At 70.9% G+C, this 113,197-nt stretch carries 101 protein-coding genes, 2 tRNA genes, 3 rRNA genes, 1 pseudogene and 1 riboswitch (2 of these 108 cut by a window edge); of the genes and pseudogenes, 56 read left to right on the forward strand and 51 right to left on the reverse strand.

All coding sequences use genetic code 11. The annotated features are described in order from the left end of the window. Nucleotides 1-645, reverse strand: partial view of a GNAT family N-acetyltransferase gene (locus AC2XR2_RS21045; RefSeq protein WP_491515987.1) — the 5' portion only. It extends 615 nt beyond the left edge of the window; 645 of the gene's 1,260 nt are visible here — the first part of the coding sequence; it begins with the start codon at nt 643-645; the stop codon falls past the left edge of the window. 162 nt (nt 646-807) lie between these two features. Then, nucleotides 808-1,401, reverse strand: coding sequence for an RsiG family protein (locus AC2XR2_RS21050; RefSeq protein WP_381300213.1), 594 nt, complete (start codon nt 1,399-1,401; stop codon nt 808-810). Nucleotides 1,402-1,559: 158 nt separating this feature from the next. Between AC2XR2_RS21050 and dtd the strand changes: the two genes are divergently transcribed. Next, nucleotides 1,560-1,985, forward strand: coding sequence for a D-aminoacyl-tRNA deacylase (gene dtd, locus AC2XR2_RS21055; RefSeq protein ID WP_030318141.1), 426 nt, complete (start codon nt 1,560-1,562; stop codon nt 1,983-1,985). Nucleotides 1,986-1,988: 3 nt separating this feature from the next. Here dtd and AC2XR2_RS21060 read toward each other — a convergent pair whose 3' ends face one another. The 3 genes from AC2XR2_RS21060 to AC2XR2_RS21070 form a co-directional block, all read right to left on the reverse strand. After that, complete coding sequence (locus AC2XR2_RS21060; protein WP_491515988.1) at nt 1,989-3,764, reverse strand: helix-turn-helix domain-containing protein; 1,776 nt, start codon at nt 3,762-3,764, stop codon at nt 1,989-1,991. A 216-nt stretch (nt 3,765-3,980) separates the two neighbouring features. After that, on the reverse strand, nt 3,981-4,946 hold the full coding sequence (gene ygfZ, locus AC2XR2_RS21065) for a CAF17-like 4Fe-4S cluster assembly/insertion protein YgfZ (RefSeq protein ID WP_123765041.1): 966 nt from the start codon (nt 4,944-4,946) through the stop codon (nt 3,981-3,983). Between the two features lie 10 nt (nt 4,947-4,956). Then, a complete protein-coding gene (locus AC2XR2_RS21070; RefSeq protein WP_330265993.1) occupies nt 4,957-5,409 on the reverse strand; it encodes a Fur family transcriptional regulator in 453 nt (150 codons plus the stop codon). On the opposite strand from AC2XR2_RS21070, the gene AC2XR2_RS21075 reads away from it, so the two are divergent. Next, a complete protein-coding gene (locus AC2XR2_RS21075; RefSeq protein ID WP_491515989.1) occupies nt 5,311-5,673 on the forward strand; it encodes a beta/gamma crystallin domain-containing protein in 363 nt (120 codons plus the stop codon). The two genes, AC2XR2_RS21070 and AC2XR2_RS21075, sit on opposite strands and share 99 nt — an antisense overlap. On the opposite strand, the gene AC2XR2_RS21080 is transcribed toward AC2XR2_RS21075, so the two are convergent. The 8 genes from AC2XR2_RS21080 to AC2XR2_RS21115 form a co-directional block, all read right to left on the reverse strand. Beyond that, nucleotides 5,666-6,241 carry a heme-binding beta-barrel domain-containing protein gene (locus tag AC2XR2_RS21080; RefSeq protein ID WP_123761649.1) on the reverse strand — a complete coding sequence of 192 codons (576 nt, stop codon included), beginning with the start codon at nt 6,239-6,241 and terminating at the stop codon, nt 5,666-5,668. The genes AC2XR2_RS21075 and AC2XR2_RS21080 overlap by 8 nt on opposite strands. Nucleotides 6,242-6,456: 215 nt before the next feature. Further along, entirely contained in the window at nt 6,457-7,302 is an 846-nt protein-coding gene (locus AC2XR2_RS21085; RefSeq protein WP_491515990.1) for a hypothetical protein, read from the reverse strand. Continuing rightward, nucleotides 7,299-8,126 carry a hypothetical protein gene (locus tag AC2XR2_RS21090; protein ID WP_381300217.1) on the reverse strand — a complete coding sequence of 276 codons (828 nt, stop codon included), beginning with the start codon at nt 8,124-8,126 and terminating at the stop codon, nt 7,299-7,301. The genes AC2XR2_RS21085 and AC2XR2_RS21090 overlap by 4 nt, the downstream gene beginning before the upstream one ends. Continuing rightward, on the reverse strand, nt 8,123-8,803 hold the full coding sequence (locus AC2XR2_RS21095; RefSeq protein WP_491518470.1) for a hypothetical protein: 681 nt from the start codon (nt 8,801-8,803) through the stop codon (nt 8,123-8,125). Before AC2XR2_RS21095 ends, AC2XR2_RS21090 begins: the two co-directional genes overlap by 4 nt. Nucleotides 8,804-9,026: 223 nt before the next feature. Then, the gene (locus AC2XR2_RS21100) at nt 9,027-9,779 is read right to left on the reverse strand and encodes a hypothetical protein (protein WP_381300281.1); all 753 of its coding nucleotides are present in this window, start codon (nt 9,777-9,779) and stop codon (nt 9,027-9,029) included. 20 nt (nt 9,780-9,799) lie between these two features. Next, complete coding sequence (locus AC2XR2_RS21105) at nt 9,800-10,495, reverse strand: hypothetical protein (protein WP_491515991.1); 696 nt, start codon at nt 10,493-10,495, stop codon at nt 9,800-9,802. Nucleotides 10,496-10,557: 62 nt separating this feature from the next. Further along, nucleotides 10,558-10,752 carry a DUF397 domain-containing protein gene (locus tag AC2XR2_RS21110; protein WP_449349076.1) on the reverse strand — a complete coding sequence of 65 codons (195 nt, stop codon included), beginning with the start codon at nt 10,750-10,752 and terminating at the stop codon, nt 10,558-10,560. Beyond that, complete coding sequence (locus AC2XR2_RS21115; RefSeq protein WP_491515992.1) at nt 10,734-11,576, reverse strand: helix-turn-helix domain-containing protein; 843 nt, start codon at nt 11,574-11,576, stop codon at nt 10,734-10,736. The genes AC2XR2_RS21110 and AC2XR2_RS21115 overlap by 19 nt, the downstream gene beginning before the upstream one ends. Before the next feature lie 180 nt (nt 11,577-11,756). Between AC2XR2_RS21115 and AC2XR2_RS21120 the strand changes: the two are divergent. From AC2XR2_RS21120 to AC2XR2_RS21160, 9 genes and pseudogenes are all read left to right on the forward strand, one after another. After that, a pseudogene (locus AC2XR2_RS21120) lies at nt 11,757-11,972 on the forward strand (hypothetical protein); the annotation flags it as partial. 65 nt (nt 11,973-12,037) lie between these two features. Next, nucleotides 12,038-12,286: a hypothetical protein gene (locus AC2XR2_RS21125; protein WP_491515993.1), complete on the forward strand. Its 249-nt coding sequence runs from the start codon at nt 12,038-12,040 to the stop codon at nt 12,284-12,286. A gap of 25 nt (nt 12,287-12,311) precedes the next feature. After that, on the forward strand, nt 12,312-12,674 hold the full coding sequence (locus AC2XR2_RS21130; protein WP_123990152.1) for a DsrE family protein: 363 nt from the start codon (nt 12,312-12,314) through the stop codon (nt 12,672-12,674). A gap of 136 nt (nt 12,675-12,810) precedes the next feature. Next, nucleotides 12,811-13,539, forward strand: a complete 729-nt coding sequence (locus AC2XR2_RS21135) for an LmeA family phospholipid-binding protein (RefSeq protein WP_381300222.1) — start codon at nt 12,811-12,813, stop codon at nt 13,537-13,539. Between the two features lie 200 nt (nt 13,540-13,739). Next, complete coding sequence (locus tag AC2XR2_RS21140; RefSeq protein ID WP_350751515.1) at nt 13,740-13,820, forward strand: Ms5788A family Cys-rich leader peptide; 81 nt, start codon at nt 13,740-13,742, stop codon at nt 13,818-13,820. Nucleotides 13,821-13,928: 108 nt separating this feature from the next. Further along, a complete protein-coding gene (locus tag AC2XR2_RS21145) occupies nt 13,929-14,768 on the forward strand; it encodes a sulfurtransferase (protein ID WP_330265982.1) in 840 nt (279 codons plus the stop codon). A gap of 59 nt (nt 14,769-14,827) precedes the next feature. Beyond that, nucleotides 14,828-15,115: a DUF1416 domain-containing protein gene (locus tag AC2XR2_RS21150; RefSeq protein ID WP_007382995.1), complete on the forward strand. Its 288-nt coding sequence runs from the start codon at nt 14,828-14,830 to the stop codon at nt 15,113-15,115. 77 nt (nt 15,116-15,192) lie between these two features. Next, nucleotides 15,193-15,453, forward strand: a complete 261-nt coding sequence (locus AC2XR2_RS21155) for a DUF3099 domain-containing protein (protein WP_020140201.1) — start codon at nt 15,193-15,195, stop codon at nt 15,451-15,453. A 10-nt stretch (nt 15,454-15,463) separates the two neighbouring features. Then, complete coding sequence (locus tag AC2XR2_RS21160; protein WP_491515994.1) at nt 15,464-15,886, forward strand: VOC family protein; 423 nt, start codon at nt 15,464-15,466, stop codon at nt 15,884-15,886. On the opposite strand, the gene AC2XR2_RS21165 is transcribed toward AC2XR2_RS21160, so the two are convergent. From AC2XR2_RS21165 to AC2XR2_RS21175, 3 genes are read right to left on the reverse strand one after another with little or no spacing between them, the layout of a single operon-like run. Then, nucleotides 15,879-17,288 (reverse strand): hypothetical protein, encoded by a 1,410-nt coding sequence (locus AC2XR2_RS21165; protein WP_491515995.1) that lies wholly within the window; start codon nt 17,286-17,288, stop codon nt 15,879-15,881. The genes AC2XR2_RS21160 and AC2XR2_RS21165 overlap by 8 nt on opposite strands. A 2-nt stretch (nt 17,289-17,290) precedes the next feature. Continuing rightward, the gene (locus tag AC2XR2_RS21170; protein ID WP_123761663.1) at nt 17,291-17,545 is read right to left on the reverse strand and encodes a MoaD/ThiS family protein; all 255 of its coding nucleotides are present in this window, start codon (nt 17,543-17,545) and stop codon (nt 17,291-17,293) included. Nucleotides 17,546-17,583: 38 nt separating this feature from the next. After that, nucleotides 17,584-18,432, reverse strand: coding sequence for an alpha/beta hydrolase (locus tag AC2XR2_RS21175; protein WP_449349070.1), 849 nt, complete (start codon nt 18,430-18,432; stop codon nt 17,584-17,586). 119 nt (nt 18,433-18,551) lie between these two features. Between AC2XR2_RS21175 and AC2XR2_RS21180 the strand changes: the two genes are divergently transcribed. The 9 genes from AC2XR2_RS21180 (at nt 18,552) to AC2XR2_RS21220 (ending at nt 29,317) form a co-directional block, all read left to right on the forward strand. After that, nucleotides 18,552-19,319: a winged helix-turn-helix transcriptional regulator gene (locus tag AC2XR2_RS21180; protein ID WP_330265977.1), complete on the forward strand. Its 768-nt coding sequence runs from the start codon at nt 18,552-18,554 to the stop codon at nt 19,317-19,319. Between the two features lie 119 nt (nt 19,320-19,438). Continuing rightward, nucleotides 19,439-20,461 carry a LacI family DNA-binding transcriptional regulator gene (locus tag AC2XR2_RS21185; RefSeq protein WP_330265976.1) on the forward strand — a complete coding sequence of 341 codons (1,023 nt, stop codon included), beginning with the start codon at nt 19,439-19,441 and terminating at the stop codon, nt 20,459-20,461. 132 nt (nt 20,462-20,593) lie between these two features. Next, nucleotides 20,594-21,811 carry a S1C family serine protease gene (locus tag AC2XR2_RS21190; protein WP_491515996.1) on the forward strand — a complete coding sequence of 406 codons (1,218 nt, stop codon included), beginning with the start codon at nt 20,594-20,596 and terminating at the stop codon, nt 21,809-21,811. 28 nt (nt 21,812-21,839) lie between these two features. After that, nucleotides 21,840-22,031, forward strand: a complete 192-nt coding sequence (locus tag AC2XR2_RS21195) for a hypothetical protein (protein WP_381300227.1) — start codon at nt 21,840-21,842, stop codon at nt 22,029-22,031. Nucleotides 22,032-22,129: 98 nt separating this feature from the next. Next, nucleotides 22,130-22,867, forward strand: a complete 738-nt coding sequence (locus AC2XR2_RS21200) for a response regulator transcription factor (protein WP_280898794.1) — start codon at nt 22,130-22,132, stop codon at nt 22,865-22,867. Then, nucleotides 22,864-24,336: a HAMP domain-containing sensor histidine kinase gene (locus AC2XR2_RS21205; protein WP_491515997.1), complete on the forward strand. Its 1,473-nt coding sequence runs from the start codon at nt 22,864-22,866 to the stop codon at nt 24,334-24,336. Before AC2XR2_RS21200 ends, AC2XR2_RS21205 begins: the two co-directional genes overlap by 4 nt. Before the next feature lie 133 nt (nt 24,337-24,469). Continuing rightward, nucleotides 24,470-25,327, forward strand: coding sequence for a hypothetical protein (locus tag AC2XR2_RS21210; RefSeq protein ID WP_491515998.1), 858 nt, complete (start codon nt 24,470-24,472; stop codon nt 25,325-25,327). Nucleotides 25,328-25,407: 80 nt separating this feature from the next. Beyond that, on the forward strand, nt 25,408-27,465 hold the full coding sequence (locus tag AC2XR2_RS21215; protein WP_491515999.1) for a pectinesterase family protein: 2,058 nt from the start codon (nt 25,408-25,410) through the stop codon (nt 27,463-27,465). Nucleotides 27,466-27,553: 88 nt separating this feature from the next. After that, a complete protein-coding gene (locus AC2XR2_RS21220) occupies nt 27,554-29,317 on the forward strand; it encodes an immunity 49 family protein (RefSeq protein ID WP_491516000.1) in 1,764 nt (587 codons plus the stop codon). Between the two features lie 75 nt (nt 29,318-29,392). Here AC2XR2_RS21220 and AC2XR2_RS21225 read toward each other — a convergent pair whose 3' ends face one another. The 3 genes from AC2XR2_RS21225 to AC2XR2_RS21235 all read right to left on the reverse strand — a co-directional run bounded on the left by AC2XR2_RS21225 (nt 29,393) and on the right by AC2XR2_RS21235 (nt 34,614). After that, nucleotides 29,393-31,180, reverse strand: coding sequence for an ABC transporter ATP-binding protein (locus tag AC2XR2_RS21225; RefSeq protein ID WP_491516001.1), 1,788 nt, complete (start codon nt 31,178-31,180; stop codon nt 29,393-29,395). Nucleotides 31,181-31,631: 451 nt separating this feature from the next. After that, nucleotides 31,632-32,744, reverse strand: coding sequence for an LmeA family phospholipid-binding protein (locus AC2XR2_RS21230; protein WP_491516002.1), 1,113 nt, complete (start codon nt 32,742-32,744; stop codon nt 31,632-31,634). A gap of 70 nt (nt 32,745-32,814) precedes the next feature. Further along, nucleotides 32,815-34,614, reverse strand: a complete 1,800-nt coding sequence (locus AC2XR2_RS21235) for a bifunctional metallophosphatase/5'-nucleotidase (RefSeq protein WP_381300243.1) — start codon at nt 34,612-34,614, stop codon at nt 32,815-32,817. Nucleotides 34,615-34,761: 147 nt separating this feature from the next. On the opposite strand from AC2XR2_RS21235, the gene mshD reads away from it, so the two are divergent. Together mshD and AC2XR2_RS21245 are read left to right on the forward strand one after the other, a co-directional pair. Then, a complete protein-coding gene (gene mshD / locus AC2XR2_RS21240) occupies nt 34,762-35,688 on the forward strand; it encodes a mycothiol synthase (protein ID WP_330265966.1) in 927 nt (308 codons plus the stop codon). Further along, a complete protein-coding gene (locus AC2XR2_RS21245; RefSeq protein ID WP_491516003.1) occupies nt 35,685-36,050 on the forward strand; it encodes a hypothetical protein in 366 nt (121 codons plus the stop codon). Before mshD ends, AC2XR2_RS21245 begins: the two co-directional genes overlap by 4 nt. Nucleotides 36,051-36,428: 378 nt before the next feature. Here the strand turns inward: AC2XR2_RS21245 and AC2XR2_RS21250 are convergent, their stop codons facing one another. The 5 genes from AC2XR2_RS21250 to AC2XR2_RS21270 all read right to left on the reverse strand — a co-directional run bounded on the left by AC2XR2_RS21250 (nt 36,429) and on the right by AC2XR2_RS21270 (nt 41,246). After that, nucleotides 36,429-37,064, reverse strand: coding sequence for an ABC transporter (locus tag AC2XR2_RS21250; protein WP_491516004.1), 636 nt, complete (start codon nt 37,062-37,064; stop codon nt 36,429-36,431). 250 nt (nt 37,065-37,314) lie between these two features. Further along, nucleotides 37,315-38,856: an ABC transporter permease gene (locus tag AC2XR2_RS21255; protein ID WP_491516005.1), complete on the reverse strand. Its 1,542-nt coding sequence runs from the start codon at nt 38,854-38,856 to the stop codon at nt 37,315-37,317. After that, the gene (locus AC2XR2_RS21260; RefSeq protein WP_381300247.1) at nt 38,853-39,713 is read right to left on the reverse strand and encodes an ABC transporter ATP-binding protein; all 861 of its coding nucleotides are present in this window, start codon (nt 39,711-39,713) and stop codon (nt 38,853-38,855) included. Before AC2XR2_RS21260 ends, AC2XR2_RS21255 begins: the two co-directional genes overlap by 4 nt. A gap of 133 nt (nt 39,714-39,846) precedes the next feature. Further along, entirely contained in the window at nt 39,847-40,674 is an 828-nt protein-coding gene (locus AC2XR2_RS21265) for a cupin domain-containing protein (protein ID WP_491518471.1), read from the reverse strand. A 29-nt stretch (nt 40,675-40,703) separates the two neighbouring features. Further along, nucleotides 40,704-41,246: an RNA polymerase sigma factor gene (locus AC2XR2_RS21270; protein ID WP_123761686.1), complete on the reverse strand. Its 543-nt coding sequence runs from the start codon at nt 41,244-41,246 to the stop codon at nt 40,704-40,706. 122 nt (nt 41,247-41,368) lie between these two features. Here AC2XR2_RS21270 and AC2XR2_RS21275 point away from each other — a divergent pair, with 122 nt between their 5' ends. The 7 genes from AC2XR2_RS21275 to AC2XR2_RS21305 all read left to right on the forward strand — a co-directional run bounded on the left by AC2XR2_RS21275 (nt 41,369) and on the right by AC2XR2_RS21305 (nt 48,510). Next, nucleotides 41,369-41,761: a GntR family transcriptional regulator gene (locus AC2XR2_RS21275; protein WP_330265962.1), complete on the forward strand. Its 393-nt coding sequence runs from the start codon at nt 41,369-41,371 to the stop codon at nt 41,759-41,761. Beyond that, nucleotides 41,758-42,675, forward strand: coding sequence for an ABC transporter ATP-binding protein (locus AC2XR2_RS21280; RefSeq protein ID WP_381300248.1), 918 nt, complete (start codon nt 41,758-41,760; stop codon nt 42,673-42,675). Before AC2XR2_RS21275 ends, AC2XR2_RS21280 begins: the two co-directional genes overlap by 4 nt. Then, a complete protein-coding gene (locus AC2XR2_RS21285; protein ID WP_491516006.1) occupies nt 42,672-43,607 on the forward strand; it encodes an ABC-2 membrane transporter-related protein in 936 nt (311 codons plus the stop codon). Before AC2XR2_RS21280 ends, AC2XR2_RS21285 begins: the two co-directional genes overlap by 4 nt. After that, the gene (locus tag AC2XR2_RS21290; RefSeq protein WP_491516007.1) at nt 43,604-44,311 is read left to right on the forward strand and encodes an ABC-2 membrane transporter-related protein; all 708 of its coding nucleotides are present in this window, start codon (nt 43,604-43,606) and stop codon (nt 44,309-44,311) included. The genes AC2XR2_RS21285 and AC2XR2_RS21290 overlap by 4 nt, the downstream gene beginning before the upstream one ends. A 539-nt stretch (nt 44,312-44,850) precedes the next feature. After that, the gene (locus AC2XR2_RS21295) at nt 44,851-47,085 is read left to right on the forward strand and encodes an RNA degradosome polyphosphate kinase (protein WP_330265958.1); all 2,235 of its coding nucleotides are present in this window, start codon (nt 44,851-44,853) and stop codon (nt 47,083-47,085) included. Then, the gene (locus AC2XR2_RS21300; protein ID WP_381300253.1) at nt 47,066-48,106 is read left to right on the forward strand and encodes a CHAD domain-containing protein; all 1,041 of its coding nucleotides are present in this window, start codon (nt 47,066-47,068) and stop codon (nt 48,104-48,106) included. The genes AC2XR2_RS21295 and AC2XR2_RS21300 overlap by 20 nt, the downstream gene beginning before the upstream one ends. Further along, complete coding sequence (locus tag AC2XR2_RS21305; RefSeq protein WP_449349056.1) at nt 48,103-48,510, forward strand: NUDIX hydrolase; 408 nt, start codon at nt 48,103-48,105, stop codon at nt 48,508-48,510. Before AC2XR2_RS21300 ends, AC2XR2_RS21305 begins: the two co-directional genes overlap by 4 nt. Here AC2XR2_RS21305 and AC2XR2_RS21310 read toward each other — a convergent pair. Continuing rightward, nucleotides 48,507-48,683: a hypothetical protein gene (locus AC2XR2_RS21310; RefSeq protein WP_330269863.1), complete on the reverse strand. Its 177-nt coding sequence runs from the start codon at nt 48,681-48,683 to the stop codon at nt 48,507-48,509. The two genes, AC2XR2_RS21305 and AC2XR2_RS21310, sit on opposite strands and share 4 nt — an antisense overlap. A gap of 119 nt (nt 48,684-48,802) precedes the next feature. On the opposite strand from AC2XR2_RS21310, the gene AC2XR2_RS21315 reads away from it, so the two are divergent. Then, complete coding sequence (locus AC2XR2_RS21315; RefSeq protein ID WP_491516008.1) at nt 48,803-49,639, forward strand: SCO4651 family lipoprotein; 837 nt, start codon at nt 48,803-48,805, stop codon at nt 49,637-49,639. A gap of 98 nt (nt 49,640-49,737) precedes the next feature. After that, nucleotides 49,738-49,914, forward strand: a complete 177-nt coding sequence (locus AC2XR2_RS21320) for a hypothetical protein (protein ID WP_381300258.1) — start codon at nt 49,738-49,740, stop codon at nt 49,912-49,914. A 42-nt stretch (nt 49,915-49,956) separates the two neighbouring features. Here AC2XR2_RS21320 and AC2XR2_RS21325 read toward each other — a convergent pair whose 3' ends face one another. Beyond that, the gene (locus tag AC2XR2_RS21325) at nt 49,957-50,295 is read right to left on the reverse strand and encodes a metal-sensitive transcriptional regulator (RefSeq protein WP_330269682.1); all 339 of its coding nucleotides are present in this window, start codon (nt 50,293-50,295) and stop codon (nt 49,957-49,959) included. A 200-nt stretch (nt 50,296-50,495) separates the two neighbouring features. On the opposite strand from AC2XR2_RS21325, the gene AC2XR2_RS21330 reads away from it, so the two are divergent. Together AC2XR2_RS21330 and AC2XR2_RS21335 are read left to right on the forward strand one after the other, a co-directional pair. Further along, nucleotides 50,496-51,116 (forward strand): DUF47 domain-containing protein, encoded by a 621-nt coding sequence (locus AC2XR2_RS21330; RefSeq protein ID WP_381300259.1) that lies wholly within the window; start codon nt 50,496-50,498, stop codon nt 51,114-51,116. Between the two features lie 8 nt (nt 51,117-51,124). Next, nucleotides 51,125-52,123 (forward strand): inorganic phosphate transporter, encoded by a 999-nt coding sequence (locus AC2XR2_RS21335; protein ID WP_381300260.1) that lies wholly within the window; start codon nt 51,125-51,127, stop codon nt 52,121-52,123. A 109-nt stretch (nt 52,124-52,232) separates the two neighbouring features. Here AC2XR2_RS21335 and pstB read toward each other — a convergent pair whose 3' ends face one another. The 4 genes from pstB to pstS form a co-directional block, all read right to left on the reverse strand. Further along, nucleotides 52,233-53,009 (reverse strand): phosphate ABC transporter ATP-binding protein PstB, encoded by a 777-nt coding sequence (pstB, locus tag AC2XR2_RS21340; RefSeq protein ID WP_381300261.1) that lies wholly within the window; start codon nt 53,007-53,009, stop codon nt 52,233-52,235. A 79-nt stretch (nt 53,010-53,088) separates the two neighbouring features. Continuing rightward, the gene (gene pstA / locus AC2XR2_RS21345; RefSeq protein ID WP_381300263.1) at nt 53,089-54,129 is read right to left on the reverse strand and encodes a phosphate ABC transporter permease PstA; all 1,041 of its coding nucleotides are present in this window, start codon (nt 54,127-54,129) and stop codon (nt 53,089-53,091) included. Beyond that, nucleotides 54,126-55,130: a phosphate ABC transporter permease subunit PstC gene (gene pstC / locus AC2XR2_RS21350; RefSeq protein WP_330265952.1), complete on the reverse strand. Its 1,005-nt coding sequence runs from the start codon at nt 55,128-55,130 to the stop codon at nt 54,126-54,128. Before pstC ends, pstA begins: the two co-directional genes overlap by 4 nt. A 118-nt stretch (nt 55,131-55,248) precedes the next feature. Continuing rightward, nucleotides 55,249-56,373 carry a phosphate ABC transporter substrate-binding protein PstS gene (gene pstS / locus AC2XR2_RS21355; protein ID WP_330265951.1) on the reverse strand — a complete coding sequence of 375 codons (1,125 nt, stop codon included), beginning with the start codon at nt 56,371-56,373 and terminating at the stop codon, nt 55,249-55,251. A gap of 297 nt (nt 56,374-56,670) precedes the next feature. On the opposite strand from pstS, the gene AC2XR2_RS21360 reads away from it, so the two are divergent. Continuing rightward, a complete protein-coding gene (locus AC2XR2_RS21360; RefSeq protein ID WP_491516009.1) occupies nt 56,671-58,209 on the forward strand; it encodes an FAD-binding oxidoreductase in 1,539 nt (512 codons plus the stop codon). Between the two features lie 9 nt (nt 58,210-58,218). Here the strand turns inward: AC2XR2_RS21360 and AC2XR2_RS21365 are convergent, their stop codons facing one another. The 3 genes from AC2XR2_RS21365 to AC2XR2_RS21375 form a co-directional block, all read right to left on the reverse strand. Next, nucleotides 58,219-58,917, reverse strand: coding sequence for a phosphatase PAP2 family protein (locus AC2XR2_RS21365; RefSeq protein ID WP_381300265.1), 699 nt, complete (start codon nt 58,915-58,917; stop codon nt 58,219-58,221). Nucleotides 58,918-59,086: 169 nt separating this feature from the next. Further along, on the reverse strand, nt 59,087-60,094 hold the full coding sequence (locus AC2XR2_RS21370) for a C40 family peptidase (RefSeq protein ID WP_381300267.1): 1,008 nt from the start codon (nt 60,092-60,094) through the stop codon (nt 59,087-59,089). Between the two features lie 103 nt (nt 60,095-60,197). After that, a complete protein-coding gene (locus AC2XR2_RS21375) occupies nt 60,198-60,908 on the reverse strand; it encodes a trypsin-like serine peptidase (protein WP_491516010.1) in 711 nt (236 codons plus the stop codon). Between the two features lie 111 nt (nt 60,909-61,019). On the opposite strand from AC2XR2_RS21375, the gene AC2XR2_RS21380 reads away from it, so the two are divergent. Beyond that, nucleotides 61,020-61,907, forward strand: coding sequence for an alpha/beta hydrolase (locus AC2XR2_RS21380; RefSeq protein ID WP_491516011.1), 888 nt, complete (start codon nt 61,020-61,022; stop codon nt 61,905-61,907). Between the two features lie 312 nt (nt 61,908-62,219). On the opposite strand, the gene AC2XR2_RS21385 is transcribed toward AC2XR2_RS21380, so the two are convergent. After that, on the reverse strand, nt 62,220-63,134 hold the full coding sequence (locus tag AC2XR2_RS21385; protein ID WP_491516012.1) for an oxidoreductase: 915 nt from the start codon (nt 63,132-63,134) through the stop codon (nt 62,220-62,222). 71 nt (nt 63,135-63,205) lie between these two features. Here AC2XR2_RS21385 and AC2XR2_RS21390 point away from each other — a divergent pair, with 71 nt between their 5' ends. The 9 genes from AC2XR2_RS21390 to AC2XR2_RS21430 all read left to right on the forward strand — a co-directional run bounded on the left by AC2XR2_RS21390 (nt 63,206) and on the right by AC2XR2_RS21430 (nt 74,631). Further along, complete coding sequence (locus tag AC2XR2_RS21390; RefSeq protein WP_491516013.1) at nt 63,206-63,823, forward strand: TetR/AcrR family transcriptional regulator; 618 nt, start codon at nt 63,206-63,208, stop codon at nt 63,821-63,823. A gap of 269 nt (nt 63,824-64,092) precedes the next feature. Further along, complete coding sequence (locus AC2XR2_RS21395) at nt 64,093-65,436, forward strand: S53 family peptidase (protein ID WP_491516014.1); 1,344 nt, start codon at nt 64,093-64,095, stop codon at nt 65,434-65,436. Nucleotides 65,437-65,803: 367 nt separating this feature from the next. Beyond that, nucleotides 65,804-67,087, forward strand: a complete 1,284-nt coding sequence (locus tag AC2XR2_RS21400) for a S53 family peptidase (protein WP_491516015.1) — start codon at nt 65,804-65,806, stop codon at nt 67,085-67,087. A gap of 337 nt (nt 67,088-67,424) precedes the next feature. Continuing rightward, nucleotides 67,425-67,733: a DUF8827 family protein gene (locus tag AC2XR2_RS21405; protein WP_123761709.1), complete on the forward strand. Its 309-nt coding sequence runs from the start codon at nt 67,425-67,427 to the stop codon at nt 67,731-67,733. A gap of 198 nt (nt 67,734-67,931) precedes the next feature. Continuing rightward, nucleotides 67,932-68,756: a hypothetical protein gene (locus AC2XR2_RS21410; protein ID WP_449349048.1), complete on the forward strand. Its 825-nt coding sequence runs from the start codon at nt 67,932-67,934 to the stop codon at nt 68,754-68,756. Continuing rightward, on the forward strand, nt 68,746-70,080 hold the full coding sequence (locus tag AC2XR2_RS21415) for a hypothetical protein (protein ID WP_449349047.1): 1,335 nt from the start codon (nt 68,746-68,748) through the stop codon (nt 70,078-70,080). Before AC2XR2_RS21410 ends, AC2XR2_RS21415 begins: the two co-directional genes overlap by 11 nt. Beyond that, nucleotides 70,077-71,636: an SCO6880 family protein gene (locus tag AC2XR2_RS21420; protein ID WP_330265940.1), complete on the forward strand. Its 1,560-nt coding sequence runs from the start codon at nt 70,077-70,079 to the stop codon at nt 71,634-71,636. The genes AC2XR2_RS21415 and AC2XR2_RS21420 overlap by 4 nt, the downstream gene beginning before the upstream one ends. Before the next feature lie 10 nt (nt 71,637-71,646). Beyond that, nucleotides 71,647-73,056: an ATP-binding protein gene (locus AC2XR2_RS21425; protein ID WP_381300278.1), complete on the forward strand. Its 1,410-nt coding sequence runs from the start codon at nt 71,647-71,649 to the stop codon at nt 73,054-73,056. Nucleotides 73,057-73,071: 15 nt separating this feature from the next. Further along, a complete protein-coding gene (locus tag AC2XR2_RS21430; RefSeq protein ID WP_491518472.1) occupies nt 73,072-74,631 on the forward strand; it encodes a type IV secretory system conjugative DNA transfer family protein in 1,560 nt (519 codons plus the stop codon). On the opposite strand, the gene AC2XR2_RS21435 is transcribed toward AC2XR2_RS21430, so the two are convergent. The 5 genes from AC2XR2_RS21435 to AC2XR2_RS21455 form a co-directional block, all read right to left on the reverse strand. Beyond that, nucleotides 74,632-75,177 carry a GNAT family N-acetyltransferase gene (locus tag AC2XR2_RS21435; protein WP_491516016.1) on the reverse strand — a complete coding sequence of 182 codons (546 nt, stop codon included), beginning with the start codon at nt 75,175-75,177 and terminating at the stop codon, nt 74,632-74,634. A gap of 62 nt (nt 75,178-75,239) precedes the next feature. After that, a 5S ribosomal RNA gene (rrf, locus tag AC2XR2_RS21440) occupies nt 75,240-75,356 on the reverse strand. A 70-nt stretch (nt 75,357-75,426) separates the two neighbouring features. Next, nucleotides 75,427-78,548, reverse strand: a 23S ribosomal RNA gene (locus tag AC2XR2_RS21445). Nucleotides 78,549-78,862: 314 nt separating this feature from the next. Continuing rightward, nucleotides 78,863-80,388, reverse strand: a 16S ribosomal RNA gene (locus AC2XR2_RS21450). The 16S, 23S and 5S rRNA genes sit together here, the layout of an rRNA operon. Before the next feature lie 633 nt (nt 80,389-81,021). After that, nucleotides 81,022-81,570, reverse strand: a complete 549-nt coding sequence (locus AC2XR2_RS21455) for a MarR family winged helix-turn-helix transcriptional regulator (RefSeq protein ID WP_330265937.1) — start codon at nt 81,568-81,570, stop codon at nt 81,022-81,024. Nucleotides 81,571-81,692: 122 nt separating this feature from the next. Here AC2XR2_RS21455 and AC2XR2_RS21460 point away from each other — a divergent pair, with 122 nt between their 5' ends. Further along, nucleotides 81,693-82,961 carry an MFS transporter gene (locus AC2XR2_RS21460; protein ID WP_491518473.1) on the forward strand — a complete coding sequence of 423 codons (1,269 nt, stop codon included), beginning with the start codon at nt 81,693-81,695 and terminating at the stop codon, nt 82,959-82,961. 100 nt (nt 82,962-83,061) lie between these two features. Here AC2XR2_RS21460 and AC2XR2_RS21465 read toward each other — a convergent pair whose 3' ends face one another. Next, nucleotides 83,062-84,699: an ATP-binding SpoIIE family protein phosphatase gene (locus AC2XR2_RS21465; protein WP_491516017.1), complete on the reverse strand. Its 1,638-nt coding sequence runs from the start codon at nt 84,697-84,699 to the stop codon at nt 83,062-83,064. Between the two features lie 221 nt (nt 84,700-84,920). After that, complete coding sequence (locus AC2XR2_RS21470) at nt 84,921-86,300, reverse strand: NAD(P)/FAD-dependent oxidoreductase (protein WP_449352618.1); 1,380 nt, start codon at nt 86,298-86,300, stop codon at nt 84,921-84,923. Between the two features lie 374 nt (nt 86,301-86,674). Here AC2XR2_RS21470 and AC2XR2_RS21475 point away from each other — a divergent pair, with 374 nt between their 5' ends. Both AC2XR2_RS21475 and AC2XR2_RS21480 read left to right on the forward strand, forming a co-directional pair. Further along, nucleotides 86,675-87,454 carry a TetR/AcrR family transcriptional regulator gene (locus AC2XR2_RS21475; RefSeq protein ID WP_491516018.1) on the forward strand — a complete coding sequence of 260 codons (780 nt, stop codon included), beginning with the start codon at nt 86,675-86,677 and terminating at the stop codon, nt 87,452-87,454. A 260-nt stretch (nt 87,455-87,714) separates the two neighbouring features. Beyond that, nucleotides 87,715-89,658: a sigma-70 family RNA polymerase sigma factor gene (locus AC2XR2_RS21480; RefSeq protein ID WP_491516019.1), complete on the forward strand. Its 1,944-nt coding sequence runs from the start codon at nt 87,715-87,717 to the stop codon at nt 89,656-89,658. Here AC2XR2_RS21480 and AC2XR2_RS21485 read toward each other — a convergent pair. Continuing rightward, a complete protein-coding gene (locus tag AC2XR2_RS21485) occupies nt 89,645-92,881 on the reverse strand; it encodes an ATP-binding protein (protein WP_491516020.1) in 3,237 nt (1,078 codons plus the stop codon). The two genes, AC2XR2_RS21480 and AC2XR2_RS21485, sit on opposite strands and share 14 nt — an antisense overlap. A gap of 654 nt (nt 92,882-93,535) precedes the next feature. Continuing rightward, entirely contained in the window at nt 93,536-95,614 is a 2,079-nt protein-coding gene (locus AC2XR2_RS21490; protein WP_381308226.1) for an asparagine synthase-related protein, read from the reverse strand. A 683-nt stretch (nt 95,615-96,297) separates the two neighbouring features. Here AC2XR2_RS21490 and AC2XR2_RS21495 point away from each other — a divergent pair. From AC2XR2_RS21495 to AC2XR2_RS21510, 4 genes are all read left to right on the forward strand, one after another. Then, nucleotides 96,298-97,722 (forward strand): NsdA family TPR-like regulatory protein, encoded by a 1,425-nt coding sequence (locus AC2XR2_RS21495; RefSeq protein WP_030319143.1) that lies wholly within the window; start codon nt 96,298-96,300, stop codon nt 97,720-97,722. Nucleotides 97,723-97,794: 72 nt separating this feature from the next. After that, nucleotides 97,795-99,015, forward strand: coding sequence for an L-2-hydroxyglutarate oxidase (gene lhgO / locus AC2XR2_RS21500; RefSeq protein WP_330265929.1), 1,221 nt, complete (start codon nt 97,795-97,797; stop codon nt 99,013-99,015). Between the two features lie 93 nt (nt 99,016-99,108). Continuing rightward, complete coding sequence (trmB, locus tag AC2XR2_RS21505) at nt 99,109-100,005, forward strand: tRNA (guanosine(46)-N7)-methyltransferase TrmB (RefSeq protein WP_491516021.1); 897 nt, start codon at nt 99,109-99,111, stop codon at nt 100,003-100,005. 50 nt (nt 100,006-100,055) lie between these two features. Further along, entirely contained in the window at nt 100,056-101,432 is a 1,377-nt protein-coding gene (locus AC2XR2_RS21510; RefSeq protein WP_491516022.1) for a PrsW family intramembrane metalloprotease, read from the forward strand. A 75-nt stretch (nt 101,433-101,507) separates the two neighbouring features. On the opposite strand, the gene AC2XR2_RS21515 is transcribed toward AC2XR2_RS21510, so the two are convergent. From AC2XR2_RS21515 to AC2XR2_RS21525, 3 genes are all read right to left on the reverse strand, one after another. After that, nucleotides 101,508-102,452 (reverse strand): aldo/keto reductase, encoded by a 945-nt coding sequence (locus tag AC2XR2_RS21515; protein ID WP_491516023.1) that lies wholly within the window; start codon nt 102,450-102,452, stop codon nt 101,508-101,510. A 173-nt stretch (nt 102,453-102,625) separates the two neighbouring features. Then, nucleotides 102,626-103,651 (reverse strand): M23 family metallopeptidase, encoded by a 1,026-nt coding sequence (locus AC2XR2_RS21520; protein ID WP_330265925.1) that lies wholly within the window; start codon nt 103,649-103,651, stop codon nt 102,626-102,628. Between the two features lie 11 nt (nt 103,652-103,662). Continuing rightward, a riboswitch (cyclic di-AMP (ydaO/yuaA leader) is annotated at nt 103,663-103,819 on the reverse strand. A 299-nt stretch (nt 103,820-104,118) separates the two neighbouring features. Beyond that, nucleotides 104,119-104,192: transfer RNA gene (locus AC2XR2_RS21525), tRNA-Met, on the reverse strand. Between the two features lie 156 nt (nt 104,193-104,348). Between AC2XR2_RS21525 and AC2XR2_RS21530 the strand changes: the two genes are divergently transcribed. From AC2XR2_RS21530 to AC2XR2_RS21545, 4 genes are all read left to right on the forward strand, one after another. After that, nucleotides 104,349-104,600 carry a hypothetical protein gene (locus tag AC2XR2_RS21530; RefSeq protein WP_491516024.1) on the forward strand — a complete coding sequence of 84 codons (252 nt, stop codon included), beginning with the start codon at nt 104,349-104,351 and terminating at the stop codon, nt 104,598-104,600. 43 nt (nt 104,601-104,643) lie between these two features. Then, a complete protein-coding gene (locus tag AC2XR2_RS21535; RefSeq protein WP_491516025.1) occupies nt 104,644-105,393 on the forward strand; it encodes a class II glutamine amidotransferase in 750 nt (249 codons plus the stop codon). Nucleotides 105,394-105,454: 61 nt separating this feature from the next. Continuing rightward, nucleotides 105,455-106,606: a sensor histidine kinase gene (locus tag AC2XR2_RS21540; RefSeq protein ID WP_491516026.1), complete on the forward strand. Its 1,152-nt coding sequence runs from the start codon at nt 105,455-105,457 to the stop codon at nt 106,604-106,606. Further along, nucleotides 106,594-107,244, forward strand: a complete 651-nt coding sequence (locus AC2XR2_RS21545) for a response regulator (protein ID WP_491516027.1) — start codon at nt 106,594-106,596, stop codon at nt 107,242-107,244. Before AC2XR2_RS21540 ends, AC2XR2_RS21545 begins: the two co-directional genes overlap by 13 nt. A 3-nt stretch (nt 107,245-107,247) precedes the next feature. Here AC2XR2_RS21545 and AC2XR2_RS21550 read toward each other — a convergent pair whose 3' ends face one another. Both AC2XR2_RS21550 and AC2XR2_RS21555 read right to left on the reverse strand, forming a co-directional pair. Then, the gene (locus AC2XR2_RS21550) at nt 107,248-107,889 is read right to left on the reverse strand and encodes a GTP cyclohydrolase II (RefSeq protein ID WP_330265920.1); all 642 of its coding nucleotides are present in this window, start codon (nt 107,887-107,889) and stop codon (nt 107,248-107,250) included. A gap of 126 nt (nt 107,890-108,015) precedes the next feature. Beyond that, a complete protein-coding gene (locus AC2XR2_RS21555; protein WP_330265919.1) occupies nt 108,016-108,540 on the reverse strand; it encodes a MarR family winged helix-turn-helix transcriptional regulator in 525 nt (174 codons plus the stop codon). Between the two features lie 85 nt (nt 108,541-108,625). On the opposite strand from AC2XR2_RS21555, the gene AC2XR2_RS21560 reads away from it, so the two are divergent. After that, nucleotides 108,626-109,753 carry a dihydrofolate reductase family protein gene (locus tag AC2XR2_RS21560; RefSeq protein ID WP_491516028.1) on the forward strand — a complete coding sequence of 376 codons (1,128 nt, stop codon included), beginning with the start codon at nt 108,626-108,628 and terminating at the stop codon, nt 109,751-109,753. A gap of 16 nt (nt 109,754-109,769) precedes the next feature. Here the strand turns inward: AC2XR2_RS21560 and AC2XR2_RS21565 are convergent, their stop codons facing one another. The 3 genes from AC2XR2_RS21565 to AC2XR2_RS21575 form a co-directional block, all read right to left on the reverse strand. Further along, nucleotides 109,770-111,341 (reverse strand): hypothetical protein, encoded by a 1,572-nt coding sequence (locus tag AC2XR2_RS21565; RefSeq protein ID WP_491516029.1) that lies wholly within the window; start codon nt 111,339-111,341, stop codon nt 109,770-109,772. 169 nt (nt 111,342-111,510) lie between these two features. Further along, a tRNA-Lys gene (locus AC2XR2_RS21570) sits at nt 111,511-111,583 on the reverse strand. Nucleotides 111,584-111,681: 98 nt separating this feature from the next. Continuing rightward, nucleotides 111,682-113,197: the 3' portion of an amino acid permease gene (locus tag AC2XR2_RS21575; RefSeq protein WP_491516030.1), read on the reverse strand. The gene runs 44 nt beyond the window's last position; the window shows 1,516 of its 1,560 coding nt (coding positions 45-1,560); the start codon falls outside the window, past its right edge — the gene reads right to left on this strand; its stop codon occupies nt 111,682-111,684.

A 113,197-nucleotide genomic window follows, 5' to 3' on the forward strand; every position in this document is an offset into this window, starting at 1 on the left:
CTGGGTCCACGTCGGGTCGACGCGCACGGCACCCGTGTGCAGCCCCCACCACCAGTCGCCCCGGCTGATCGCCCCCGGCGTGGCCCGGCGCACCCGGTCGTGCAGCTCGGGACCGAGTTTGCGTACGACGTCGGGGTCCACCAGATCGATACGGCCGCCGTCCAGATCCGGGCCCCGGGGGTCGAGCCCGGCGCGGGTGACGTCGACCGTCCACACGGTGCCCGAGGTGGCGGGGCCGAAGCCGAAGCGGCCGTAGATGCCGTACTCGGCGGCGATCAGTGTGGCCACGACGTCTCCGCGGTCCTTCGCGGCGGCGAGGTCCTGGGTCATCATCCGGGTCAGCAGACCGCGGCGGCGGTGGGTGGCGGTCACGGTGACCGCGGAGATCGCGTCGGCGGCCACGAAGGCACCACCGACTGCCGTCACCTCCTGCGCGAAGGACCGGAAGGTCGCCACGCACCGGCCCCCCTCGAAGGCCCCGATGAACCGGCCGGGCTCGAACTGGGCGCGCCGCGCCTCCAGTTCGGCCGCCGGCACGACGGGCTCCCGCAGGAACCCGGCCCGCACGGCCCGCAGCCACTCGGGATGCTCGGCCTCGGTGATCGCACGGACGTCTATGTCGGCTGTGCCGGCTCGGTCGCTCATGCGGGCCACGGTAGGCGGGCGGGGAGGGAGGTGTCGCGCAGATTTCCGCACCCCCGGCAGCACCGGCCCCCACGTCACCAGGCCGGCCACCTCACGAGGACCCGCACCTCACGACGCCGGCCACCTCACGACAACCCGCCACCCCACCCCACTCCACCCCACCTACGTCAGCAAGTCCTCCACCTGCGCCTCCCCCTCCCGGTACCGCCGCGTGATCTCCCCGCTGCACTCGTCCGCCGTCCGCTGCAACCGCTGGCGGCGCCCGGACACCTGCTGCTCGTACCGCACCAGCCGGCCCATCGCGGTGTTCAGTTCCAGGTCGGTGCGGGCCCCCAGGTCCGAGAGTTCGACCTCGGCGAGCATCTCCGCGGCCAGCAGCCGGTACTCCTCGCTGTGCGGGGTGCCCAGCGTGACGTGCCGGGCCGAGGAGCGGTGGCGGGCCGGGGCGTCGGTGAGGATCTCGGGGAGCCGCTCGACCACCGAGGCCTCCGGGAGCCGCTCGACGAGCGGGTCCCGGCCCGCGGGCGACCGGCGGGCCAGTTCCGCGCGGAGGATGTCGATACGGCCCTGGAGCAGCCGTCGGACATAACTGAGGTCCGCCTCGTCGCGCTGGGCGTCCCGGCGCAGGGTGCGCAGCGCGGGCAGGCTCAGCCTGGCGAGGTCGTGCTCGGGCGGCTCCGGGGGCAGCACGGGGCTGTCCGTACGTTGCGTGGGCGGCCGCCGACTGTCCAGCCGCCCGGTACTCGGTGTGCTCATGCGCCTCTACCGTCCCCTCGACCGGCGTGTGGAAGCATCGTGCCACCCCAAGTGGCCGCTATGTGACCGAGTGCCCCCGAACGGCCCCAGATGGGGGGTTAAGGATCAAAAACAAACCCGGACGCAGTCCCTCCGGGCAGGCCCGGCATGATGGTCGTATGCGAGCGGTGGTGCAGAGGGTGGACGGCGCGAGCGTCGTCGTCGACGGTGAGACGGTCGGGGAGATCAGCGGCGAGGGACTGTGCGTCCTCGTCGGGGTCACGCACGAGGACACCAAGGAGAAGGCGGCCCAACTGGCCCGCAAACTCTGGTCGGTGCGCATGCTGCACGACGAGAAGTCGTGCAGCGACATCGACGCCCCGCTGCTGGTGATCAGCCAGTTCACGCTGTACGGCGACGCCCGCAAGGGCCGCCGCCCCACCTGGAACGCGGCCGCCCCCGGCGATGTCGCCGAGCCGCTCGTCGACGAGGTCGTCGCGCAACTGCGCGCCCTGGGCGCGACGGTCGCCACCGGCCGCTTCGGCGCCCGGATGCGGGTGTCCCTGACCAACGACGGCCCGTTCACGGTCCTGCTGGAGATGTGACCCTCACGGTCCCGTAGGTGAACTGCGCAGGAACTCCCGGCAGTCCCGCGCCACACCCGCCATCCCCAGCTCCTCGGCCGTCCCCAGCGCCGTGCGGGCGAGCCCACGTGCTTCCGCCCGCACCGCGACGGAGTCCGAACGCCGCCGTGCCCGCGCCTCGTCCAGCCGCAGCCGCGTCATCTGTGCCGGTGAGTGCTGGGCGAGCCGTACCGCCCGGCGCAGATGCCCGAGCGCGGTCTCCGGCTCGCCCGCCACCAGCGCCAGCAGTCCGCTGAAGCGTGCGGCGGGGCCGAGCAGGACGGTCGGCCAGCCGGCGAGGACCAGTTCGCCGGGGTGCGCGTCCAGGAGGGCGCGCAGGGGCGGGACGTACGGCAGCAACTCCTCGACGCGTACGTCCCGTACGGCCAACTCCGCGCAGGCCTGGGCCAGTACGGCCGCCGTGGGCAGCGCCCAGCCGCTCGGCGGGAACCTGGTGAACCCGCCGGTGTCGGCGGCGAAGGCCAGCACCTGGTCAGCCGCCTGGTCGTGGCGGCCGGTCTCGCACAGGGCCAGCGCCAGCCCCGCCCGCCACACCGGGAAGTAGTCGCGGCGCCGGACGCCGGCCATGAGCGGGGAGCCGAACAGCTCGGCCATCCGGCCCTGTTCGTGGCGGAGCCAGTAGGCCTGGCCGAGGCAGGTCTGGCTGAGGGTGTCGGCGGGGACCGACTGCTCCCGCTCCATGGTCTCGGCGATCGTCCTGGACTCGCCGAGGATCCACTCCTCGGCGGTGGCGAACTCGCCCTGCCACAGGTTCATCAGGGCGTCCAGCGTGCCCTGTTGCCAGTGGGCGAGGGTGCTGTGCCGGTGGGCGGCGTGCTCGCGGTGGCGTCGTACGGTCGCGTCCGCGGCGGTCACCCGGCCCACCCTCAACTGGTCGATGGCCAGGGCGACGAGGGCCTCGCCGATGAAGTACATCGAGCGGGAGCGGACCGCGATGTCCCGTAACTCCGCGGACAGGGCGAGGAGTTCGGCGGCCGGGGCGAAGTCGTAGAGGGACCAGCGGCATTCGGTGAGGACCTCGCAGTGGGTCTCGGCGCCGACGGCCGGGAGCCGGTCCCGTAACTCCCTGAGGACCCCGCGGGCCCGGTCCACGCTGGTGCCGGGCTCGGCGCCGGGGACCGCGGTGTCGTCGCCGACGCCCATGGTGAGCTTCTTGGCGCGGTGCGCGGTCAGGCGCAGCCGCAGCTCCACCGCGGGGAGGTCCTGGCGGCCGGCCAGCGTCTTCAGGCACTCGTCGATCCGCGCGATCAGGTCCCGGTCCACCTGGCCCGGGTCCGACCAGCGGCGGGCGCAGCGCACGACGGCGTGGGCGCGGGCCAGGTCGTCGCCCTCGGCGGCCCGGTACGCGGCGAGGTAGAGGCGGCCGGCCTCGTACATGTCGCCGAGGAGATGGCGGGCGTCACCGCGCCGGATCAGCTGGTCGAACTCGCCGCCGGGGGCGTCGACCGGAGCGGCGGAGGCCGTCGGCCTGGGCCCCCGCGGCCGCCCGGGCCGCCCCTGCCGCCCTTGCCGCTCGGAGGGGACGGGCCGGTCGGGCAGCAGGCCCAGCAGCTCCCCCTCCGCGTGCAGGACGGTGTCGCATTCCCGGGCCAGTGCGGGACCCGGCATCCGGGTGCCGTTCTCCACCCGGCTGAGGTAGCTCTTGCTGTAGTTGACGAGCCGGGACAGCTCGCCGAGCGACAGCCCGGCGGCCTTTCTGCGCATGCGCAGCGACTCGGCGAATTCCTCTTCCGGTGTCATGGCGCCTCCCCCGGGGCAGATCGCCACCTCGTTCGCCGAACACTTGCTCCCCGTGTCCGCGCGGTCGCTGCCCGTTGCCAAATTATGGGTTGTCAACGGCATATCGCGCCCGGCGTTTCCAGCCGGACTCACCCTGGAGACGGAGAGCGCCCCGCGCGGGGGGCGGGGCGCTCACGACAGCGAGAGCTCACCGAGGGCTCACCGAGAGCTCTGCGGCTACGGCTCTACGACGACCTCCTGGGCCGCGGCCGTCGTGTCGGCGACGAGTCGCGCGTCCGGGGGGACGTTCCGCTTGACCAGGGCGAGGGCGACAGGACCGAGCTCGTGGTGCCGTACGGAGGTCGTCACGAAGCCGATCTTGCGGCCGTCGGGGCCCTCGTCCGCGAGCCGGAGGTCGGCGCCGGCGGGCGGCAGATGGACCTCGCTGCCGTCCAGGTGCAGGAAGACCAGGCGCCGCGGGGGCTTGCCGAGGTTCTGGACGCGGGCGACGGTCTCCTGGCCGCGGTAGCAGCCCTTCTGGAGGTGCACCGCGGTACCGATCCAGCCCAGCTCGTGCGGGATGGTGCGGTGGTCGGTCTCGAAGCCGAGGCGCGGGCGGTGGTGCTCGACGCGCAGCGCCTCGTAGGCCAGCAGACCGGCGGCGGGCCCGGACTTCTCGGCGTACGACTCCAGGTCGGCACGCGGCAGGAAGAGATCGCGGCCGTACGGCGTCTCGCGTACGACGACCCCCTCCGGCACCTCGGCGATGGACCCGGCGGGGAGGTGGACGATCGCGAACTCGTCGGTGCGGTCGGCGACTTCGACCCGGTAGAAGAACTTCATCGACTCCAGGTAGGCGAGCAACGCGCCCTGGGTGCCGGGTTCGACATGGGCCCAGACGGTCGTGCCGTCGTCGACGAGGTACAGGGCGTGCTCGATGTGGCCGTGCGCGGAGAGGATCAGCGCCTCGGTGGCCTGGCCCGTGGGCAGGTCGCTGACGTGCTGGGTGAGCAGCAGGTGCAGCCAGCTGAGGCGGTCGTCACCGGTGACGGACACGACGCCGCGGTGCGAGAGGTCGACGAATCCGGTGCCGTCGGCCAGGGCGCGCTGTTCGCGGAACAGGTCGCCGTAGTGCGCGGCGACGCCTTCGTCCACGCCCTCGGCGGGGACGGCGCCGGGCAGGGACAGCAGGGGGCTCTTCATATGCACAAGCCTACGACTCGGTAGTTGAAGTCTTGATCTCGAGGGACTTGGCGGAACAGTCCTTGCAGCGGCCGAAGATCGCGAAGTGCTTCATGTCGGTCTCGAAGCCGAACTCCTGCCGGAGCTTCGCGGTGAAGTCGGCGGCCACCTTGATGTCGGCCTCGATGACGTTCTGGCAGTCGCGGCAGACCAGGTGGATGTGATGGTGGCGGTCGGCGAGGTGGTACGTCGGCGCCCCGTGCCCGAGGTGGGCATGGCTGACCAGCCCGAGCTCCTCCAGGAGCTCCAGGGTCCGGTAGACCGTGGAGATGTTGACCCCCGAGGCCGTCTTCTTGACTTCCGTGAGGATGTCGTCGGGGGTCGCGTGCTCCAGGGTGTCCACGGCTTCGAGGACAAGCTGGCGCTGCGGCGTCAGCCGGTAGCCGCGCTGCCTGAGGTCGCTCTTCCAGTCGGTGCTCACCACGGGGCCAAGTCTAGGACCGTTGCCGTAAAGGACGTCCACCGACGGATTTTGCCTTCCCTTGGCAACCTGTGCGGTCCCTGCTTCGCCAACGCCGGCACCATGGACGTCGCCATCTACGGCGTGGGCTGGACGAGCACCGGCAACAACGAGGTGAGCTTCAAGTACCGCGTCCGGCTCGCCCAGCGGGAAGGTCCACAAGATCGAGCAGATCACGATCTACTGATCCCGCGGACCACCGCGTGGCGTGCGGACCGGCCTACTTGAAGAAGGCGATCCCGTCGTCCGGCATGTCGTCGGGCAGGGCCTTCGCCCAGCGCTCGACCTCCTCCGGGGTGACGACCTTCTTCAGGTGGGCCGACATGTAGGGGCGCAGCTCGACCTCGGGGGTCTGCTTCTCGCCGACCCACATGAGGTCGCTCTTGACGTAGCCGTACAGGCGCTTGCCACCGCTGTACGGCCCGGACGCGGCCGTGCGCGCGACGGCGTCGGTCACCAGGTCGATCTGCGGCTTCTGGTCGGCCATCTCGCCGTACCAGATCTCGACCACGCCGTCGTCGCGGACCATCGTCACCTCGACCTTGCGGTCGGAGTCGATGCGCCAGAAGCCGTGCTCGGTCTCCAGCGGGCGGACCTTGTTGCCGTCGTTGTCGAGGACCCAGGTGTGGGAGTCGTACTCCAGGAAGTCCCGGCCGTCGTGGCTGAAGGTCACCTCCTGGCCGAAGTTGCACTTCTCCGAGCCCGGGAAGTCGTGCACGCCCGCGCCGGCCCAGTTGCCGAGCAGGAAGGCGAGCGGGACGAGGTCCTTGTGGAGGTCGGACGGGATCTCGATCATGAGTGGCGGTTCCTAGACGGGGGTCAGCGCTGGCCCTGGTACAGCTTCTTCACGGTCAGGTAGGCGAAGGCGAGGACGCCGACGCAGACCAGGACCAGCAGGGCTTCGAAGAAGATCTCCACGGGGTGCTCCTCGGATGAGCGGGGTGCGGTGCTTGTACACAGGGCCGGGCCCCAGCTTACGCGGCCGGGGCCCGGGGGACCGTGCGGGCCTCCTCACCCCAGGAGCTGGCCCTGCAGGGTCACCGTCTGCTGGAAGGGGACGGGGTTCGCGGTGCCCTTGCGGGACTGGATCACCAGGGCTAGGACGTCGCCGGCGCTGACGTAGGCCTGGCGGGTCTGCTCCTTGCCGTACGGCTTCGACTCGACGTACGCGACGCGTGAGACGTTCGTGACCAGGGACGCGTCGGGGAAGTCCTCGTCGGCCACCGATTCGACGGCGCCGCGCAACGGGTAGCCGGGGCCGTCGTACGGGGCGAGCTCACGGGTCAGCTCGTCGAGCACGGCGGCGGAGTCGAACTGGAGCAGGTAGACGGCGGTGCGGGTGCCGTCGGGCGTGGTCCAGCCGCGGGCCGCGATGTGACGGAGGCCGTGGTCGGTGAACTGCTGGGCGAGTTCGGCGCGGTCCTCCTTCGCGTCGTAGACGGAGAGGAAGTCCTTCGTCGGCAGCCAGCCGTCCGTGCCGGCCAGCGCCTTGTCCGGGGTCGCGCCGTGCGGCGCGGGCAGGACGAGCCGCCGTAGGTCGGCGTAGTGGGAGGCGGTCTTGTTCGAGTCCGCGAAGGGGCCGGGGCTGCCGGAGGGCAGCGGGGGCTTCGTGAGCGTGGGGTAGTCCCAGCGGCCGTCCGACTCCGTGGCCAGGCCGGGGACGTCGGTGCGCTCCATGCCGGCGACGGCGTAGGCGGTCCCGGTGGCGAAGGCCGCGAAGGTGAGGACGGCGGTGGTCCAGCGCAGGGCGGCGCGGAGGGCCCGGCGGGGCTTGCGGGCCGGCACCGGGTGCTCGCCCCCGACGGGTGCGGGCTCCGTGGGACCGGCCGCCCCGGTGGTCTCGATCTGCTCGGTCATACCGCCTCCCCCGGTTCCGCGATGCGGTCGAGCTGTTCGCGCAGCAGCTTCGCGACCCCCTCCTGTTTCATCGGCTTCGCGCTGTCCGCGGTGAGGCTGACCAGCACGTTGCCCTGATGTGCGAAGCAGACCATCGAGTCGAGCTTCTCCTTCTTGGACGTCGGCGCCAGGAAGCAGTGGGCGTCCTTGTGGCCCACGATCTTCGGGCCCGCGCGCAGGATGCCGTCCAGCATGTCGACGAACGAATCCTGGTAGCGGGCGATCTCGCGTACGGCCGACGCGTTGTCCAGCTCGGACAGCTCGATGGTCACCGTGGCGGCCTCCTGCGCGTAGGGGTCGCTGAGGTAGCTGCGCATCGCGACGCCCTTGAGGCGCTGCTTGTCGATCTGCTTCTCCAACGCCTTGCGCTGGGTGCGCGGCAGCCCGCTCAGCGACTCCTTGCGCAGCGCGGTCGCATGGGCACCGCTCAGCTCGGCGTCGTAGCCGTACTCGCCGATGTCGGGCCCGTGGGGCCAGGTGTCGTCGTCGAACGGCACGAGCATCCGGGAGAGCCCCTTCGCCGCGACGGGCTGCGCCGTCTCGGGTGTGGCCTTCGGGAACGTCCACGACGGCGCTCCCGCGTCACGGTCGGCGCCGTCGACGGTGACCACGGTGTATCCGACCCCACCGACGACACCGGCGGCCAGCAGAAGCGACCCCACGAGAGCGGCGACACGACGACGCCGGGCGGGGTTGCGGGCGGGCGCGGGGAGCTCCGCGGGCACGGGCGCCCCGGTGTCCTCCGCCGCGTCGGTCGGTGTCGGCCGGGTCTCGTTGTCACTCACAGCCGCTCCATCTGACGCTCGGCGAGGTCCATGATCGTCTTCTTGGTGAGCGGCTTGGTGTCCCAGACCCGGATCTCCATGACCACGTCACCTCGCCAGGCGTAGGCCTCGGCGCCGTAGATCGGCAGGTACCCGAACTCGGTGTCGGCCTTGTCGTGCACGTACGCCTTGCCGTCCCCGGTGCCGGGGATGGCCCAGCTACGGGTCGAGGCCTCCTTGTCGGCCCAGTACTGGCCGTCGGACGCCTCGTCGACCGCCACCAGCGACTCCTCCTGCCGGTACTGGATCAGGCGGATCGTCACCTCCTTGTCACCGCTGGCCCAGCCCGTGGTGGCCGCGCGGCGGAAATCGTCGCCCAGCTGGTCGCTGAGCGCCCCCGCGGGATCCTCGTAGAGCTCGGCGTACGGGGCCAGGTCCAGCCAGCCGTCGTCGTCACCCAGCCAGTCGGCCTTCTTCGCCCCGGCCGGCTTCTTCAGCAACAGCTTGCGCAGGTCGCCGTCGGTCTTGACGCGGCGGTCCTGGGCGGCGGACAGCGGTTCGGGGGCCGGGCCGGTGGCCTGGGCCAGGGTCGGCTGCGAGAGCGAGGGCAGCGGGGTGGGGTCGCGGTCCGCCTGGATCAGATATCCGGCGCAGGTACCGGCCACGACACCGAGGACGGCCGCGGCGGCGATCAACAGGGTCGTACGGCCACGGCGGCGCCCACGGGTTGCCCCTTCGGGCTCTTCGACCGCTACGGGCCGTTCAGGCCCTTCAGGCTCTCCGGGTTCTTCGGGTACTTCCAAAGCGTCCCCCACTAAGACGTGAAGCGCGCGTTCCGTATGCGCGCTTCACAGGTGACTCCCGGTCAACGCCCGGAGTTGTACGGGGGGTTGTCACGATCCGGACACATCACACATCCGCTCAGGCGAGGAGCTGGGTCTGCAAGGCCAGGGTCTGCACGAAGGGCCCGGTGGCCACGGTTCCCTCGCGGGACTGGAGCACCACGGCCAGCACGTCCCCGGCGGACAGATACGCCTGCCGGACGTGCTCGGCGCCGTACGGCCGCCTCTCGTCGTACGCGGAGCGGCGAATCTCCGCGATGCCGGACGCGTCGGGGAGGTCTTCGTCGGGCACGGACCGTTCCGCACCGCGCACCCGGTGGCCCGGGGCGTCCCGGGGTGCCAGGTGCTGGTGGAACAGGTCGTCCACGACCGCCGCCGTGCCGAAGCGGAGCAGGTAGACACGGGTGTGCGTGCCGTCGGGCGTGGTCCAGCCGCGTGCGGCGACGTGCCGCAGGCCGGTGTCGACGAGCAGCTGTCCGAGGGCGGCCCGGTCCGGCTCGGCGTACTCCGCCAGGAAGCCGTCGGTCGTCAGCCACCCCTCGGAGCCGCGCAGCGCCCGGTCCTCCACCGCCCCCTTCGGCGCGGGCAGCACGAGGGCCCGCAGATCCGCGTGGTGCACGCCCGGCCGGTCCTCGTCAGCGAACGGGGCGGGACTGTCGGAGGGCAGCGGTGGACTGCTCAGGCGCGGGTACTCCCACAGGCCCTCGGTCGCCGCCGGGAGGCCGGGCACGTCCTCCCGGTCCAGGCGGGTGACGCCGTACGCGGTCGCGGTCCCTGCTACGGCGAAGACGGCCAGCACGGCGAGCCAGCGCAGGGCGGACACCGCCTTCATGGACACGGCCCCCGCCCCCTTCACAGCCGCTCCATCTGGCGCTCGGCGAGATCCATGATCGTTCTCCAGGGGACCGGGTCCTCGCCGTAGACCCAGATGTGCAGGGAGAGGTCGCCGCGTGACGCGTGCGCCTCCGCGCTGACGCCGGGCAGGGCGGTGGACTCGGCGGACGGCTCCGGGTGGAGGTACGCCGTGCCCGCACCGGTGCCGGGTATCGGCCGGCTCTTCACGTCCGGGTCCGTCTCCGCCCAGTAGCGGCTGCTCGAACTGTCGTCGGCGGGGGCCGTCGGGGCTTCCCGCTGCTCGAACTGGGCCAGCCAGATCTCCACCTGGTGGCTGCCGGTGTCCCAGCCGGTGACCGCCGCCCGCAGGAACTCCTGCTTCTCGAGGTGGTCGTAGTAGGTCTCGGGCTCGTCCGACATGTCGGCGTACTCGCCCAGGGCCATCCAGCCCTGGGGCGCCACCCAGTCCGGCGTGGTCGCACCGCCCGGCGTCTCCAGGAGCAGCTCCCGCAGGTCCCCGTCGTTCCTGACCTTGCGGTCCTGCTCGGCGGTGAGCGGCTCCGGCTGCGGGCCGCGGGCCTGAGGGAGCGCCGGCTGGACGAGCAGGGGCAGCGTCGGCTCCCGGCCCGCCTGGACCAGGTATCCGGCGCAGGCCCCGGCGACTGCGCCGAGTACGGCCGCGGCGGCGACCAACTGTCTCTTCGGGTCCTTCACGTGCGTCTCCCACAAGGCGTGCGGCGCGCCTTCCGCATGCGCGCCGCACAGGAGACCCCTGGTCAGCCCCGGAGGTTGTACGTGAACGCGGACCACGCTTCCGTCGAGAAGAGGAGCAGGGGGCGGGCCGGATCCTTGCTGTCACGGACCGGGACCAGGGGGGAGGCGTCGTCGGAGACTTCCAGGCACTCGCCGCCGTCCGGATTGCTGTAGCTGCTCTTGCGCCACGTCACGCCGTTCAGGTCGATGGCTCGCACGGTGATTCCTCCAACATCCGCAGGATGAACTTCCGTGACTCGGCCGGGTTCAGCGCCAGGTCACGCATCGCATCGTAGGCATCGTCCAGCTGCTGGACAGCTGGGATTTCCTCGACCAGTTCACCTCGGACGGTGTTCTCCGTGTAGGCCACCACGCGGCCGCCCAGCAGCTTCAGGAACATCACGCTGGTGCCCACGAGCCCGTGGAGCCCGGCACTCTGGGGCAACACGTGGATCGTGACGTGCGGCCACTGCGACACCTCCAGCAGGTGCTCCAACTGCTCCCGCCAAGCCCCCTTGTCCCGCAGGGGAGTCCTGAGGACTGCCTCCGCGACGACCGCCCGGAACAAGGGGGCGTCTTCCTCCTCCAGCAACGTGCGCCGCCCCGTGCGGGCCTCGACCTGCTGGTCCAGTTCGTCACCCTTGGCGCCGCCCAAGGCGAGCAACTCCCGGGCGTACCCGTCCGTTTGCAGCAGGCCGGGCAGGATGCTCACCCCGAAGTGCCACAGACTGTGCGCCTCCGTCTCCAGCACCATGTACCGCCGGTACTGCTCCTTGAACTGCGTCGGGTCCCCGACCGCCAGTTCCCACAGGGCCAGCAGCATCCCCGACGTCCCGTAGTGCTGGTCCAGGGCCTCCACGAGTTCCGGGCTGCCCAGGCTGCGCCCGCTCTCCATCTTGCCGAGCGTCGACGCGTCCCAGCCGAGCCGGTCCGCAACGTCCCGGAGGCTGCCGCCCTTTCCGGCCCTCAGTAACCGCAGTTCCTCCGCGAACCGTGCCCTCGGTTCATGGCTCCGCCCCGTGACCACCCGCCGCTGCGGCACCGCGCCTCCTTGATCATCCTTGTGGAATTTGTGGAATTTGGAACGCCCGCTGTGGAATTTGCGGCCGTTCCCGTCGCGATCCGTCCCCGCCCTGGGTCAAGCTCGTATCGACCCAGGAATACGCAGAGTAGTCCAACTGCCGCATTCCGTATACATGTTGGACGAAAGGACACATACCTCATGGAACCGGGAACGCTTCTCTTCGACCCCGCCACCAACAGAGTCGGCGAGTACCAGGACCGCTCGGGGCCGTACGCGATGCTGCGGCCCGTCGGCGGCGGCCGGGAGTGGCAGGCCGATCCGGAGGTGCTGCGGCCGGCCACCGACCAGGAGCGGCTGAGCGCCGGGGTCCGCGCGGCGAACGACCGGGCGCGGGCCGGTGCCCCGGCGCGCCCGGCGACCGACGGGCCGTTCCTGGTGGCCGGTCTGCGGTGCGGGGTGGAGCGAGAGGAGGACCTCGCATGAGCGTCCCGCCGCCCTACTATCCGTATCCGCTGCCGGCCGAAGCCCGGGAGCCGGGGCCGGTGCCGGAGCCGAAGCCGGAGCCCGGGTCGGCCGCCCGCCTTCCGCGCAGGCGCCGGCGGTGGAGGCCGCGACGGCGGCCGCGGCTCCGGGTGCCGTGGGTCCTCGTCGACGACGCCTTCTGGACCGGCGTGCTCACCGCGGTCAGCATCGCCGGGCTGGTGGCGGTGATCGTCGCGACGACCTGAGCGCCGTACGCACTACGCTGCCCGCATGGCGAAGAAGCTCGTGATCAAGGTGACCGCCGGGGCCGATGCTCCCGAGCGCTGTTCGCAGGCGTTCACCGTGGCGGCGGTGGCCGTGGCCAGTGGCGTGGACGTCTCGCTGTGGCTGACCGGGGAGTCGGCCTGGTTCGCCCTGCCGGGCCGGGCCGCCGAGTTCGAGCTGCCGCACGCCGCCCCGCTGCCCGACCTGCTGGACTCGATCCTCGCGGGCGGGCGGCTCACCCTGTGCACCCAGTGCGCGGCCCGCCGGGACATCACGGAGAAGGACGTCATCGAGGGCGTACGGATCGCGGGCGCGCAGGTGTTCGTGCAGGAGGCCCTGGCGGACGGGACGCAGGCGCTCGTCTACTGAGACGCCCGCCGCGCGGACCGGCGGCCTGTCACAGCTGGTCGACAATTCAAGGAAGGCCTTACCCGGCGCGGTTAGTCTCACGTTCGACGGGCCACCCGTCCGTCGACACCACCGCCGCTCTGGGGGATCCAACCGCATGCGCGCCCTGCGAATACTTCTGATCACCGCCGTGATTCTCGGCGGGCTGTTCGTCGCCGCCGACCGTCTGGCGGTCCACTTCGCGGAGGGCGAGGTCGCCGACCGGCTGAAGACACAGGAGGGGCTGACCACGACCCCGAGCGTGGACATCAAGGGGTTCCCGTTCCTGACCCAGGTGGCCGGCGGCGAACTCGACGACGTCCAGGTCGGAATGAAGGAGTACGACGCGGACACCGGCACCAGCGGGGGCACGATCCGCATCGACGACCTGAACGCCGCCATGAAGGGCGTCGCGTTCTCCGGCGACTACAGCTCCGCCACCGCCACCACCGCCTCCGGCACCGCCGCCATCACCTACGACCAGCTGCTCAAGGCGGCCAAGTCGCAGGAGACCCAGCTGCCGCTCGGCATCACCGCGAAGGTCGTCGGGCTCTCCGACGGCGGCGACGGCAAGATCAAGGTCGACATCAAGGTGAGCGCCCTGGAGAAGCCCGTCTCCGTGCTCAGCACCGTCAGCGTCGTCGACGGGGACACCGTGCGGGTGCACGCCGACTCGATCCCCAGCTTCGGCAGCGTCACCCTCGCCGACTCCGACTTCCGCTCCATCGCCGACTTCGACCAGAAGATCGAGGGCCTGCCCGGCGGCATCAAGCTCGACCAGGTCGACGCGGGTGCGAACGGTGTGGAGATCGCGGTGAAGGGTTCGAACGTCAAGCTCGCCGGGTAGGACGAGCGTCGGGCCGGACCCGGCTCGTCCGACAGGCGAGACGGTCACGTCCGTACCGTAGATGTGATGACGGCTACAGCCGCCCGGGACCCGTGGGAGCACGGCCCGGGCGGCTTTCTGGTCCCATATTCCGGACGATCGCATCTCAGCATGCGACACACCGGTGACATGCCGGTATGTCCGTCCCTACGATCGACGCCATGAAGCGACAGGCGGATCTCACGAAGCGGCGGGCAGTAGACCTGTGCCGCGTCGCCGCCATGCTCTGTCGCCCCTTCTGAGCGGACGGCACGGCCTCCGCATCCCCTTGCCCTGGCGCCCCAGGGCATCCGTGCGCCCCGCGCACCCTTCCGCACGCCCCGCCGCAACTGCCCCGGAGGAGAAAGAGCATGAGCCGCAGCGACGTCCTGGTCGACGCCGACTGGGTCGAGGCCAACCTCGACAACCCGAACATCGCGATCGTGGAGGTGGACGAAGACACGTCCGCCTACGAGAAGAACCACATCCGCAACGCGATCCGGATCGACTGGACCAAGGACCTGCAGGACCCGGTCCGCCGCGACTTCGTCGACCAGGAGGGCTTCGAGAAGCTCCTGTCGGCGAAGGGCATCGCCAACGACACCCTGGTGATCCTCTACGGCGGCAACAACAACTGGTTCGCGTCCTACGCCTACTGGTACTTCAAGCTGTACGGCCACGAGAACGTCAAGCTGCTCGACGGTGGCCGCAAGAAGTGGGAGCTGGACGCCCGCGAGCTGGTCGAGGAGGTCCCGGAGCGCGCCGAGACCACCTACACGGCCAAGCCGCAGAACACGGCCATCCGCGCCTTCCGCGACGACGTCGTGGCGGCCATCGGTTCGCAGAACCTGGTCGACGTGCGCTCCCCCGACGAGTTCTCCGGGAAGCTCCTCGCCCCGGCCCACCTTCCGCAGGAGCAGTCGCAGCGTCCGGGTCACGTCCCGTCCGCGCGCAACATCCCGTGGTCGAAGAACGCCAACGACGACGGCACCTTCAAGTCGGACGAGGAGCTCAAGGAGCTCTACGCCGAGGAGCAGGTCGACCTCGCCAAGGACACCATCGCGTACTGCCGTATCGGTGAGCGCTCGGCCCTGACCTGGTTCGTGCTGCACGAGCTGCTCGGTGTCGAGAACGTCAAGAACTACGACGGCTCCTGGACCGAGTACGGCTCCCTGGTCGGCGTTCCGATCGAGCTCGGCGCCAACAAGTAAGCAATCCAGTCCCACCCGACCGGCCTTCCTTCCGGTCAGACCCCTCTTTGGAGAAAGACATGTGTGGAGCGAAGGCCGGCGGCCCGGACGCCTCGACGATCAAGCCCGGTGAGACCACGATCCAGGGTCAGGTGACGCGTGACGGCGAGCCTGTGGTGGGCTACGTCCGCCTCCTGGACTCGACCGGCGAGTTCACGGCGGAGGTCCCGACCTCCGCGACGGGCCAGTTCCGCTTCTACGCGGCCGAGGGCACCTGGACCGTCCGCGCCCTGGTCCCCGGCGGCACCGCCGACCGTACGGTCGTCGCCCAGCAGGGCGGGCTGGCCGAGGTCGCGATCGCGGTCTGAGGCAGGCAGGTCAGCAGTCGGAGGGCCGTACCCGCCGGGGTACGGCCCTTCGGCCTGTGCGGGCCTACGCTGGAGGCATGTTGGCGCGACGACGGCATGTCTACTTCGCCATGATGGGCACGTGCATCGGGCTGTTCGTCCTGGCCTGGGGAGTCGTGCGGCTCTGGTCGGTCCCGGTGGCCGTGGGGATGTGCGTGGTGGCCATGGTGATCCCGCCGCTCGCCGCGATGGTCGCCAACCGGCGCGGCCCCGACGACCGCTGGTGGGACGACCCCTCCGGCGACCCGAAGTCCGACGAGTGGTGGGACGAACTGGACGGCAAGAAGCGCCGGCAGTAGGAAGGCGGGCATGTCCTCTTCCGCGAGCAGCAGGAAGGCCTCCACGTCCCCGTCCGCGAGGCTGTCCACCGTCGTCCTCGACGCCCACGACGCGCACGAACTGGCCGCCTTCTACCAGCGCCTGCTCGGGTACGTGGTGCGCGCCGAGGAGCCGCACTGGGTCCTCATCGGCCCGCCGCCCGGCACCGCGGGCACGTCCCTCGCCTTCGAGACCGAACCCGGGTACGTGCCGCCGGTCTGGCCCACCCGCAAGCCCGGCGACCAGCAGATGATGCTGCACCTGGACATCGAGGTGGACGACCTGGAGGCCGAGACCGCGCGGGCGGTCGCCGCAGGGGCGCGGGTCGCCGACCACCAGCCGCAGGACGACGTACGGGTGCTGTACGACCCGTCCGGCCACCCGTTCTGCCTCTGGGTCGAGACGCCTAGCTGATCGCCCGGCCCAGTACGTACACCGCCGGAGCGGCCGCCGCCAGGGGCAGGGCCACGCCCGCCGTGAAGTGCACGAAGCGGGACGGGTAGTCGTAGCTCGCGACCCGGTGACCGACCAGTGCGCACACCGCGGCGCCGGCGCCGAGCAGGGCGCCCTTCGCGCCGAGGCCCGTCATCCCGCCCACCGCGATGCCCGCGCCCGCCGCGGCCAGCAGGGCGACGACCACGGAGGCCGGGGTCGGCAGGGGCAGCGCGCGGGCCAGGACGGCCACGGCCACCGCGGCCGCGCCGACCGACACCGCGTCGGGGTCGGCCGCGAGATACCCGGTCGCCACGATCGCCAGTGCCGCCGAGGCGACGGTCGCCATCAGGCCGTACATCCGCTCGTCCGGGTCGGCGTGCGAGCGGAGCTGCATCACCAGGCTGAGCAGGACCCACACGCCGAGGGTGCCGAGGATCGCGGCGGGGCCGTTGGAGCGGCCCGCCACCAGCAGCGCCGCGTCCGCGACCAGCGCGCCGAGGAACGCCAGCGCGATGCCCTGCCGGGCGGGCCACATGCCGTTCAGCCGGAACCAGCCGGCCGCGGTGACCGCCTGGAGGAGGACGAGGGGGACGAGGAGGGCGTACGACCCGACGGCCGCCGTACCGGAGAGCAGCAGGCCGAGAAGCGCGGTGAGCCCCGCCGGCTGGATACCGGGCTCGATGATCGGGGACCGGCCTTCGAGCCGGGCACGCTGGGCGTCGGTGACACGGGAGTTGCCGGCGAGGGTGGCGGGCCCGTAGCCGGAGGGGGCGGGCGCGGGGGCGGCGGCGCCGGAGGCTTGGGCGGCGGGGAGCGGCTGGGCGCCACCGGCACCGGCACCGGCCCCCACCGGCGCGGGGCCGTCACCGGCGGGGGCAGGGCCGGCAGGGCCGTGACCAGCGGTGCCGGAACCCGGCCCGGAACCGTACGCCGCCGGGCCGGGAGCCGCCGCGGGGCCGTATGCGTCGGCGCCCTGCGAGGAGCCATAGGCGCCGGCGCCGGAGCCGGATACCGCCTGCGGGGAGCCGTACCCATCAGCCCCCGGAACCGCCTGCGCGGAGCCGTACTCGCCCGATCCCGGAGCCGCCTGCGCGGAGCCGTACCCACCCGCGCCCGGAGCCGCCTGCGCTGCGGCCCCGTACCCGCCCGCGCCCTGGGGCGTGCCGTAGTTGCGGGGGTCGCCCTCGTACCCCTGCTGGGGCAGGTACGCCGTCTCCGGTGGCGCCTGGAGCGGGGTGTGGATCTGGGTCTCCCAGGTCTGGCCCTGCCACTGCTGGGTGTGCTGCTGGGCGGCCTGCGGGTCCTCGTGGCCCTGGTCCGCGTGGGCCGGCCAGCCCTGCTGCGGATACTGGTCGTAGCCCTCGTACGGCTGGTTCGTCATCGTCACCCTCCTGCGAACGGCGGGAGCACCTCGACCGTGCCGCCGTCGGCCAGCCGTACCGTCTCATGTCCGCGGGTGCCCACGGGGTCACCGTCGACGAGGAACGAGCATCGCCGCAGGACGCGCACGAGTTCACCGGGGTGTCGCTCACGCGCCGCGTCCAGCGCCTCGGCGAGCGTGGCCGCGTCGAACGGCTCCTCGGCGAGACCGGCCGCGGCCTTCGCGGCGGCCCAGTAGCGCACCGTGACCTTTGGCATCCGCTTCCTCAATCGATCGATGATGTACGCGCCCCAGGCTAGCCGCCCGCTGTGACAGCCCAGTCCCCGATCCGGCCCAGCAGCTCGTCGCCGACCGCGTGCTCGGCGTGCCCCATCGGCTCGATCCACAGGTCGGCGTGGTCGCCGGCGGCCGCCGCGAGCATCCGCGGGTGGTCGAGGGGGAAGTAGCCGTCGCGGTCGCCATGGACGATGAGGAGAGGGGCGGGCGCGATCCGCGGGACCGCCTCGACCGGGGAGAGGGGGACCGGGTCCCACTCGCGGTGGTGGATGCGGGTGCGGAAGCCGTAGCGGCCCACCAGGCGCCCCGCGGGACGGGTCACCAGCCAGTGCAGCCGGCGCATGGGGGCCGTACCGCGGTAGTACCAGCGGGCCGGGGCGCTGACCGAGACCACCGTGTCCGCGTGGGCGCCGGTCTCCGGCCCGTACAGCGCCGCGTGCCGCAGCACCACCGAGCCGCCCATGGAGAAGCCGACGGTCACCACGCGCGCGTGGCCGAGCTCGCGGGCCCACGCCACCGCGGCGGCCAGGTCCAGCACCTCGCGGTCGCCGACCGTGGAGCGCCCGCCGGAGGCCCCGTGACCGCGGAAGGAGAACGTGACGACGGCGCCGTACCGCGTGAGGGCCTCCACCACCCGGCGAACATGAGGACGATCCACATCGCCCGTGAAACCGTGCGCGACGACGAACACCAGGTCACGGGAAGGTGGCCGGGAGGAGTCGTATACGAAGGAGGGCGGATCGTATACGGAATCGATCGTCACGCCGTCGTCGGTGTGCAGAAACGTCCGTATAGGTGTGTGTCTGCGCGTCTCAGAGTGCGGACGAGCCGTGGAACGCACCACACGACCTGCCGGATCAATGCTCATGTGGGCTATTCTCGTCGGAAGAGGACTCGGGCAACGCAGCCCCCGGGTCCTTTTGTGCTTTCGGATACCCCCGTATACGAAAGCCATGACCTCGCCGGGACCGAGGAGGAACCAGACGTATGAGTTCTCTGCTGCTCCTGACCAACGCCCTCCAGCCGTCGACGGAGGTGCTTCCGGCCCTCGGCCTGCTCCTGCACAACGTGCGCGTGGCTCCGGCGGAAGGCCCCGCACTCGTCGACACCCCTGGTGCCGACGTCATCCTCATCGACGGACGCCGTGACCTGCCCCAGGTGCGCAGCCTGTGCCAGCTGCTGCGCTCCACCGGACCGGGCTGTCCGCTCATCCTGGTCGTGACCGAGGGCGGCCTCGCCGCCGTCACCGCCGACTGGGGCATCGACGACGTCCTCCTCGACACCGCGGGCCCCGCGGAGGTCGAGGCGCGGCTGCGGCTCGCCATGGGCCGCCAGCAGATCGTCAACGACGACTCCCCCATGGAGATCCGCAACGGCGACCTGTCGGTCGACGAGGCCACCTACTCCGCGAAGCTCAAGGGCCGGGTCCTCGACCTCACCTTCAAGGAGTTCGAGCTCCTGAAGTACCTCGCCCAGCACCCCGGCCGCGTCTTCACGCGCGCGCAGCTGCTCCAGGAGGTCTGGGGCTACGACTACTTCGGTGGCACCCGAACGGTCGACGTGCACGTACGACGGCTGCGCGCCAAGCTCGGTCCCGAGCACGAGTCGCTGATCGGAACCGTCCGGAACGTCGGTTATCGATTCGTTACGCCCGAGAAGGGCGACCGGATCACCGAGGAGGCGAAGGCCAAGGCGGACCGGGCAAAGCCGGAGGATGCGGACGAGAGCGCCGCCCTCGAGGACGTAGAGGCGTAGCGGGTCCCGCGCATGGGCAAGGCTCCCGTACCGCAGCACGCCCGCGAGCCCCTCGGCGGGGGTACGGGGACCTCCTTCACGCCCTGCCCAGAGCGGGTCCATCCGCGTAGACTCCGCGCGTGGCCAAGGTAACCAGGGATGACGTGGCAAGACTCGCGGGGACGTCCACCGCGGTGGTCAGCTATGTCATCAACAACGGACCCCGGCCGGTTGCCCCGGCCACGCGCGAGCGTGTCCTCGCCGCGATCAAGGAACTGGGCTACCGGCCCGACCGGGTCGCCCAGGCGATGGCGTCCCGGCGCACGGATCTCATAGGCCTGATCGTGCCGGACGCGCGCCAGCCGTTCTTCGCGGAGATGGCGCACGCGGTCGAACAGGCCGCGTCCGAGCGCGGGAAGATGGTGCTCGTCGGGAACTCCGACTACATCGGCGAGCGCGAAGTCCACTATCTGCGCGCGTTCCTCGGGATGCGGGTGTCCGGCCTGATCCTGGTCTCGCACGCCCTGAACGACAACGCGGCCGCCGAGATCGAGGCCTGGGACGCGAGGGTCGTCCTGCTGCACGAGCGTCCGGAGGCGATCGACGACGTCGCCGTCGTCCTCGACGACGTCACCGGCGCCAAGACCGCCGTCGAGCACCTGCTGGGCCACGGCTACCCCTATGTCGCCTGTATGGGCGGCACCGCCGACACCCCCTCCGTCGGCGACCCCGTCTCCGACCACGTCGAGGGCTGGCGGCAGGCCATGCAGGAGGCCGGGCTCCCCACCGAGGGACGGCTCTTCGAGGCGCCGTACAACCGCTACGACGCCTACAAGGTGGGGCTGGAGATCCTCGCCGGGCCGCAGCGTCCGCCCGCGATCTTCTGCTCCACCGACGACCAGGCGATCGGCCTGCTGCGGGCCGCGCGGGAGCTGCGCATCGACGTGCCGGGCGAGCTGGGCGTCATCGGCTTCGACGACATCAAGGAAGCCGCGCTCGCCGATCCGCCGATGACGACCATCGCCTCGGACCGCTCGGCGATGGCCCGGGCCGCGGTGGACCTGGTCCTGGACGACGGACTGCGGGTGGCCGGCTCCCGTCGCGAGCGCGTCAAGGTGTTCCCCTCCCGCCTGGTGGTACGGCGGTCCTGCGGGTGCGAGTGAGCTTCCTGAAGACCGTCTGAGAACACCTGGCCGGAGTGCCAGCGGCGGCCTTATATCGGGCATACGAGGTTCTGCCAGGCTTCTCAGGGAGCACTCAGCAAGCTCTCATGGTCGCGCGACAAGCTTTTTGACATGACCGAGAGCTTCCGCCGCGACGGCGAGTACGAGCAGTACGACAACCCCCACCAGGGCGCCCAGCAGCACGCTTCCTCGCCCGTGAACCCGGAGTGGCCGCCCCCGCCGGCCCAGCCGCCCGCGCAGCCGGCCCCGGCCGCGCAGCCGACGCAGCACACGCAGCCGGCGCAGCCCACTCAGCACACGCAGCCCACGGCGCCGATCCAGCAGCCGGCCGCCTTCGCCGCCGGTTCGTACGGCGGCGGCGGTTCGTACGGCGGCGGAGGTTCCTACGGCGGCGACGGCAACGGCGGCGGTACCGCTCTTCTCACCGCGCCCCCCGCCGGGCCGGCCCCCGCGCCCAAGCGGCGCAACCGCGGTCCCCTCGCCCTGCTCGCCGCGGTCGCGATCGTCGCCGCGGCGATAGGCGGCGGCACCGCCTACGGCATCCAGGAGCTGACCGGCAACGACACGGTCACCTCCAGCAGCACCAGCACCAGCGTGGTGCCGTCCTCCGCCAAGGGCACGGTCGCCGGCGTCGCCAAGGCGGTCAGCCCGAGCATCGTCGAGATCAACGCCACCTCGAACGCGGGTGAGTCCACCGGCTCCGGCGTGATCATCACCAGCAACGGCGAGATCATCACCAACAACCACGTCATCTCCGGCGCCTCCTCCATCAAGGTGAGCACCAGCAACGGCAAGACCTACACCGCGCAGGTCGTCGGCACCGACCCCAAGAAGGACCTCGCCCTCATCAAGCTGGAGAACGCCTCCGGTCTGACCGTGGCCACCCTCGGCAACTCCGACGGCGTCCAGGTCGGCGACCAGGTCGTGGCGATCGGCTCCCCCGAGGGCCTGACCGGCACCGTGACCAGCGGCATCGTCTCCGCGCTCAACCGGGACGTCACCGTGTCCACGGAAGAGGGCCAGCAGCAGAACCAGGGGCAGGGCGACGGCCGGTGGCCGTTCGAGTTCGGCGGCCAGCAGTTCAACGGCGACACCGGCTCCTCGACGACGACGTACAAGGCGATCCAGACCGACGCCTCCCTGAACCCCGGCAACTCCGGCGGCGCGCTGATCGACATGAACGGCAACATCATCGGCATCAACTCGGCGATGTACTCGTCCACTTCGGACTCCTCGGAGGCCGGCAGCCAGGGCCTCGGGTTCTCCATCCCGATCAACACCGTCAAGTCCGACCTGGCCACGCTGCGGGCCGGCGGCACCGACAACTGAGCTCCTCCACCCCCGTAGGGAGTACGTCATGATCAAGCAGGTTCCGCACACGGTGGCCGGCGCCGACCCGGCCGGGTTCGCCCTGGCCCTCGCAGTGGCGTACGAACTGCACGCTCCGGTGCCGCGGGCCCCCGAGGTGGCGGCCACGGCGGTGGTCACGACGGTGGCCCGCCGCGGGTCGAGCGCGGGCCGCGCCCGCCGCCGCAGCGCCGCCCGCTGACCCCGCGCCCTTGTCGCACCGGGCGGGAACCATGCGAGGCTGAAAGCGTTCAGCCGTCAGCTCCCCGCCGTCCCACCGCACCCGAGGAATCCGAAGCCATGAGCCCCGCCGAAGGCGACCGTGACCCCCAGCGCATCCTGATCGTCGACGACGAGCCGGCGGTGCGCGAAGCACTCCAGCGCAGCCTCGCCTTCGAGGGCTACGACACGGAGGTCGCCGTGGACGGGGCCGACGCCCTCGACAAGGCCACCGCGTACCGGCCCGACCTGGTCGTCCTCGACATCCAGATGCCCCGCATGGACGGACTCACGGCCGCCCGGCGCATCCGCGGCGCGGGCGACACCACGCCCATCCTCATGCTGACGGCCCGCGACACGGTCGGCGACCGGGTCACCGGGCTCGACGCGGGCGCCGACGACTACCTGGTCAAGCCGTTCGAACTGGACGAGCTGTTCGCCCGGGTCCGGGCGCTGCTGCGCAGGTCCTCCTACGCGGCGGCGGCCGGGGCGACGGCCGCCGAGGACGACGAGGCGCTCACCTTCGCGGACCTCCGCATGGATCTCGCGACGCGCGAGGTCACCCGGGCGGGGCGGCCGGTGGAACTGACCCGCACGGAGTTCACGCTCCTGGAGATGTTCATGGCCCACCCGCGCCAGGTGCTGACCCGGGAGCAGATCCTGAAGGCGGTCTGGGGCTTCGACTTCGAGCCGTCGTCGAACTCGCTGGACGTGTACGTGATGTACCTGCGCCGCAAGACGGAGGCGGGCGGTGAGCCCCGGCTCGTGCACACGGTGCGGGGTGTGGGGTACGTGCTGCGGCAGGGCGGGGCGGAGTGAAGACGCTCGTACGCCGGTACCGGTCCCTCCCGATCCGCTCACGGCTGGCCCTGCTCGTGGCGGCGGCGGTGGCGTTCGCGGTGGCGGCGGTGTCGGTGACGTGCTGGTTCATCGTGCAGGGGAAGTTGTACGACCAGCTCGACGAGGATCTGCAGAACGCGGCGCGGCCGCAGCAGGCCCAGGCCGTCGTGGCCACCCTGGCCGAGTGCCCCCAGACGCCGGTGGAGAGCTACGGCGATTTCCGGACCCGGGCCGAGGTCTACCTCCAGTTGGTGCAGGCGGACGGCAAGGCCTGCGTCTCGTCGAACTCGCTGGGCAGGGTCAGGACCACCAGTGCGGACGAGACCGTGGTCAAGAACGCGACCAGCAAGAGGGGGATCCTTCGCAACGGCACCGACTCGGACGGCAAGGCCGTACGCGTGCTGACGACACCCCTGTACGTGGGCCAGGGGCCGGGCTCGCAGCCCCAGCTGTACACCGAGGCCGCGCTCACCGTGGCCGTGCCTCTGAAGACCACCCAGTCCACCCTCAACGAACTCGCCCTCATCCTGCTCCTCGTCTCCGGCGTAGGAGTCCTCGGTGCCGGTGCCGCCGGTCTCGCCGTGGCGCGGGCGGGTCTGCGGCCCGTGGACAAGCTCACCGAGGCCGTGGAACACGTGGCCCGGACGGAGGACCTCAGCATCCGCATCCCCGTCGAGGAAGCCGCCGAGGACGAAGTCGCCCGGCTGTCCCGCTCCTTCAACTCGATGACGAGCTCCCTCGCCAACTCACGCGAGCTCCAGCAGCAGCTGATCGCGGACGCCGGTCACGAACTCCGCACCCCGCTCACCTCCCTCCGCACCAACATCGAGCTCCTCACCCGCAGCGAGGAGACCGGCCGCCCCCTCCCCGAGGCCGACCGCAAGGCCCTGCTCGCCTCGGTGAAGGCGCAGATGACCGAACTGGCCGCCCTGATCGGCGACTTGCAGGAGCTGTCGCGGTCGGAGGGGCAGCGCGGTGAACGCGTGCAGGTGGTGTCCCTGGAGGACACCGTCGAGGCGGCCCTGCGCAGGGCACGTCTGCGCGGCCCCGAACTGACCATCGACGCCTCGCTGGAGCCCTGGTACACCCGGGCCGAACCGGCCGCGCTGGAGCGCGCCGTCGTCAACGTCCTCGACAACGCGGTGAAGTTCAGCCCCGAGGGCGGCACCATCGAGGTGAGGCTCAGCGAGGGTGTCCTCACCGTCCGCGACCACGGCCCCGGCATCCCCGCCGAGGAACTCCCGCACGTCTTCGACCGCTTCTGGCGCTCCCCGTCGGCGCGGGCGCTCCCCGGCTCCGGTCTCGGCCTGTCCATCGTGGCCCGCACGGTCGAGGAGGCCGGCGGTCAGGTCGCCCTCGGCCCCGCGGACGGCGGCGGCACCATCGCGACCGTACGGCTTCCGGGGGCACCCACTCCGCCGCCGGAGGCTCCCGCCGCCGCGCAGTGACCTTGAAGCTGTCGATGTCCTGTCAACCTTCACGCGTTCTCGACCCTACTCACGGGTTCTCTGCCAGCTTCCTGAGTCGTCGCACAGATGCCCCACGCGTCTGTCCTCAGCACTCAGGAGTGAAGAACCCCCCATGCGTTTGCTTCGTACATCGACTCTGAAGAAGAGCGCCCTCGCCGCCGCGTCCGCGGCCCTCGCCGTCACCGCCCTGCTGGCCGGTGCCGGGACCGCGCAGGCCGCCGGTCCCGGCGGGGCCCACAACGTCCGGGGCGTGGACCCCGGGAACACCGACGTCATGCTGGACCGGCTGTGCGGCCAGGAGACCAGCCTGACCGGGGTCTACGGCGCGCTCAACGTCGACACCGGCGAGTTCAAGACGCGGGACGAGTACCTGCGGGACGTGGTCGGGCTGTGGGTGCCGGCCGGGCCGTGGGAGCTGTTCCGCGGCTGGTGCGGGTACGCGCAGGCCTCGACCTGGTCGGTGAAGGGCGAGCCGGTGCGCACGTCGGAGTGGACCGGCAACCACGGCACGACCGAGGACAAGGTGACCTTCGTCAGCGGGTACAGCACGAAGACGTTCGCCAAGAAGAGCGTCGGTGGCAGCATCAGCCTGTCCCTCGCCAAGAGCATCTTCTCCGGCACCGTGGGCGGCAGCGCCGGCTACGAGTGGGGCTGGGAGAAGACCTCGTCCTTCGAGCGGCGCAGCGAGAAGTCGATCCCGCCGTGCACCCAGGTGGCGACGACCTGGACGCCGTACCAGCGGGTGGTCCGCGTGAACCCGGTGTTCTACGTCGAGGACTACCAGTGGAACAAGGGCGACGGCGAGGTCACCACGCACACCTGGCGCGGCCGGGACGCGAGCTGGAAGACGATCTACTCCTACGGCTACTACATCGACGGCACCTCCGACAAACTCCTCCCGAACGGCCAGCCCGACGGCCGCGAGGACAAGTGGCAGGAAAACCTGGACCCGAAGTCCTGCGCCAAGTAGGCGCGTTCGCGCGGCAACCTTCTGCGCGGGGGGCGGCGACTGCTCTGCGGTCCCTACCCCCCGCACGGAACGGATTGCGCATGAGTGAGATCAGTGGCAAGGCGCGCCATCGCCGCAGGAAGACGGCCCTCGTCGTCGGTGTTCCCCTGGCTCTGAGCGCCGCCGGCGTCATGGGCTACGGGCTGGTGCCGGGGGCGCAGTCCCCGGCGTCCGCCGCCACCCCCGCCGCCGCTCCCGCCTGGGCCACCGCCACCGCGGACGGGTTCGCGTCGGTCAACGCCCTCGGGCAGAACGGCACTTACGGCGGCCGCGACGGTCAGATCGTCACCGTGCGGACGCTCGCCGATCTGGAGAAGTACGCGACCGCGAGCGAGCCGTACGTCATCGTCGTCGCGGCCACCATCGACATGAACCCGGTCGGGAAAGAGATCAAGGTCGCCTCGGACAAGACCATCGTCGGGTCCGGGACCTCCGGGCAGATCGTCGGCGGCGGGTTCTTCCTCGGCGCCGGTGTGCACAACGTGATCATCCGGAACCTCACCATCCGGGACGCGTACCAGGGCGTGTGGAACGACAAGGAACACGACTTCGACGCCATCCAGATGGACGGCGCCCACCATGTGTGGATCGACCACAACGACCTGCGGCACATGGCCGACGGGCTCATCGACGTCCGCAAGGACAGCACCTATGTGACGGTCTCCTGGAACAAACTCAGCCAGGACAACAAGGCGTTCGGCATCGGCTGGACGGAGAACGTCGTCACCGACATCACCATCCACCACAACTGGATCCGTGAGACCGAGCAGCGCAACCCGTCGACGGACAACGCCGCCCACGCGCACCTCTACAACAACTTCCTCGAGGACGTGGCCGGGACGGACATCAACTCCTCCTACGGCAACTACTCGCGCGGCGCGACCAAGATGGTCCTGGAGAACTCCTGGTTCCAGGGCGTCAAGAACCCCGTCATCAAGGACAGCACCGCGACCATCGTCCAGAAGGGCAACACCTTCGTCGGGACCAGCGGGCGCAACGAGAGCGGGGGTACGGCCTTCGATCCGAAGAGCTACTACGCGTACACCCTCGACAAGACGGCGGACATCCCCGCCCTGCTCAAGTCCGGTGCGGGGCCGCGCAGTTCGATCGGTACGACGGCCACCAGCACCAAGGCCGCCGCCGCGACCACACTCACCGTCGCCAAGGACGGCAGCGGGCAGTACGCGACCGTGCAGGCCGCGGTGAACGCCGTGCCCGCGGGCAACCCCTCGCGCGTGGTCATTTCGGTCAAGCCGGGGACGTACCGCGAACTCGTCAAGGTGCCCTCCAACAAGCCGCACGTCACCATCCAGGGCTCGGGCGGCAGCCGCAACGACACGGTGATCGTCTACAACAACGCGTCCGGCACGCCGAAGCCCGACGGCTCGGGCACCTACGGCACCGGCGGCAGCGCCACCGTCGCCGTCGAGGCCGACGACTTCCAGGCCCGCAACCTGACGATCTCCAACGACTTCGACGAGAAGGCCCACCAGAACATCGCCCAGCAGGCCGTCGCGCTGCGCACCGCCGCCGACAAGGTGTTCCTGGACGGCGTCATCGTCAGCGGCGACCAGGACACGCTGCTCGTGGACACCGCGGCCAAGGACAAGCTGGGCCGCGTCTACATGACGAACTCCTACGTCATCGGCAACGTCGACTTCATCTTCGGGCGGGCCACCGCCGTGATCGACAAGTCCGTCATCACACTGAAGAAGCGCTGGGACGGCTCCTCGGCCGGCTACGTCACCGCGCCCAGCACCGTCGCGAACCGCAAGGGCATCCTGATCGCCAACTCGACGGTCAACGGGGACGTCTCCGCGGCGAGCTTCTACCTCGGGCGGCCCTGGCACGCCGGCGGTGACGCGAGCCTCGACCCGCAGACCACGGTCCGCAACACCTCGCTGAGCGCCGCGATCAGGTCCACGCCGTGGACCGACATGAGCGGCTTCTCGTGGAAGGACGACCGGTTCGCGGAGTACAAGAACACCGGCGCGGGCTCGGGCGCGGCCTCCGCCGACCGGCCCCAGCTGACCGACGCTCAGGCCACCGGCCAGGAGATCGCGGACTGGCTGGGCGACTGGACCCCGACCGCGGCCTGACCTGCCGTTTCCCGGACCTCCGCTCCTCTGTCAGACCCTCGACCTACGCTGGTTTCCGTAGATCGACGGTCGGACGGGGGAGCGGGACATGGTGCGTATCGACAGGCATCGGGTCGGTGAGGCGGCCGTTTCGGCGGTGCGGGAGGACTTCGCGAACAGGATCGGTTCGCAGGTCCACTCCATGGCCAAGGCCGGCCCGGTGACGGCGTGGGAGTGGTGGCTGATCGCCCAGGAGTTCGTCGAGTACCTCGGCGCGCTCTCGGTACGGGCCCCCGACCTCCGCACGCCCGAGGCGAAGGCGGTCCTGGAGGACGCGGCCGAGGCGGCGGCCGGCGCAGTGGCGTACGCGGCGTACTTCCCCCGCGACCACTTCGAGGTCTTCCTCACCTACCCGAACTGGGGCATCGTCTACGACCGCGAACCCGGCGGCACCCCCGAGCCGGTCACGGCGGCCACCTGGCTGGACGCCTTCTGCCTGGCGATCCTCGTCGAGAAGACCCAATGGCACGGCGAGGCCTTCCACTTCGCCCGCGAGGCACCCCAACAGGGCCGTTCGGGGCGGCCCGACGCCGAGCTGATCAACGGCTTCCTGGCGTACGTCCTCGGCGACACCGCCGACGAGGACGTCACCTTCCCGCCCTCACCCGAGCAGAAGCTCGCCGCGCTCGACGCGGCACTCGACCGGGTGAGGGCCCTCGCCGCCGAGACCGGCGAGCAGCTCACCGACGAGCCGTACGGCATCGGCCTCCAGGCGCTGTGCGCGCTCGCGGCGGGCGACCGGGAGGGGTTCGGCGATGCGGTCGTACGACTGCTGCGGCCGCTGTCCGAGACCCCAGGGCCCGGAGCGCGGCCGGGCAGTCTGCTTCCGCTGCTGCCGATCGCGCTGACGGCGCTGGCGTACCGGCACGAGGGGTGGCCGCCGGCCGCCGACACCGACTATCTGCCGGACGCGCTGGTCATCGGCTTCGATGCCGCGCCGCCTCGGGTGGGCCCCTACGGCCGGGACCGGCGCCCCGACGCGATGGCCGAACTCGTCGCCGGGGTGGTGGAGTTCGGGCGGCCGCTGGAGCCGCGTCCGCTGCATCCGGACAGCGAGGAGCAGTTCGAGCGGTACACGCGGGACGCCATCACCCCGGTGCCGGGCAAGTCGCTCGACACCTTCGAGCTGGCGTACGCCCTCACCTACCAGGAGCTGCTCTTCAAGGCCCGTGCCGGGCAGGCGGCCGACGCGAGCGACGCCCAGCTGGAGAACCTGCGGCTGGCCGCCGAGCTGGGGGCGGCGCTGTTCCGGACCACCCTGGCGGAGCCGGGGAGCGAGGTGGCGGTGACGATCGACGGGGCCACCGTGACGTTCCCTGCCTGCCGGGATGAGGACGCCGGGGCGGGGGCGTGGCACCGGGCGGTGCACCTCGCGCTGATCACGGGCCGGCGGGAGCATCTGGCGCCGCTGGTGCTGGCGGGGCCGGAGCGGGTCGGGCCGGACCGCTCCCTGACGGCCTCCTACCGGCGGGCGCTGCACACCTATCTGCGCGGTGAGGATCCCGAGCCGGCCACCGACCAGGCGCTGCGGGACGCCGAGAAGGCCCGTGAGCAGGGTGTCCTGCCACCGCCCGCGGTCCTGTTCTCCCAGCTGGTGGAGGGCGACGCGGAGAGCTTCAACCTGGCCCTCCTGGACGCCCTGGCGGCCCACCGCGACCACTACGCCGTCGGCGACCGCGCGACCGGCCCCGACGCCGCCCTCGGCGTCGACCTGCTGGCCCTGACCTGCCATGCGCGCAGAAGGGGCTGGGAGATCAGGGTGCGGTCGCCGTATCTGCCGGAGCGCATCCTGCGAGCGGCCGAGCCGTTCTGACACCGACCGGGCGACCTGGTCTCGAGATCGGTGAGGCGGTCACCGGCCCGAAGCGGGGCGGACGGAGCCGGAGCCTCAGCAGCCGCGGGGACCCGACGTGTCGGCCGGCAGCCTGCGCAGCACCATCGTCTCCTCCGGGAGCGGGCCCAGCAGGCGGGCGTACGTGCCGCGTTGGGACAGCAGTTCCGTGTGGGTGCCGGACTCCACCAGGTGGCCGCCGTCCACGACCAGGATCCGGTCCGCGTCCGGGGCCAGGCTCAGATCGTGGGTGATCATGATGGTCGTACGGCCCGACATCAGGCGGCGCAGGGGCTGGACCACCTGGCGGGCGGCGACCGAGTCGAGGCCGGCGGTGGGTTCGTCGAGGATCAGGACGGGAGCGGCGCGGAGCATCGCGCGGGCGATGGTGATCCGCTTGAGCTGGCCGCCGGACAGGGCCGCCGTGCCGGGGGCGATCCCGGTGTCGTAGCCCTCGGGGAGGGCGGTGACGAAGTCGTGGGCCGCGGCCGCACGGGCCGCCCGCTCGATCTCCTCGTCGCTCGCGCCGGGCCGGCCGGCCCCGATGTTCTCGCGGATCGTGCCGCACAGGATCAGCGTCTCCTGCGGGAGCAGGGCGATCTGCTCGCGCAGGAACTCCAGGTTCAGCTGGGTGAGCGGGACGCCGTCCAGGGTGATCACGCCCGCGGAGGGGTCGTAGAAGCGGGTGAGGAGCTTGGACAGGGTGGACTTGCCGGCGCCGCTCGGGCCCGTGATGATCACCAGTTCGCCGGGGGCGGTCGAGAAGGAGACGTCTCGCAGGGAGTCCCTGGTGGCCGCCGGGTAGCGGAAGCCGACGCCGTGGAAGCCGACCCAGCCGTGCACCGGCCAGGCGGGGACGGGTTCGGCCGGGTCGCAGACCGAGGGCTCGGCGTCCAGGATCTCGTTCAGGCGCTGGGCGCCCGCGGTGGCCGCGGTGAGGGTGAGGCCGAGCTGACCGAGGTTGCGGACCGGTGGGTACAGGTAGCCGATGAAGGCGGCGAAGGCGAGGAGCTGACCGAGGGTCATGCGGTCGGCCGAGATCTCCCAGACGCCGAGGCCGATCACGGCGAGCACGCAGAGCGTCTCGACGACCTCGACGAACTGTTCGTACATCTCGCCGAGTCGGGCACCGCGGACCGACGCCCGCAGCCAGGCGCGGGCCTCGCGGTCGAGACGCCGCTCCTCGTCGCGGCGGCGGTTGTACGCCTGGGTCAGCACGACGTTGCCCAGTGACTCCTCGACCACCGAGGTGATCGCGCCGTCGGCGACCCGCTCGTCCTGCGAGGCCTCCTTGATACGGCCGGAGAAGCGGCGCGCGGCGAACAGGAACAGGGGCGCGAGGACGAAGGTGGCGAGCGCCAGGTCCCAGCGCAGGTACAGGGCGGCCGCCGAGTAGAAGACGGCCGAGAAGGCGGCGGCGACGGTGCCGACCACGCCGGACACGACCATCTGCTCGATGGCCTCGACGTCACCGGTGAGGCGTTCGACCAGGTCGCCCCGGCGGTGCCGCTGGAAGAAGTGCGGGGGCAGGTCCTGGACGTGCCGGAAGACCTTCGCGCGCAGGCGCAGTACGAATCTCTCGGCGGTCCAGGTCGCGAGCGAGTTGCCGAGGTAGCCGACGAGGGCGCCGAGCGCGGCGACGGCGAGCCAGGCTCCGGCCGGGCCCCAGAAGGCGGAGAGCGAACCGGCCTTCAGGGCGGTGTCGGTGAGTTCCGCGAACAGCAGGATCGCGGCGGTCTCGGCGAGCGCGGACACCACCACGCAGGCGACGATCGCCGCCAGCCACTTGCGGTCGCCGCGGGTCAGCGGCCAGAAGCGGCGGAAGGCCGCACGGACTTCCCTCATGCTCAGCGACTCCTTCCGGGGCCGGAAACAGGCTCGGGTGGGGATCAGGCTCGGGAACAGGCCGAGGCGGGGCCCCCGGGGCGAGACACGCTCGCCGGCCGGTGGCCCCGCCTCGCGGTGACCCGCCTCAGCCCTTGTGGGCGACCGGGCGGCGCTTCGGCGCGTGCTTCTTCGGCGCGGGGGCCTTCTTCGGGGCCGGAGCGGGCTTGCGGGTCTTCTTCACCGGGGCGATCTTGTGGAAGCTCATGAATTTCTCCCTGTCATTACCTTTGACTTGTTTTGATTTACGTAAGTAAATCCTGTGTCAGTCCTTAAGGGCTATTCAGCAAGGCTCAGGAGTGTTCTCCTTTGCGTTTGCGTCGTTCGCTGTCGACATGGAAAACACTACGGCACTCCCGCCGCCGAAAAGGCGATCCGGCCTTAGACCTCAATAAGACTGACTGTGCGTTCCCTATGAGCCGACGGCCAGCGCGGAGCCCGTGATCCGGACTCTGATGCCGTCCCTCTCCACCCGCACGTCCCGCAGGCGCAGCTCTCCGCTGGGTGGCTCCGGCAGCCGGAAGGCGAGGGAGAGTCGGTCGGCCAGGGCCGGGCGGGTCAGGTGGGAGAGGGCGTCGAGGAGCGCCGGGTCCAGGCCCAGGCGGGCCAGCAGCTCGGGGTGGGCGAGGGCCAGGTCGAGGAGGTTGAGCCGCAGGGCCTGCCGTACGAACTCGGGGCGGCCGGTCAGCCGGGCCAGCGCGGTGTCCGAGCGCTGCGCCTCACGCACGGTCGCGTCCGGCACGCCGAGCGCCCGCACGACGGACGGAACCGCCAGCAGGGCCCGGGCCTTGCGGGTCTCGCGGGCCAGGGCCGCCGCGGACGCCGGCGTCAGATGCAGGCCCTCGGAGGGCCGGGTGCCGGGCCGGTAGGTCGCCAGGTCCCCGATGTCCAGGCGTATCCCGCCGATCCGGGTGTCCACCCCCCGCCGCCCGTCCCGCGCCACCCGCACATCGGCCCGCAGCCGCAGATCGTGCCCGGCAACCGGGAGAGTGCCGCGGACGGCGACCCGGTCCCGCGCCGCGCCGGTGAACGTCACCTGGGACGCGCCGAGTTCACGGTTCATGTCGGCGAAGGAGAGCAGGACGTCACCGTGCAGTTCGGGAACCCGCGCCCCGCGCACGGAGGTCGGCCCGTCGCCGTCGAGCCGGATGTCCCGGCCGGTCGCCGACACCGCGGCCAGCGTGACCCGGTCGGCGGCCACGTCCGGCACGGTCACCTGCACCGACTCCAGGCGCCGGTCGGCGAGTTGGGTCAGGAAGGGGAAGCCGCCGATCTCGACCTCGGGCGCCGCGGTCAGCCGTAGCCGCTGCTTGAGGGTGTCCGCGGCCCGGTGCTCGGCGTACAGCACGGCCCAGCGGTCGGCGAGGGTGAGGAAGGCGGCGAGCACGGCCAGGGAGGCGACCGCCTTCACCGCGAACGCGAAGCGGCCCCGCCGGCCCCGCCGCCTGGTGCGGCGGTGGGTCGGCGGGGCCGGAGGTGCTTCGTACGGGTGGGGATGCGTGGGTACGGGGTGGGGGGAACGCATCGATCCATCCGATCATGCGTGGGCCCCCCACCCGCAACCTCCGCCCGGGCGGTGCGACTCAGCTCACGGTCTACTTGACGACCGTGATCCGGTTCGCCGCCGGCGGGGCGATCGGGCTGCTCGCCGACGAGTTGGCCGTCAGGTAGTCCACGAGCGCGGCCAGGTCGTCGCTGCCCACGAGGTCGTTGGTGCCCTGGCCCAGGGTGGTGAAGCCGTCACCGCCGCCCGCGAGGAAGCTGTTGGTCGCGACGCGGTAGGTGGCCGCCGGGTCGATGGCCGCACCGTCCAGCCGCACCGAGTCGACGACGATCCGGTCCGCGCCGGTCTTCGTCAGGTCGAGCGTGTAGGTGAGGTTGGCGGACGGCAGCAGGATCTTCGGCGAGGCCGCGTTCGGGCCGCTCACCTGCTCCTGGAGCACCTTGATCAGCTGGGCGCCGGTGAAGTCCTGGAGGTTCACGGTGTTGGAGAAGGGCTGCACGGTGAAGCCCTCGGCGTAGGTCACCACGCCGTCGCCCTCGGTCCCCTTGGCCGCGTAGGTGAGGCCCGCGCGGACCCCGCCCGGGTTCATCAGCGCGAGGTCGGTCCCGGCGTCGAGCTTCCTGCCGTGGGCGAGTTGGGCGTCGGCGATGAGGTCACCCATGGGCGACTCGGTGCCGGTGCTGGGTATGTCGGCGGAGATGTAGCCGATCGCGCGGTTGCCGATGGGCGCCGCGAGGGTGTTCCACCTGCCGATCAGCTCGGTCATGTCCGGCGCCTTGGGGACGGTCCGGGTGACCACGTGGTTCGCCGACTTCACGGACGTACGGGCGATGTCGCCGGTGAAGCGGTCGTACGTCAGCGTGGTGTCCGTGTAGAGCCGGCCGAAGGAGGCGGCCGAGGTCACCATGCGGGGCTTGCCCGACGGGTCGGGGATCGTGCACACGTACGCGGCGTGGGTGTGGCCGGTGACCAGCGCGTCCACGGACGGCGAGATGTTCTTCGCGATGTCCACGATCGGGCCGGAGATGCCGTCGCCCGGGCCCGGGGAGTCGCAGTTGTAGTTGTAGGAGCCCGAGGCGGGCTGGCCGCCCTCGTGGATGAGGGCCACGATCGACTTCACGCCCTGCTTCTGGAGCACGCGGGCGTACTTGTTGATCGTCTCGACCTCGTCCTTGAACTTCAGGCCCTTGACGCCCTCGGCGGAGACGACACCCGGGGTGTCCTCCAGGGTGACGCCGATGAAGCCGACCTTGACGTCCTTCTTCTTCCACACCCAGTACGGCTTGAGGATCGGCCGGCCGGTCTTCTCGTCCAGGACGTTCGCGGCGAGGTAGGGGAAGTCGGCGCCCTCGAACTTCTTGTCGGTGTAGCAGCCGGCGGTGGGGTGGCAGCCGCCGTTCTGCAGCCGGCCCAGTTCCTTCGCGCCCTCGTCGAACTCGTGGTTGCCGACGCTCGTCACATCCAGGTCGAGCTTGTTCAGCGCCTCGATGGTCGGCTCGTCGTGGAAGAGACCCGAGATGAGGGGCGAGGCACCGACCATGTCACCACCGGCGGCGGTGACGGAGTAGGCGTTCCCCTTGCGCGCCTCCCGCAGATGGGTGGCGAGGTACTCGACACCGCCGGCGTCGATGGTCTTCGTGGTCCCGTCCGCCTGGAGTTCGGTGACCCGGCCCGAGGAGCCGGACGGCGGCTCCAGGTTGCCGTGCAGGTCGTTGAAGGACAGCAGCTGGACGTCCTGGTACCGGCTCGGCAGCGGCTTGCCGTGCCGGCTGTCGTGCGCGCCGGCGGGCAGCGCGGCGGCGAGCGCGCCGACGGTGGCGAGACCGGCGGCCGCGGCCACGAGGCGGTACATACGTCTGTGGCTGTTCTGCTGCTGGGACATGGCTGGCATGCGCCCCCCTGTGTTCCGGATGTGAGAGTGCCCCCCGTTCCGGCGCAGCCTAGGGTCAACGCGCGTAGCGCGACAGGGGTTTCGTGGTTACATCCTGGTTGCTTCTTTGCCGCCGCTTTGCCCCGGCCTCCCCTTACCCTCGTAGCCATGACCAGCGACGACATCGCACACCCCGGCACCGCCCGCTCCATCGAGACCCTCACGGCGCTCTCCCCGGACCAGACCGAGGCGGTTCTCGGCCTCCTCACCGAGGCCGCACAGGCCGACGGCCAGCAGGCGGTGTCCGAGCAGGGCCGGCTGCAACTGCGGGGCGGCGGGCGCGAGGGCGTGTCCCATCTGCTCCTGTACGTCGGCGACGAACTGGTCGGCTACGCGCAGCTGGAGGACACCGACCCGGTGGAGGCGCCGGCGGCGGAGCTGGTCGTCCGCCCCGGGCACCGCGGCCACGGTCACGGCCGTGCGCTGGGCTCGGCGCTCCTCGCCGCCTCCGGCAAGCGGCTGCGGGTGTGGGCCCACGGCGGCCACAGCGCGGCCCGCCATCTCGCCCAGGTCCTCGGCCTGACCCTCTTCCGCGAGCTACGGCAGATGCGGCGCCCCCTGGCCGGCCTGGAGCTGCCCGACCCGGTGCTGCCCGCCGACGTGACGGTCCGTGCCTTCGTCCCCGGCGAGGACGACACCGCGTGGCTCGCGGTGAACGCGGCCGCGTTCGCCCACCATCCGGAACAGGGCTCCCTGACCCAACGCGACCTCGACGACCGCAAGTCCGAGCCCTGGTTCGACCCGGCGGGCTTCTTCCTGGCCTTCCGGGAGGGCGAGTTGGTCGGCTTCCACTGGACCAAGGTCCACGCGGCGGAACAGCTCGGCGAGGTCTACGTCCTGGGCGTCCGCCCCGGCACCCAGGGCGGCGGCCTCGGCAAGGCCCTCACCACGATCGGGCTGCGCCACCTGGCCGCGCAGGGGCTGCCCACGGCGATGCTGTACGTCGACGCCGACAACAAGGCGGCGGTGTCGGTGTACGAACGGCTCGGTTTCACGACGTACGAGACGGACCTGATGTACCGCACGGAGACGTGAGCCCGGTGAGGCTGAGCGAACTCGTGGCGCTGGTCCTCGCCGACCTGTCGGCCGGGGCGCCCGCGACTCCGGCCGTGTCCTGCTCGCCCCTCGACGAGGGCTGGGTGGAGGTGCTGCTGACGGACGAGGACGGGATGGGCGTCGGCTTCGGCGTGAACCCGGCGCTCCCCGAGGCCGAGCTCCTCCGCGCCCTCGCCGACCGCATCCCGGACGCCTACGTCGAGCTGTACGCCATCGGCCTGCCGGTCGTCCCCGGCACGGAGCGCCCGGCCCGGGCGGATGTCGTCGACGGAGTCGCGCTCTGGACGGACCCGGCGGGCGGGGGCTGGAGCTGCCCGGTGGGCCGGTACGGCACCACTTGACCCCACGTCACCCCGGTCGCCCGACACCGCACCACCCGAGCACGCGTCACCCCGATCGCCCCGCACCGCACCACCCGAGCACGCGTCACCCCGGCGCTGTCGCGCGGGATCGTCTCAGGCCACGCACCCACTCTGGCGTACAGGCCACCCAGGCAGGGACGGCCGCCGTCAGCACCACGGCCCACCACAGATGCGCCGCCGCCCAGGACACCCACGGCCTCCGCCCCGCCCACCCCTCACGACACCACCCGCGCCCGCAACCCCCGCACCGGCTCCGGCGCACAGGCCACCCCGGCAAGGACGGCCGCCGTCAGCACCACGGCCCACCACAGATGCGCCGCCGCCCAGGACACCCACGGCCTCCGCCCCGCCCACCCCTCACGACACCACCCGCGCCCGCAACCCCCGCACCGGCTCCGGCGCACAGGCCACCCCGGCAAGGACGGCCGCCGTCAGCACCACGGCCCAGCGCACATGCGCCGCCGTCCAGGAGGGGTCCTCGGGTGGGACGAACAGGTCCCAGCGGGACGGGAGCAGGGCCGGGGCGAGGAGGGCGAGGGTCAGCAGACCCGCCGCCACCGACGGGCCCGGCTCGGGTTCGTCCGTGAAGCGGACGGCCGCGGCCGCGGCGGCCAGGGCGAGGGCGGCCGTGGTCCCGGCCTCCAGGGTGACCGGGCCGAGCGGGGGCCGGGCCGGTGCCGGTACGAGGAGCAGCGCGGCCGTCCACCACACCGTGGCGACCGGGGCCACCAACGCGATGCGCAGGCCGGTCCGAGTCCAACGCCGGGTGGGTACGGGGGTGGTGAGCTGCCGGGCCGGGTCGTCCAGGAGGAAGGCCAGCCCCAGCGAGAAGACGAGCGCGGCGGCCCGCAGGAGGTTGAGCCCGAGCCACCCGTCCATCTCCCCGACCAACAGCCGCGGCACCCCGACGACCAACAGCCCCACGACCGCACCACCCCCGACCACCCGCCACGGCACGGTCCGCCCCACGGCCCCGACGAGCCCACGACTCACACCACCCCACCCCGCCCCATCGCCGCGACTCCCACCGGAGCCCCACGGCCCGGCCCCGTCCCCGCGGCCGGCGCCGGAACTCCACCGCCCCGGCCCGTCCCCCCGGCGCACGCCGAAACCCCGCCGCCGTCCCCCGGCCACCGCACCCCCACGCCCCGTCCGAGCCCGCTCCTCCTCCCCGACCGGCGTCACCGCCCGAACCCCGCTCCCGCCCACAACCCGGCGACCGCCCCGCCCCTCACGGCTTCCGTCACTCGTCGGCACAGTCCTTCTCCCCCTTCGGTGCCTCGACCCCCAGCAGCTGCGCCACCCGGCTCGTCGTGACCCCGGAAGCCGTCAGGTCGGTCCAGTTCCGCTTCACGCTCGCCGTCACCTCGTCGCGCGGACGGTCCAGCAGTTCCCGTACGACGTCGGTCTGGGCGGCCGACATGGACAGCCCGTCGGTCGGGGCGAGCACCGTCGCCGCGCCGGTGACGCTGTCGTCGATGCGAGCGTCCGCGAGGTCGGCCAACGGGTGGGCGGATCCGCCCAGGGCGAGCCACATGACGGTGACCACCCGCCCGTCGCACACCTCACCGCCCTTCGACTCGGCCCCGGTGACCAGCACGGACGCGACCCCGACCGCGAACTCGGGGACCCGGTTGCCGCCCCAACGGGTGCCGACGGTCACCTGCCCCGGCGTGGTCAGCGGAGGGATCGCCGAGTCGCCGCTGAGCCCGTACCGCGCCTCGACCCGCTGCCGTACGAGAACGGGCTGCCGGGCTGCCGTACCCCCGGCCAGGGACCGGACGCGGTCCACGACCCGTGCCCAGTCGCCCGCGCGGCCGGACCACTCGGGGAAGGCGCAGTACGTCGAGCCGGCCCGCCGCACGCACGACTGGTCGCGCTGCGGGGAGACCGAGGCCCGCTCCCGCGCGGCCGAAAGCTCCGGCGAGACGCCCCCGGACTGAGCCACCGCCCCGACCAGCGTCAGCGCCAGCGCACCCGCCGCACCGGCCCGCACATACCGCCCGCGGCCCCCGCTCACCAGCACCGCGCCGAGCGCCACCAGCAGGATCAGGCCCGTCAGATACAGCGCGTGCCAGGCCGCCGGGCGGCCGACGAGGTCCGAGGGGAGCACCGTGGAGCCGCTCGTCTCGTCCACGACCGGCGACAGCCACCGCGACCACTCCGCATCACCGGTGCCCGCGGAGACGAACACGCTCAGGACGAAGAGACCGATCACGGCGACCGGCGCCGCGAACACGCTCGGCACCAGCCGGGCCAGCAGCACCCCGAGCGCACCGCACAGCAGCACGTACAGCGGCCCCACGGCCAGTTCGGCCGGCGAGCCGTGGCCCACCGCACCGGGCCTGAGGGCCTGCCGGGTGAACTCGCCGAGCGCGACCAGCGCGGTGAGGACCGCGTAGGGCACCACCGACAGGACGTGCGCGACCGTCCGCCGCCACGGCTCCACGACCAGCACGTCGAACTGCCGGTCGGTCCCGCGCCGCCGGGAGCGCAGCGTGCACCGGTTGACGCACACGAACAGGGCGATCCCCAGCAGCAGCGGCCCGGTCTGGGTGTCCCGGTCGACGTCCTGGAGGGCCGGGAAGGCGTCCATGCCGTCCTCGGAGTGGAACAGCGTCCAGGCGGTCCAGCCGACGTACAGCAGCAGCGTCGCGACCACCGGGAGGTAGCGCAGCAGGTCCCGCGCCTCGAAGCGGGCGAGCTGGACGACAGCCGCCCACGACCGCCGCGGATCCTCTTCGTGTACGGCGGTGTCGGCCACCGTCTCCGTCAGCACGCTCACGCCGCCGCCTCCGCGCCCACGTCGTCCAGGGTGAGCAAGTAGCCGTCCTCCAGGGTGGGTTCGAGGAGCTCGGCGTCCACGGGCGGGTCGCCCACGTTGCGGAAGGAGCCGGTGCCGGTGCGCCAGCCCGCCTTCGCGCCCGGGGCGCGTTCCGTGCTGCTCCAGACCCGGCCGGCCGCGCGGGCGGTCAGTTCGGCGGGGGTGCCCTCGAAGAGGATGCGGCCGCGGGCCATGACCAGGACGCGGTGGCAGAGCATCGCCACGTCCTCGGTCTGGTGGGTGGACAGCAGGACCGTCCGGCCCTCCCCGGCCTGGGCGATCAACTCCCGGAACCGCATGCGCTGTTCGGGGTCGAGGCCGACGGTCGGCTCGTCCAGGACGAGGAAGCCGGGGTCCCCGACGAGCGCGGCGGCCAGCGCGACCCGCTGCCGCATCCCGCCGGACAGCTTCTTGATGCGCCTGCCCCGCACGTCCCCCAGGTCGACCTCCGCGAGCACCCGCCGCACCTCGCGGTGGCGGGCGGCGCGGTCGGTGAGTTCCTTGAGGATCGCCACGTAGTCGACGAACTCGAAGGCGCTGAAGTCCGGGTGCAGGCCCGGCGTCTGGGGCAGATAGCCGAGCGAGCGGCGGACCCGCTGGCGGCCGCGCGAGCTGCCGGGGTCGTGGCCGAGCACGGTGAACGAGCCCTGGTCGGCGGGCACGGCGGTGGCGAGCACCCGCAACAGGGTCGTCTTTCCCGCCCCGTTGGGCCCGAGCAGCCCGGTCACACCGGGCGTGAGCCGCAGCGACACGTCGTCGAGGGCACGGGTGCCGCCGTACCGGAGACAGAGCCCGGAGGCGGAGACGGTGTCGGTCATGCGGCGCTCCCGTGGCGGTCGTTCATGCGGTCCCCCTGGGTGGAGGCGATCGTGTGATCGCCGTGATCGAAGTCGGTCGTACGATCGCCGTGATCGAAGCGGGTCGTGCGGCGGCGTCCGAGGTGGCCCGCCGTCACTCCGCGCTCCCGTTGAACAGGTCGAAGCGGTCGCGGAGCAGGAACAGCAGCCCGGCGGCGAGCGTGGCGACGGCCGCCGCCACGCCCTGGCCGGCCGCGGTGAACGGCGCGAGCGAACCGGCGTCCGGCTGCTGCGCGGCCTGCGCGGCCAGCAGGACGGCGACCCAGGCGCCGCCGACCAGGGACGGCGCGAGGACCGGGCCGAGCCGTGGGGTGAGGGCGAGGGCGGTCCCGGTGAGCGCGAGCGCGGGCAGCAGCCAGGCGAGCGCGCGCAGGCCGTAGTCGGGCAGGGCGAGGGTGGCGAGCCCGTTGAGGCCGAGCCCCGCGGCCAGCACGGCGAGCGTGCGGATCATCAGCAGCCGGAAGCCGTGCAGGGGCGCGACGACGGCCATCTCGTACGTCGGGTCGAGCACCGGGCCGTACGACAGCGAGACGCCGGCCAGGGGCAGCAGCGGGGCGAGGACGAGGAACAGGGTCGGTGAACCGGCCGTGTGCACCACGCCGACGGTGGCCAGCAGCAGGAACACCACGGCCGCCAGCCAGGACCGCCGCAGCACGGGTGTGGCCATGAGCAGCCGGGCGGTGTGGTCGGCGAGCCCGGCCCGGGTCAGCAGTGACTCGAACCAGCCCGGCCGGGGCGCGTCCAGTTCGGCGTCCAGCCGCTCCCAGCCGGCGTCCAGCGCGACCGGGTCGGTGACGCCGGCCAGCAGTCCCCGGCAGTCGGCGCAGGCGGCCAGGTGGGTGTCGGCGGACCAGAGCAGGGGGGCGGCCAACTCGCCCCGGGCGTAGGCCCGTAGATCTTCCTCGGCCACATGCCAGGTCATGCCGCCACCTCCCTCGGGGGTACTCGTGCTCATGCCAGTGCCTCCCGCAGCTGCTTGCGGGCCCGCATCGCCCGGGTCTTGACGGTGCCGGGCGGGATGCCCAGCAGGACGGCGGCCTCGCGGGTGGTCAGCCCGTCGATGACCGTCGCCTGGAGCACCGCCCGCAGCTCCGGTGAGAGCCGGACGAGGGCGCCCGCCAGGTCCCCGTGCTCCACCCCCGCGAGCACGCGTTCCTCCGCGGACTCCTCGTCGCGGTGCCGGATCCGGGACAGGGCCTGCCTGAGCCGCCCCCGCGCCCCGTCGCCGCGCAGCGCGTCGATCAGCCGCCGCGACCCGATCCGCCACAGCCACCCCGCCACATCGCCCTCCTCGCGGTACCTGGCGGTCCCCCGCCACACCGCCAGGAAGGTCTCCTGTACGACGTCGTCGACCAGGTTCGGATCGGCGCACCGGCCGCGCAGCCTGGCGAGCAGCCAGGGCGCGTACCGCCGGTACAGCTCCTCGAAGGCGCGCCGGTCCCCGTCCGCCGCGATGGCCCGCAGCAGCTCCCCGTCGCTTCTCGTTTCCCTCACGCCCTCTCATCGGACGACCCCCGCCGACCGGTTCACGTGGCTCCGAGAAAACCACGCTTGACTTTCCCGGACACCTTCCACCACCCTTTCACTACTCAATTAGTGAAAGGGTGGTTGTCCGCGTGGTCGAGTACCGCATCGACCGGCGCTCCGGCGTCGCCACCTACGTGCAGATCGTCCAGCAGACCAAGCAGGCCCTGCGACTGGGCCTGCTCGAACCCGGCGACCGGCTCCCCACCGCCCGCGAGGTCGTGGAAGCCACCGCCATCAACCCGAACACCGTGCTCAAGGCCTACCGCGAACTGGAGCGGGAGGGCCTGGTCGAGGCCCGCCGCGGCCTCGGCACCTTCGTCCGCAGGACGCTCGGCGCCGCCGTCCAGGCCGCCGACACCCCCCTGCGCGCCGAGCTCGACGCCTGGGCCGTGCGGGCCCGGTCGGCGGGCCTCGGGCGCGAGGACGTCGACGCGCTCCTGACCGCCGTACTCGATGAACACTTCCCTAAGGGGGACCAGTGAGTTCCACCAGTACCAGCCCGGCCGTCGCCCTGGAGGCGTCCGGCCTGGGCAAGCGGTACGGCAGGCGGGGCGCCGCCCTCGACGGCTGCTCCTTCCGGCTGCCCGCGGGCCGCATCAGCGCGCTGGTCGGGCCCAACGGCGCCGGGAAGTCCACCCTCCTCGCGATAGCCGCCGGCCTGCTGCGGTCCACCGCCGGCACACTCACCGTCCTCGGCGGGGCGCCCGGCGAGGCCCGCGACCGGGTCTCCTACCTCGCCCAGAACAAGCCGCTCTACCCCCAGCTGACCGTCGCCGAGACCCTGCGCATGGGCGCCGAGCTCAACCCGGCCCGCTGGGACGCCGCCCGCGCGGCCCGGATCGTCGAGCAGGGCGACCTCGATCCGAGGTCCCGGATCCGCGGTCTCTCCGGCGGCCAGCGCACCCGGGTCGCGCTCGCCCTCGCGCTCGGCAAGCGGCCCGAGCTGATGCTCCTCGACGAGCCGATGGCCGACCTCGACCCGCTCGCCCGGCACGAACTGATGGGCACCCTGATGGCGGACGCCGCCGAACACGGCACCACCGTGCTGATGTCCTCGCACATCGTCGCCGAGCTCGCCGACGCCTGCGACCACCTGCTGCTCCTGGGCGGCGGCCGGGTCCGGCTCGGCGGCGGCATCGACGACCTGCTCGCCGCCCACACCCTGGTCACCGGCCGCGGCACCCCCGAGGACCTGGCCCCGCACACCGTGATCGAGTCCCGTACGGCGGGCCGCGGCCTGACCGCCCTGATCCGCCGGGACGGCCCGGTCGGCGAGGGCTGGGCCACCGAGGAGCCCTCCCTGGAGGAACTGCTGCTCGCGCACCTCCGCGCCCCCGAGGCCCCCGCCCTGCTCACCCCGGGCACCACCGCGGCCCCCCAGGCGGTGACGGCATGAGCGCCACGACCCTCGACCGGGCCCCCGCTCCCGTGGTCGCCCCGGCACCGCGCGGCCTGGTCCGCACGGTCCTGCGCCTGCACCGTGCCGCCCTGTGGATCTGGCTCGCCTGGGTGGCCGGCACCGCGGGCCTCCTGCTCTGGCTCCTCGGCCCCGGCGCCGACTCCGCCCAGCACGCGCTCGAGACCTACGGCTACGGAGGGCTCCTCGTCACAGGCGGCCCGGCGGACGCGTACAACAGCCTGTTCTACTACCCCGACACCCTGATCACCCTGGCCTCCTTCGCCGTCGCCCTGTTCGCCGGCGGCCCGCTGATCGCGCGGGAGCTGGAGAGCGGCACCGCACGGCTCGCCTGGACCCAGTCGGTGTCCCCGGCCCGCTGGCTCGCCGTGAAGCTCGCCGTGCCGGCCGCCTTCATCGTCGTCGGAACGGGCCTGCTCACCCTGCTGTACCACCAGCTGTGGTCCGCCCACGCCAACCTGCTGATCGCCGGCATCGGCCCCCGCTCCCTCTACTTCTCCCTCGGCCCGGCCACCGTCGCCGCCCCGCTGCTCGGACTCGCCCTCGGCACCCTGGTCGGCCTCGCGGTCCGCCGCACCCTGCCCGCGCTGGCCTTCAGCGGGTTCGCGTACTTCCTCGTCCACGCCTTCCGCGGCAACCACTGGCCCTTCCAGGGCCGCTACCAGCAGCCCGAACTGCACTCCCGCAGCCGGGCGATCACCTCCACCGGTGCCCGGATCAGCGACCCGGGCTGCTACGACGACAAGGCGTGCCTCGCGCGGCACGACGTCGTGCGCTTCACCCGCGCGTACCTGCCCTCCCCCGACTACTGGCCCCGCCAGCTCCTGGAGACCGGCGTCCTGCTCGCCCTCACCGCCGTGGCCGTCGCCCTCGCGTTCGGCCTCCTGCGCAGGCGGGCGGCGACCGGATGAGCGCGCCGGCCCTGCCCCGGCGGGGGCTCGTCCGGACCGTGCTGCGGCTGCACCGCACGGCGCTGATCGTGTGGACCGCCTTCGTGCTCGGCTCGGTGGCCTACCTGGTGTGGCTCACCGAGGTCACGGCCGGCTCCTGCCCCAGGAGCGGGATGTGCGGGGCCTACAGCGGCGCGGTGAGCTGGATCGGCACGTTCATGTACTACAGCTACTGGGCGGTGGCCGCCTGGGCGAGCGGCGCGCTGATCGGCCGCGAGCTGGAGAGCGGCACCGCGCGGCTGGCCTGGACCCAGGGCGTCTCCCCGGCCCGCTGGCTCACCGCCAAGCTCGCCCTGCCGGCGGCCGCGCTCGTCCTCGGCGGCGCCGTCTTCGTCCCCGTCTACCGCTGGGCCTGGTCGGCACACCGGGACCTGCGGGGCGACAACCTCCTCTTCAACGACGTGTTCGCCGACCACGGCCCCCTGGTGGTGGCCTACGGCCTCTGCGCCTTCACCGTCGGCACCCTCACGGCCCTCCTCCTACGCCGCCCGCTCCCCGCCCTGGCAGTCTCGATAACCCTGACAACCCTCCTGAACCGCACCCTGGAACCCCACCGCACCCCCGACTTCTGGCCCACCCACCTCACGGAAACCGCCGTACTCCTCACCACCACAGCCCTGGCAACAACAGCCGCCTACTGGCAACTGCGCCGCAGCACGCGCTGATCACGGCCCCCCTCTCCTCAGCCGCCCTCCGGGGAGCCACGCACCGCCGCCCACTCCGCGGGAGCCATGTCCCACCACGGAAGCCGTAACCCCACCGTCAAGAGCCGTGCTCGCCCATCGGCAGCCGCGGCCCGCCATGGTGAAGCCGCGCCCCGCCGTAAAGAACTGTGCCCAGCCACCGGCAGCCGCGGCCCGCGCTGGAGAAGCCGTTCCCTGTCGCCGGGAACGGCGGCCCCACCCTGCCGAGCCACGGCCCGTCGTCGAGAAGCCGCCCCCTCAGCGATCCGCGCCCCGCCCCGGACACCCCACCCCCCGGGAGTCGTGGCGCCATATCCCTACCGCCATGTCGCTGTAACCGTTGGTTCAGACAGGCTTGCGAGGCTCAGTGGATGAAGCCCGTCGTGCCAGAGCCTTCGCCGCCGTCCGAGGGGGTCCCGGGGGACGGGGGCGTGCCGGTCGTCGGCCCCCGGGTCGCCGCCGTGCTCCCGCTCGCCGCCTCCGACGCGCCCGTTTCGCTCCTGGCGCGGAAGAATGGGTCCATGAGCCAGTCGAACACCCAGGCAGAGGTCCAGCACGTGCAGCCCTCCGTGGGCTCCATAGCCGCGCACCGCCCGCACACCGTGTCGGCCACCGTCTCCGATCTGGAGCCCGACCTCGACGCCGATCTCGACGCGTACGAGGAGATCCCGGTCGACGGTGCCGCCCAGCTCCCGCAGGGCCGTTTCCTCGACCGTGAACGCAGCTGGCTCGCGTTCAACGAGCGGGTCCTGGAACTCGCCGAGGACCCCAACACCCCCCTGCTGGAGCGCGCGAACTTCCTCGCCATCTTCGCCAGCAACCTCGACGAGTTCTTCATGGTCCGGGTGGCCGGACTGAAGCGCCGTATCGCCACCGGCGTCGCCACCCGCTCCGCCTCCGGCCTCCAGCCCCGCGAGGTCCTGGAGATGATCTGGGCCCGCTCCCGCGAGCTGATGGCCCGGCACGCCGCCTGCTACCACGAGGACGTCGCCCCCGCGCTCGCCGAGGAGGGCATCCACCTGGTCCGCTGGAACGAACTCCAGGAGAAGGAGCAGGCCCGCCTGTTCACCCTGTTCCGGCACCAGATCTTCCCGGTCCTGACCCCCCTCGCGGTCGACCCCGCCCACCCCTTCCCGTACATCTCCGGCCTCTCCCTGAACCTGGCCGTGATCGTGCGCAACCCGGTCAACGGCAACCGCCACTTCGCCCGGGTCAAGGTCCCCCCGCTGCTCTCCCGCTTCCTGGAGTCCTCCCCCGGCCGCTACGTCCCCATAGAGGACGTCATCGCCGCCCACCTGGAAGAGCTGTTCCCGGGCATGGAGGTCCTGGAGCACCACACCTTCCGGGTCACCCGCAACGAGGACCTGGAGGTCGAGGAGGACGACGCCGAGAACCTCCTCCAGGCCCTGGAGAAGGAGCTCATGCGGCGCCGCTTCGGCCCGCCGGTGCGCCTGGAGGTCGAGGAGTCCATCGACCGCGAGGTGCTTGACCTCCTCGTGCGCGAGCTGAAGATCTCCGAGGCGGAGGTCTACCCGCTGCCCGGCCCGCTCGACCTCACCGGCCTCTTCCGCATCGCCTCCCTCGACCGGCCCGAGCTGAAGTACCGCAAGTTCATCGCCGGCGTCCACCGCGACCTGGCCGAGGTCGAGTCCGCGTCCGCGCCCGACATCTTCGCCGCCCTGCGCACCCGTGACGTCCTGCTGCACCACCCCTACGACAGCTTCTCGACGTCCGTCCAGGCCTTCCTCCAGCAGGCCGCCGACGACCCGGACGTCCTCGCCATCAAGCAGACCCTGTACCGCACCTCGGGCGACTCCCCCATCGTCGACGCCCTCATCGACGCCGCCGAGGCCGGCAAGCAGGTCCTCGTCCTGGTCGAGATCAAGGCCCGCTTCGACGAGCACGCCAACATCAAGTGGGCGCGCAAGCTGGAGGAGGCGGGCTGCCATGTCGTCTACGGCCTGGTCGGCCTGAAGACCCACTGCAAGCTGTCCCTGGTGGTCCGTCAGGAAGGCGACACGCTACGGCGGTACAGCCACGTCGGCACCGGCAACTACCACCCGAAGACGGCCCGGCTCTACGAGGACCTCGGCCTGCTCACCGCCGACCCGCAGGTCGGCGCGGACCTCTCCGACCTCTTCAACCGGCTGTCCGGCTACTCCCGCCGCGAGACCTACCGCCGCCTCCTGGTGGCCCCCAAGTCCCTTCGCGACGGCCTCATTTCCCGTGTGAACAAGGAAGTCCAGCACCACCGCGCAGGGCGCCCGGCCTTCATCCGCATCAAGGTCAACTCGATGGTGGACGAGGCGCTCATCGACTCGCTCTACCGCGCGTCCCAGGCGGGCGTGCCGGTCGACGTCTGGGTGCGCGGCATCTGCGCGATCCGCCCCGGCGTCGCGGGCATGTCGGAGAACATCCGGGTCCGCTCGATCCTCGGCCGGTTCCTGGAGCACTCCCGGGTCTTCGCCTTCGGCAACGGCGGCGAGCCCGAGGTCTGGATCGGCAGCGCCGACATGATGCACCGCAACCTCGACCGCCGGATAGAGGCCCTGGTCCGGGTCACCGACCCCGCCCACCGGGCCGCCCTCAACCGGCTGCTGGAGACCGGCATGTCGGACACCACCGCGTCCTGGCACCTCGGCCCGGACGGCGAGTGGACCCGGCACGCCACGGACGCGGACGGCCAACCCCTGCGCAACGTCCAGGAGATGCTCATAGACGCCCGGAGGCGCCGGCGTGGCACAGCAACACCTTGAACCGACGGACCCGTTGGCCGGACCGGTGACCGGGGACGCCCTCGCGGGCTACCTGCGGTCCCAGGCCACGGAGTTCCTCCGGGCCCTGCGTCGGCACCGCGAAGGCGGAGCCGAGGCACAGGGCCCGGAGGCCCCCGTCGACGCGGCCCGTGCCCTGCGCCGCTCGGTCCGCCGCATCAGCGCCAGCCTCCACACCTTCCGCCCCCTCCTGGACCCCGACTGGTCGGAGTCGCTCCGCCCCGAACTGGCCTGGCTGTCCGGCACCTTGGGCATGGAGCACGCCTACGAGTCCCGGCTGGAACGGCTGTTGCTGGCCCTGCACCGGCTGTCCGGCGCGGTGTTCCCGGCCCAGGGGGCGAGCCCCGCGGGACTCACGGCTCAGCCCGCCCCCGCGCCCGTCCCCGACCGCGGCAATCTCACCGTGGGCGCGGCCAAGGCGGGCGCCCTCCTGGACCGCCAGCTCACCCTCGCCCGCACCCGCGCCCACTCCACCGCGCTCCAGGCCCTCGGCTCCTCCCGCTTCCACGCGGTCGCTGACACCATCGCCGTACTGGCCAGCGAGGTCCCCCTGGTCAAGAGCGCCACCGGCACCGACCTGCACCCCCTGGCCGCCGCGGCCCAGGAACGCCTGGACGACGCGGCGACGGCCCTGCCCCTGGTCACCGCGGGCCACCCCTACAACGCCGAGGCCCTCATCCACGGCCTCTCCCCCGACCCCTCCCCGCACCCCCAGGACGCCCCCTGGCACCAGGTCCGCCTGCTGCTGCGCCTGCACCGCTACGCCCGCGAGGTCCTGAGCCCCGCGGTGGACGTACGGCTCCTGACGGCGGGCCAGTGCCTGGACCGCCACCGGGACGCCTCGGAGGCGGCGGCAGCGGCGGCCTCGGCGGCCCGCACCCCCCGTATCGCCCCGGCCACCGCCTACGCCCTCGGCGTCCTGCACGCCGACCAGCGCCACGAGGTGGAGGCGGCCCGGTTCGCCTTCCAGCAGTGCTGGCAGAAACAGGCGGTGAGCACATGAGCGACGACGACTCCGTCATCCAGGCAGCCGGCTGCGTCCTGTGGCGCCGCTCGCCGATCGCCGGCGACCTCGAGATCTGCCTGGTCCACCGGCCGAAGTACGACGACTGGTCGCACCCCAAGGGCAAGTTGAAGCGCGCGGAGGACGCCCTCGCCGGCGCGCTGCGCGAGGTGGAGGAGGAGACGGGCTACACCGCCGAGCCCGGAACCGAGCTGCCCACCGTCCGCTACATGGCCAACGGCCGTCCCAAGCGGGTCCGTTACTGGGCGGCCGAGGTGACCGGAGGCCGCTTCACCCCGAACGACGAGGTGGACCGCATCCTGTGGCTCTCCCCGGCCGCGGCCCGCAGCCGTCTCACGCAGTACCGCGACCGCACCCTGATCGACGAACTGCTGCCGCTCTAGCCGTCCCCGGCGTGCCCCGCCGCGTCCGCGCGGGCCTGGCTGCGGGCTCTGCGGGCCGGGCCGCGCCAGCCGCAGGTGCACCGGGCCAGGCAGAAGCGGCCCTGCTCGACCATCCGCGTCTCGTGGACCGGTGCGTCGGGAGGAGGTGGGGGGATCCTGTCCTGCTGCGCCACACCGACAACGTTACCCACCCCGGGTAAACGGCCGGTGTGCGCGTGACGGCCCCACCCAGCCGTCGTTAAGCGGAGCGACACGGGTCCTCGACGGACGTATCGGCTGGGGGTAGGCGGCGATGGCGGAGCGGCAGCACAGGCAGGCCCGCGGGGCGGTCGTCGTCGTGGCGGTGCTCATGGCCGGCGCCGGCGCCGCCGGCTGCTCGGGCGGCGGCAGCGGCCCGGCCGACGCGCTCGCGGCCGACCCGGTGGGCACCCTGCGCCGGGCCCCCGACACCCTGGTGGACACCGGCAGTTCGAAGGCCAGCACCTCGATGGAGATGGCCACCGGCGGCACCCGGGTCACCATCCGCGGCGAGGGCGTGTACGACTACCGCGGGCGGCTCGGCCGGCTGCGGGTGCTGCTGCCGCAGGACCCGGCGGGCACCAGCGAGCACCGGCCCATCACCGAACTCCTCGCCCCCGGCGCCCTGTTCATGAAGAACCGGGGTGCCGGTGTGCCCGCCGACAAGTGGGTGCGGGTGGACACCGCCGGTCTCTCCGACGGCAACCTCGTCACCGGTGGCGCCACCGACCCGCTCGCCGCCGCCGAGGTGCTGCGCGGGACCAGGACGGCGACGTACGTCGGGGTGACCGAGCTGGCCGGGACCGAGGTGCGGCACTACCGGGGGACCGCGGACCTCACCGCAGCGGCGCGGAGCGCGTCCGCCGCCAACAGGGGTGTGCTGGCCGCGGCGGCGAAAGGGTTCGCCACGGCCGCGGTGCCGTTCGACGTCTACCTCGACGACCAGGGCCGCATCCGCAAGGTCCGGCACCGCTTCAGTTTCGTCAACGGGCAGCAGCCCGGTACCGTCGCGGTCGCCTCGACGACCCTGCTGTACGACTTCGGGGTGGCCGCGGACGTACGGCTGCCGGCCGCCCGGGACATCTACGCCGGCAAGATCGCCGAAGGGTGAGCGGCCGTGACGGGCGTCAAGGACTAGCCCTTCCGTGCCATGCGCGGTGTGTAGGCCGCTCCCTACTCTAGGAAGTCGGTAACGGCAGAGAAGAGGTGATGCGCGTGGCTCCGGTCGGCGGTACGGCGGTTCAGGACCACGTGGCCCTCGCCGAGATCGAGCTGTGCGGAGAGCTGATCATCGCGGCCTCGGCGGCGGACGACCGGCTCAGCCTGGAGAGCATCGACGAGGTGCTGAAAGTGGCCGAGGAACGCACGGACGCCCCCGGCCGCTGAGCCGGGGGCGTCTGTTGCGTCGTAGCGTCGAAGCGGCGGCGGTCAGGTGCGCAGCAGGCGGCCGATCGCCTTCGTGGCCTCCTCGACCTTCGCGTCGATCTCGGCGCCGCCCTTGACGGCAGCGTCGGCGACGCAGTGCCGCAGGTGTTCCTCCAGGAGCTGGAGCGCGAAGGACTGGAGCGCCTTGGTGGAGGCGGAGACCTGCGTGAGTATGTCGATGCAGTAGACGTCCTCGTCGACCATCCGCTGAAGGCCGCGGATCTGGCCCTCGATCCGGCGCAGGCGCTTGAGGTGCTCGTCCTTCTGCTTGTGGTAGCCGTGGGTGGTGTTTTCGGTCACCGTCTCGGAGGGCGCCGAGGCGCCGGTGTCGGTCGTCGTCATCGCGTCCTCCACAACAAGGGGCATTCCTATACCCCTCCTGGGTATATCGTACCTAAGTTTCCCGGGTATAGGGCCTGCGGACGGCCCCCGTGCCAACCACTGTGCCTGATGGGCGACACTGGGGGACGGCCCATTAGCCGTGGCCGGATGATGCACTTAGCATCACCCTGACCGAAACCGATGCACCCCGAGGACCCCTTGTGCGCTTTCGTCTGACCCCCAGGGAGACGAGCTTCTACGACATGTTCGCCGCCTCCGCGGACAACATCGTCACGGGCTCGAAGCTCCTGATGGAACTGCTCGGGGCGGACACCGCCGGCCGGGCCGAGATCGCAGAGCGTATGCGGGCCGCGGAACACGCCGGTGACGATGCCACGCACGCGATCTTCCACCAGCTGAACTCCTCGTTCATCACGCCGTTCGACCGCGAGGACATCTACAACCTGGCGTCCTCCCTCGACGACATCATGGACTTCATGGAGGAGGCCGTCGACCTGGTCGTCCTCTACAACGTCGAGGACCTCCCCAAGGGCGTCGAGCAGCAGATCGAGGTCCTGGCGCGGGCGGCCGAGCTGACCGCCGAGGCCATGCCGAACCTGCGGACCATGGACAACCTCACCGAGTACTGGATCGAGGTCAACCGGCTGGAGAACCAGGCCGACCAGATCCACCGCAAGCTGCTCGCCACCCTCTTCAACGGCAAGTACGACGCCATCGAGGTCCTCAAGCTCAAGCAGATCGTGGACGTGCTGGAAGAGGCCGCGGACGCTTTCGAGCACGTGGCGAACACGGTGGAGACCATCGCCGTCAAGGAGTCCTGAGCCTTTCCATGGACACCTTCGCTCTGGTCGTGACCATCCTGGTCGCGCTCTTCTTCACGTACACGAACGGCTTCCACGACTCGGCCAACGCGATCGCGACCTCCGTGTCGACGCGGGCGCTCACGCCACGGGCCGCGCTCGCGATGGCAGCGGTCATGAACCTGGCAGGTGCCTTCCTGGGCTCCGGGGTCGCCAAGACCGTCAGCGAGGGGCTGATCGAGACGCCGGAGGGCTCGAAGGGGATGGCCATCCTCTTCGCCGCGCTGGTCGGCGCGATCACCTGGAACCTCATCACCTGGTACTTCGGGCTGCCCTCCTCGTCCTCGCACGCGCTGTTCGGCGGCATGGTCGGAGCGGCGCTCGCGGGCGGCACCGAGGTGATCTGGAGCGGCGTCCTCGACAAGGTCGTCATCCCGATGTTCCTGTCCCCGGTCGTCGGCCTGATCGCCGGTTACCTGGTGATGACGGCGATCATGTGGATCTTCCGGCGCGCCAACCCGCACAAGGCCAAGCGGGGCTTCCGGATAGCGCAGACGGTGTCCGCGGCCGGCATGGCCCTCGGCCACGGCCTCCAGGACGCCCAGAAGACCATGGGTGTCGTGGTGATGGCCCTGGTGATCTCGGGCCACGAGACGTACGGCGACCCGATCCCGGTCTGGGTGAAGATCGTCTGCGCCGTGATGCTGTCGCTGGGCACCTACGCGGGCGGCTGGCGCATCATGCGCACCCTGGGCCGGAAGATCATCGAGCTGGACCCCCCGCAGGGCTTCGCCGCCGAGACCACCGGCGCGGCGATCATGTTCACCACCGCCTACCTGTTCAAGGCGCCGGTCTCCACGACCCACGTCATCACCTCGGCGATCATGGGCGTCGGCGCCACCAAGCGCGTCAACGCGGTCCGCTGGGGCGTCGCCAAGAACATCATCCTGGGCTGGTTCATCACGATGCCGGCGGCGGCGATCGTGGCCGCGAGCGCCTTCGGGATCGTGAACCTGCTGTTCCTGTAGGAACGCGGTCGTCCGTACGACAACGGGCCCGCCCCCGGAATCCGGGGGCGGGCCCTCTGTGTCCTCGCGGTGGCACCGCCATGCAGCACCGCGAGGGGTCAGGGTCGGCTCAGCCGAAGCGGCCGGAGATGTAGTCCTCCGTGGCCTGGACCGACGGGTTGGAGAAGATCCGCTCCGTCTCGTCGATCTCGATCAGCTTGCCGGGCTGCCCTACGGCGGCCAGGTTGAAGAACGCCGTGCGGTCGGAGACGCGGGCCGCCTGCTGCATGTTGTGCGTCACGATGACGATCGTGAAGCGCTCCTTCAGCTCCCCGATGAGGTCCTCGATGGCGAGGGTGGAGATCGGGTCCAGGGCGGAGCAGGGCTCGTCCATGAGCAGGACCTTCGGCTCGACCGCGATCGCGCGAGCGATGCACAGACGCTGCTGCTGACCGCCGGACAGGCCGGAACCGGGCTTGTTCAGCCGGTCCTTGACCTCGTTCCAGAGGTTCGCGCCCTTGAGGGACTTCTCGACGACGTCGGTCAGTTCGGACTTCTTGTACGAGCCGTTCAGGCGCAGGCCCGCCGCCACGTTGTCGAAGATCGACATCGTGGGGAACGGGTTCGGGCGCTGGAAGACCATGCCGACCTCACGGCGGACGGACACCGGGTCGATGCCCTGGCCGTACAGGTCCTCGTCGTCGAGGAGCACCTTGCCCTCGACCCGGCCACCCGAGGTGACCTCGTGCATCCGGTTGAGGGTGCGCAGGAACGTCGACTTGCCGCAGCCGGAGGGGCCGATGAAGGCCGTCACCGAGCGGGGCTCGACCGTCATCGAGATGTCTTCGATCGCCTTGTGGGAGCCGTAGTAGGCGGTGAGCCCACTCACGTCGATTCGCTTGGCCATGACTACTTCACTTCCAGATCTTGGTCGCTGAGGGGAGGGTCGCGTCAGCGACCGGCCGCGCGGCGGTAGCCGCACATGGTTACCGCGGGGCCTTCCAGCGGGCGATGCCGCGGGCCACCAGGTTCAGGATCATCACGAAGGCGATCAGCGTCAGCGACGCCGCCCACGCTCGGTCGTACGCCGCACCGGCACCCGCGCTGTTCGCGTACTGCTGGTAGATGTACAGCGGCAGCGACTGCTGGGCCCCTTCGAAGGGGTTGGCGTTGATGAGCGAGTTGCCCCACACCAGGAGCAGCACGGGCGCCGTCTCACCGGCGATACGGGCGACCGCCAGCATGATGCCGGTGGTGATGCCGCCGATGGAGGTCGGGATGACCACCTTCAGGATGGTCCGCCACTTCGGGATGCCCAGCGCCAGGGAGGCCTCGCGCAGCTCGTTCGGGACGAGCTTGAGCATCTCCTCCGTGGAGCGGACGACGACCGGCATCATCAGGATCGCCAGGGCGAGCGAGCCGGCGAAGCCGAAGGGCTCCATGTCGAACATGAGCATGATCGAGAGGATGAAGAGACCCGCCACGATCGACGGGATGCCCGTCATGACGTCGACGAAGAACGTGACGGCCTTGGCGAGCCTGCCGCGCCCGTACTCGACCAGGTAGATCGCGGTGAGCACACCGATCGGCGCCGCGATCAGGGTGGCGAGGCCGACCTGCTCCAGGCTGCCGAGGATGGCGTGGTAGATGCCGCCGCCCGGCTCGTCGTCGGAGACCAGGCCCATCGAGTGGGTCAGGAAGTAGAAGTCGAGGACCTTCACACCGCGCGAGACGGTCGACCACACCAGGGAGACCAGCGGGACGACGGCGAGCAGGAAGGCGACCCAGACCAGCGAGGTGGCGATCCGGTCCTTGGCCTGGCGGCGGCCCTCCACCCGGGCGGCGATGACATACGTGCCGAGGACGAACAGCAGTCCGGCGATCAACGCCCACTGGATGCTGCTGTTCAGGCCGGCGGCGAAGCTGATGCCGACGCCGAGGGCGACGGAGGCCGCGGCGATCGCGTACGGCGACCACTTCGGGAGGCGGGCACCCTTCAGGGTGCTGACGGTGGCTGCGGTGCTCATGCGTTGGCCCCCGAGTACTCCTTGCGGCGGGCGATGATCATGCGGGCCGCGCCGTTGACCAGCAGGGTGATGACGAACAGGACCAGACCGGAGGCGATCAGCGCGTCCCGGCCCAGCTCGCTGGCCTCACCGAACTTGCTGGCGATGTTCTGGGCGAAGGTGCCGCCGCCCGGGTCGAGCAGGCTGGCCTGGATGTCGAAGGACGGCGAGAGCACGGTGGCGACGGCCATCGTCTCGCCGAGCGCACGGCCGAGGCCGAGCATCGAGGCGGAGATCACACCGGAGCGGCCGAAGGGGATCACCGCCATGCGGATCACCTCCCAGCGGGTGGCGCCGAGCGCCAGGGCCGCCTCCTCGTGCATCTGCGGGACCTGGCGGAAGACCTCGCGGCTCACGTTGGTGATGATCGGCAGGATCATGATCGCGAGCAGGATGCCGACGGTCAGCATGGAGCGGGGCGCGCCCTGCTGCCAGGAGAAGATGCCGGTCCAGCCGAGGTAGTCGTTGAGCCAGCCGTACAGGCCGTTCATGTGCGGGACGAGGATCAGGGCGCCCCACAGGCCGTACACGATGGACGGCACGGCGGCGAGCAGGTCGATCACATAGGCGATCGGGCCGCTCAGCCTGCGCGGGGCGTAGTGCGTGAGGAACAGCGCGATGGCGACCGCGATCGGGACGGCGATGGCCATGGCGATGATCGAGGAGACGATCGTGCCGAAGGCCAGCACCGCGATACCGAACTTCGGCGGGATCAGCTGGGTGTTCCACTCGAACGCGGTGAAGAAGTTGGCCTCGTCCTTGCTGATCGCGATCGAGGCGCGGTAGGTGAGGAAGACCGCGATCGCGGCCATGATCACCAGCAGCAGGATGCCCGACCCGCGGGAGAGACCGAGGAAGATCCGGTCACCGGGTCGGGTGGCGCCACGGGCCGCGCGCTTCTGCTCGGCCTCGGTCGGCTGGGGAGTCGGGGGAGGTGCGTCTTTTATCTGTGTGGTGTCCATCGGGTTCTCCGGTCTGCGGAGCCGTACGCGGGGTGCGGCTCCTGGCGGCGGTGCACCGGACGGTGCGGCCGGCCGGGGTCCCTTCGATCGGGGCCCCGGACCGGACCGCACACTCAGGTCAGCTCAGGCCCTCGATGGTGGTGCGGACCTTGGCGATGATGTCCTCGGGGATCGGCGCGTAGTCGTTCTCCGCGAGGACCTTCTGGCCGTCCTCGGAGGCGGTGTAGCGCAGGAACGCCTTGGTGGCGGCCAGGGTGTCGGCCTTGTTGCCCTTGTCGCAGACGATCTCGTAGGTGACCAGGACCATCGGGTAGGCACCCTCGGCCTTGGTGCCGTAGTTGAGCTCCAGCGCGAGGTCCGAGCCGGTGCCGACGACCTTGGCGTCGGCGATGGCCTTGGTGGCGTTCTCGACGGTGGGCTCGACCGGGGCGGAGGCGCCGGTGTTGATGCTGACCGGCGTGATGCCGTCCTTGGCGTAGGAGAGCTCGAAGTAGCCGATGGCGCCGTTGGTCTGCTTCACCTGCTGGGCGACACCGGAGGACTGCGCGGCGGACTGGCCGCCCTTGGCCACCCAGGTCTTGCCGTGCTCGTAGGGCCAGTCGCTCTTGGCGGTGGCGATGAGGTACTTGGTGAAGTTGTCCGTGGTGCCGGAGTCGTCCGAGCGGTGGAACGCCTGGATCTTGAGGTCCGGCAGCTTGACGCCCGGGTTCAGCTTGGCGATCGCCGGGTCGTTCCAGTTGGTGATCTTGGAGTTGAAGATCTTCGCGATGGTGGGCGCGTCCAGCGTGAGCTTGTCGACGCCGGAGATGTTGATGCCGAGGGCGATCGGGCCGCCGACCATCGGGAGGTCGATGCCCTGGCCGCCGGAGCAGACCTTCTTGGAGGCGGTGACCTCTTCGGGCTTCAGCGCGGAGTCGGAACCGGCGAAGGCGACCTGGCCGTTGTTGAACGCGGTCACACCGGCGCCGGAGCCGCCGCCCTTGTAGTTGATCTGCACGCCACAGGCCTGCGTGAACTGCTTGACCCAGGCGTCGATCGCGTTCTTCTGCGCGGAGGAGCCGTCGGCGAGCAGCTGGCCCTTGGCGTCGTCGCACTTGATGTTGCCGGCGGCGGCCGTCGCGGCACCGCTGCTGCCGCTGCCGCTGCTGGTGTCGTCGGAGCCGCACGCCGTGAGGGCCAGGGCGCCGGAGACGGCGAGAGCACCGAAGGCGAGGGCCCGCCGGTTCTTGCGCTGAAGCTTCACTTGAGTTCCTTCCGGGAGCCGCCGTCCTGAATCCGGCGGCGTGCGCGAAGTCTGGGTGACACGGATGCGCATTCGAGACGCACCTCGCATCGCGTAAGGCCGAAATTAGGCAGATCAGGTGAAGGCGCTTATGGCCGGAAGTGAACGGGGGGTGAACCCCTGCGAAAGGTGCGGTGAGGTCACGGAACGCTTACGTCGAGGGCACGGTGTGATTCCGGAACGGGCACGGGAACCCTCACCCCCACAGCCCCGTCTCGTTCCACGGGAGCCGACGAGGCAGACGAAGGGCAAGGACACATGGAACGGCGTACGTTCATCGGGGCCGGCGCGGCCGCGCTCGCGGCGGTGGCCACGACCGCGTGTGACGGCGGAGGCAGTGCCGACGCCACGCGGAGCACCGTCGGCAGCTCCCTATTCTCCCGTACGCCCGCGGCCGCCGCGAACTGGGCCGCGCTCGCCCGCGACCTGGACGGCCCCCTGGTGCGCCCCGGCGACTCCGACTGGGCGACCGCCCGCCAGCTCTACAACACCCGCTTCGACGCGCTGAGGCCCGCCGCGGTCGCGTACGTGGCGCACCCGGACGACATCCGGACCACCCTCGCCTACGCCCGCGCCCACGGCCTGCGGGTGGCCATCCGCAACGGCGGCCACTCCTACGCCGGCTGGTCCTCGGGAAACAACCGGCTGATCGTCGATGTCTCGAAGCTGAACCGAGTCCGCGCCTCCGGCGGCACCGCCGTGGTCGGCGCCGGGTCCAAGCTGATCGACGTCTACCGGGCGCTCACCGCGAAGGGCGTGACGATCCCGGCGGGCTCCTGCCCGACCGTCGGCGTCTCCGGTCTGGTGCTGGGCGGCGGCCACGGCGTGGCCTCCCGGGCCTACGGCCTCACCTGCGACAGCCTCACCCAGGCCACGCTGATCACGGCCGACGGCAAGCAGCTCACCGCGAACGCCACCACGAACAAGGACCTGTTCTGGGCCCTGCGCGGGGCGGGCAACGGCAACTTCGGCGTGGTGACCGAGCTGCACTTCAGGACCCACCCGGCCCCGCAGGGCGTCACCGCGTACGCGACCTGGCCGTGGTCGAAGGCGGCCGCCGTGGTGCGGGCCTGGCAGGAGTGGGGCCCCGGCCAGCCCGACGAGATCTGGTCCTCCTGCCACCTGGAGAACGGCGGCTCCCCGTCGGTGGCGGTCGCGGCCTTCTCCCTGGGCACCTACGGCGAGCTCCAGAACGCCCTCGACCGGCTGGCCGACCGGGTCGGCGCCCCGGCCCGCAGTGTCACCCTTCGCCGGCACTCCTACGAGAGCGCGATGGAGGCGTACGCGGGCTGCTCGTCCTTCTCCACCGACGCCAAGTGCCATCTGCCCGGCTCCACCCCGAACCGCAACCGGCAGGGCGCGCTCGGCCGCGAGACCTACGCCGCCCACTCGGACTTCTTCGACCGCTCGATCTCCGCGGCGGGCATCCAGACCCTGCTGCGGCAGATCTCCTCGGTGCGGGGCGGCTCGGGCAGCATCGCCCTGACGGCCCTCGGCGGAGCGGTCAACCGCGTCTCCCCCACGGCGACGGCCTTCGTCCACCGCCGCTCCCGCATGCTGGCCCAGTACATCGCGTCCTGGCGGGCCGGCACCCCGGGCACGGCGGCGCAGAGCTGGCTGACGGGAGCTCACAACGCGATGCGCCCGTACGCCTCGGGAGCCGCCTACCAGAACTACACGGACCCGACCCTGAGGGACTGGCGCAAGGCGTACTACGGCGACGCGGTGACCAAGCTGACGAAGGTGAAGAAGCAGTACGACCCGGAAGGGTTCTTCTCGTACCCGCAGTCGCTGTAGCGGTGTCCGCTACGCCGCCAGGTCCCTCTCGGAAGCCGGGGCCCCCTGCCGGGTCCCGGGAATCACGGAACCCGTCCGCTCACTCCCACGCGCACGAATCAGCCACGCGCCTTTCGACGACCCCTGGACCGCCTTCATCAAAGGCGTCAGCAGCGCCATCGCGAGCGGCGACAACAACAGGGCCACCGCCGTCCCGAGCGCGAACCCCCCGACGACATCCGTCGGATAGTGCACACCCATGTAGACCCGGCAGAACCCTTCGAGCAGCGCCAGCAGAATCCCGACCACGCCGAACTTCCGGTGCGCGACGAACAACGCGACGGCCATCGCCATGGTGATCGTCGCGTGGTCGCTGACAAAGGAATAGTCGGTCTTCCCGGAAACCAGGACCTCGAGCCCCTCATGGGTGCGGAACGGCCGGGGCCGCTCGACGAACCCCCTTATGGGGACGTTCACGAGAACGGCGAGCGCGGCGGCGAGCGGCGCCCAGACCAGCGCGGCCACCGAGGACGCGGCGTCCTCACCGCCCCGCCGACGCACGCCCCACCAGCACCACAGGATGAGCAGCACCATCCCGAACAGGATCCCGTACTCACCGACGTATTCCATGACCCGGTCGAACCAGTGCGGGGCGTCCTTGGCCAGGCCGTTGATGTCGTAGAGCAGGTCGACGTCGGGGTTCGACCCGGATTCGGCGAGAACAGCCATGGTGCTGCGGCCCCTTCGTCGTCTTTCCCGGCGTACCCATGTGCGCTCGGCTACGTTCCCAGGAACGCACGGCTTCCGTTAATACGTTCCACACTCCACTGAATGATCACGCAGACGTTATCGAAGAGAGACACATTGCCGCAGCTCAGGGGGTGGGTTTCACGCTCGGTCACACCGTGGTGGGCAATGCTTTCGCGCCATCTTCGGTGACCCGGGTGGCGCCGAAGTACTCAGAAGTGTCGATCGGGTCGAACCGGATCACAGCACCTGTTCTCGGTGCGTCGATCATGTATCCGCCGCCCACATAAATCCCTACATGGTGGATGGCACGCGAATTTGTCGGGTCCTTGGAGAAGAACACCAGGTCCCCCGGCAACAGTTCACTTCTGGCCGGATGCGGGCCGGCGTTGTACTGGTCGTTGGCGACGCGCGGAAGGGTGACGCCCACGCTCTTGTACGCGGCCTGCGTCAGCCCCGAACAGTCGAAGCGCCCGCCCTGCTCGGCCGTACCGGTCCCGCCCCACAGATAGGGCGTCCCGAGCTTCTTCTGCGCGTAGTAGATGGCACCGGCGGCCTGCTTGGAGGGATCGACCCGGCTCGTCGGCGCCGCGAAGCTCTCCTCCAGGGTCGTGATGGTCTTCACGTAGTTCTGGGTCTCCTTGTACGGCGGCACGCCCCCGTACTTGATGACCGCGTAGGCGCCCGCGTTGTAGGAGGCGAGCATGTTGTCGGTGAGGTTGCCCGGCACGTCCTTCACGTAGGACGCGAGCGAGCAGTCGTACGAAGCCGCCGACGGAATGGCGTCGTTGGGGTCCCAGACGTCCTTGTCGCCGTCCCCGTCGCCGTCGACGCCGTGGGTGGCCCAGGTCCCCGGGATGAACTGCGCTATGCCCTGCGCCGCCGCGGCGCTCTGCGCGTTGGGGTTGAACCCGCTCTCCTGGTAGAGCTGCGCGGCGAGCAGGGCCGGGTTGATGGCGGGGCAGAGGTTGCCCCACTTCTGCACGAGCTGCTGGTAGGCGGCGGGTACGGCCCCCTTGGCCAGGGACCTGGTGGCTCCGCCCACCCCGCCCGCGAGGTTCCCCGCGACGACGTAGACCCCGACGACGAGCAGCATCACGAAGCTGAGCCCCGCCCCGAGAACGGCGCCCGTCACGAGCCACGCCTTACGCACCGTCAACCGCCCCTCACCGACCGGGAGTCCGCCCGCGCCAGTTTATGAGCTTCCCCGGCGGAAACCGGGGTACTCGGCGGGGTCGGCGCAAAGATCGGCAGGACAGGGGTCAGCGGACCGCGTCCCGGTACAGCGCGGCGGCCTCCGCCCCGAGCACCACGCTGTACGACACGTCGGGGGTCAGCCCGCCCTCCTCGTGCCCGCCGAGCACCCCGACGACCTGCCCGTTCCCGTTCACCCAGGGACTGCCGCTGGTCCCGCCGGTGAACTCCGGGCACTCGATGCGCTGTTGCGTACGGCTGTGCGCGGTCGGCTTGTTGGTGCAGGTGACCGGCACGTCCCGGGAGGAGGGGTACCCGGTGACGGTGACGGCGGTGGCCCCGGTCGCCGTACCCGTCGTGAACCGGTTCCCGCCGACGCGGTCCTGGACCTTCCCGTCCACCGTGGCGAAGGCGAGGTCGCTGTCCTCGTCCTGCCCCTGGGACCACCCCGCCGGCAGGTACCGCTTCCCCACCTTCCACTTGCCGTACGGCGCGGTCCCGTCCCGGTACCCGGGCACGAACACCAGGTCGTCGTCGCCGTCGAGGCAGTGCGCGGCGGTGACGAGGAGGTCCTGGTGCGGGCTGCGGACGACGGAGGCGGTACAGATGTGCCGGGTCCCGTCGAACAGGGCTCCCACCGGGGCGTACTGCGAGGTCGCGGGCGCGACCTCGGTCACTCCGAACGGCCCTGTCCCGTCGTCGGCGATCGCCTCGGACGACGCGGTGACGGCGAGCAGGACGACGACGGCGTACAGAGCGGTACGTGACGTGCGCTTCATCGGACGCCAGCATTCCGCACGAAGGTGAGAAAAGGGTCAACCAGCCTGCGAGCGTGTGGATCGCGGCCCCCTGGGCAGTCGGGTCCGGACACCCGACCCCAGGAGGCCCGTGTGTTCGACGGCTTCGAGCTGACCCGCCGCGACGGCCTGGACGGAGTCCGGCTGCGGGTGCGGCACGGGGGTGACGGCCCGGCCGTGCTCCTGCTGCACGGGCACCCCCGTACCCACGCCACCTGGCACCGCGTCGCCCCGCTGCTGGCCGCGGCCGGTCGCACCGTCGTCTGCCCCGACCTGCGCGGCTACGGCCGGTCCGACAAGCCCCCGACCGACCCGGAGCACCGCCCGTACTCCAAGCGCGCCATGGCCGGCGACTGCCTGGCGGTGATGCGCGGGCTCGGTCACGAGCGGTTCGCGGTGGTCGGGCACGACCGGGGCGCGTACGTGGCCACCCGCCTCGCCCTGGACCACCCCGAGGCGGTGTCCGCGCTCAGCGTGCTGGACGCCGTCCCCATCGGGGAGGCCCTGCGCCGCTGCGACGCCGGTTTCGCCGCGAGCTGGTGGCACTGGTTCTTCCTCGGACAGACCGCCAAGCCCGCCGAACGCGTCATCAACGCCGACCCGGACGCCTGGTACACGGCCACCGCCGAGCAGATGGGCGCCGAGGCCTACGAGGACTTCCACCACGCCATCCACGACCCGGCCACCGTGCACGCCATGTGCGAGGACTACCGGGCCGGGCTCGGCGTCGACCGGCAGCACGACGACGCGGACCAGCGGGCGGGCCGGCGCATCGGCTGCCCCCTCCAGATCCTGTGCGCCACCCGCGACGACATGGCCGAGCTCTACGGCGACGTCCTGGACGTCTGGCGCGACTGGGCCGCCGGCCCACTGGAAGGCGGCCCGATCGACTCCGGCCACCACATGGCCGAGGAGGCCCCGGAGGCCTTGGCCGAGGCGCTGAGCGCGTTCTGGAAGGACGTCGGGACCACCGGGGCGTGAGAACCCACCGGCCGCCAGGACGACCCGGAGTCACCACGAGCGAGCCCGAGCGAGCGACCGCGTCCCCTGCCACCCGCCGGGCCACCCGCGCGGCCACCCGCCGAGCCCGACACGCAGCCCCCACCGAGCCGTCCGTCACGGAGCCGTCCGTCACGCGACAACCCGGAGCTCGATGACCCGAGCTGGATGACCGGAGCCCGATGACCGGAGCTCGATGACCCGAGCTGGATGACCGGAGCCCGATGACCCGAGCCCGATGACCCGAGCCCGATGACCCGAACTGGTTGACCGGAGCCGCAGCAGCCCTACGCCTCAACCCCGCGCCCCCACCCCCTCGGGAAACCGCGTCCCCGTCAGCTCCTCCGACGCCGTCCACAGACGCCGGGCCACCGCTGCGTCGCTCGCGGCCGCGCTCCGGCCCACCAGCGTCGGCGCGCCCCGCAGCTCCCCGAATCCGTCCGGTCCCACATAGCTCGCCCCCGGCAGGTCCTGCGTCGCCGCGTACAGCGTGGGCAGCGCGCCCGCCCTGTCGTCCTGCGCCAGGAACCTGTTGCCGAACTTCATGAACACCCGGGCCGCCGCACTCGACGCGTGGCTCTGGAGGTTCGTGGCCGAGTAGCCGGGGTGCGCGGCCGTGGCGCGGACCCGGGACCCCGACTCCGTCAGCCGCCGCTGGAGCTCGAGCACGAACAGCAGGTTCGCCAGCTTCGACTGGCCGTAGACGCCCCTCGGGTCGTAGGCCGACGTCCTGTTCAGGTCCTCGAAGTGGATCCGCTGGTCGCCCCAGCGGTGCGCGCCCGAGGACACCGTCACCACCCGGTCCGTGAGGTACGGCAGCAGCAGGTTCGTCAGCGCGAAGTGGCCCAGGTGGTTGGTGCCGAACTGCATCTCGAAGCCGTCCGCCGTCCGCTGCTGCGGGATCATCATCACGCCCGCGTTGTTGATCAGCAGGTCCAGCGGACGGTCCCACGCCGCCGCGAACTCCCGTACCGACGACAGGTCCGCCAGATCCAGCCGCCGCACCTCCGTGCTGCCGCCGACGGTCCTGGCCGCCGCCTCACCGCGCTCCGGGTCCCGTACGGCGAACACGACGTGCGCGCCCGCCCCGGCCAGGGCCTCGGCGGCCCGGAGTCCGATACCGCTGTTCGCCCCGGTGACCACCGCCGTGCGGCCGGTCTGGTCCGGGAGGCGGGTCGCGTCCCACTTCTGCTGCTTGTCCGTAGCCATGAGCCGAATGTAGACGCCGCCAACAATGCTGTCAATGACAACAATGCTGGCGTCGACTACATCCGGATACGATGGCGCCCATGCCAGCCGAGAAGCCCGAGACCCGCCCGTACCACCACGGAGACCTGCGCTCCGCCCTTCTCGCCGCCGCCGAGCGCACCCTCCGCGACAAGGGCACCTCCGCCTCCCTGTCCCTGCGTGAACTCGCCCGCGACATCGGTGTCAGCCACGCGGCCCCCGGCCGGCACTTCAAGGACAAGCAGGCCCTGCTGGACGCCCTCGCCCTGGTCGGCTTCGACCGCATGGCCGAGGTCCTCGAAGCCGCCGACGATCCGGGACCGCCCCTCCAGGACCGCCTCACCACCCTCGCCCGGGCCTATCTCCGCTTCGCCATCGACAACCCCGAGCTCCTCGAGGTGATGTACGCCCGCAAGCACGAGCCCGACGCCGCCGAGCAGCTGGCCGCCGCGATCGACCGCACGGTGGGCTCCCTGGAACGGGCCGTCGCCGCCGCCCAGCAGCGCGGCGAGATCGTGGAGGGCGACCCCGAAGAGCTCACCCTGGTGGTGGGCACCGCCCTGCACGGCCTGGCGTCCTTCGCCATCACCGGCAAGTTCACCACCGAGGCCGCGATGGGCGCCGTGGCGGGACTGATCCACCACCTGATGCACGGCCTCAGGCCCCGCTGACCCACGCCCCCCGTACTCCGCCCACACACCCGGGAGTTGTGTGCGACGCGTGTAGATGGTCAAGCCGTGACCATCCCCCGCCCATCCAGCCGCCATTGATCAGCAATCCCGCAACGCCCTTCGGTAAGGCGGTAGTCAGGATTCCGGAACCCGTCTTGTTGTCACGTACTCAACAAGGCGATGGTCTACGCGGGTCGCCGCCCCCACCGGGAACCTCACCGGTGGTCCCCCACTGCAGGCCTCTGCAACCACTCCCAGGAGGCTGTCCGTTGCGTACTCCCAACTCCCCCCACATAGCCGGCAGATGGCGCCGGGCCGGCTCCACCGCCGTGGCCACCACCGCCCTCGTGTTCGCCGGCCTCGGCACCGCCGCCCACGCGACGGCGGCCACGCCCGACCACGTGAGCGCCAAGACCGTCGCCACCGCCGTCGCGAAGGCGCACGTGCAGTACGAGAGCGCGTGTGACGCCACCCCCAAGAAGGGCTACGCCGCCTGCAACGCCCTGCGCGTCACCGCCGGCACCACCGCCTTCATGGAGAAGCAGGCCGCGCTCAAGGGCGTGACCGCCAAGACGCTCAAGCCGAACGCCGCTTCCGCCACCCCGACCGGTTACGGCCCGAGCGACCTGCGTTCCGCCTACGGCCTGACCTCCGCGTCCGCGAACAACGGCGCCGGCCAGACCATCGCCATCGTCGACGCCTACGACGACCCCAACGCCGCCGCCGACCTGGCCACTTACCGCAGCTACTACGGCCTGCCGGCGTGCACGGTCGCCAACGGCTGCTTCAAGAAGGTCTCCCAGACCGGCTCCACGACCTCCCTGCCCACGGCCGACAGCGGCTGGGCCGGCGAGATCTCCCTCGACCTAGACATGGTCTCCGCGATCGCCCCCAACGCCCACATCCTGCTGGTCGAGGCGAGTTCGTCGAGCATGGCCAACCTGGGCAAGGCGGTGAACGAGGCCGTCACCCTGGGCGCCAAGTTCGTCTCCAACTCCTACGGCGGCTCCGAGTCCTCCTCGGACACCTCGTACGACTCCTCCTACTTCAACCACCCGGGCGTCGCCATCACCGTCTCCGCCGGCGACGAGGCCTACGGCGCCGAGTACCCGGCCGCCTCCAAGTACGTGACCGCGGTGGGCGGCACGGCCCTCAAGACCTCCTCCACCACCCGTGGCTGGACCGAGACGGTCTGGAAGACCAGCTCCACCGAGGGCACCGGCTCCGGCTGCTCCGCCTACGACGCCAAGCCCACCTGGCAGACCGACACCGGCTGCACCAAGCGCATGATCGCCGACGTCTCCGCCGTCGCCGACCCCGCCACCGGCGTCTCCGTCTACGACTCCTACGGCGCCGACGGCACCGGCTGGAACACCTACGGCGGCACCAGCGCCTCCGCCCCGATCATCGCGTCGGTGTACGCCCTCGCGGGCACCCCGGGCAGCAGCGACTACCCGGCCCAGTACCCCTACGAGGACACCTCCGCCCTCAACGACGTGACCTCGGGCAACAACGGCACCTGCTCCACGAGCTACTTCTGCACCGCCCGGACGGGCTACGACGGCCCGACCGGACTCGGCACCCCGCAGGGCCTGGGCGCCTTCGGCGGCTGAGCGGGTACCCGATACGTCCCCGTCGGGTCACGGGGGCGCCGCCCTTGAGAGGGGGACGTGGGGTCCCCTCGGCGGCACAACGGCAACGGGCCGCGACATCCGGTCGCGGCCCGTTCGCCGTGCACGTGTGAGCCGTGGCGCTGCGGATCAGGTCAAGTGAGCGCCGCCCGCAGTCCAACGGGCTTTCATCGCCGGGTAACGCCGACGCCCGGTTCGGTAAGGCGTGGGTCAGGAATCCACCGGGTCCCTTGTTGTCACGTGCTCAACAAGAGGACCGTCGTCGCAGGCCGCCGCCCGCCGCCGGGGACCCCGCCCGGACGGCACGCACCCGCACCGCCCCTGTTCCCTCACCTCAGGAGGCTGCACCTTGCGTACCGACTTCCCCCACATACGGCTGAGATGGCGCCACGTCGGCACCGCCACGGCCGCCACCGTCGCCCTCGTCCTCGCCGGTCTCGGCACCGCCGTCCACGCGGACGCGACCACCTCGTCCAAGGTCACCTGGACCGCGACCCCCTGCGCCACCCCCAAGAAGGCCGGCGAACTCGCCTGCGACTCCCTGCGCGTGACCGGCGGCACCACCGCCTTCCAGAAGGCCCAGCAGGCCCGGGGCGTCACCCCGAAGGCCGCGGACGCCGCCACCCCCACCGGCTACGGCCCGAGCGACCTGCGCTCCGCCTACGGCCTGACCTCCGCCGCCGCTTCGGGCGGCACCGGCCAGACCATCGCCATCGTCGACGCCTACGACGACCCCAACGCCGAGGCCGACCTCGCCAAGTACCGCTCGTACTACGGCCTCTCCGCCTGCACCACCGCCAACGGCTGCTTCAAGAAGGTCAGCCAGACCGGCTCCACCACCGCGCTGCCCCGCAGCGACGCCGGCTGGTCCGAGGAGATCTCCCTCGACCTCGACATGGTCTCCGCGATCGCCCCCAACGCCCACATCCTGCTGGTCGAGGCCAAGTCGGCGACCATGGCCAACCTCGGCACCGCGGTGAACGAGGCCGTCACCCTGGGCGCCAAGTTCGTCTCCAACTCCTACGGCGGCTCCGAGTCCTCGAGCGACACCTCGTACGACTCCTCCTACTTCAACCACCCGGGCGTCGCCATCACCGTCTCCGCCGGCGACGAGGCCTACGGCGCCGAGTACCCGGCCGCCTCCAAGTACGTGACGTCGGTCGGCGGCACCGCCCTCACCGCGTCCTCCACCACCCGCGGCTGGACCGAGACGGTCTGGAAGACCAGCAGCACCGAGGGCACCGGCTCCGGCTGCTCCGCCTACGACGCCAAGCCCACCTGGCAGACCGACACCGGCTGTACCAAGCGCATGATTTCGGACGTCTCCGCCGTCGCCGACCCCGCCACCGGCGTCTCCGTCTACGACTCCTACGGCGTCACCGCGGGCTGGTACACCTTCGGCGGCACCAGCGCCGCGGCCCCGATCATCGCGGGCGTCTACGCACTGGCCGGCACGCCCAGGAGCAGCGACTACCCGGCCCAGTACCCCTACAAGCACACCTCGGCCCTCAACGACGTGACCTCCGGCAACAACGGCACCTGCACCACGAGCTACTTCTGCACCGCCACCACGGGCTACGACGGCCCGACCGGACTCGGCACCCCGGAAGGAGTAACCGCCTTCACCAACTGACTCTCCGTCAACGAACGGGCCGCGGGCTCCCCTACCGCGGCCCGTTCGTCATACCGGGGGCACTCCGGGTTAGCCTTCACCCGCAGAACATCGGTGCCAGAAGCGCCGCAGGTCGTAAGAGGGGTCAACGACGGAACCACACGACGGGTTCCGCTCAGGCCTCATTGCCCGGCGTGACCTGCCGTGATACACAGAGTGACCAGACAGTCATTCGTACGAAACCCGCCAGCCAATGACGCCAAGTCGACATACGACGGCGGAATTGTCGGCGACAATGATGCCTGACCTCTGCGCCCCCGCAGGGGGACGGAACTACCCACCAGGGGCGGTGACTTACATGTTCTTTGCGGCCGACAAGGGAGACATCAACACCATCATCGGCGGGATCGCTCCCGACTGGGGGCCCTTCGGGGCGCTGGGGACCGAAGCGAAGACGATGATCCAGGTCGTCATGGCAGTCGCCATCCTGCTCTGCCTCGGCATCGCCATCTGGGGCGCCGCGAAGCAGCGCATCGGCGCCACCGCCCTGCGGGACACCTTCAGCGCGGAACAGGGCAAGGGCCTCATCATCGCGGGCCTGACCGGGGTCTTCATCATCGGATCGCTCGGCACACTCTTCACCATCGTGTACGGCATGGCCGTATAGCCGTCGCGTCCGGTCGACGCACCTCCAGTCCGGCCGGGCACCCCCGGTACCCCCTCCTACCCCACCCGTCCGCAGTGCCCACCGGCTGAGGTTGCGTTCCCTGATGTCGAGTCACCACACCGCACCCGCGCGGGAACCAGCGCGGCTACCGTCGTACTCCTACGGGTTTTCGTACGACGTCGAGGGGGCGTGAGCGGCATGAGTCCGGGAGACGACCACGAGGGCTACGGCGGCACGGGCCAGACCCGCACCCGCTACCCGGAGCGCCCCGGCGACGTCTACGGCGGCGCCCGCCGCTCCCCCCGCTCCTCCTCCAGAAGCCTCATCACCGTCGTAGGCGTCATCGTCCTCCTGATCGCAGCAATCGCCTTCGCGAACCGCGGCGACGACGACACGGGCTCCTCGGCCACGGGAACAGCGGGGCAGCCGAAGAGCTCGTCCACGACAGCCAGTGGTGAGGCCCCGGTGCAGTCGAAGGCGAGCGGCATCCCTACGGGGTTCGCCCATGACGCACAGGGGGCACAGAGCGCGGCGGCCAACTACGCCGTGGCCCTGGGATCCACCGGCATGTTCGCGAAGGCCACCCGCGACACCGTCCTCCAGGCCATCATCACGCCCTCCCGGGTCCCCGGCCTCGAGGCCGCGCTCGACAAGGCGTACACCCCCGAGTTCAACCAGAGCCTGGGCCTGAACGCTGACGGCTCGGCACCCGAGGGCTACACGTTCGTGTCCCGCACGAGCCCGATCGGCACAAAGGTCACCCAGACGTCGGCGGCCACCACCACGGTCGACGTGTGGTGCGGCGGTCTCCTCGGGCTGGCCGGCACGAACTCGACCAACCCGGTCACCAGCAGCTGGTTCACCATCACGATGAAGCTGGAATGGACCAGCAACACCTGGAAGATCGTGACGCACTCCCAGAAGGAGGGCCCGTCGCCCGTCCCCGGCGACGACAAGGCCTCCAGTGCCGACGAGATGGCGAAGGCCGTCGAGGAGTACGGAGGGTTCACCTATGCGCGCTAGCCGACGTGTCCTCACCCTGGCCGGCGCCGCAGCCGCCCTCCAGACCACCGCGGTGCTCCTGGCCACGCGTGCCTTCGCCGCGCCCACACCCAGCCCCACACCGACGCCGAGCCCCTCCCAGAGCAGCGACTGCTCCCTGATCGCACCTCCGGCTCGGGACTACTGCGAACAGGGCGGCGGTGCCGGCAGCGGCGGCTCCACCCCCAGCCTCACCTCCACCCTGGACCCCCTCTCGTCCCTCGCCCAGGGCTGCGCCAAAGCCGCCGCCTGGACCATCAACAAGCTCAGCGACGCCGTAAAAGACACCGCAAACGTCGACTTCACCAACCAGAAGTTCCTCCAGCAGTACGCCGTCGTCTTCGCCGCCTCCACCATCCTCACCCTCCTCCTGTGGCTGCTCGCGGTCGCCAAGCGCGCGGTACGAGGCGTCCCCCTCACCACCGCCATCAGCGAAGCGATCGGCTTCCTCTGGCTGACCGTCCTCGCCTCCGCCTTCACCCCCCTCATCCTCTACACCGTCGTATCGGCGACCGACGGCGTCTCCGAGGTCCTCGCGAAAGCCACCGGCGACCAGACCGACACCTTCTTCGGCACCTTCTCCGGCGCCCTGGAGAAGGGCAACGACATCGGCGGCGGCCCCATCATGCTGATCGTCGTCTCCCTGGTCAGCATCCTCGCCGCCGGAGTCCTCTGGCTGGAGCTCGTCATCAGAGCCGCACTCCTCTACGTCGGCGCCCTCCTCGGCACCGTCGTCTACGCCGGCCTCGTCGACAAGAACCTCTGGGGCCACGTCCGCCGCTGGGCCGGCATCATGATCGCCGTCATCCTGGTCAAACCGGTGATCGTCATCGTCCTCGGCCTCGCCGGCGCCCTGTCCTCCGACGACGGCCCCGACGCCTTCTCCGCCGTCGTCTCCGGCCTCGCCATCATCCTGCTCGCCATCTTCGCCAGCGCGATGATCTACCGCTTCGTCCCCGGCTTCGGCGACGAGATCGCCGGCTCCCGCAACAACCGCATCATGCAGAACGCCGAGGGCAAGGCGGCGGCCGTCATCAGCTCGCCCGCCACCCTCGTCGCCCAGGGCATCAAGACCCACAGCTCCCGGGCCGACAACAACGGTCAGGCCTCCGGAGGCTCGGGCGCCCGCCCGAGCAACCCGGCGTCCGGCGGAGTCGCCGCCCACAGCTCGCGCACCCCGAACGGAGGCGGCGGATCTGTCCCCTCCGCCGCTCCCGCTCCCCGCGCGGGCAACCCGGTGAACACCCCGCACGCCAGCAACACCCGCAACGGTAGTAGCAACAGCACAGGAGGTGACGGGCGTTGACGACCGAGTCCCACGTGTCGCATACGGTCACGCCCCGCCGTACATATCTGATCGGCCGCGCCCGGCCGAACGCGATCGTCGGCAGGAACCGTGAGACCGGCGAGATCGCGCTGATCATCGTCGGCGCGTTCCTCGGCATGATGTGCGGGCTCCTCGTCCCGGTGCTCTCCCTGCGCATCGTGCTCCTGATGGGCTTCCCGCTCGTCGCGCTGGCCGCGGTCTACGTGCCGTACAAGCGCCGCACCTTCTACAAGTGGTTCGAGATCAACCGCAGTTACAAGCGCACCCTGCGCCAGGGCACCACCTACCGCTCCTCCGTCATGGAGGCCGGTACCCACGTCGACGGCCGCGAGGTCGAGGTCGGCCCGCCCCCCGGCATCGGCCGGATCAACTGGCTCGCCGCCCCCTTCGGCCCCGACGAGATCGCCGTACTGCTCCACGCGGACCGCCGTACCGTCACCGCCGCCATCGAGATCGAGGGCCCCGGCGTCGGCCTGCGCGACTCCGAGGACCAGGAAGCCCTCGTCGACCGCTTCGGCACCCTCCTCAAGCACGTGGCCAACGGCGACGGCTTCGTCACCCGCCTCCAGATGCTCGCCCGCACCCTCCCCGCCGACCCCGACGCCCACGCCAAGGACGTCGCCGTCCGCGGGGACGACAAGGCGCTGCCCTGGCTCCAGACGTCGTACGACCAACTCCAGTCGATGGTGTCGACCAGCAGCGAACAGCACCGCGCCTACCTCGTCGCGTGCATGCACTACACCCGCGAACTCGCCGCGGAGGCCCACGCGATGGCCCGCGCCGCCCGCCCGCAGAACGGCCGCAGGCTGGACAAGGACGCCGGTCTCGCGGTCGTCATGGCCCGCGAGCTCACCGACATCTGCTCGCGCCTCCAGGAGGCCGACATCCGGGTCCGACAGCCCCTCGGCCAGGGCCGGTTGGCATCGCTGATCCACTCCATGTACGACCCCGACCACCCCATCGACCACATCCAGGCGATGACCAAGCGCAACGCCTGGCCGGCCGAACTCGACGCCATGGAACCGACGTTCCTCCAGGCGAAGACGAGGGAGTCCTCCACCCGCGCCCCCTGGTGCCACGCCACCGCGTGGGTCAAGGAGTGGCCGATGACCCCGGTGGGCGTCAACTTCCTCGCCCCGCTCCTCGTCCACACCCCGGACGTCATCCGCACGGTCGCCGTCACGATGGACCTCGAACCCACCGAGGTCGCCATCGAGCGCATGCTGACCGAGAAGACCAACGACGAGGCCGAAGCGTCCCGCGCCGCCAAGATGAACCGCACGGTCGACCCCCGGGACGTGGCCGCCCACTCCCGCCTCGACCAGCGCGGCGAGGACCTCGCCAGCGGCGCGGCCGGCGTCAACCTGGTCGGCTACATCACCGTCTCCTCCCGCTCCCCCGAGGCCCTGGCCCGCGACAAGCGGACCATCCGAGCCTCGGCCGGAAAGTCGTACCTGAAGCTGGAGTGGTGCGACCGCGAGCACCACCGCGCCTTCGTGAACACGCTTCCGTTCGCCACCGGCATCCGAAAGTAGGGGACCAAGCATGCGGGATCCGCTGTCCGTCCTCACCGACGCCTTCACGTCCTTCCTCTTCGGGAAGGTCGAGACGACCCGCCTGCCGGTCCGCACCTCCACCGGCCAGGCGCAGGCGGTCTACCTCCCGACCGCCGCGCCCGGCCTCGGCGACTCGGGCGTGATCATCGGCCGCGAGGTCTACTCCGGCAAGGGCTACATCTACGACCCCTTCCAGCTCTACGGCCAGCAGCTGCCCGCACCCCACTGGCTGGTCCTCGGCGAGTCCGGCAACGGCAAGTCGGCGCTGGAGAAGACGTACGTCCTGCGGCAGCTGCGCTTCCGTGACCGCCAGGTCGTCGTCCTGGACGCCCAGGGCGAGGACGGCGCCGGCGAGTGGAACCTCATCGCGCAGGAGCTGGGGATAACTCCCATCCGGCTCGACCCGATGGCGGCCCTCGACCAGGGCATCCGCCTCAACCCCCTGGACCCGGCGATCACCACCACGGGCCAGCTCGCCCTGCTGCGCACCATCATCGAGGTCGCGATGGGCCATGGCCTCGACGAGCGCTCCGGCTTCGCCCTCAAGGTCGCGCACGCCTACGTCAACGAGACGATCGTCGAACGCCAGCCGATCCTCACGGACATCGTGGAGCAGCTACGGCACCCCGAGCCCGAGTCGGCCGAGGCGATGAACGTCGACATAGAGGACGTACGGGCCTGGGGCCTGGATGTCGCCCTGGTCCTGGACCGCCTGGTCGACGGTGACCTGCGGGGCATGTTCGACGGCCCGACCACGGTCGGCATCGACCTGGACGCGCCGCTGATCGTCTTCGATTTGTCCCACATCGACCGCAACTCCATCGCCATGCCCATCCTCATGGCGATCGTCGGAGTTTGGCTGGAACACACCTGGATCCGCCCCGACCGCAAGAAGCGCATCTTCCTCGTGGAAGAGGCCTGGCACATCATCAACAGCCCCTTCGTGGCCCAGCTGTTCCAGCGCCTGCTGAAGTTCGGCCGCCGCCTCGGCCTGTCCTTCGTGGCGGTGGTCCACCACCTGTCCGACGTGGTGGACGGAGCGGCGGCGAAGGAAGCGGCCGCGATCCTGAAGATGGCCTCGACCCGCACGATCTACGCCCAGAAGGCGGACGAGGCGAGGGCGACGGGCCGCGTCCTGGGCCTCCCCCGCTGGGCGGTGGAGATCATCCCGTCCCTCACCCCCGGCATCGCCGTCTGGGACGTCAACGGCAATGTCCAGGTCGTCAAACACCTGGTCACCGAGACGGAACGCCCCCTGGTCTTCACCGACCGCGCGATGACGGAATCCTCCACCGACCTCAACGACGACGCCCTGCGCGCCGCCGAGCTGGAGGCGGAGGAACGGGCGGCGGCCTTCGTGGAACAGCACATGGGCGACTCCGAGTCGACGGTGGCGTAGGAAGGGCGGGCAGTGGTGAGACCGGACGACCGCCACCGGAGCGGACAGGGAGGCCAGGGAGGCGTCCCGGACGGGCTGTTGGTCGGCATACTCGCCTTCCTCCTCGGCACGACCCTGCTGGTCTGGACGGCCACGGGCCTCGCGGCCCTCTTCGCCCAGGGCGCCTGGCCCGAGGACGTCACCTTCACCCGCACCCCCCTGGCCATGCGCCACCTCATCGGCCACCCCCAGGACATCCCCGGCGCCTGGCCCGACACCCCACCCGGCCAACTCTCCGGCTACGGCCTGGTCTGGGGCCTGTTCATCGGCCAACTGATGATCCTGGTCGTCCTCACGATCTTCGTGATGGGCACCCTGGCCCGCTGGAGAGCGGTACGGGCGAGGACGCGGGCGGAGAGGCTGGCGGCCCGGGAACATCGCCCGGCGCCCCAGGACCAGCCCCACGAAGTACCGGCTCAGAGGCCGGCACCCGAGCCGATGGTCGCGGCCCCACCACTGAATCCGCCCACGCAGCCGCAGTCGCCGATGGCGAGCAACCAGCCCGGGCTCCCCCTGCCCACCGAGCAACTCCGCGTGACGCCGACACCCGCCAAGCTGCCCACTTCCCTGTCCAAGGGTGAACGGGTGGGCGGGTGGGAAACACCTCGCGCCGAAGGCGCGATCCTCTACGCCCCCAGCGACACCCGCCACACCACCGCAACCCAAACCATCCGGGACGCGGAAGGCCCCACCCTCGTAGTCACCTCGAACCCAGCCATCTGGCAGGACACGAAGGACGCCCGAGCCAAACTCGGCCCGGTCCACGTCTACGACCCCACCCACCTCTGCGACACCCCGGCCCGCCTCCACTGGTCCCCCACCACCGGCTGCGAGACCAAGGAAACAGCGAAGGCCAGAGCACAGGCCCTCCTCGCCCCCATCCGCCCCACCGCAAAGATCGACCAGGCCGTCACCGACGTAGCCGAAACGCTCCTGCGCAGCTACCTCCACGCCGCCGCCATAGACGCCCGCACCATCCGCCACGTCCACCGCTGGTGCCAGGGCACCCAGATCCAGGACGCGGTACGAACCCTCCGCACCCACCCAAAGGCCTCCCCAGGCGCCGCGGGCGAACTCGAGGCAGCCCTGACCGCCCACCCGGAACGCCGGGACATCGCCCAGGAACTGACAGCGAGAGCCCTCGCCGCCCTCTTCACCGTCAACATCCGCGAGGCATGCACTCCCAACCGAAATGATGCCCTCGCCTTGGATTCCTTCGTCGACGAAGGGGGCACGCTTTATGTGGTGGGTGAATCCATCGAGGACCCCAGGACCAACCCCGGCGCGATGCCCCTTCTGACGGCTCTCGCCTCCAGCGTGGTCGAGCGTGGCCGGCACATGGCCGAACGGTCATCCGCCGGTCGCCTCGACCCACCACTGACGCTCGTCCTGGACGACGTCGCAGCCGTGGCTCCGCTTCCCCAGCTCCCGGAGCTGCTGGCCACCGGAGCGGACCGGGGGCTACCGACCCTGGCCCTGCTCCGGTCGCGGGAACAGGCCCGCACCCGCTGGCCGGACGCCGAACTGCCCGTGTAATCAGGAACGTTCGAGCACGAACTCCAGCTCGGACTGTCCGGGAGCCGCCGCGAGCGGCACCACCACTCCACTCGGCTCGAACCCGGCCTTGCGATAGAACCGCTGCGCCCGCCCGTTGTCCTCGTGCACGATCAGCCGCACCCGCTCGGCCCCGTGCGCCCACGCCCACTCCAGGGCGGCGTCGAACAGCACATCGGTGAGCCCACTGCCACGCTCCTCGGGCAGCACGAAGACCCCGACGAGATGCCCCTGCTTCCGCTCCACCGGAAACCCCGCCCAGTCCACGGTCCCGGGCTCCTCCAACAACACGGTCACCGTCCCGACCCACTGCCCGTCGGGCGCCTCGGCGATGATCGTCTGTACCTTGTCCGCCCCCTCGGCACCCTGGGTGGTCCGCTCCTTCCAGAAGGAGTCGGGCCGCGCGACGGCCTCCTCATAGGTCTCCAGGAAGGCGAGAGGCGCGACCGGATCCTGAAGTGCCGCAAGCCGCAACTCCTTCGCGGCGGGCCACTCTTGGGCACGGACGGACCGGATCACATAGCTCATAGAATTAAGCCTAAACGCAGAAAACCCCCGTTCCAAAAGGAACGGGGGTTTTCGCAAAGTTTGTTCGGCGGTGTCCTACTCTCCCACAGGGTCCCCCCTGCAGTACCATCGGCGCTGTAAGGCTTAGCTTCCGGGTTCGGAATGTAACCGGGCGTTTCCCTCACGCTATGACCACCGAAACACTATGAAACTCAGACCGGAAAACACACGGTCGTTGCCTCAGAACTAACACAGTGGACGCGAGCAAATATGGACAAGCCCTCGGCCTATTAGTACCGGTCACCTCCAGCGGTTACCCGCCTTCCAGATCCGGCCTATCAACCCAGTCGTCTACTGGGAGCCTTAACCCCTCAAAGGGGGTGGGAATACTCATCTCGAAGCAGGCTTCCCGCTTAGATGCTTTCAGCGGTTATCCCTCCCGAACGTAGCCAACCAGCCATGCCCTTGGCAGAACAACTGGCACACCAGAGGTTCGTCCGTCCCGGTCCTCTCGTACTAGGGACAGCCCTTCTCAATATTCCTACGCGCACAGCGGATAGGGACCGAACTGTCTCACGACGTTCTAAACCCAGCTCGCGTACCGCTTTAATGGGCGAACAGCCCAACCCTTGGGACCGACTCCAGCCCCAGGATGCGACGAGCCGACATCGAGGTGCCAAACCATCCCGTCGATATGGACTCTTGGGGAAGATCAGCCTGTTATCCCCGGGGTACCTTTTATCCGTTGAGCGACGGCGCTTCCACAAGCCACCGCCGGATCACTAGTCCCGACTTTCGTCCCTGCTCGACCCGTCGGTCTCACAGTCAAGCTCCCTTGTGCACTTACACTCAACACCTGATTACCAACCAGGCTGAGGGAACCTTTGGGCGCCTCCGTTACCCTTTAGGAGGCAACCGCCCCAGTTAAACTACCCATCAGACACTGTCCCTGATCCGGATCACGGACCCAGGTTAGACATCCAGCACGACCAGACTGGTATTTCAACGACGACTCCACAACCACTGGCGTGGCCGCTTCAAAGTCTCCCAGCTATCCTACACAAGCCGAACCGAACACCAATATCAAACTGTAGTAAAGGTCCCGGGGTCTTTCCGTCCTGCTGCGCGAAACGAGCATCTTTACTCGTAGTGCAATTTCACCGGGCCTATGGTTGAGACAGTCGAGAAGTCGTTACGCCATTCGTGCAGGTCGGAACTTACCCGACAAGGAATTTCGCTACCTTAGGATGGTTATAGTTACCACCGCCGTTTACTGGCGCTTAAGTTCTCAGCTTCGCCACACCGAAATGTGACTAACCGGTCCCCTTAACGTTCCAGCACCGGGCAGGCGTCAGTCCGTATACATCGCCTTACGGCTTCGCACGGACCTGTGTTTTTAGTAAACAGTCGCTTCTCGCTGGTCTCTGCGGCCACCCCCAGCTCACCAAGTAAATTGGATCACCAGGTGTGGCCCCCCTTCTCCCGAAGTTACGGGGGCATTTTGCCGAGTTCCTTAACCATAGTTCACCCGAACGCCTCGGTATTCTCTACCTGACCACCTGAGTCGGTTTAGGGTACGGGCCGCCATGAAACTCGCTAGAGGCTTTTCTCGACAGCATAGGATCATCCACTTCACCACAATCGGCTCGGCATCAGGTCTCAGCCTCATGTGCGACGGATTTGCCTATCGCACGGCCTACACCCTTACCCCGGGACAACCACCGCCCGGGATGGACTACCTTCCTGCGTCACCCCATCACTCACCTACTACCACCTTGGGTCAGCGGCTCCACCACTCCCCTCAACTCCGAAGAGATCAGGGCGGCTTCACGGCCTTAGCATTAATGGGTTCGATGTTTGACGCTTCACAGCGGGTACCGGAATATCAACCGGTTATCCATCGACTACGCCTGTCGGCCTCGCCTTAGGTCCCGACTTACCCTGGGCAGATCAGCTTGACCCAGGAACCCTTAGTCAATCGGCGCACACGTTTCCCACGTGTGTATCGCTACTCATGCCTGCATTCTCACTCGTGAACCGTCCACCACTGCCTTCCGGCGCAGCTTCACCCGGCACACGACGCTCCCCTACCCATCACAGCAGGCGTTGGCCCTATTGCTGCAATGACACGACTTCGGCGGTACGCTTGAGCCCCGCTACATTGTCGGCGCGGAATCACTAGACCAGTGAGCTATTACGCACTCTTTCAAGGGTGGCTGCTTCTAAGCCAACCTCCTGGTTGTCTCTGCGACTCCACATCCTTTCCCACTTAGCGTACGCTTAGGGGCCTTAGTCGATGCTCTGGGCTGTTTCCCTCTCGACCATGGAGCTTATCCCCCACAGTCTCACTGCCGCGCTCTCACTTACCGGCATTCGGAGTTTGGCTAAGGTCAGTAACCCGGTAGGGCCCATCGCCTATCCAGTGCTCTACCTCCGGCAAGAAACACACGACGCTGCACCTAAATGCATTTCGGGGAGAACCAGCTATCACGGAGTTTGATTGGCCTTTCACCCCTAACCACAGGTCATCCCCCAGGTTTTCAACCCTGGTGGGTTCGGTCCTCCACGAAGTCTTACCTCCGCTTCAACCTGCCCATGGCTAGATCACTCCGCTTCGGGTCTTGAGCGTGCTACTGAAACGCCCTATTCGGACTCGCTTTCGCTACGGCTACCCCACCCGGGTTAACCTCGCAACACACCGCAAACTCGCAGGCTCATTCTTCAAAAGGCACGCAGTCACGAGATATGTGCAAGCACATATCCGACGCTCCCACGGCTTGTAGGCACACGGTTTCAGGTACTATTTCACTCCGCTCCCGCGGTACTTTTCACCATTCCCTCACGGTACTATCCGCTATCGGTCACCAGGGAATATTTAGGCTTAGCGGGTGGTCCCGCCAGATTCACACGGGATTTCTCGGGCCCCGTGCTACTTGGGTGTCTCTCAAACGAGCCGCTGACGTTTCGACTACGGGGGTCTTACCCTCTACGCCGGACCTTTCGCATGTCCTTCGCCTACATCAACGGTTTCTGACTCGTCCCACGGCCGGCAGACCGTGGAAGAGAGATCCCACAACCCCGCATGCGCAACCCCTGCCGGGTCTCACACGCATACGGTTTGGCCTCATCCGGTTTCGCTCGCCACTACTCCCGGAATCACGGTTGTTTTCTCTTCCTGCGGGTACTGAGATGTTTCACTTCCCCGCGTTCCCTCCACACTGCCTATGTGTTCAGCAGCGGGTGACAGCCCATGACGACTGCCGGGTTTCCCCATTCGGAAACCCCCGGATCAAAGCCTGGTTGACGACTCCCCGGGGACTATCGTGGCCTCCCACGTCCTTCATCGGTTCCTGGTGCCAAGGCATCCACCGTGCGCCCTTAAAAACTTGGCCACAGATGCTCGCGTCCACTGTGCAGTTCTCAAACAACGACCAGCCACCCATCACCCCCAACCTGAGCTGGAGTTCACTGGGGCCGGCATCCGAAGACAGACCAAACGGCCGTGCCCTCAGACACCCAACAACGTGCCCGACACACTCCCCGCTTCCCTCAACGTTCCACGCTCCGAAGAGCAGTACTAGAAGGAGAAGACGATCAAGTGTGCCGAATAATCAACGTTCCACCCATGAGCAACCAGCATCAGACATTCGCTGATGTACTGGCCTCTGAACCAGTCCCGAAGGACAGGCTTAGAAGTGCTCCTTAGAAAGGAGGTGATCCAGCCGCACCTTCCGGTACGGCTACCTTGTTACGACTTCGTCCCAATCGCCAGTCCCACCTTCGACAGCTCCCTCCCACAAGGGGTTGGGCCACCGGCTTCGGGTGTTACCGACTTTCGTGACGTGACGGGCGGTGTGTACAAGGCCCGGGAACGTATTCACCGCAGCAATGCTGATCTGCGATTACTAGCAACTCCGACTTCATGGGGTCGAGTTGCAGACCCCAATCCGAACTGAGACAGGCTTTTTGAGATTCGCTCCACCTCACGGTATCGCAGCTCATTGTACCTGCCATTGTAGCACGTGTGCAGCCCAAGACATAAGGGGCATGATGACTTGACGTCGTCCCCACCTTCCTCCGAGTTGACCCCGGCGGTCTCCTGTGAGTCCCCGTCACCCCGAAGGGCACGCTGGCAACACAGGACAAGGGTTGCGCTCGTTGCGGGACTTAACCCAACATCTCACGACACGAGCTGACGACAGCCATGCACCACCTGTACACCGACCACAAGGGGGCGACCATCTCTGGCCGTTTCCGGTGTATGTCAAGCCTTGGTAAGGTTCTTCGCGTTGCGTCGAATTAAGCCACATGCTCCGCTGCTTGTGCGGGCCCCCGTCAATTCCTTTGAGTTTTAGCCTTGCGGCCGTACTCCCCAGGCGGGGAACTTAATGCGTTAGCTGCGGCACCGACGACGTGGAATGTCGCCAACACCTAGTTCCCACCGTTTACGGCGTGGACTACCAGGGTATCTAATCCTGTTCGCTCCCCACGCTTTCGCTCCTCAGCGTCAGTAATGGCCCAGAGATCCGCCTTCGCCACCGGTGTTCCTCCTGATATCTGCGCATTTCACCGCTACACCAGGAATTCCGATCTCCCCTACCACACTCTAGCCTGCCCGTATCGAATGCAGACCCGGGGTTAAGCCCCGGGCTTTCACACCCGACGTGACAAGCCGCCTACGAGCTCTTTACGCCCAATAATTCCGGACAACGCTTGCGCCCTACGTATTACCGCGGCTGCTGGCACGTAGTTAGCCGGCGCTTCTTCTGCAGGTACCGTCACTTGCGCTTCTTCCCTGCTGAAAGAGGTTTACAACCCGAAGGCCGTCATCCCTCACGCGGCGTCGCTGCATCAGGCTTGCGCCCATTGTGCAATATTCCCCACTGCTGCCTCCCGTAGGAGTCTGGGCCGTGTCTCAGTCCCAGTGTGGCCGGTCGCCCTCTCAGGCCGGCTACCCGTCGTCGCCTTGGTGAGCCGTTACCTCACCAACAAGCTGATAGGCCGCGGGCTCATCCTTCACCGCCGGAGCTTTCAACCACCCAAGATGCCTTGGGCAGTGGTATCCGGTATTAGACCCCGTTTCCAGGGCTTGTCCCAGAGTGAAGGGCAGATTGCCCACGTGTTACTCACCCGTTCGCCACTAATCCCCACCGAAGTGGTTCATCGTTCGACTTGCATGTGTTAAGCACGCCGCCAGCGTTCGTCCTGAGCCAGGATCAAACTCTCCGTGAATGTTTACCCGTAATCGGGTGCACACATCACGAGAGCGGAGCGACCGCCGGAATAAGGCGATCGCTCACAGCGTCCTCGCTGTGTTTTTTCAAAGGAACCTCGCCCTCCCACAAGTGAGAGAGACGGGGTATCAACATATCTGGCGTTGATTTTTGGCACGCTGTTGAGTTCTCAAGGAACGGACGCTTCCTTTGTACTCACCCTCTCGGGCTTTCCTCCGGGCTTTTCCCTTCGGTCTTGCGTTTCCGACTCTATCAGACCGTTTCCGGTTCCGATTTCCTCGGTGCTTTCCAGGTTCCCGCTTCCGCGTTTCCCTTTCCGGCGATTCCGACTCTATCAGATCCTTTCGGGCCTGATCCCCGGTCAGCGGGGCTTGCCTTCCCGGCTGTTGGGCCGTTCCGACGTCTCAAACCTTAGCGGACTCTCGCTGTGGTCCCAAATCGAGGAGCCACACCCAAATCGAATTGAATTCGGGCACGCCGAATTCACCCCGGCTGGGAGATCGTTCTGATGGTTTGAGTGGCCGCTTTCGCGGCGGGAGGTGCTGCCGCAGAACCGTTACGGCCCCGTGGCAACCCGAAGAACTCTACGTATCGCCGAGGGGGCTGTCAAGCACCCTCTGTCAAGATCTTTTCAGTCGAGGTCGCTGAGCCGCCCGCCGGCGTCGGGCTGGGCGTGCTCCACCCTACGCAGCAGCCTGGTGAGGACGTCCCCGAAGGTGTTGCGCTCCTCGGCGGAGAGGTCCTGGAGCAGGTCCTCCTCGAAGACCGTGGCGAGGCGCATCGCTTCCAGCCACTTCTCGCGGCCCTCGGCAGTCAGCTCCACGATCACGCGGACGCGGTTGGACTCGTCCCGCTCCCGGGTCACCAGTCCCTCGGTGAGCATGCGGTCGATCCGGTGGGTCATCGCGGCCGGAGTGAGGCCGAGCCGCTTGGCGAGATCGCTGGGACCCATCCGATAGGGGGCGCCGGAGAGCACGAGGGCCTTGAGGACCTCCCACTCGGCGTTGCTGATGCCGAGGGCGGCGGTCTGACGGCCGTACGCGACGTTCATACGGCGGTTGAGGCGTGAGAGCGCCGAGACGATCTGCTCGACCTGGGGGTCGAGGTCCTGGAACTCGCGCTGGTAGGCGGCGATCTGCTCTTCGAGCGTCGGCTCGGGGACGCCAGGGGGCTCGGCCATGTGGGCAGTATCGCACGCCCCTCCTTTGCCTTGAAGTCCTTCACTATGTACTCTTTAGCTTCGAACTTTAACTCTGAAGTCTTCACTCCTAACTAGTGAGAGAGGTGAACGTGACCAGGGCGATGGGCGCAGCGATGCGCCGGATCCACGTGGGCAACGCACTCAGCGCGTTCGGGCTCGGTTTCACCGTCCCGTATCTGTACGTCTATGTGGCGCAGGTGCGTGGGCTGGGAGCCATGACGGCGGGGCTGGTCCTCGCCGTCTTCGCCGTGGCGGCACTCGTCGTGCTGCCGTTCGCCGGGCGGGCCATCGTCCGGCGCGGCCCGCTGCCGGTGTTGCTCGCCGCTCTGGTCACGGCCGCGATCGGTTCGCTGAGCCTCGGGATCGCGGGCAACGCCCCGGCCGTGTTGCTGTCGGCGGCCCTGCTCGGGGCCGGGCAGGCCGTGATGCAGCCGGCGCTGGCGACGATGATCGTGGACTGCTCCACGGCCGAGACCCGCTCGCGTGCCTTCGCCACACAGTTCTTCCTTCAGAACCTCGGGCTCGGCGTCGGCGGTCTCATCGGCGGGCATCTCGTCGACACGTCCAGCACGGCCTCCTTCACTCTGCTGTTCGCGATCGAGGCGGCGATCTTCCTGCTGCTGGTGGTCGTGATGACGACCCTGCGGCTGCCGCACTCGCCGCGGATCGAGGACGCGCCGGGCCGGTCCGCCAAGGGCAGCTGGAAGCAGCTGTTCGGCAACCGGGCCATGGTGCAGCTGTGCGTGCTGGGCTTCGTGCTGTTCTTCGCCTGCTACGGACAGTTCGAGTCGGGCCTGAGCGCGTACGGCGTCGAGGCCGCCGGCATCTCCACCTCCGCGCTGGGGACGGCCCTGGCCGCGAACACCGCGATGATCGTGGTCGCGCAGTTCGCCGTGCTGCGGTTCGTGGAGCGGCGGAAGCGGTCCCGGGTGATCGCGGCGGTCGGCCTCATCTGGGCGGTCGCGTGGCTCACCGCGGGTTACGCGGGCCTCGGACACGGCAGCCAGGAATTGGCCACGGCCGCGTTCGTGTCGACGTACGCCCTGTTCGGTCTGGGTGAGGCGATGCTGTCCCCGACCGTCGCCCCACTGGTCGCCGATCTGGCGCCGGAGGGCATGGCGGGCCAGTACAACTCGGCCTTCGCCCTGGTCAAGCAGCTCGCCCTGGCGGTGGGCCCGGCGGTGGGCGGCCCGCTGGGAGCCTCGCTGCACGCGCCGTACATCGTGACGTTCCTGCTGTTCTCGCTGGGCATCACGTACCTGGCGATACGCCTGGGCAGGCAGCTCACCCCGGTACAGAACCAGCCGTCGCTGCGGAAGAGCCGCGTGGTGGCGCAGGGTGGGGCGCAGTCCGAGTCGATTGCCGCCTGACTGTCACCGACCCAGGGGCGCGGGGCAGCGTCCATGTGCGGCTCCGCCGCGGGGCGCGACCAACCACGGACAACCCGCACCGGGCATCGATCCGGCACCCCTACGGCGTGGCCCCCTTCGGCAGCACGAACTCGCACCAGACCGCCTTCCCGCCCCCGGGCGTCCGCCGCGACCCCCAGTTCGACGCGATGGTCGCCACGATCGCGATCCCACGTCCGGATTCGTCGCCCGGTTCGGCCCTCCGACGCCGGGGCAGGTGGTCGTCCCCGTCCGTCACCTCGACGATGAGCCGGCGGTCGGTACGGCGGAGCCGGAGCCGCATGGGCGGGGTGCCGTGCTGGAGGGAGTTCGCCACGAGTTCGCTCACCGCGAGCACGCCCAGGTCGTGCAGCTCCACCGGGAACCGCCAACTGGTGAGCACGCCGGAGGCGAACGCACGCGCGCGTGGGGCCGCCTCGACCCCGCCGAGGAGTTCGAGGCCGGCGTTGCGGAACAGCTCTCCCTCGGGGCCCGTGTGGGCCGGGTGCTGGAGGACCATGACGGCGACGTCGTCGTCGTGTTCCGCGGTGACGCCGGCCGAGCGGACCAGGCGGTCGCAGATGACCTGCGGGGTGCCGGTCGCGCCGGCCAGGGCGCGTTCGAGGGCCGCGATGCCCTCGTCGAGGTCCTCGTTACGGCGTTCGACCAGGCCGTCGGTGTACAGCACGGCCGTGGAGCCGGGGCCGAGCGGGATCGAGCCGGACGCGTGCATCCAGCCGCCGGTGCCCAGGGGCGGGCCGGTGGGCTCGTCGGCGCGCAGGACGGTGCCGCTCTCGTCGCGGACCAGGATCGGCAGGTGGCCGGCCGAGGCGTAGACCAGCTTTCCCTCGTTCGGGTCGTGGATGGCGTACACGCAGGTGGCGATCTGGTTGGCGTCGATCTCCGTGGCGAGGCCGTCGAGGAGCTGGAGCACCTCGTGCGGGGGCAGGTCGAGACGGGCGTACGCCCGCACGGCCGTGCGCAGTTGGCCCATGACCGCTGCCGCGCGGACCCCGCGGCCCATGACGTCGCCGATGACGAGGGCGGTGCGGCCGCCGCCGAGGGTGATGACGTCGTACCAGTCGCCGCCGACCGCGGCCTCGGTGCCGCCGGGGTGGTAGGTGGCGGCGATGCGGAGGTCGTCCGGCTGTTCGAGTTCCTGGGGGAGCAGGCTGCGCTGGAGGGTGACGGCGGTTTCGCGCTGGCGGCGCTCGCTGGCTCTGAGGCGCTCGGCGGCCTCGGCGTGGTCGGTGACGTCAGTGGCGAAGACGAGTACGCCGCCGTCGCCTTCGGTGACCGGGGTGCAGGTGAAGGTGTAGGAGCGGCCGTCGGGGGCCTTGCGGGACTTGACCGTGCGGGGCTTGCCGCTGCGCAGGACCTGGTCGAGGAGCGGGAGGAGGCCGATCTCGTCGAGCTCCGGGAGGGCTTCGCGGGCCGGTGCGCCCGGCGTGCGCAGTCCGAAGGCGACCACGTAGGCGTCGTTGACGTAGGCGAGGCGGTGGTCGGGGCCGTGGACGAGGGCGACGAGGGCGGGGACGCGGTCGAGGACCTCACGGACGGGGAGTTCATCGACGCCGGGGACCGGCACGGTGAGTTGTTCGACGCGGGCCGCGGGGACCGCGCCCTCGCTCAGCCGGTCCTCGGTGACCAGGTCGTCGGTCCGCGCTGCGGCGCGGCGCTGCGTTCCGGGGAGGCGGGCGCTCCAGCGCGTGAAGTTCACGAATCCTTGCCTCGTGTCGTCGTCTTCGGCGTCTTCGGGCCGGTTCCGGGCCCGGCCGGTGGGCTGGGGACGGCAGCCCGGGGGTGCAGCACGGTGGGAAGACCTCTTGGGTTCGAGGGGCGGGCGGCTGCCCGTCCGAGGACGGGCATCAGTGTGGCAGGGGGCCGACCGGGTCGACATTCGTCAGACGCCGGGGCGGTCCGTGGAGTTCCTCGGTCCGGTCAGGACGACCCCTTCGGGTCGTTCACAGGGTCATGAGGAGGCTTTCCACCGGCCGCGAGTTCGAACTCCGCCCGGGGATGTTCGAGTGAACCGAGAGAGACGATCTCCCGCTTGAAGAGCCCTGACAGGGTCCATTCGGCGAGGACACGGGCCTTGCGGTTGAAGGTGGGCACCCTGCTGAGGTGGTAGACGCGGTGCATGAACCAGGCAGGGTAGCCCTTCAGTTTGCGTCCGTAGACCTGCGCGACGCCCTTGTGGAGGCCCAGGGAGGCCACTGAACCGACGTACGCGTGCGCGTACGTCTCCAGCGGCTCGCCGCGCAGGGCGTGCACGATGTTGTCGCCGAGGACCTTGGCCTGGCGGACGGCGTGCTGGGCGTTGGGGGCGGTCTCCTTGCCGGGCTCGTCGGCGGTGACGTCGGGGACGGCGGCCGCGTCTCCGGCCGCCCACGCGTGCGTGACGCCCTCCACGGTCAGCTGGGGGGTGCACTTCAGGCGGCCTCGCTCGTTGAGCGGGAGGTCGGTGGCGGCGAGGAGCGGGCTGGGCTTGACGCCGGCCGTCCACACGACCGTACGCGTGGGGAAGCGGTTGCCGTCGCTGAGGACGGCGACGCGGTCCACGCAGGACTCCAGGCGGGTGTTGAGCCGTACGTCGATGTTGCGGCGGCGCAGTTCGCTGACCGTGTAGCGGCCCATCTCCTCGCCGACCTCGGGGAGGATGCGGCCGGTGGCCTCGACGAGGATCCACTTCATGTCCTCGGGACGGACGTTGTGGTAGTAGCGCGCGGTGTAGCGGGCCATGTCCTCCAGTTCGCCGAGCGCCTCCACGCCCGCGTAGCCGCCGCCGACGAAGACGAAGGTGAGGGCCGCGTCGCGGATCGCGGGGTCGCGGGTGGAGGAGGCGATGTCCATCTGTTCGATCACGTGGTTGCGCAGGCCGATGGCCTCCTCGACCGTCTTGAACCCGATGCCGTGGTCGGCGAGTCCGGGGATCGGCAGGGTGCGCGCGATCGACCCGGGGGCGAGGACGAGTTCGTCGTACGGCAGCTGCTCGCCGCCGGTGCGCTCCTCCTCGGTGGCGAGGGTGGTCACGGAGGCGGTGCGCTTGGCGTGGTCGATCGCGGTGACCTCGCCGACGAGGACCCGGCAGCGGTCGAGGACACGGCGCAGCGGTACGACGACATGGCGCGGGGAGATCGATCCGGCCGCCGCTTCGGGGAGGAACGGCTGATAGGTCATGTACGGGTCGGGCGTGACGATGGTGATCTCGACTTCGGCCCGGTCGAGTTCCCGTTTCAGCTTCCGTTGCAGCCGCAGGGCCGTGTACATCCCGACGTAGCCACCGCCGACAACCAGAATGCGCGCACGTTCCTTCACCATCCCATGACGCACCCGCCGCTTGAGTTTGTCCACAGCCTCGACAATTTGTGTGACCGGAGTTCATCCGCGCGCCGGGTTGGCCGAATCCGCGGAGCGTGGGGAAGGTGCGCAGGTCAGTGGGTGTGCGCCGGGTGGTCGTAGGGGGTGCAATCGGCGCTTTTGCCACCCGTACTCCGATCGGGGGGCGCTCCGTGCGGAACCTGCCCCTTCTGAATTGACCCCCACTCAACTATGTTCGTGTGTCGACGGGGTGTAGGGGGATGCGCTCCGGGTCCGCGACGGGCGGACTCGCGAAACGGGCTTGTTCCGCACGCTCCGGCTTTCGATGGCGGGGAGAGTCTCCGGGGGGAGACGTCATTACCGGGGGAACATTTATGCACATTCAGGACTCTCATTGGTCTACCGCGTCCGCCATCGCACCCGGTGGCGGGGCGATGGGCGGCGCGATGGGCTCGGCGATGAGCGCGGCGGGCAACGGACGCGAGGGATCGCGTTCGACCCCGCTGCGCGTGGACGCACAGCGCAATCTGGAGCACGTACTGCGCGCGGCGCGCGAGGTCTTCGGCGAGCTGGGCTACGGCGCGCCGATGGAGGACGTGGCGCGGCGCGCCCGGGTGGGTGTCGGCACCGTGTACCGGCGCTTCCCGAGCAAGGACGTCCTGGTCCGGCGGATAGCCGAGGAGGAGACCTCCCGGCTGACCGACCAGGCAAGGGCTGCCCTCGGCCAGGAGGACGAGCCGTGGTCGGCGCTGTCGCGCTTCCTGCGCACGTCGGTCGCCTCGGGCGCCGGGCGGCTGCTGCCTCCGCAGGTGCTGCGGGTCGGGGTCGCGGACGAGGGCGACGGCTACGACGGGGCGCGGGTGCCGCAGCAGCGGACCACCCCGGGCTCCGGCGAGCTGCGGCTGGTCCCGGAGGAGAGCCCGCTGGTCTCCGGCGACGACGACGCCGGGGCGGCGGCGCTGCTGGAGGTCGTGGGCCGGCTCGTGGACCGCGCGCGGGCGGCGGGTGAGCTGCGGACCGACGTGTCGGTGTCGGACGTCCTGCTGGTGATCGCCACGGCGGCGCCCTCGCTGCCGGACGCGGCGCAGCAGGCGGCGGCCTCGGCGCGGCTGCTGGACATCCTGCTGGAAGGTCTGCGGTCGCGGCCGGCGTGACCCGTCAAGGTGACGACGGGGTGCGGTCGGTTCGCCGGCCGCACTCCGGAACATTCCCGGCCATTTCCGGCGTGCTGCTCAACTCCCGCCGGTTCCGCGACAGTTGAGCATTCCCCGAACGAGTGAGAGTTAGTACTGCACCGCCGGAAAACCCCACGGACGAGTGGTTGCGGCGCACTGCGCCCTACTGACTAAAAGTCGATATGGCACGCTGACCCGGTGTTCGGGACTGGTTGGGCCGGCGGCGGGGGCATTCCGCGATGAGCGTTGACGGGCGGAACGAGCCGCTGGGCGAGGGCGACGGGAACGCCGGTGGCACGCCACAGGTGCCGGGCCAGGGCGGCCGGGCGGGCATCCCGCGGGGCGGTATCCCGGCCCAGGGCGGCGAGCCCGTCGAGGGCAGCGTGCCGGCCCAGCGCGACCGGCGCGAGGACGGCAGCGTCCTGCCGCCGCCCCCGGAGCTGCCGCCGTCCGACGCCGACCTGATCGAACGGATGCGCTCCGGCGACGACACGGCCTACGAGGCGCTCTACCGGCGCCACGCGGACGCGGTCCGCCGCTATGCCCGCACCTGCTGCCGCGACGGCCACACCGCCGACGACCTCACCGCCGAGGTCTTCGCCCGCATGCTCCAGGCCGTGCGCCGCGGCCACGGCCCCGAGCACGCCGTGCGCGCGTATCTGCTCACCAGCGTCCGGCGCGTCGCCGCGGGCTGGACCAAGTCGGCCAAGCGCGAGCAGCTGGTCGACGACTTCGCGGTGTTCGCCGCCCAGGCCGCACGCTCGGCCGAGGTCTCCGACGACGACACTCTGGACCTCGGCGCCGACGTACGCGCGATGCACGAGGCCGAGCAGTCCATGGCCATGCAGGCCTTCCGGTCGCTGCCCGAGCGCTGGCAGGCCGTGCTGTGGCACACCGAGGTCGAGGACGAGTCCCCGAGCGAGGTCGCCACCCTCTTCGGGCTCGACGCCAACGGCACGCGCGTGCTGGCCAGCCGCGCCCGCGAGGGCCTCAAGCAGGCCTACCTCCAGGCCCACGTCAGCGCGACCCTCGCCACCGACGAGGAGTGCGCCCGCTACGCCGACCGGCTCGGCGCCTACGCCCGCGGAAGCCTGCGCACCCGGGCCGAACGCGGTCTGCGCAAGCACCTGGAGGAGTGCGCCAAGTGCCGGCTGGCCGCGGGCCAGATCAAGGAAGTCGCCGGCGGTATCCCCGCCGTCGTACCACTCGCGGTCATCGGCTGGTTCGGGGCCGCCGGGTACGCCAAGGCCATCGGGCTCATCGCGGGCGGTGCCGGGGCCGGAGCGGCCGGTGCCGCGGGCGCGGCCGCCGCGGCAGGCGGAGGCTCCTCGGGCGGGGCGGGCGCCGGTGGCGCCGCGGCCTCGGAGGGACTCGGCGCCCCGGTGAAGGCCGGCATCGCGGCCGGTGTGGTCGCGGTGGCCGCCGCCGCGGTGGCACTCGCGCTGATCGGCGACGACAGCCCGGCCAGGAAGCCGGACGCCAAGCCGCCCGCGTCCGCGCCGGTGGTCGAACCGGGCGAGCCGACCCCCGCGCCGAGCGTGCCCGAGCCGGATCCCCCGCTGGTCCCCGTCGGGGCCGCGGCCACCCGCACCCCGGCCCGCGCCACCTCACCCGCGCCGACCCCGAAGACCACGCCCACGCTCGCGCCCACCCCCGCCCCGAAGCCGACACCTACGCCCACACCGGCGCCGAAGCCCCCTCCCGCCCCGAGCCCGACCCCGACCCCGACGCCCACTCCCCCGCCGCCACCGGCCGTCTACCAGTGGAGCGAGCTGGCCTACGACGTCTCCGGCGACGGCAGCGCGCCCGAGATGCGGATCGGCGAGAGCAGCTGGGTGTGGCAGCGCTACGGCGTCTCGATCGACGACAGCCGCTACCGGCACGGCGTGACCGTGCACGGCCGGTCCTCCGTCACGATCGATCTCAACCGCGCGTGTTCGTCGTACGACGCGATGGTGGGCGTCGACGACATGACGCTGGGCCTCGGCAAGGTCTACTTCTCCGTCTACGCCGACGGGGTCCGGCTGTGGAAGTCCGGACTGGTCGCGGGCGGGGACGCGGCCGTGCCCGTCCATGTGAACCTCGCCGGGCGCGCGACCGTACGGCTGGTGGTCGAGCCGCACAGCCACCTCGACGACCTCATGCTCGCGGACTGGGCCGAGTCGAGGTTCAGCTGCTCCTAGCGCGCCGCGCCGTCAGCGCCTGGTCGAGTTCGGCCAGGACCTCGGACGGGGTGAGGTCCGCGCCCCGGGTGTGCTCCGCCGCGTAGCGCGCAGGTCCCAGGCCGGTGCGGGCGGCGGTCTCGGCACGCTCCGCCACCACGCGTTCGGGGTGCGGACGCGGATCGCCGCCGCGCCGGCGCTCGGCGGCGGCGAGCAGCCGGACCGCGCGCGGGAGGTCGCCGAGGTCGCAGAGCAGGGCCGCCCCGCCGTCCAGGAGCGCCGCGACCACCGCGTCGGCGCACCGCTTGTCGATCGCCTCGCGGACGGTGTCGGCCAGCAGCGGCAATCCGTGCTCCGGGCCCGACTCCTCGGCCGTCACCATCGCGTCGACCGCGTTCAGCATCACCGTGAACTGGGGCGGCGGCGCCACCTGGCCCAGCTCCGCGCGGACCTCGTCCACCAGTGCACGCGCGCGGGCGGGGTCGTTGTCGTCCAGGGCCATTTGGGCCCGCAGCAGCCGCACGAACGCCCGGGTCTCCGGGACGCCGTACCGGTCGCCGGCCTCGCTCGCCTCCTCCAGGGTGGTCAGCGCGGTCGTACGCTCGCCCGTGCGGTACGCGACCTCGGCGAGCCGGGCGATGAGGAACGGGGTCTCGGCGTACGCCCCCACCTCGTAGGCGAGCCGGAGCGCCGTCTCGTACGCCTCCTTGGCCGCCGCCGGACGGCCCCGGGCCATGGCCGCCTCGCCGGCCGCGCTGTTGACCTGGGCACGCAGCCAGCGGTCGCCCACACGGCGGCTGAGCGTGCGCAGCTCCTCCAGGTCGTCGTCCACGCCGGCCATGCCGCCCGGGGAGTCGACGATCATGTGTGTGCGGAACATCAGGGACACCGCCACGGACCAGTCGTCGCCGTGCGCCCGGCAGTTGGCCACGGCGGCGTCCATGAGGGGGCGGATGTCCGTGGAGTCCCCGAGCATGACGCCCACCAGGGGCCAGATCATGCCCGGCAGCCGGGCCGCGTCGGGGCCGCCCCGCTCGAAGTGGTCGCGTACGAGGGTGACGTAGTGGTGCAGGCGCGGGTCCAGGCGGCCGTCGATGGGCTCGGTCTCGGCCCTGAGGAAGAGGTGCAGCATGCGGAGATTCATCCGGACGGGGGCCTCCTCGCGCGGAGCGGCGAGAAAGGCGTCGACCGGATCCTCGATCCCCGCTTCCTCAGTCCCCGCCCCCTCCGGAGCCGTCCGCAGACCCAGCACCCGGGTCACCCAGGACATGCCCTCCCGGCGGTAGTTGCGCAGCCACCAGAACCAGCCCATGGCGAGGACCAGGGCCGAGGCCTCCGGCTCCTCGCCCGCCGTGATCGCCCGGTCCAGGGCGGCGCGGATGTTGTCGAGTTCGGTCTCCAGGCGGGCGATCCAGGGGAGCTGGTCGGCGGACCGCAGTCGGGGTTCGGCCTCCTCGACCAGCGCGCGCACCCACGCGCGGTGCCGGAGCTCGGCGGCGGCACGCAGCGCGGGGGACTCGGCGGCGCGCTCGACGGCGTACTCGTGGATGGTCTCGAGGAGGCGGTAGCGCATGCCGTGGGAGCCGTCCCGCTCCCACGGGACCGCCACGACCAGGGACTTGTCCACGAGCGCCCCGAGGAGCTCGGCGGCCGGCCCGCCGCACACCGCCTCCGCGGCCTCCAGATCCCAGCCGCCCGCGAAGACGGACACCTCACGCAGGAACGTCCGCTCCCGCTCGTCCAGCAGGTCCCAGGACCAGTCGACGACGGCCCGCAGGGTTTGCTGGCGGGGCAGGACGGTACGGCTGCCGGAGGTGAGCAGCCGGAAGCGGTCGTCGAGCCGGTCGGCGATCTGGCGTGGCGTCAGCATGCGCAGCCGGGCGGCGGCCAGCTCGATACCGAGCGGCAACCCGTCCAGCCGCCGGCAGATCTCGGCGACCGACACCTTGTCCGCGAGCACGCCGGCCGCGTCGGGACGGACGGCGGCGGCACGCTCGGCGAAGAGGCGGCTCGCCTGGTCGGGGAGGAGGGGCTCGACCGGCCGCACCGACTCCCCCGGCACGCCCAGGGGTTCGCGGCTGGTGGCGAGGACGGTGAGCCCGGGGCAGCGGGTGAGGAGGGTCTCCGCGAGGTGGGCCGCCGCCTCGATGACATGTTCGCAGTTGTCAAGGATCAGGAGCTGGCTGCGCGGGGCGCAGTACTCGAGGAGCAGGGCGAGCGGGTCGTCCTGCGGGGCCGTCAGCTCGGTGGTCATGAGCACGGTCTCGCGCAGACCGAGCGCGCTGACCACCGCGCCGGGCACCGCCTCCGGCCGGTCGAGCGGGGCGAGCTCGACCAGCCACGCCTGCGGGAGCCCGGCGGCGGCTTCCTCGGCGAGACGGGTCTTTCCGGATCCGCCCGGTCCGGTGAGGGTGACGAGGCGGGCCCTGTGCAATGCGGAACGGATGGCGTCGAGTTCGGGTTCCCGCCCCACGAAAGAGGTAAGCCGCGGACGGATGTTGCCGCCGGGCTCGGCAGGACGGCTGCGCGGGGCCGCCAGCAGCTCGCCGTGCAGGGCCCGCAGCTCCGGACCCGGGTCGGTTCCGAGCCCCTCGGCAAGCGTGCGGCGGGCGGTCTCGTAGGCGGCGAGGGCGTCGGCGCCCCGGCCGCTGTCGCGCAGGGCGCGGATGAGCAGGACGTACAGGGACTCGTCGTACGGGTGCGCCCCGCTCAGCTCCGTCAACTCCGGTACGACGTCCTGAGCCCGGCCGAGCAGCAGATCCGCCTCGATCCTGGCCCGGGTGGCCTCCATCCGCAGGGCCTCCGGCCGGGTCGCTGCGGTGCGGTCGGGAAGGTCGGCGAGGGCGGGACCGCGCCACAGGGCGAGGGCGGCGGTGAGCTTCTGTGCGGCGGTACGTGGATCACCGTGGGCCAGGGCGTCCGTGCCCTCCCGCACGAGCCGTTCACATACATGCAGGTCCACGTCATCGACACCGGCGGCCAGCCGATAACCCCCCGGCCCCGACTGGACCACATCCTTGCCGACGACCCGCCGAAGCCGCCCGACGAGGGCCTGCAGCGCGGCCGGAGCGTCCTGGGGCGGCGCCCCCGCCCACACCTCGTCGACCAGGCTCTCCGGACTCACGACCCGCCCGGCACGCAGAGCGAGCGCAGCGAGCAGCGCGCGAACGCGGGGGCCACCGAGGGGCACGACAGCACCGCCGTCGTCCGTGGCTTGGGTGACACCCAGAATCCTGTACCGCACGGGCCTATTGTCGCGGGGTTCGTGGTGGGGGCGGGCGCCTATGGGGGTGCCGGGTCCCGTTGTCCGGCGGCTGCGGGTGCGTCGTGGCTGGTCGCGCAGTTCCCCGCGCCCCCGCTGCGCTGGGCTTGGGCCGGGCGCCTATGGGGGTGCCGGGTTCGGTTGTCGGGCGGCTGCGGGTGCGTCGTGGCTGGTCGCGCAGTTCCCCGCGCCCCTAGGGGGTTGCAGTTGACCTGCGCCACGACGGGACCGTCAGCCGCCCACGCCCGCCCCACGAGCCGTCAGCCGCCCACGCCCGCCCCACGAGCCGTCAGCCGCCCACGCCCGTCCCACGAGCCGTCAGCCGCCCGCGCTCGCCACCGCGGACCGTTGGCCGCCCGCGTCCGCCCCCACGCACCGTTCGCCGCGTACGGCGCGCAGGGGACGGGGTGGGGGGTGTCCGCCCGCAGCGGCCGGCGTCCGGAACCGGGCCCCTCATGAACGACCGAGCCGCCGGACCGAGGACGGATACCCCCCACCCCGGCACCGACCCACCCACCGGACCGGATGCGCTACACACGCCCCCACCGGGCCGCAAGAGGCCGCCGCAGGCCTCTCAGGGGCGCGGGGAACTGCGCAAAAACGCCCGCCCCCACCACCCCGCAGACAAAGAACCGCTCAACCGCCGGAGGCCAACGCTCCGCGCGCAGCCCGAATCCCCCCCGGCACCGCCCGCGCCCGCGCCGGCGTCCCCGTCCAGCACGTCCCCCGGCGGGCCATCAGCCGCCCCAGCCACAGCTCCAGCGAGACCAGGTCGGCCAAGCCGTCCAGCGGCAGCGGTTCGCCCTCCGCCGCCCCCCTGAGCGCCTTGCGGACCACCCTCGCCTCCACCAGCCCCGCCTGGGCCAGCAGCGGCGTACCGAACAACGACATCAGCGAGTCCGCCGCCACCCGCAACCCCGTCCGGGTCGCCGCCGCCGAGGAGGCATGCGAGGGCGCGCCCCAACCGGGAGGAAGGTCGGAGACCCCCGCCCCCTCCAGCACCGTACGGAGGATCTCGGCCCGCGCCCCCGGCTGGACCCGCAGCGCCTCGGGAAGCGCCCGGCAGGCCCGCACCACCTGGTTGTCCAGGAACGGCGCGTGCAGCCGCTGGGAGCGGATCTCCGCGGCCTGCTCCAGGACCCGCAGATCCGACGCGTGCCGTGCGAGCGCCGCACGCGCGCGATAGTCGCCGGGATGCTGCCCCGGCCCGACGCCGGAGCGCTGCGTCGCCCCCTGGAGGCGAACCGATACTTCAGCGAGCGCCTCACCCGTCAGCCACCGTGCCGCGGGCCCCGGTCTGGCCCAGGTGAGCGCGGCGAGAGAGGCCCCCACCGCACCCCCGGGCTCGTCGAACCGCCGGTGCAGCAGCCGGTCGGCGAGCGCCTCGACGCCCGCCCGGTACGGCGTACGGGCCAGCCTGCGCGCGGCACCGTACACGCGCGCGGGGACGAGCACGGAGCCGTCCGCCTTGGCCAGGGCGGCCACCGGCCGGACCAGGTGGCGCCGCTTGCGGTCCATCAACAGGTCGGCGAGGCGCGCCGGATGCGCGTCCAGGACCTGCCGGGCGCCGTACCCCGTGAAGTGGTCCGCGCTGCCCGCCGCCAGCCGGGCCCGGTGCCGCGCGGCCGTCACCAGGGACGCCCCGGGTTCGTCCGTCAGCGGCCCGTCCAGCTCGGCGTACGGCAGCGTCTCCTCGCCGCCCGCCACCACCACGTGATGCAGCCGGGGATTGGCCGCGAGCGTCCCCGCCCGCTGCACCTCGGCCTCCCGCCCGCCCACCGCGAGGTCGTTGAAGGTGACCGCGAGCAGCCGCTCACCGGCCCCCGTGCCGTGCCCCAGGACGGTCCCCGGCATCCCCGGCAGCCCGGCGGCCAGCAGGGCCAGCGTCCCGGAGGCGGGGCCCCCGGACAGGTCGGCGCCGATGCCCGGCACCGGCATCCCGCGCGCGGCACGCCGTTCGGCGGGACCCATCCCGGGTACCGGGCCGGGGTCGATGTCGGGCACGTGCCGGGGCGCCGACAGACGCGCGCGTACAGCCTCCACGAGAGCGTCCCGTACGCCGTCGACCGCGCTGTCCGCGTCGGCGGTGGGCGCGGCCACGGCGAGGGAGGCGACCGGCTCGTACCCGGCGATCTCGCGGGCGCCGTTGCGCAGGATCAGCGCGTGCCCCGGCGGAATGCGCCGTACGCCCTCGTAGGGGGTGGAGTCGTGCAGCGCCGCCGGCACGTCGGGGGCGGCGAGCAGCGCGGCGAGGTGCCCGAAGTCCAGGTTGGCCTCGATGAGGTCGGCGAGGGGGAGCGCCGCGGTCGCATAGGCCGTACCGCCCGCCCAGGGGGTGTGGAACACCGGTCGCGCGCCCGCCAGATCGCCGCACACGGTGATCCGGCGGCCCACCTGGACCACCGCCGTGTACGCGCCCGACCAGGCCGTCAGATGCCGAAGTGCCCCTCCGCGCGCGGCGAGCAGTCCGATCCGCAGCTGTTCGTCGGAGGCTCCGCAGGTGCCGAAGACGGCGATCCGGGTCTGGTGGTCCACCTTCACCACGCGCACTTCGTCGGGCCGCCAGTCGCCGACCGCCCACAGCGGATCCGGGTCGCCCCACAGGAGGTGCGAACCCACCGGATGCACGGTCTCGCCGTCGCTTCCGGTCGCCCCCGCCGCGCCGATCTCGGAGACACCCGCGGCGGTGCTGCTCCATCCCACCAACCACCGCATCGACGCCTCCACAGGCTGTGGACAACCAGTGCACCGTTCGAACCGGTCACCATGCTGCCATGAAGGACGCCTGCCGGAGGGCGGGTGGAGCCGCTCGGGATAGGCGGAACGCGCCCCTGCGAACACCCGCGTACGCCTGCGGGCACCCGCGCGGAGCAGGGGGTGTGCGACGCGAATGCGCCCCCGATACGCTCCCCAAAAACACCTAACGCGCCCTCAACTGCCATGGTAGGAAGGCTGATCGCCCGCGAGAACGAGGGTCTGTTTTCAGCCAAATCGGCGCCATGAGGACAGGCTCGCGCACGCTCCGTGCACAGTCCGCGCGCCGCACGACAGGCGCGCAGCCCGGGAGACGCCACTTCGCCCCCCGGGCCGTTCCGCCGCCCGCGGGGATGGAGGCGGCGGTGTCCCCCAGCCCACTGGATCCAGTACAGCGGGCCGACCCACGCATCATCCATCGAAGCGCTCCACCCGTGGCCGGAGAAGAGCGCACACACGGGCGCACGGCCACACAACAGGAGCACGACGCAACTGCGCGTATCGGACCCGTACTTCAGTACGGACCACAATCCCGCCATCCGGAACAATGCCCCTTAACGCTTGGGATGCGGCGAACTACGCTGGGTTTACGAATGCCGCGTGGTTATGCCAGCGCGGCAGCCGTCTGTGTCGAGGGGTGGCGCATGTCCAGGGAGCAACGCGGGCCGAACGAAAAACTCGGCGCCGTTCTCGCCCTCGCGGGAATCAGCAACGCAGGACTCGCGCGTCGCGTCAACGATCTTGGCGCTCAACGCGGGTTGACTCTTCGCTACGACAAGACGTCGGTGGCGCGCTGGGTGTCGAAGGGCATGGTGCCGCAGGGCGCCGCGCCGCACCTCATCGCGGCCGCCATCGGCCAGAAGCTCGGCCGCCCGGTGCCGCTCCACGAGATCGGCCTGGCGGACGCGGATCCCGCGCCGGAGGTGGGCCTCGCCTTCCCCAGGGACGTAGGACAGGCCGTCAGGTCGGCCACCGAGCTCTACCGCCTGGACCTCGCCGGCCGCCGGGCCGGCACCGGCGGCATCTGGCAGTCCCTCGCCGGTTCGTTCGCAGTGAGCGCATACGCAACGCCCGCCTCACGGTGGCTGATAACCCCGGCCGACAGTTCGGTCGCGCGGGAGACGAACCACTCCGAGGGCTCCGGCGCACCGCTCAAAGTCGGCCACAGCGACGTGCAGAAGCTGCGGGAGGCCGCCGACGACGCCAGGCGCTGGGACTCCAAGTACGGAGGCGGCGACTGGCGTTCGTCCATGGTGCCGGAGTGTTTACGGGTGGAGGCGGCACCGCTGCTGCTCGGCTCGTACTCCGACGAGGTGGGCCGGGCGCTGTTCGGGGCGTCCGCCGAGCTCACCCGGCTCGCGGGCTGGATGGCCTTCGACACCGGCCAGCAGGAGGCGGCGCAGCGGTACTACATCCAGGCGCTGCGGCTCGCCCGCGCGGCCGCCGACGTCCCCCTCGGGGGATATGTGCTCGCGTCGATGTCGTTGCAGGCGACCTACCGGGGCTTCGGCGACGAGGGCGTCGACCTCGCGCAGGCCGCCCTGGAGCGCAACCGGGGCCTGGCGACCGCCCGCACCATGAGCTTCTTCCGGCTCGTCGAGGCGCGGGCACACGCGCGTGCGGGGGACGCGGCGGCGGCCGGGGCGGCGCTGAAGGCGGCCGAGGGGTGGCTGGAGCGGTCCCGGGAGGGGGACAACGACCCGTCCTGGCTCGGGTTCTACTCCTACGACCGGTTCGCCGCGGACGCCGCCGAGTGCTACCGGGATCTGAAGGCGCCCCGTCAGGTGCGGCGGTTCACCGAGCAGGCGCTGTCGAAGCCGACGGAGGAGTTCGTACGGTCGCACGGGCTGCGGCTGGTCGTCTCGGCGGTCGCGGAGCTGGAGTCCGGCAATCTCGACGCGGCCTGCGAGCAGGGTGTGCGGGCCGTGGAGGTGGCCGGGCGGATCTCCTCGGCCCGGACCACGGAGTACGTCAAGGACCTGCTGCACCGGCTGGAGCCGTACGGTGACGAGCCCCGGGTGGTGGAGCTGCGGGAGCGGGCCCGCCCCTTGCTGATGGCACCGGCGTAAGTCAAGGAGAGCAGCACCACGTCCCGCGTTTGAAGCGACTGTCAGTGGCGCAGTGCACTATCGAGGTGGGAGGTGGTGCAGGTGCCGTCGGGGATCGCTTACGACTGTGACGTGCTCGTGATCGGTGGGGGCATCGTCGGGCTGTCGACGGCGTACGCGATCACGCGGGCCGCGCCGGGCACGCGGGTCACCGTGCTGGAGAAGGAGGCCGGTCCCGCCCGGCACCAGACCGGGCGGAACAGCGGGGTGATCCACAGCGGGATCTACTACCGGCCGGGGTCGCTCAAGGCGCGGTACGCGGTGCGCGGGGCCGCCGAGATGGTCAAGTTCTGCGCGGAGTACGGCATCGCCCATGCCGTGACCGGCAAGCTGATCGTCGCGACCGAGCGCGACGAGCTGCCGCGGCTGCACGGCCTGGTGCAGCGCGGCCGGGAGAACGGCATCCCGGTGCGGGAGCTGGGCGCCGCCCAGATCGCGGAGTACGAACCCGAGGTCGAGGGACTCGCCGCCATACACGTCGGCACCACCGGGATCTGCGACTTCGTGGGCGTCGCGCGGCAGCTGGCCGAGGCGTCCGGCGCAGAGATCCGCTACGGCGCCGAGGTGCGCCGCGTCGACCGGCGGCCGGAGCTCGGGGTCGCCGTGCTCACGGGCACCGGGGAGGTCGTCCGGGCGCGGGTGCTGGTGAACTGCGCCGGGCTGCACTGCGACGAGATCGCCCGGCTGACCGGGGACGACCCGGAGATGCGGATCGTGCCGTTCCGCGGGGAGTACTACACGCTGGCGCGGCCCGAGCTGGTGCGGGGACTGGTGTACCCGGTGCCCGATCCGGCATTCCCGTTCCTCGGGGTGCATCTCACGCGCGGGATCGACGGGAGCGTCCACATCGGACCCAACGCGGTACCGGCGCTGGCTCGTGAGGGCTACGACTGGGGTGTCGTACGGCCCCGGGAGCTCGGTGCGACGCTGGCGTGGCCGGGATCGTGGCAGATAGCGCGGCGGCACTGGCGGTACGGCACGGGTGAGCTGCGGCGGTCGGTGTCCCGACGGGCCTTCACCACGGCCGTACGGAGGCTGCTGCCCGCGGTGACGGCGGACGACCTGGTGCCCTCGCCGGCGGGGGTGCGGGCGCAGGCGGTGCTCCGCGACGGCACCCTGGTCGACGACTTCCTGATCCGCGAGGGAGCACGAGCGGTCCACGTCCTGAACGCACCCTCACCCGCGGCGACGGCTTCACTCCCCATCGGCCGCGAGGTGGCCCGCCGGGCACTGGAGGCACTGCGAGCCGTGTGAGGGGGCCGGGACAGGTGAGAGGGCCGGGACGTGACGGGCGGAACATCCCTGAGCGGCGCGCCTGTGCGCTCTCGCCGTAAAATCGGCCGCACTGTGTCTGACTCCCTCAATGCCTCCGAAGCCCCCCGGCCCCGTCCCGCCGATGCCGACGCCGCAGACGGCGGCGCCGCCGGCGAGTCCGCCCCGCACGCCCCCGGTGTCTCCGTGCGGCACACCCGGGCCAAGGGGGAGCCGCGGTTTCCCGACGGTCCCAGTGCCGACCCCGCGGGGTCGCACTTCGAGCGGCGGATCCGGAGCTTCCAGCCGCGGCGGAGCCGGGTGACGGCCGGGCAGGCGGACGCGTTGCAGCGGCTGTGGCCCACGTGGGGCCTCGACATCGACGGTCAGCGCACCCTCGACCTCGGCGAGCTGTTCGGCAACGACCACCCCGTCGTGCTGGAGATCGGCTTCGGGATGGGCGAGGCCACCGCGCAGATGGCCGCCGCGGACCCCGGCACCAACATCCTCGCCGTCGACGTGCACACCCCCGGCCAGGGCAACCTGCTCAACCTCGCCGAGCAGCAGAAGCTGACCAACGTCCGGGTCGGCAACGGCGACGCGATCATCCTGCTGCGCGAGATGCTCACGAAGGACGCGCTCGCCGGACTGCGCGTCTACTTCCCGGACCCCTGGCCCAAGAAGCGGCACCACAAGCGGCGGCTGATCCAGCCGGAGTTCCTCGACCTGGCCGCGACCCGCCTCAGGCCCGGCGCGCTGCTGCACTGCGCGACCGACTGGGAGCCGTACGCCGAACAGATGCTGGAGGTGCTCACCGCGCACCCCGACTTCGAGAACACCCAGGCCGACGGCGGTTTTGCGTCGCGTCCCGACTTCCGGCCGCTGACCCGTTTCGAGGGGCAGGGACTGGAGAAGGGACATGTCGTGAACGACCTGCTCTTCCGCCGCGTACAGCACGGCGACCGACCCGACCAGTCCCCCACCGGCGCCTGAGGTTCCAGCCCGCCTGCGGGCGGCACCTCCGTCTCGTTAAGGTCGATGCTGTGGCCACCATTCCTCCGTATCCGACGTACCCCGGTGAACCCACCGGTGGCACCGCGCTGCGGCACGCGCACTGGTGGCAGCGGAAGTGGGTGCGGTACGGCGCCCTGATCACCCTGCTCGCCCTGTCCGGGCTCGTCATCCTCGCGCTGGTGCGTCAACAGACCGGAAGCGAGGGGTTCCTGGTCGGGCTGGGGCTCGCGGTCCTGCCCGTACCGCTGCTCATAGCCGCGTTCCGCTGGCTCGACCGGGTCGAGCCGGGCCCCTGGCGCAATCTGCTGTTCGCCTTCGCCTGGGGGGCCTGCGCGGCCGCGCTGATCGCGATCATCGCCAACAGCTTCGCCACGAAGTGGATAGCGACGGCGACCGCGGATCCGTCCAGCGCGGACACCCTCGGCGCGACGGTGATAGCGCCGATCGTCGAGGAGTCGGCCAAGGCGGCCGCGGTTCTGCTCGTGTTCCTGTTCCGCAGACGGGACTTCACCGGGATCGTCGACGGGGTGGTGATAGCCGGGGTCACCGCGACCGGCTTCGCGTTCACCGAGAACATCCTCTACCTCGGCACCGCCTTCGGCACCGACCAGCTCACCGGTGACCGCGGCATCGCCTCCGTCACCGCCGCGACCTTCTTCGTGCGGGTCGTGATGTCACCGTTCGCGCACCCCCTGTTCACCGTCCTCACCGGCATCGGCTTCGGCATCTCCGCGCTCTCGTCGGAACGCCAGCACATCCGCCGGGTGCTCGTCCCGCTGTCCGGGCTGCTGCTCGCGATGGGCATGCACGCGATGTGGAACGGCTCCTCGACGTTCGGGGAGTACGGGTTCTTCGCGGTCTACGCGATGTTCATGGTGCCGGCGTTCGCGCTGCTGACCTGGCTGGTCATCTGGACGCGGCAGCGGGAGCTGAAGACCGTGCGCGAGGAACTGCCCGCGTACGCCGTCGCCGGGTGGCTGGCGCCGGCCGAGCCGTACGCGCTCGGCTCGATGCGGGCGCGGCGGGTGGCGCGGGAGTACGCGCGGCGGCAGCTGGGCGGGCGGCCGGCGGGGCGGGCGGTCGCGCAGTACGAGGCGTACGCCACGTCTCTCGCGTTCCTGCGGCGGCGGGGGCGGCTCGGGCGGGCGAACGCGGACTTCGTCGTACGGGAGCGGGAGTTGCTCCAGGAGCTGTGGCGGCGACGGGACGTGGCGCGACCGGCGCTGGAGTACGCGGCGCGGGTGGCTGCGCCGCCTCGGCCGGTGTACGGCGTGTACGGGGTGTACGGGTATCCGCCCCAGCCGGCCCATCCTGCACAGCCGGCCCATCCTGGCTTCCCCATCCAGCCGGTCCAGCCGGTCCACCCGACGGTGCCGTATCCCGCGTACAACCCGTACCGGACGTAGGGCTGCGCAGGGTTCGGCACCGCCGGTCACCGCCGTGGCGGAAAGGGAAGGCCGACGGAGGGCGAGCCCGTCCCCTTACGCCGACGCCTCCGTCAGGCGGCTCACTTCCTCCTCCGTCAACGTCACGTCCGCCACGCGCAGCAGTGCCGGGAGCTGTTCCACCGTGCGGGCGGAGGCGATGGGGGCCGTGACCGTGGGCCGGGCCGCGAGCCAGGCGAGGGCGATCGTGGCGACCGGGACCGTGTGGGCCTCGGCGATGTCGTCGAGGGCCGCGAGGACCTTGCGGCCGCGGTCGGTGTCGAGGTGCTTGCCGGCTCCCGCGGCCCGCGCCCCCTCCACCGTCGTACCAGGGCGGTACTTGCCCGTGAGGAAGCCGGACGCGAGGGCGTAGTACGGCACGGCGGCGAGGCCCTCCCGGGCGGCGACGGCCTGGAGTTCGCCCTCGTACGTGTCGCGCGAGACCAGGTTGTAGTGGGGCTGGAGGGCGACATAGCGCGCCAGGCCCTCGCGGTCGGAGAAGGCGAGGGACTCCGAGAGCCGCCCGGCGGAGATGTTGGACGCGGCGATCGCCCGCACCTTGCCCGCCTTCACCAGCTCGTCCAGCGCGCCGATGATCTCCTCGACCGGCACCTCGGTCTTGTCGAAGTGGGTGTAGTAGAGGTCTATGTAGTCGGTGCCCAGGCGCTTGAGGGACGCGTCGGCGGCGGCCTTGATGTTCGCCCCCGAAAGGCCCGGGAAGTCGGGGTGCTGGCTGACCTTCGTGGCGATGACGACGTCGTCGCGGTTGCCGCGGGCCGCCACCCACTTGCCGATGATCGTCTCGGACTCGCCGCCGGAGTTCCCGTCGACCCACGCGGAGTACGAGTCGGCCGTGTCGACGAAGTTGCCGCCCGCGGCGGTGTAGGCGTCGAGGACGGCGAAGGACGTGGCCTCGTCGGCGGTCCAGCCGAAGACGTTGCCGCCGAGGGAGAGCGGGAAGACCTCGAGGTCGGAGGAGCCGAGCTTGCGAAGGGAAGTCATGCCATACGTCAACACCCGCGCCGGACGGGGATCTTCCGCCGCGGCCGCAAAGTCCTCGTAAACAACCGGAATCACCCCCTCCGAAACTCCGCCCCCACACGCACCGACGGCCCTGACGTCGGGGGGACGTCGTCAGGGCCGCCGGAAACCGCAGTGAGGTCAGTGAGGGAAGCTCAGGGGGTGAGCCCCTTGCCCCGCAGCCACGCCATCGGGTCGATCCCGTCGGCCGAGCCGCCCGGGTGGACCTCCAGGTGCAGGTGGGCGCCCGTGACGTTGCCGGTGGCGCCCACGCGGCCGATGACGTCACCGGTGGCGACCTTCTGCCCGACGCTGACGCTGATCGAGGACTGGTGGCAGAACCACAGCTCGGTGCCGTCGTCGAGGGTGAGGATCGTGCGGTAGCCGTAGGAACCGGCCCAGCCGGCCTCCGTGATGGTGCCGCTGTGGATCGCCTTGATGAGGGTGCCCGTGGGCGCGGCGAAGTCGAGGCCCGTGTGGTAGCCGGAGGACCACAGCGAACCGGCCTGACCGAAGGTCGAGGTGATGGTGTACGACGAGGTCGGCAGCGTGTACTGCTTGGCGAGCTCGGCCAGGCGCGCGGCCTCGGCCTTCTTCGCGGCCTCCTCCTCCGCCTTCTTCTTCGCGGCGGCGGCCTTCTCCTGGGCGTCCTTCTCCGCCTTGGCGGCGGCCTCGTCGGCCTCCTTCTCGGCGGCGGCCGCGACGGCCTGGGCGGCCTTGGTGTCAAGCTGGTCCTGCTGGAGCTCGGCCTGGGCGAGGATGCGCGAGCGCAGCGCCTCACCGGCGTCCGAGGTGCCCTGGGCGGTGTCGGCGGTGGTGGTGCCGACGCTGCTGAAGGCGCTCGTGTCGTCCGCGCCGGAGTCGGAGTCGTCCGAGATGAGCGAGCCGACGTTGGGCAGGTCGGGCATCGAGATGGAGACCGGCGGCTTGCCGGTGTTGGCGCTGGCCATCCCGCCGGCGCTGACCGCGGCTATGACACCGACGCCGAGGACGGTGGAGCTGCGGGCGAAGCCTCCGCCGCGCTGCTTGGCGACGCGGTGCCGGCCTCGGACCGGGGCGAGGGTGTCCGCGGTGGGGTTCCACTCGCCGAGCGGGGCCTCGTCGTCGGCGCGGTAACCGCCGTACACGAGAGTGCTGCGCGGTACGGACGGGGCCTCGGGGGCAGGCGGGTTGGACGCCACGTGGGCGCGCTCCTTTCCTTCCTTCTCGCCTACCGGGTTAGCTGACGGGTTCGGAGCAGGAAGGTCTCCTACGCGCGTATACCCGCCGTGCTGCCACGGCGGTCCACGAGCGATTCACCCCAAGTAGTGGTTCCCCGGTTCCCTTGCGGAATTCGGCGCGTGAGCACGGAGCCGTCTCTTGTGACGGCTGGGACGACCGCGCTGCGTTATCGAACGTTAATAGACCCGGGGGCCCGATTCCAAGCTGTTCCGCTTGATCATTAACGAAATCCCGCTGGACTTACGGCCCATGAACGGTGAAAAACGGGCGAGTTGGCCACGGCTCAGACGGGACACAGGTATTGACGGTATGTCAGTTGTCATGCGGAGGGCAGTCACTCGCTCACCCAACGTCACGAGCGGCGCCTGGCCGGGGAAAACACTCAGGGCCGGAATCCATGAACTGGATTCCGGCCCTGAGCCTTGAGTAGCGGGGACAGGATTTGAACCTGCGACCTCTGGGTTATGAGCCCAGCGAGCTACCGAGCTGCTCCACCCCGCGTCGGTGTGACACCAGCATACGTCATCCACGAGGCGACGCGCGCACGCATTACGGCGCACCCCCTCCCCAGCGGGTGGCCGGCGACCTCCGAGGCCGGGCCCGCGCCGGGCCCGGACGCCGTACCGTGGCCTTGCTCACAGGAACCAGGAGGGGACCATGACGGCAGCCGACGAGCGTCCGGTGGAGATCGACAAGCGGGACGTCCCGCTCTCCGGGGGCCGGACCCTGAGGGTGACGGAGTTCTCCAACGGCGCCATCCGGCTGGCGGTGCACACGGGCTCGCCGTACGTGATCACGAGCCTGGAGCAGATCGACGGCGGAGCCGTGCTGAAGCTGTCCCCCGGCCGCGAGGGCTCCAACGCCCACCGCAACTGGGTCCGCGACCACGGCGAGGACCGGACCTCGTAGGACCGCCGCCCGGTGCCGTCGGCACGGTCAGTACGGTCAACCCATGTGCCGTCTCCTCGGCGTGGTCAGCCGCGCACCCCTCCCCCTTGCCACCACCCTGGGCGAACTGGCCGCTCCCTTCACGGAGTTGAGCCGGGAGCACGCTGACGGGTGGGGCATCGCCGCCTGGCCGGGGCGGGGCGGGGACGGTCCGCGGGTGGTCAAGGGGATCGCGCGGGCGGCGGGAGACCGGCTCTGGGACGACGCCCTCGGCGGGACGCCCGCCGACGCCGCCGTGCTGCATCTGCGGATGGCGAGCCCCGGGCTGCCCGTCGTGCCGGGCAACACCCACCCGTTCACCGCCGGCGGCCTCGCCTTCGCGCACAACGGCTTCTTCTCGCCGTACGACGCCCTCGACGGGCTCATCGACCCCGGCCTGCTGTCCGGGGCCGGCGGGGGCACCGACTCCGAGCGGTTCTTCCTGCGGGTGCTGACCCTGCTGCGGGACAAGGGCCCGGTCGACGCGCTTGCGCAGGCCGCCGAGGACATCCGCGCCCGTACCTCCTTCGCGAGCCTCAACTGCCTGCTGCTGACGCGGGAGGCGCTGTACGCGTACGCCGACGAGGACCCGGAGTCCGAGGTCAGCCGGCGGCGCGGGCCCGACTTCTTCCGGCTGCGGTACCGGGCGGACGGCGAGCGGGTGGTCGTGGCGTCGAGCGGGGTGCCGCAGCCGGACCGGGCGTGGAGCGTGCTGCCGTACCGGCGGGTGCTGGAGGTCCGGCGGGGCGACCTGGGCGTACGTGTGCACGGGTGACCGGCGGATGGTGTAGCGGGCTACACCGTGCGGCCGGGGCGGATCCTCTAGCGTGAGCGGCATGTGGAAGGCGTTCCGGCGTGCGGCGATGGCGACCGTGCACCTCGTGGTGGCCGCGGCGATGTGCTTCGGGGTGTACCTCTTCGTCACCGTGCTGCTGATCACCGCCGTCGGCACGCTCGCGGTGGTCGGCTGCTGGCTGCTGCCCGAGGCCGTGCTGCTGATACGGCGGATCGCGGGCGCCAAACGGAACCTGACCGCGCTGTGGACGGGCCGCGAGATCCCCGAGGCGTACCCACCGATCACCGGCACCCTGCGCGAGCGGCTGCGTGTCTCGGTGCGGGACCCCGGCACGCTCAGGGACCTGCGCTGGATGCTCGCCTACTACCTCTACGGCGCCCTCCTCGTCCTCGCCCTCCCGCTGTGGCCGGTGGCCCTGGTGGTCGACGGGGCGTGGGCCGGCGCGCTGCGCCGCACCCCTGTCGTCCTGCCGCTGATCGTGCAGCTCGCGGACCTCGAGGCCCGCTGGTCGACCGTGCTGCTCATGCCCTCCCCGAAGGCCCGGCTGGCCCGGCGGGTCGAGGAGCTGAAGGAGACCCGGGCCGACGCGATCGCCGCCCACGAGGCCGAACTGCGCCGCATCGAACGGGATCTGCACGACGGCGCCCAGGCCAACCTGGTGGCGCTGTCGATGCGGATCGGCCTGGCCAAGCGGGCCTACGACCGTGATCCGGAGGCCGCCCGCAAGCTGCTGGACGACGCCCAGGCGCAGGCCGAGCAGGCGCTGACCGAGCTGCGGCACGTGGTGCGCGGCATCCACCCGCCGATCCTCACCGACCGGGGCCTGACCGGCGCGGTGCGGGCGCTCGCGGCGAGCAGCGGGCTGGCGGTGACCGTGGACGACGGCGGTCTGGACGAGGGCGCCAGGGCGCCCGCCGCGGTGGAGGCGGCGGCCTACTTCGTGGTCGCCGAGTCGCTCACCAACGTCGCCAAGTACAGCGGGAGCGACCGGGCCGAGGTCCGGCTCGCCCGCACCCGGCGCGGACTGACCGTGCGGGTGCGGGACGAGGGCCGGGGCGGCGCCGACGAGTCCGCCGGCTCGGGGCTGCTCGGGATGCGGCGCAGGGTCGCCGCGCTCGACGGGATGTTCGAGGTGTCCAGCCCCGCCGGGGGCCCGACCGTGATCGATGTGGAGCTGCCGTGCGTGTGGTGATCGCCGAGGACAACGCCCTGCTGAGAGAGGGACTCGTCCTCCTGCTGACGTCCTCCGGGCACGAGGTGGTGGCCGTGGTCGGCACCGGCCCCGAGATCCTGCCCGCCCTGCTCGAACACCGCCCGGACGTGGCGGTGCTGGACGTGCGGATGCCGCCGGGCTTCCGCGACGAGGGCCTCAGGGCCGCCCTGGAGGCACGCGAGCGGATCCCCGGGCTGCCGGTCCTGGTGCTCTCGCAGTACGTCGAGGAGTCGTACGCCGCCGAGCTGCTGGCCGGCGGCACCAGCGGGGTCGGCTATCTGCTCAAGGACCGGGTCGGCCGGGTCGACGAGTTCCTGGACGCGCTGGAGCGGGTGGTGGCCGGCGGCACCGCGCTCGACCCCGAGGTCGTCACCGAGCTCCTCACCCGGCGCCGCGACACCCCGCTCGACTCCCTCACCCCGCGTGAGCGCGAGGTGCTGAAGCTGATGGCGGAGGGGCACGACAACACCACCATCGCCAAGACCCTCGTCGTCACCGAGCGCGCGGTCAGCAAGCACATCGGCAACGTCTTCCTCAAGCTGGGCCTGCCGCCGAGCGACAGCGGCCACCGGCGGGTGCTGGCGGTGCTGGCCTATCTGGCGCACACCCCCAAGTGACGTTCAGCCGACGCCGAGTTCGGTCAGCTCGCCGAGCGGCAGCGTGTGCTGGGTCTGGAGGACCTTCGCGCGCAGGTAGCGGACGTTGTGGTCGGTGGTGAACACCCCGGTGGGGACGCGGTCGTGGACGTCGATGCCCAGGTCGCGCAACTGGCCCGCCTTGTCGGGGTTGTTGGAGAGCAGGTCGATCTCGCCGATCCCGAGGGCGGTCAGCATCTGCGCGGCCGCCGTGTAGTCACGGGCGTCCTCCGGCAGGCCCAGCGCGGTGTTCGCGGCGTAGGTGTCGAGGCCCTGGTCCTGGAGGGCGTACGCGTCGAGCTTGTTGTAGAGGCCGATGCCGCGGCCCTCCTGACGGAGGTAGAGCAGGACGCCGCCACGGTCGGCTATGCGCTCGACCGCCTCGCGCAGCTGGGGCCCGCAGTCGCAGCGGGCGGAGCCGAAGACGTCTCCGGTGAGGCACTCGGAGTGCAGGCGCACCAGCGGGGTGCCGGTGGCGGCCGGGTCGCCGAGGACGACGGCGAGGTGCTCCTGCCCGTCGGCCAGGCCGTGGAAGGTGACGAGTTCGGCGTCCGCGCGGTAGCCGTCCCCGAAGCGCAGCGGGACGCGGACGCGGGAGCGCTGGGTGGCGGCGGGCAGGTCGGTCATGCGGGTACTCCGGTCCGTAGGCATACCTGCTTCAGATTTGAAGCAGATCTACTGATCGAGACCCTACCTCATGCTTTAAATTTGAAGCAACGCATTTATGGCACGCGTCACACCCGGCCGTACGCCTCACACCCGGCCCTCACCCGAGCAGGACGGGGACGACCGCCGCCGCCACGGAACCTCCTCGGCCGGGCCGTCCTCCCCCTGGAGCCCCGCGGTGACGCTGGTGAAGATCTCCTCCAGCTGCCCCACCTGCTCCGGGGTGAGCCGGTCGAAGAGCGCGGCACGGACCGTCCGCACATGGCCGGGCGCGGCCCGCTCCAGCACCGCCATGCCCTCGTCGGTCAGCACCGCGATGCTGCCGCGCTTGTCCCACTGGCAGCTCTCGCGGCGCACCAGCCCGTCCTTCTCCAGCCGGGCGACGGCGTACGTCAGCCGGGGCCGGGTGATCTTCAGCCCCTCGGCGAGATCGGTCATCCGCAGCCGCCGCTCCGGGGTCTCGGAGAGGTTGGCCAGGATGGAGTAGTACAGGTGGGGCATGCCGGCCTCCTGCTGGAGCTGCCGGTCGATGGTGTCCTCCAGGAGGAGCGAGGCGGCGATGTAGGCACGCCAGGCTCGCTGCTCGTCGGGGCTGAGCCAGCGGGTCGTCATGCCACCAGTGTAGGTTTGCTTCAAACTTGAACCAAGCCCGCCGCCCCCGAAGCTCCCGCACCCGTTCTCGAGAGGGACCGCACAGATGCCCCATCCCTACGTCCTCCTCTCCGCCGCGGTCTCCCTCGACGGCTACCTCGACGACACCGGCCCCGACCGGCTCCTGCTGTCCAGCCCGGCCGACTTCGACCGCGTCGACGAGGTCCGCGCCTCCGTGGACGCCATCCTGATCGGCGCGGGCACGATCCGCGCCGACAACCCCCGGCTGCTGGTCAACTCCGGGGAACGCCGCGCGGCCCGGGTCGCCGCCGGGAAGCCGCCGTACCCCCTGAAGGTCACGGTCAGCGGTTCGGGCGAGCTGGACCCGGCGGCGAACTTCTGGCACACCGGCGGCGAGAAGGTCGTCTACACCACGGACAAGGGCGCCGAGCGGGCCGGCGAACTGGGTCTGGCGGCCGACGTGGTCCCCCTGGGCCCCGCGCTGGACTGGCGCCGCCTGCTGGAGCACCTGCGCTCGGTGTACGGCGTCGAACGGCTCATGGTCGAGGGCGGCGGCCGCATCCACACCCAGCTCCTCCAGGAGGGGCTGGCGGACGAGGTGCAGCTCGTGCTGGCCCCGCTGTTCGTCGGCGACCCGCACGCCCCGCGGCTCTTCGGCCCGGGCGGCTACCAGTCCGGCCGGCTGCGGCTGGTGGAGACCCGCCGTATCGAGGACGTGGTCCTCATGCGCTACGAACCCACGGCACCGGGCACCGGCCTGACCCCCGCCGCAGCGGACCACCACTGGCTCGCGCTGGCCTGCGAACTCGCCGCCCAGTGCCCGCCCTCCGCAACCGCGTTCAGCGTGGGGGCGGTGGTGGTGGCCGCCGACGGCACGGAGCTGGCCCGCGGCCACTCCCGGGAGTCCGGCGACCCGGTCGTCCACGCCGAGGAGGCGGCCCTGGCGAAGATCGCCCCGGACGACCCGCGGCTGCCGTCCGCCACGGTCTACACGAGCCTGGAACCCTGCACCCACCGGGCGTCCCGCCCGGCCCCCTGCGCCCGGCTGATCCTGGACGCGGGGGTACGGCGGGTGGTGACGGCGTGGCGGGAGCCGGACACGTTCGTCGAGGCGGCGGACGGGACGGGGACGCTGACGGCGGCGGGCGTGGACGTGGTGGTGCTGGACGAGTTCGCGGACCGCGCGAAGGCCCCCAACGGCCACCTGCTGTGACCCCGGTCCCGGAGCCTCAGCCGATGGCGTAGGCCCGGTAGACCGTCTCCACCGAGCGGTCACCGGCCGCGTCGGTCACCTCCGAGCGCAGGGCGACCGCCCCGGAGCCCGGGTTGTGGACGGATGCCTGCCAGGTCGAGCCGGAGTGCCTGACGGTCGCCGCCTTCCAGGTCTTGCCGCCGTCGGCGGACGACCACACCTTGACGGACTTGGCGGTCACCTTGGTGAACGCCAGGTCGGGGCCCTGGGAGCCGCGCCCGGCGCTCACGTCGACCGTCGTGGTGCTGCTCGGCGCGGCCTGGTTGTGGCTGTTGAGCCCGGTGGGCAGGAAGCGGGTCATGAAGACCGGCGCGACCATCGACCTGGCCGGATCCGCCTTGAAGTGCCAGTCGAGGGTGACGCGCGACGACAGCATGCCCGCCGGAAAGGTGATGCCGGGGCGGTAGCGGTGGGCGTCGACGGTCAGGTCGTACCAGCCGGCCGAGCGGATCCCCGCGGCGAACTCGGCGTCGCTCGTACCCCAGTTGGTCAGGGTCTGCTTCTTGACGGTGGTGCTCCCCTTGGCGAGGACCACCGTCTCCTTGGTCGGGTCGGCGCCGTTCACCCCGACGTCGGGGTCGCCGATCAGGGCGTCCGGGTCGAAGGCGACGGACCTGCGCGTGACCGTCGGCAGGTAGTGCATCGGACTCCACGCGGCCCGGCCGAACGACTGGGTGAAGCTCTGCCCCGCCTTCAGCGTCCTGGTCGACGGGAAACCACCGCCGATGTCGTCGCCGTTGGCCGCGAAGATGTCGTCGCGGGGCTGCCAGGTCCCGGGCGTCACATGGACGGTGGCGCTGTACGGGGCGCTGTCGTCGCGTACCTCGGTCAGCATGTCGGTCGTGCAGTCGTGGGTCCTCGGCGCCGCCTGGAGCGCGGTGTCGTTCTCCCGGGCCATCTGCGTGCCGCCGCGCACCGAGAAGCGCATCGTGGCCAGGTTCGCCCGCTTGTACGACCCGCCGGGCGCGGCCGGGATGCCCGTGGTGTTCTTCACGGCGACATAGCTGTCCTTGCCCGTCCACTGCGCCAGGTACCCGAACTGGAGCAGCTTGGAGGAGTTCGGGATGGCGTAGAGGGAGCCCTGGTAGTTCCCGCCGCCCCGGCCGAAGGCTGACGGCATGTCACTCACCGTGCCGGCGCACACCTGCGCACTGATCCACGGCGGGCCGGTCACGTCGGCGGGCGTGTCCAGCGAGACCTTGACGGCCTTGCCCTTGCGCGCGTCCAGCGTCACCGAGGTACTGCCCGACACCTGCACGACCTGCGCGCCGACGGTGTCGTCGCCCGGGCCGTCCGTGGCGCTCTCGAAGATGTCGGTCATCGCGATGTACCGCCCCGAGGGCAGGCCGATCCGCTTGCCCGAGGCGACGCTGTACGTCCGCCCCGACGGCACGGCGACGACGGTGACCGTCGACGCGACCTTGGCCCCGTGCCGCCCGAGCGTGGTCACCGTGAGCGCCCCCGAGGCCGCCTGCGCGGAGACGGCCGACACGAGCAGCGGCACCACCGCGGCCACCCCGACAAAAGCGAACGATCTTGGACGCACCATCGTCAACTCCCCCTCACACCCCTGAAGGCGGCCAAGCCTAGGCACGCCGAGGGCACGGTGGATCAAAGCGGGGAGCTACGTCTGATCAAGCTGTGACAAAGAAGGGGCCCCGGAAAACGAAGCGGCACCCGACCCGACCGAAGCCGACCCGGGCGCCACCTGCCACCGGTAGGCCCTGTGGGACTCGAACCCACAACCAATGGATTAAAAGTCCACTGCTCTGCCAATTGAGCTAAGGGCCCAGGCGATGTTGCCCCCACGAGCATAGCCGGACGTGGCCGTGTCTCCGATCGGGTATCGGGGACACGGCCGTGTCAGGTGGGCGGGGGTGGGTGAAAGATCAGGGATCGACCGGTTCGGGGGCGTTCGCGCGGGCCGCCTCGCGGGCCTTCGTGCGTTCGTGCTCGGGGTTCAGGAACCAGTGCCGGGCCGAGGCCGCCCACCAGGTCCAGGCGAAGCCGAGGACGACCAGGACGGCGACCGGGGCGTAGTTGAAGGTCTCCCAGGTGACCGGGGAGACCTGCGGGAGCATGAAGAGGACCGTGATGACGACGACCCACGTCACCGACACCACCCCGATCGCCCGCGACCAGCGGCCCAGGTGCCACGGCCCCCGGTCGAAGTCCTCGCCTTTGCGCAGCCGCAGCAGGGTCGGGATGACGTAGGCGATGTAGAGGCCGATCACGGCGATGGACGTCACCGCCGCGTACGCCGTCACATTGATCAGGTACGGCAGGCCCAGGACCAGGGCGCCGCCCGCGGCCAGCCACACCGCCGCAACGGGAGTTCTGGTGCGGGGGCTCACCGTGTGCCAGACGTGCGAGAACGGCAGCGCGCCGTCGCGCGAGAAGGCGTAGATCATGCGGCTGTTGGCGGTCACGGACGCCATCCCGCAGAACAGCTGGGCGCCGATCACGACCAGGAGCAGGAGCTTGCCGGCCGTGGCGCCGAGTGCGTCGAGGAGGATCTGGGCCGGGGGCGCGCCCGTCGGGGAGTCGAGGGCTCCGTCGTAGGACTGGATGGCGAAGGTGAAGCCGAGGAGCAGGACGAAGCCGGCGATCCAGGAGGTCCAGATGGACTGGACGATGCCCTTCGGGCCGGCCGTCGACGCGTCGTGGGTCTCCTCGGTCATGTGGGCCGAGGCGTCGTAGCCGGTGAAGGTGTACTGGGCCATCAGGAGGCCGATCAGGACGACGTAGACGCCGCTGCCCCAGCCCGTGTTGTTCACGAACTCGCCGAACACGAAGGACGCCGACTGGTGCTTGTCGGGGGCGAAGGTGAGGGCGCCGACGATGACCGCCACACCGATCACGTGCCACCACACGCTCACGCTGTTCAGCAGCGCCACGATCCGCACGCCGAAGGTGTTGAGCAGCCCGTGCAGGAGCAGGATCGCGGCGAAGAGGAGGATCGTGCGGCCGGGCGTCACCTTGAAGTCGAACTGGAGGTTCAGGTACGCCCCGAGGAAGGACGCGGCGCCGAAGTCGATGCCCGCGGTCACCGCGACCTGGCCGAGCACGTTGAACCAGCCCGTGAACCACGCCCAGGCGGCCGCGGTCCGCGCGGGGGCGAGCTTGTGCGCCCAGAAATAGAGGCCCGCCGAGGTCGGGTAGGCCGAACAGATCTCGGCCATCGACAGCCCGACGAACAGGGTCATCAGGCCGACGGCGACCCAGCCCCAGGTGATCACGGCCGGGCCGCCCGTGTTCATGCCGAACAGGTACAGCGTCAGACAGCCCGACAGCACCGAGATGATGGTGAAGGAGACCGCGTAGTTGGAGAACGCCGACATGCGGCGGGCGAGGACCTGCGTGTAGCCGAGCTGGGCAAGCCGTTCTTCGTCGGAGAGGCCCGAG

Source organism: Streptomyces sp. LS-MS-L19 (assembly GCF_058382285.1).

Bases quoted from the DNA above. Each gene is read 5' to 3' on its own strand.
- AC2XR2_RS21050 (WP_381300213.1), bottom strand. From the start codon at position 1,401: ATGAGCACACCGAGTACCGGGCGGCTGGACAGTCGGCGGCCGCCCACG.
- dtd (WP_030318141.1), top strand. From the start codon at position 1,560: ATGCGAGCGGTGGTGCAGAGGGTGGACGGCGCGAGCGTCGTCGTCGAC.
- AC2XR2_RS21060 (WP_491515988.1), bottom strand. From the start codon at position 3,764: ATGACACCGGAAGAGGAATTCGCCGAGTCGCTGCGCATGCGCAGAAAG.
- ygfZ (WP_123765041.1), bottom strand. From the start codon at position 4,946: ATGAAGAGCCCCCTGCTGTCCCTGCCCGGCGCCGTCCCCGCCGAGGGC.
- AC2XR2_RS21080 (WP_123761649.1), bottom strand. From the start codon at position 6,241: ATGATCGAGATCCCGTCCGACCTCCACAAGGACCTCGTCCCGCTCGCC.
- AC2XR2_RS21085 (WP_491515990.1), bottom strand. From the start codon at position 7,302: ATGACCGAGCAGATCGAGACCACCGGGGCGGCCGGTCCCACGGAGCCC.
- AC2XR2_RS21100 (WP_381300281.1), bottom strand. From the start codon at position 9,779: ATGAAGGCGGTGTCCGCCCTGCGCTGGCTCGCCGTGCTGGCCGTCTTC.
- AC2XR2_RS21125 (WP_491515993.1), top strand. From the start codon at position 12,038: ATGAGCGTCCCGCCGCCCTACTATCCGTATCCGCTGCCGGCCGAAGCC.
- AC2XR2_RS21130 (WP_123990152.1), top strand. From the start codon at position 12,312: ATGGCGAAGAAGCTCGTGATCAAGGTGACCGCCGGGGCCGATGCTCCC.
- AC2XR2_RS21135 (WP_381300222.1), top strand. From the start codon at position 12,811: ATGCGCGCCCTGCGAATACTTCTGATCACCGCCGTGATTCTCGGCGGG.
- AC2XR2_RS21140 (WP_350751515.1), top strand. From the start codon at position 13,740: ATGAAGCGACAGGCGGATCTCACGAAGCGGCGGGCAGTAGACCTGTGC.
- AC2XR2_RS21145 (WP_330265982.1), top strand. From the start codon at position 13,929: ATGAGCCGCAGCGACGTCCTGGTCGACGCCGACTGGGTCGAGGCCAAC.
- AC2XR2_RS21150 (WP_007382995.1), top strand. From the start codon at position 14,828: ATGTGTGGAGCGAAGGCCGGCGGCCCGGACGCCTCGACGATCAAGCCC.
- AC2XR2_RS21155 (WP_020140201.1), top strand. From the start codon at position 15,193: ATGTTGGCGCGACGACGGCATGTCTACTTCGCCATGATGGGCACGTGC.
- AC2XR2_RS21160 (WP_491515994.1), top strand. From the start codon at position 15,464: ATGTCCTCTTCCGCGAGCAGCAGGAAGGCCTCCACGTCCCCGTCCGCG.
- AC2XR2_RS21165 (WP_491515995.1), bottom strand. From the start codon at position 17,288: ATGACGAACCAGCCGTACGAGGGCTACGACCAGTATCCGCAGCAGGGC.
- AC2XR2_RS21170 (WP_123761663.1), bottom strand. From the start codon at position 17,545: ATGCCAAAGGTCACGGTGCGCTACTGGGCCGCCGCGAAGGCCGCGGCC.
- AC2XR2_RS21175 (WP_449349070.1), bottom strand. From the start codon at position 18,432: ATGAGCATTGATCCGGCAGGTCGTGTGGTGCGTTCCACGGCTCGTCCG.
- AC2XR2_RS21180 (WP_330265977.1), top strand. From the start codon at position 18,552: ATGAGTTCTCTGCTGCTCCTGACCAACGCCCTCCAGCCGTCGACGGAG.
- AC2XR2_RS21190 (WP_491515996.1), top strand. From the start codon at position 20,594: ATGACCGAGAGCTTCCGCCGCGACGGCGAGTACGAGCAGTACGACAAC.
- AC2XR2_RS21195 (WP_381300227.1), top strand. From the start codon at position 21,840: ATGATCAAGCAGGTTCCGCACACGGTGGCCGGCGCCGACCCGGCCGGG.
- AC2XR2_RS21200 (WP_280898794.1), top strand. From the start codon at position 22,130: ATGAGCCCCGCCGAAGGCGACCGTGACCCCCAGCGCATCCTGATCGTC.
- AC2XR2_RS21210 (WP_491515998.1), top strand. From the start codon at position 24,470: ATGCGTTTGCTTCGTACATCGACTCTGAAGAAGAGCGCCCTCGCCGCC.
- AC2XR2_RS21215 (WP_491515999.1), top strand. From the start codon at position 25,408: ATGAGTGAGATCAGTGGCAAGGCGCGCCATCGCCGCAGGAAGACGGCC.
- AC2XR2_RS21220 (WP_491516000.1), top strand. From the start codon at position 27,554: ATGGTGCGTATCGACAGGCATCGGGTCGGTGAGGCGGCCGTTTCGGCG.
- AC2XR2_RS21225 (WP_491516001.1), bottom strand. From the start codon at position 31,180: ATGAGGGAAGTCCGTGCGGCCTTCCGCCGCTTCTGGCCGCTGACCCGC.
- AC2XR2_RS21230 (WP_491516002.1), bottom strand. From the start codon at position 32,744: ATGCGTTCCCCCCACCCCGTACCCACGCATCCCCACCCGTACGAAGCA.
- AC2XR2_RS21235 (WP_381300243.1), bottom strand. From the start codon at position 34,614: ATGCCAGCCATGTCCCAGCAGCAGAACAGCCACAGACGTATGTACCGC.
- mshD (WP_330265966.1), top strand. From the start codon at position 34,762: ATGACCAGCGACGACATCGCACACCCCGGCACCGCCCGCTCCATCGAG.
- AC2XR2_RS21260 (WP_381300247.1), bottom strand. From the start codon at position 39,713: ATGACCGACACCGTCTCCGCCTCCGGGCTCTGTCTCCGGTACGGCGGC.
- AC2XR2_RS21265 (WP_491518471.1), bottom strand. From the start codon at position 40,674: ATGACCTGGCATGTGGCCGAGGAAGATCTACGGGCCTACGCCCGGGGC.
- AC2XR2_RS21285 (WP_491516006.1), top strand. From the start codon at position 42,672: ATGAGCGCCACGACCCTCGACCGGGCCCCCGCTCCCGTGGTCGCCCCG.
- AC2XR2_RS21290 (WP_491516007.1), top strand. From the start codon at position 43,604: ATGAGCGCGCCGGCCCTGCCCCGGCGGGGGCTCGTCCGGACCGTGCTG.
- AC2XR2_RS21295 (WP_330265958.1), top strand. From the start codon at position 44,851: ATGAGCCAGTCGAACACCCAGGCAGAGGTCCAGCACGTGCAGCCCTCC.
- AC2XR2_RS21305 (WP_449349056.1), top strand. From the start codon at position 48,103: ATGAGCGACGACGACTCCGTCATCCAGGCAGCCGGCTGCGTCCTGTGG.
- AC2XR2_RS21315 (WP_491516008.1), top strand. From the start codon at position 48,803: ATGGCGGAGCGGCAGCACAGGCAGGCCCGCGGGGCGGTCGTCGTCGTG.
- AC2XR2_RS21320 (WP_381300258.1), top strand. From the start codon at position 49,738: ATGCGCGTGGCTCCGGTCGGCGGTACGGCGGTTCAGGACCACGTGGCC.
- AC2XR2_RS21325 (WP_330269682.1), bottom strand. From the start codon at position 50,295: ATGACGACGACCGACACCGGCGCCTCGGCGCCCTCCGAGACGGTGACC.
- AC2XR2_RS21335 (WP_381300260.1), top strand. From the start codon at position 51,125: ATGGACACCTTCGCTCTGGTCGTGACCATCCTGGTCGCGCTCTTCTTC.
- pstB (WP_381300261.1), bottom strand. From the start codon at position 53,009: ATGGCCAAGCGAATCGACGTGAGTGGGCTCACCGCCTACTACGGCTCC.
- pstA (WP_381300263.1), bottom strand. From the start codon at position 54,129: ATGAGCACCGCAGCCACCGTCAGCACCCTGAAGGGTGCCCGCCTCCCG.
- pstC (WP_330265952.1), bottom strand. From the start codon at position 55,130: ATGGACACCACACAGATAAAAGACGCACCTCCCCCGACTCCCCAGCCG.
- AC2XR2_RS21360 (WP_491516009.1), top strand. From the start codon at position 56,671: ATGGAACGGCGTACGTTCATCGGGGCCGGCGCGGCCGCGCTCGCGGCG.
- AC2XR2_RS21365 (WP_381300265.1), bottom strand. From the start codon at position 58,917: ATGGCTGTTCTCGCCGAATCCGGGTCGAACCCCGACGTCGACCTGCTC.
- AC2XR2_RS21375 (WP_491516010.1), bottom strand. From the start codon at position 60,908: ATGAAGCGCACGTCACGTACCGCTCTGTACGCCGTCGTCGTCCTGCTC.
- AC2XR2_RS21385 (WP_491516012.1), bottom strand. From the start codon at position 63,134: ATGGCTACGGACAAGCAGCAGAAGTGGGACGCGACCCGCCTCCCGGAC.
- AC2XR2_RS21390 (WP_491516013.1), top strand. From the start codon at position 63,206: ATGGCGCCCATGCCAGCCGAGAAGCCCGAGACCCGCCCGTACCACCAC.
- AC2XR2_RS21405 (WP_123761709.1), top strand. From the start codon at position 67,425: ATGTTCTTTGCGGCCGACAAGGGAGACATCAACACCATCATCGGCGGG.
- AC2XR2_RS21410 (WP_449349048.1), top strand. From the start codon at position 67,932: ATGAGTCCGGGAGACGACCACGAGGGCTACGGCGGCACGGGCCAGACC.
- AC2XR2_RS21415 (WP_449349047.1), top strand. From the start codon at position 68,746: ATGCGCGCTAGCCGACGTGTCCTCACCCTGGCCGGCGCCGCAGCCGCC.
- AC2XR2_RS21425 (WP_381300278.1), top strand. From the start codon at position 71,647: ATGCGGGATCCGCTGTCCGTCCTCACCGACGCCTTCACGTCCTTCCTC.
- AC2XR2_RS21435 (WP_491516016.1), bottom strand. From the start codon at position 75,177: ATGAGCTATGTGATCCGGTCCGTCCGTGCCCAAGAGTGGCCCGCCGCG.
- AC2XR2_RS21455 (WP_330265937.1), bottom strand. From the start codon at position 81,570: ATGGCCGAGCCCCCTGGCGTCCCCGAGCCGACGCTCGAAGAGCAGATC.
- AC2XR2_RS21460 (WP_491518473.1), top strand. From the start codon at position 81,693: ATGGGCGCAGCGATGCGCCGGATCCACGTGGGCAACGCACTCAGCGCG.
- AC2XR2_RS21470 (WP_449352618.1), bottom strand. From the start codon at position 86,300: ATGGTGAAGGAACGTGCGCGCATTCTGGTTGTCGGCGGTGGCTACGTC.
- AC2XR2_RS21475 (WP_491516018.1), top strand. From the start codon at position 86,675: ATGCACATTCAGGACTCTCATTGGTCTACCGCGTCCGCCATCGCACCC.
- AC2XR2_RS21480 (WP_491516019.1), top strand. From the start codon at position 87,715: ATGAGCGTTGACGGGCGGAACGAGCCGCTGGGCGAGGGCGACGGGAAC.
- AC2XR2_RS21490 (WP_381308226.1), bottom strand. From the start codon at position 95,614: ATGCGGTGGTTGGTGGGATGGAGCAGCACCGCCGCGGGTGTCTCCGAG.
- AC2XR2_RS21495 (WP_030319143.1), top strand. From the start codon at position 96,298: ATGTCCAGGGAGCAACGCGGGCCGAACGAAAAACTCGGCGCCGTTCTC.
- AC2XR2_RS21515 (WP_491516023.1), bottom strand. From the start codon at position 102,452: ATGACTTCCCTTCGCAAGCTCGGCTCCTCCGACCTCGAGGTCTTCCCG.
- AC2XR2_RS21530 (WP_491516024.1), top strand. From the start codon at position 104,349: ATGACGGCAGCCGACGAGCGTCCGGTGGAGATCGACAAGCGGGACGTC.
- AC2XR2_RS21535 (WP_491516025.1), top strand. From the start codon at position 104,644: ATGTGCCGTCTCCTCGGCGTGGTCAGCCGCGCACCCCTCCCCCTTGCC.
- AC2XR2_RS21540 (WP_491516026.1), top strand. From the start codon at position 105,455: ATGTGGAAGGCGTTCCGGCGTGCGGCGATGGCGACCGTGCACCTCGTG.
- AC2XR2_RS21550 (WP_330265920.1), bottom strand. From the start codon at position 107,889: ATGACCGACCTGCCCGCCGCCACCCAGCGCTCCCGCGTCCGCGTCCCG.
- AC2XR2_RS21555 (WP_330265919.1), bottom strand. From the start codon at position 108,540: ATGACGACCCGCTGGCTCAGCCCCGACGAGCAGCGAGCCTGGCGTGCC.
- AC2XR2_RS21560 (WP_491516028.1), top strand. From the start codon at position 108,626: ATGCCCCATCCCTACGTCCTCCTCTCCGCCGCGGTCTCCCTCGACGGC.
- AC2XR2_RS21565 (WP_491516029.1), bottom strand. From the start codon at position 111,341: ATGGTGCGTCCAAGATCGTTCGCTTTTGTCGGGGTGGCCGCGGTGGTG.